Source organism: Chitinophaga oryziterrae (genome assembly GCF_009758125.1).
Taxonomy (GTDB): Bacteria; Bacteroidota; Bacteroidia; order Chitinophagales; family Chitinophagaceae; genus Chitinophaga; species Chitinophaga oryziterrae.
Map to the genome: position 1 here is coordinate 1 of NZ_WRXO01000010.1, position 115343 is coordinate 115343.

The 115343-nt window shown below is 42.3% G+C and carries 96 protein-coding genes and 2 tRNA genes; 27 read left to right on the forward strand and 71 right to left on the reverse strand.

Features of this window, described 5'->3' with window-relative positions; all coding sequences use genetic code 11:
- The 3 genes from GO495_RS25785 to GO495_RS25795 all read left to right on the forward strand — a co-directional run.
- The coding region (locus GO495_RS25785) for a glycosyl hydrolase (protein WP_157302846.1) at positions 1 to 2554 on the forward strand (2554 nt) is incomplete at its 5' end.
- A 266-nt stretch (positions 2555 to 2820) separates the two neighbouring features.
- Positions 2821 to 3537 (forward strand): hypothetical protein, encoded by a 717-nt coding sequence (locus GO495_RS25790; protein WP_157302847.1) that lies wholly within the window; start codon positions 2821 to 2823, stop codon positions 3535 to 3537.
- Between the two features lie 506 nt (positions 3538 to 4043).
- Positions 4044 to 5063, forward strand: a complete 1020-nt coding sequence (locus tag GO495_RS25795; protein WP_157302848.1) for an acyltransferase family protein — start codon at positions 4044 to 4046, stop codon at positions 5061 to 5063.
- A gap of 146 nt (positions 5064 to 5209) precedes the next feature.
- On the opposite strand, the gene GO495_RS25800 is transcribed toward GO495_RS25795, so the two are convergent.
- From GO495_RS25800 to GO495_RS25820, 5 genes are all read right to left on the reverse strand, one after another.
- A tRNA-Arg gene (locus tag GO495_RS25800) sits at positions 5210 to 5281 on the reverse strand.
- A gap of 67 nt (positions 5282 to 5348) precedes the next feature.
- Positions 5349 to 7130, reverse strand: a complete 1782-nt coding sequence (locus GO495_RS25805) for an AMP-dependent synthetase/ligase (RefSeq protein WP_157302849.1) — start codon at positions 7128 to 7130, stop codon at positions 5349 to 5351.
- A gap of 29 nt (positions 7131 to 7159) precedes the next feature.
- Entirely contained in the window at positions 7160 to 7450 is a 291-nt protein-coding gene (locus tag GO495_RS25810) for a 2TM domain-containing protein (protein ID WP_157302850.1), read from the reverse strand.
- 365 nt (positions 7451 to 7815) lie between these two features.
- Positions 7816 to 9039: an MFS transporter gene (locus GO495_RS25815; RefSeq protein WP_157302851.1), complete on the reverse strand. Its 1224-nt coding sequence runs from the start codon at positions 9037 to 9039 to the stop codon at positions 7816 to 7818.
- Between the two features lie 5 nt (positions 9040 to 9044).
- Positions 9045 to 9716, reverse strand: coding sequence for a FadR/GntR family transcriptional regulator (locus tag GO495_RS25820; RefSeq protein WP_240915336.1), 672 nt, complete (start codon positions 9714 to 9716; stop codon positions 9045 to 9047).
- Positions 9717 to 9814: 98 nt separating this feature from the next.
- Between GO495_RS25820 and GO495_RS25825 the strand changes: the two genes are divergently transcribed.
- The 6 genes from GO495_RS25825 to GO495_RS25850 all read left to right on the forward strand — a co-directional run bounded on the left by GO495_RS25825 (position 9815) and on the right by GO495_RS25850 (position 14897).
- Positions 9815 to 10465, forward strand: a complete 651-nt coding sequence (locus tag GO495_RS25825; RefSeq protein ID WP_157302852.1) for a tetratricopeptide repeat protein — start codon at positions 9815 to 9817, stop codon at positions 10463 to 10465.
- 71 nt (positions 10466 to 10536) lie between these two features.
- On the forward strand, positions 10537 to 11103 hold the full coding sequence (locus GO495_RS25830; protein ID WP_157302853.1) for a MarC family protein: 567 nt from the start codon (positions 10537 to 10539) through the stop codon (positions 11101 to 11103).
- 69 nt (positions 11104 to 11172) lie between these two features.
- A tRNA-Arg gene (locus GO495_RS25835) sits at positions 11173 to 11244 on the forward strand.
- A gap of 140 nt (positions 11245 to 11384) precedes the next feature.
- A complete protein-coding gene (locus GO495_RS25840) occupies positions 11385 to 12197 on the forward strand; it encodes a 2OG-Fe(II) oxygenase (protein ID WP_157302854.1) in 813 nt (270 codons plus the stop codon).
- Between the two features lie 449 nt (positions 12198 to 12646).
- Positions 12647 to 12940 carry an NIPSNAP family protein gene (locus tag GO495_RS25845; RefSeq protein ID WP_157302855.1) on the forward strand — a complete coding sequence of 98 codons (294 nt, stop codon included), beginning with the start codon at positions 12647 to 12649 and terminating at the stop codon, positions 12938 to 12940.
- 205 nt (positions 12941 to 13145) lie between these two features.
- A complete protein-coding gene (locus tag GO495_RS25850; RefSeq protein WP_157302856.1) occupies positions 13146 to 14897 on the forward strand; it encodes a 7TM diverse intracellular signaling domain-containing protein in 1752 nt (583 codons plus the stop codon).
- 97 nt (positions 14898 to 14994) lie between these two features.
- Here GO495_RS25850 and GO495_RS25855 read toward each other — a convergent pair whose 3' ends face one another.
- From GO495_RS25855 to GO495_RS25870, 4 genes are all read right to left on the reverse strand, one after another.
- A complete protein-coding gene (locus GO495_RS25855) occupies positions 14995 to 16011 on the reverse strand; it encodes a ketoacyl-ACP synthase III (RefSeq protein WP_157302857.1) in 1017 nt (338 codons plus the stop codon).
- A complete protein-coding gene (locus GO495_RS25860) occupies positions 16004 to 16246 on the reverse strand; it encodes an acyl carrier protein (RefSeq protein ID WP_157302858.1) in 243 nt (80 codons plus the stop codon). Before GO495_RS25860 ends, GO495_RS25855 begins: the two co-directional genes overlap by 8 nt.
- Before the next feature lie 106 nt (positions 16247 to 16352).
- Positions 16353 to 17390, reverse strand: a complete 1038-nt coding sequence (locus tag GO495_RS25865; RefSeq protein WP_157302859.1) for an aldo/keto reductase — start codon at positions 17388 to 17390, stop codon at positions 16353 to 16355.
- 68 nt (positions 17391 to 17458) lie between these two features.
- Positions 17459 to 17746, reverse strand: a complete 288-nt coding sequence (locus GO495_RS25870; RefSeq protein WP_089782035.1) for a hypothetical protein — start codon at positions 17744 to 17746, stop codon at positions 17459 to 17461.
- Positions 17747 to 17921: 175 nt separating this feature from the next.
- On the opposite strand from GO495_RS25870, the gene GO495_RS25875 reads away from it, so the two are divergent.
- Entirely contained in the window at positions 17922 to 18389 is a 468-nt protein-coding gene (locus tag GO495_RS25875; protein ID WP_157302860.1) for a hypothetical protein, read from the forward strand.
- A 38-nt stretch (positions 18390 to 18427) separates the two neighbouring features.
- On the opposite strand, the gene GO495_RS25880 is transcribed toward GO495_RS25875, so the two are convergent.
- The 6 genes from GO495_RS25880 to GO495_RS25905 all read right to left on the reverse strand — a co-directional run bounded on the left by GO495_RS25880 (position 18428) and on the right by GO495_RS25905 (position 27252).
- Positions 18428 to 19831, reverse strand: a complete 1404-nt coding sequence (locus tag GO495_RS25880; RefSeq protein WP_157302861.1) for a PKD-like family lipoprotein — start codon at positions 19829 to 19831, stop codon at positions 18428 to 18430.
- 16 nt (positions 19832 to 19847) lie between these two features.
- The gene (locus GO495_RS25885) at positions 19848 to 20675 is read right to left on the reverse strand and encodes a DUF4843 domain-containing protein (RefSeq protein WP_157302862.1); all 828 of its coding nucleotides are present in this window, start codon (positions 20673 to 20675) and stop codon (positions 19848 to 19850) included.
- 9 nt (positions 20676 to 20684) lie between these two features.
- On the reverse strand, positions 20685 to 22148 hold the full coding sequence (locus tag GO495_RS25890) for a RagB/SusD family nutrient uptake outer membrane protein (RefSeq protein WP_157302863.1): 1464 nt from the start codon (positions 22146 to 22148) through the stop codon (positions 20685 to 20687).
- Between the two features lie 2 nt (positions 22149 to 22150).
- On the reverse strand, positions 22151 to 25579 hold the full coding sequence (locus GO495_RS25895; RefSeq protein WP_157302864.1) for a SusC/RagA family TonB-linked outer membrane protein: 3429 nt from the start codon (positions 25577 to 25579) through the stop codon (positions 22151 to 22153).
- Between the two features lie 40 nt (positions 25580 to 25619).
- Positions 25620 to 26594, reverse strand: a complete 975-nt coding sequence (locus GO495_RS25900) for a FecR family protein (protein ID WP_240915346.1) — start codon at positions 26592 to 26594, stop codon at positions 25620 to 25622.
- A 67-nt stretch (positions 26595 to 26661) separates the two neighbouring features.
- Positions 26662 to 27252, reverse strand: coding sequence for an RNA polymerase sigma factor (locus GO495_RS25905; protein ID WP_157302866.1), 591 nt, complete (start codon positions 27250 to 27252; stop codon positions 26662 to 26664).
- A gap of 134 nt (positions 27253 to 27386) precedes the next feature.
- Here GO495_RS25905 and GO495_RS25910 point away from each other — a divergent pair, with 134 nt between their 5' ends.
- Entirely contained in the window at positions 27387 to 27686 is a 300-nt protein-coding gene (locus tag GO495_RS25910) for a hypothetical protein (protein WP_157302867.1), read from the forward strand.
- Between the two features lie 61 nt (positions 27687 to 27747).
- Here the strand turns inward: GO495_RS25910 and GO495_RS25915 are convergent, their stop codons facing one another.
- Together GO495_RS25915 and GO495_RS25920 are read right to left on the reverse strand one after the other, a co-directional pair.
- Positions 27748 to 29649, reverse strand: coding sequence for an ABC-F family ATP-binding cassette domain-containing protein (locus GO495_RS25915; RefSeq protein ID WP_157302868.1), 1902 nt, complete (start codon positions 29647 to 29649; stop codon positions 27748 to 27750).
- A gap of 483 nt (positions 29650 to 30132) precedes the next feature.
- Positions 30133 to 31707 carry a hypothetical protein gene (locus GO495_RS25920; protein ID WP_157302869.1) on the reverse strand — a complete coding sequence of 525 codons (1575 nt, stop codon included), beginning with the start codon at positions 31705 to 31707 and terminating at the stop codon, positions 30133 to 30135.
- A 268-nt stretch (positions 31708 to 31975) separates the two neighbouring features.
- On the opposite strand from GO495_RS25920, the gene GO495_RS25925 reads away from it, so the two are divergent.
- Together GO495_RS25925 and GO495_RS25930 are read left to right on the forward strand one after the other, a co-directional pair.
- Positions 31976 to 32767 carry a hypothetical protein gene (locus GO495_RS25925; protein WP_240915337.1) on the forward strand — a complete coding sequence of 264 codons (792 nt, stop codon included), beginning with the start codon at positions 31976 to 31978 and terminating at the stop codon, positions 32765 to 32767.
- A 17-nt stretch (positions 32768 to 32784) separates the two neighbouring features.
- The gene (locus GO495_RS25930; RefSeq protein ID WP_157302871.1) at positions 32785 to 34026 is read left to right on the forward strand and encodes a glycosyltransferase; all 1242 of its coding nucleotides are present in this window, start codon (positions 32785 to 32787) and stop codon (positions 34024 to 34026) included.
- Positions 34027 to 34030: 4 nt separating this feature from the next.
- On the opposite strand, the gene fcl is transcribed toward GO495_RS25930, so the two are convergent.
- Together fcl and gmd are read right to left on the reverse strand one after the other, a co-directional pair.
- The gene (gene fcl / locus GO495_RS25935) at positions 34031 to 34957 is read right to left on the reverse strand and encodes a GDP-L-fucose synthase (RefSeq protein ID WP_157302872.1); all 927 of its coding nucleotides are present in this window, start codon (positions 34955 to 34957) and stop codon (positions 34031 to 34033) included.
- A gap of 4 nt (positions 34958 to 34961) precedes the next feature.
- On the reverse strand, positions 34962 to 36074 hold the full coding sequence (gmd, locus tag GO495_RS25940) for a GDP-mannose 4,6-dehydratase (RefSeq protein ID WP_157302873.1): 1113 nt from the start codon (positions 36072 to 36074) through the stop codon (positions 34962 to 34964).
- Positions 36075 to 36236: 162 nt separating this feature from the next.
- Here gmd and GO495_RS25945 point away from each other — a divergent pair, with 162 nt between their 5' ends.
- The 3 genes from GO495_RS25945 to GO495_RS25955 are packed head-to-tail and all read left to right on the forward strand — an operon-like array spanning position 36237 to position 40655.
- Entirely contained in the window at positions 36237 to 38045 is a 1809-nt protein-coding gene (locus GO495_RS25945) for a DUF4838 domain-containing protein (RefSeq protein ID WP_157302874.1), read from the forward strand.
- A 28-nt stretch (positions 38046 to 38073) separates the two neighbouring features.
- On the forward strand, positions 38074 to 39801 hold the full coding sequence (locus tag GO495_RS25950; RefSeq protein ID WP_157302875.1) for an FkbM family methyltransferase: 1728 nt from the start codon (positions 38074 to 38076) through the stop codon (positions 39799 to 39801).
- A gap of 35 nt (positions 39802 to 39836) precedes the next feature.
- A complete protein-coding gene (locus tag GO495_RS25955) occupies positions 39837 to 40655 on the forward strand; it encodes a glycosyltransferase family 2 protein (protein ID WP_157302876.1) in 819 nt (272 codons plus the stop codon).
- On the opposite strand, the gene GO495_RS25960 is transcribed toward GO495_RS25955, so the two are convergent.
- The 17 genes from GO495_RS25960 to GO495_RS26040 form a co-directional block, all read right to left on the reverse strand.
- Positions 40652 to 41902, reverse strand: a complete 1251-nt coding sequence (locus tag GO495_RS25960; protein WP_157302877.1) for a glycosyltransferase — start codon at positions 41900 to 41902, stop codon at positions 40652 to 40654. The two genes, GO495_RS25955 and GO495_RS25960, sit on opposite strands and share 4 nt — an antisense overlap.
- 13 nt (positions 41903 to 41915) lie before the next feature.
- A complete protein-coding gene (locus tag GO495_RS25965; RefSeq protein WP_157302878.1) occupies positions 41916 to 42986 on the reverse strand; it encodes a polysaccharide deacetylase family protein in 1071 nt (356 codons plus the stop codon).
- Positions 42987 to 43858: 872 nt separating this feature from the next.
- The gene (locus tag GO495_RS25970; RefSeq protein WP_157302879.1) at positions 43859 to 44512 is read right to left on the reverse strand and encodes an HAD family hydrolase; all 654 of its coding nucleotides are present in this window, start codon (positions 44510 to 44512) and stop codon (positions 43859 to 43861) included.
- Between the two features lies 1 nt (position 44513).
- The gene (locus GO495_RS25975) at positions 44514 to 45332 is read right to left on the reverse strand and encodes a glycosyltransferase family 2 protein (RefSeq protein ID WP_157302880.1); all 819 of its coding nucleotides are present in this window, start codon (positions 45330 to 45332) and stop codon (positions 44514 to 44516) included.
- A 9-nt stretch (positions 45333 to 45341) separates the two neighbouring features.
- Positions 45342 to 46592 carry an EpsG family protein gene (locus GO495_RS25980; RefSeq protein ID WP_157302881.1) on the reverse strand — a complete coding sequence of 417 codons (1251 nt, stop codon included), beginning with the start codon at positions 46590 to 46592 and terminating at the stop codon, positions 45342 to 45344.
- Positions 46593 to 46611: 19 nt separating this feature from the next.
- The gene (locus GO495_RS25985; protein ID WP_157302882.1) at positions 46612 to 47502 is read right to left on the reverse strand and encodes a glycosyltransferase family 2 protein; all 891 of its coding nucleotides are present in this window, start codon (positions 47500 to 47502) and stop codon (positions 46612 to 46614) included.
- Entirely contained in the window at positions 47499 to 48467 is a 969-nt protein-coding gene (locus GO495_RS25990) for a hypothetical protein (RefSeq protein WP_157302883.1), read from the reverse strand. Before GO495_RS25990 ends, GO495_RS25985 begins: the two co-directional genes overlap by 4 nt.
- A 35-nt stretch (positions 48468 to 48502) precedes the next feature.
- A complete protein-coding gene (gene glf / locus GO495_RS25995) occupies positions 48503 to 49612 on the reverse strand; it encodes a UDP-galactopyranose mutase (protein ID WP_157302884.1) in 1110 nt (369 codons plus the stop codon).
- Entirely contained in the window at positions 49599 to 51038 is a 1440-nt protein-coding gene (locus GO495_RS26000) for an oligosaccharide flippase family protein (RefSeq protein WP_157302885.1), read from the reverse strand. The genes glf and GO495_RS26000 overlap by 14 nt, the downstream gene beginning before the upstream one ends.
- A gap of 30 nt (positions 51039 to 51068) precedes the next feature.
- A complete protein-coding gene (locus GO495_RS26005; RefSeq protein ID WP_157302886.1) occupies positions 51069 to 52157 on the reverse strand; it encodes a lipopolysaccharide biosynthesis protein in 1089 nt (362 codons plus the stop codon).
- 18 nt (positions 52158 to 52175) lie between these two features.
- On the reverse strand, positions 52176 to 54689 hold the full coding sequence (locus tag GO495_RS26010; RefSeq protein ID WP_157302887.1) for an SLBB domain-containing protein: 2514 nt from the start codon (positions 54687 to 54689) through the stop codon (positions 52176 to 52178).
- Between the two features lie 241 nt (positions 54690 to 54930).
- Positions 54931 to 56148 (reverse strand): sterol desaturase family protein, encoded by a 1218-nt coding sequence (locus GO495_RS26015; protein ID WP_338075466.1) that lies wholly within the window; start codon positions 56146 to 56148, stop codon positions 54931 to 54933.
- A 150-nt stretch (positions 56149 to 56298) separates the two neighbouring features.
- Positions 56299 to 57366 carry an AAA family ATPase gene (locus GO495_RS26020; RefSeq protein ID WP_157302888.1) on the reverse strand — a complete coding sequence of 356 codons (1068 nt, stop codon included), beginning with the start codon at positions 57364 to 57366 and terminating at the stop codon, positions 56299 to 56301.
- Positions 57367 to 58034: 668 nt separating this feature from the next.
- Complete coding sequence (locus GO495_RS26025; protein WP_157302889.1) at positions 58035 to 58634, reverse strand: DinB family protein; 600 nt, start codon at positions 58632 to 58634, stop codon at positions 58035 to 58037.
- Between the two features lie 520 nt (positions 58635 to 59154).
- A complete protein-coding gene (locus GO495_RS26030) occupies positions 59155 to 60237 on the reverse strand; it encodes a PA0069 family radical SAM protein (RefSeq protein WP_157302890.1) in 1083 nt (360 codons plus the stop codon).
- A gap of 48 nt (positions 60238 to 60285) precedes the next feature.
- Positions 60286 to 62067: a MutS-related protein gene (locus GO495_RS26035; protein WP_157302891.1), complete on the reverse strand. Its 1782-nt coding sequence runs from the start codon at positions 62065 to 62067 to the stop codon at positions 60286 to 60288.
- A 55-nt stretch (positions 62068 to 62122) separates the two neighbouring features.
- Entirely contained in the window at positions 62123 to 63553 is a 1431-nt protein-coding gene (locus GO495_RS26040) for a glycoside hydrolase family 125 protein (RefSeq protein WP_157302892.1), read from the reverse strand.
- A 140-nt stretch (positions 63554 to 63693) separates the two neighbouring features.
- Here GO495_RS26040 and GO495_RS26045 point away from each other — a divergent pair, with 140 nt between their 5' ends.
- The 3 genes from GO495_RS26045 (at position 63694) to GO495_RS26055 (ending at position 70134) form a co-directional block, all read left to right on the forward strand.
- Entirely contained in the window at positions 63694 to 66996 is a 3303-nt protein-coding gene (locus GO495_RS26045; RefSeq protein ID WP_157302893.1) for a methylmalonyl-CoA mutase family protein, read from the forward strand.
- A 586-nt stretch (positions 66997 to 67582) separates the two neighbouring features.
- Complete coding sequence (ligA, locus tag GO495_RS26050; RefSeq protein WP_157302894.1) at positions 67583 to 69688, forward strand: NAD-dependent DNA ligase LigA; 2106 nt, start codon at positions 67583 to 67585, stop codon at positions 69686 to 69688.
- 5 nt (positions 69689 to 69693) lie between these two features.
- Positions 69694 to 70134: a nucleoside deaminase gene (locus tag GO495_RS26055; protein ID WP_157302895.1), complete on the forward strand. Its 441-nt coding sequence runs from the start codon at positions 69694 to 69696 to the stop codon at positions 70132 to 70134.
- Positions 70135 to 70401: 267 nt separating this feature from the next.
- On the opposite strand, the gene GO495_RS26060 is transcribed toward GO495_RS26055, so the two are convergent.
- From GO495_RS26060 to GO495_RS26070, 3 genes are all read right to left on the reverse strand, one after another.
- Entirely contained in the window at positions 70402 to 71331 is a 930-nt protein-coding gene (locus GO495_RS26060; protein ID WP_157302896.1) for an SPFH domain-containing protein, read from the reverse strand.
- Positions 71332 to 71472: 141 nt separating this feature from the next.
- Positions 71473 to 71682, reverse strand: coding sequence for a hypothetical protein (locus GO495_RS26065; RefSeq protein WP_157302897.1), 210 nt, complete (start codon positions 71680 to 71682; stop codon positions 71473 to 71475).
- A 158-nt stretch (positions 71683 to 71840) separates the two neighbouring features.
- Positions 71841 to 72545, reverse strand: a complete 705-nt coding sequence (locus GO495_RS26070) for a LuxR C-terminal-related transcriptional regulator (protein ID WP_157302898.1) — start codon at positions 72543 to 72545, stop codon at positions 71841 to 71843.
- A 264-nt stretch (positions 72546 to 72809) separates the two neighbouring features.
- On the opposite strand from GO495_RS26070, the gene GO495_RS26075 reads away from it, so the two are divergent.
- The gene (locus GO495_RS26075; RefSeq protein ID WP_157302899.1) at positions 72810 to 73415 is read left to right on the forward strand and encodes a superoxide dismutase; all 606 of its coding nucleotides are present in this window, start codon (positions 72810 to 72812) and stop codon (positions 73413 to 73415) included.
- A gap of 70 nt (positions 73416 to 73485) precedes the next feature.
- Here the strand turns inward: GO495_RS26075 and GO495_RS26080 are convergent, their stop codons facing one another.
- The 23 genes from GO495_RS26080 to GO495_RS26190 all read right to left on the reverse strand — a co-directional run bounded on the left by GO495_RS26080 (position 73486) and on the right by GO495_RS26190 (position 94979).
- Entirely contained in the window at positions 73486 to 74283 is a 798-nt protein-coding gene (locus tag GO495_RS26080; protein ID WP_240915338.1) for a 3-keto-disaccharide hydrolase, read from the reverse strand.
- 11 nt (positions 74284 to 74294) lie between these two features.
- A complete protein-coding gene (locus tag GO495_RS26085; RefSeq protein WP_157302900.1) occupies positions 74295 to 75677 on the reverse strand; it encodes a Gfo/Idh/MocA family protein in 1383 nt (460 codons plus the stop codon).
- A gap of 255 nt (positions 75678 to 75932) precedes the next feature.
- Complete coding sequence (locus tag GO495_RS26090; protein ID WP_157302901.1) at positions 75933 to 77600, reverse strand: S41 family peptidase; 1668 nt, start codon at positions 77598 to 77600, stop codon at positions 75933 to 75935.
- A gap of 64 nt (positions 77601 to 77664) precedes the next feature.
- Complete coding sequence (gene yidD, locus GO495_RS26095) at positions 77665 to 77883, reverse strand: membrane protein insertion efficiency factor YidD (protein WP_157302902.1); 219 nt, start codon at positions 77881 to 77883, stop codon at positions 77665 to 77667.
- Positions 77880 to 78308: a ribonuclease P protein component gene (locus GO495_RS26100; RefSeq protein WP_338075476.1), complete on the reverse strand. Its 429-nt coding sequence runs from the start codon at positions 78306 to 78308 to the stop codon at positions 77880 to 77882. Before GO495_RS26100 ends, yidD begins: the two co-directional genes overlap by 4 nt.
- A 91-nt stretch (positions 78309 to 78399) precedes the next feature.
- Complete coding sequence (rpmH, locus tag GO495_RS26105) at positions 78400 to 78555, reverse strand: 50S ribosomal protein L34 (RefSeq protein ID WP_012788729.1); 156 nt, start codon at positions 78553 to 78555, stop codon at positions 78400 to 78402.
- 178 nt (positions 78556 to 78733) lie between these two features.
- Positions 78734 to 79243, reverse strand: coding sequence for an OmpH/Skp family outer membrane protein (locus tag GO495_RS26110; protein WP_157302903.1), 510 nt, complete (start codon positions 79241 to 79243; stop codon positions 78734 to 78736).
- A gap of 61 nt (positions 79244 to 79304) precedes the next feature.
- On the reverse strand, positions 79305 to 79820 hold the full coding sequence (locus GO495_RS26115) for an OmpH/Skp family outer membrane protein (RefSeq protein WP_089781991.1): 516 nt from the start codon (positions 79818 to 79820) through the stop codon (positions 79305 to 79307).
- A gap of 65 nt (positions 79821 to 79885) precedes the next feature.
- Entirely contained in the window at positions 79886 to 82612 is a 2727-nt protein-coding gene (locus tag GO495_RS26120) for a BamA/OMP85 family outer membrane protein (RefSeq protein WP_157302904.1), read from the reverse strand.
- Positions 82593 to 83354: an isoprenyl transferase gene (locus tag GO495_RS26125; RefSeq protein ID WP_205691330.1), complete on the reverse strand. Its 762-nt coding sequence runs from the start codon at positions 83352 to 83354 to the stop codon at positions 82593 to 82595. Before GO495_RS26125 ends, GO495_RS26120 begins: the two co-directional genes overlap by 20 nt.
- A gap of 231 nt (positions 83355 to 83585) precedes the next feature.
- Positions 83586 to 84437: a type IX secretion system protein PorG gene (porG, locus tag GO495_RS26130; RefSeq protein ID WP_157302905.1), complete on the reverse strand. Its 852-nt coding sequence runs from the start codon at positions 84435 to 84437 to the stop codon at positions 83586 to 83588.
- 165 nt (positions 84438 to 84602) lie between these two features.
- A complete protein-coding gene (locus tag GO495_RS26135) occupies positions 84603 to 85490 on the reverse strand; it encodes an NAD kinase (RefSeq protein ID WP_157302906.1) in 888 nt (295 codons plus the stop codon).
- Between the two features lie 18 nt (positions 85491 to 85508).
- Positions 85509 to 86921 carry a BamA/TamA family outer membrane protein gene (locus GO495_RS26140; RefSeq protein WP_157302907.1) on the reverse strand — a complete coding sequence of 471 codons (1413 nt, stop codon included), beginning with the start codon at positions 86919 to 86921 and terminating at the stop codon, positions 85509 to 85511.
- 85 nt (positions 86922 to 87006) lie between these two features.
- Positions 87007 to 87669: a CBS domain-containing protein gene (locus GO495_RS26145; RefSeq protein WP_157302908.1), complete on the reverse strand. Its 663-nt coding sequence runs from the start codon at positions 87667 to 87669 to the stop codon at positions 87007 to 87009.
- Between the two features lie 191 nt (positions 87670 to 87860).
- Positions 87861 to 88625: an alpha/beta fold hydrolase gene (locus GO495_RS26150; RefSeq protein WP_157302909.1), complete on the reverse strand. Its 765-nt coding sequence runs from the start codon at positions 88623 to 88625 to the stop codon at positions 87861 to 87863.
- A gap of 71 nt (positions 88626 to 88696) precedes the next feature.
- Positions 88697 to 89239, reverse strand: coding sequence for a CvpA family protein (locus GO495_RS26155; RefSeq protein ID WP_157302910.1), 543 nt, complete (start codon positions 89237 to 89239; stop codon positions 88697 to 88699).
- A gap of 43 nt (positions 89240 to 89282) precedes the next feature.
- Entirely contained in the window at positions 89283 to 89735 is a 453-nt protein-coding gene (locus GO495_RS26160; RefSeq protein WP_157302911.1) for a GatB/YqeY domain-containing protein, read from the reverse strand.
- Positions 89736 to 89768: 33 nt separating this feature from the next.
- Positions 89769 to 90119, reverse strand: coding sequence for a gliding motility protein GldC (gene gldC, locus GO495_RS26165; RefSeq protein WP_089781982.1), 351 nt, complete (start codon positions 90117 to 90119; stop codon positions 89769 to 89771).
- Between the two features lie 86 nt (positions 90120 to 90205).
- The gene (locus tag GO495_RS26170; protein ID WP_157302912.1) at positions 90206 to 91300 is read right to left on the reverse strand and encodes a glycosyltransferase; all 1095 of its coding nucleotides are present in this window, start codon (positions 91298 to 91300) and stop codon (positions 90206 to 90208) included.
- A gap of 174 nt (positions 91301 to 91474) precedes the next feature.
- Positions 91475 to 91903, reverse strand: a complete 429-nt coding sequence (locus GO495_RS26175) for a hypothetical protein (RefSeq protein WP_157302913.1) — start codon at positions 91901 to 91903, stop codon at positions 91475 to 91477.
- 55 nt (positions 91904 to 91958) lie between these two features.
- Complete coding sequence (locus GO495_RS26180) at positions 91959 to 93023, reverse strand: ABC transporter permease (RefSeq protein ID WP_157302914.1); 1065 nt, start codon at positions 93021 to 93023, stop codon at positions 91959 to 91961.
- Between the two features lie 3 nt (positions 93024 to 93026).
- On the reverse strand, positions 93027 to 94169 hold the full coding sequence (locus GO495_RS26185; RefSeq protein ID WP_157302915.1) for a glycosyltransferase: 1143 nt from the start codon (positions 94167 to 94169) through the stop codon (positions 93027 to 93029).
- Positions 94170 to 94175: 6 nt separating this feature from the next.
- A complete protein-coding gene (locus GO495_RS26190; RefSeq protein ID WP_157302916.1) occupies positions 94176 to 94979 on the reverse strand; it encodes an alpha/beta fold hydrolase in 804 nt (267 codons plus the stop codon).
- Between the two features lie 71 nt (positions 94980 to 95050).
- Here GO495_RS26190 and GO495_RS26195 point away from each other — a divergent pair, with 71 nt between their 5' ends.
- The 5 genes from GO495_RS26195 (at position 95051) to GO495_RS26215 (ending at position 102891) form a co-directional block, all read left to right on the forward strand.
- Positions 95051 to 96844 (forward strand): acyl-CoA dehydrogenase family protein, encoded by a 1794-nt coding sequence (locus GO495_RS26195; RefSeq protein ID WP_157302917.1) that lies wholly within the window; start codon positions 95051 to 95053, stop codon positions 96842 to 96844.
- A gap of 82 nt (positions 96845 to 96926) precedes the next feature.
- Entirely contained in the window at positions 96927 to 98660 is a 1734-nt protein-coding gene (locus tag GO495_RS26200; RefSeq protein WP_157302918.1) for an N-acetylmuramoyl-L-alanine amidase, read from the forward strand.
- Positions 98661 to 98745: 85 nt separating this feature from the next.
- Positions 98746 to 101178: a TonB-dependent receptor gene (locus GO495_RS26205; protein WP_157302919.1), complete on the forward strand. Its 2433-nt coding sequence runs from the start codon at positions 98746 to 98748 to the stop codon at positions 101176 to 101178.
- A gap of 245 nt (positions 101179 to 101423) precedes the next feature.
- Positions 101424 to 101771, forward strand: a complete 348-nt coding sequence (locus tag GO495_RS26210) for a carboxymuconolactone decarboxylase family protein (RefSeq protein WP_157302920.1) — start codon at positions 101424 to 101426, stop codon at positions 101769 to 101771.
- An 85-nt stretch (positions 101772 to 101856) separates the two neighbouring features.
- Positions 101857 to 102891, forward strand: a complete 1035-nt coding sequence (locus GO495_RS26215) for a 2-oxoacid:ferredoxin oxidoreductase subunit beta (RefSeq protein ID WP_157302921.1) — start codon at positions 101857 to 101859, stop codon at positions 102889 to 102891.
- Positions 102892 to 103183: 292 nt separating this feature from the next.
- Here the strand turns inward: GO495_RS26215 and GO495_RS26220 are convergent, their stop codons facing one another.
- Both GO495_RS26220 and GO495_RS26225 read right to left on the reverse strand, forming a co-directional pair.
- Positions 103184 to 103822 carry a LysE family translocator gene (locus tag GO495_RS26220; protein ID WP_157302922.1) on the reverse strand — a complete coding sequence of 213 codons (639 nt, stop codon included), beginning with the start codon at positions 103820 to 103822 and terminating at the stop codon, positions 103184 to 103186.
- Positions 103823 to 103921: 99 nt separating this feature from the next.
- Complete coding sequence (locus GO495_RS26225) at positions 103922 to 105454, reverse strand: GH3 family acyl-acid amido synthetase (RefSeq protein ID WP_157302923.1); 1533 nt, start codon at positions 105452 to 105454, stop codon at positions 103922 to 103924.
- Positions 105455 to 105617: 163 nt separating this feature from the next.
- Here GO495_RS26225 and GO495_RS26230 point away from each other — a divergent pair, with 163 nt between their 5' ends.
- Positions 105618 to 106391, forward strand: a complete 774-nt coding sequence (locus GO495_RS26230) for an inositol monophosphatase family protein (protein WP_157302924.1) — start codon at positions 105618 to 105620, stop codon at positions 106389 to 106391.
- A gap of 5 nt (positions 106392 to 106396) precedes the next feature.
- Positions 106397 to 107431 carry a thiamine-phosphate kinase gene (gene thiL / locus GO495_RS26235; RefSeq protein WP_157302925.1) on the forward strand — a complete coding sequence of 345 codons (1035 nt, stop codon included), beginning with the start codon at positions 106397 to 106399 and terminating at the stop codon, positions 107429 to 107431.
- Between the two features lie 58 nt (positions 107432 to 107489).
- Here the strand turns inward: thiL and GO495_RS26240 are convergent, their stop codons facing one another.
- The 7 genes from GO495_RS26240 to GO495_RS26270 all read right to left on the reverse strand — a co-directional run bounded on the left by GO495_RS26240 (position 107490) and on the right by GO495_RS26270 (position 115042).
- Positions 107490 to 109163 (reverse strand): ArnT family glycosyltransferase, encoded by a 1674-nt coding sequence (locus GO495_RS26240; protein WP_157302926.1) that lies wholly within the window; start codon positions 109161 to 109163, stop codon positions 107490 to 107492.
- Positions 109164 to 109226: 63 nt separating this feature from the next.
- Positions 109227 to 110327, reverse strand: coding sequence for an N-acetylglucosamine-6-phosphate deacetylase (nagA, locus tag GO495_RS26245; RefSeq protein WP_157302927.1), 1101 nt, complete (start codon positions 110325 to 110327; stop codon positions 109227 to 109229).
- A 24-nt stretch (positions 110328 to 110351) separates the two neighbouring features.
- Entirely contained in the window at positions 110352 to 110735 is a 384-nt protein-coding gene (gene gloA2 / locus GO495_RS26250) for an SMU1112c/YaeR family gloxylase I-like metalloprotein (RefSeq protein ID WP_157302928.1), read from the reverse strand.
- Positions 110735 to 111529, reverse strand: a complete 795-nt coding sequence (locus GO495_RS26255) for an amidohydrolase (RefSeq protein ID WP_157302929.1) — start codon at positions 111527 to 111529, stop codon at positions 110735 to 110737. Before GO495_RS26255 ends, gloA2 begins: the two co-directional genes overlap by 1 nt.
- Positions 111530 to 111598: 69 nt before the next feature.
- Positions 111599 to 112060 (reverse strand): regulatory protein RecX, encoded by a 462-nt coding sequence (locus tag GO495_RS26260; protein WP_157302930.1) that lies wholly within the window; start codon positions 112058 to 112060, stop codon positions 111599 to 111601.
- 56 nt (positions 112061 to 112116) lie between these two features.
- A complete protein-coding gene (locus GO495_RS26265; protein ID WP_157302931.1) occupies positions 112117 to 114456 on the reverse strand; it encodes an ATP-dependent helicase in 2340 nt (779 codons plus the stop codon).
- A gap of 85 nt (positions 114457 to 114541) precedes the next feature.
- Positions 114542 to 115042, reverse strand: coding sequence for an RNA polymerase sigma factor (locus GO495_RS26270; protein ID WP_089781962.1), 501 nt, complete (start codon positions 115040 to 115042; stop codon positions 114542 to 114544).
- Positions 115043 to 115343 lie beyond the last annotated feature (301 nt).

The following is a 115343-nucleotide window of genomic DNA, read 5'->3' on the forward strand; positions in this document are numbered from 1 at the left end:
TGTTGAATATAAAGCACAGAGCTTAACTATATATCCGGCGCTTCATAGTATGGTATCCAATGTTACTTTACAGATCAAGGAAGATACGGGGTATAAAACGATCAGGCAATTTGACATTAACCGTGGCAACGATGCATTAAATGTAGGCTTCTCCCCTTACGCACCGGTAGCAGTCTCATTTCGTGAAGTAAAGGCAGCCTCCTTCCGCCTCTTGTTTGATCATTATTCTACTGGTAGCGGTGTGACGGAGCTGGTCCTCTCTCCCTTGCCAAAGGTTGAAAAGTACGCGGAGAAAACTCTGTCCAAAATGTTCCAGAGTCCATTGCCTTACTGGCAGGAGTACCAATGGCCTGTTCAGGAAAAAGTTACGGATGCCGGCACGCTGATTAATCCAAAAGAGGTGCTGGATATTTCCGCTTTCATGCAGGCAGATGGTACTTTAAAATGGAACGCACCGGAAGGCAACTGGGTTATCATGCGTACCGGTATGACACCAACCAGAGTAACCAACTCACCTGCCTCTCCGGAAGGAATAGGCTTAGAGATTGATAAGATGAGTAAGGAACATATCGCTTATCATTTTGATTCATTTATGGGTGAAATTATCCGGCGTGTTCCGAAAGAAGATCGTAAGTCCTGGAAGGTGGTGGTACAGGACAGTTATGAAACAGGTGGTCAGAACTGGACAGATGCGCTTATAGATAGCTTTAAATCCACCTATCATTATGATCCTTTACCTTATCTGCCTGTTTTTAAAGGCAATGTAGTGGGAAGTCAGGATCAATCAGATCGTTTTTTATGGGACATGAGGCGTTTTATAGCAGATAAAGTAGCCTATAATTATGTAGGAGGATTAAGGGAAGTCTGCCATCAGCATGGTTTAACAACATGGCTGGAAAATTATGGCCATTGGGGATTTCCGGGAGAGTTTCTGCAATATGGTGGTCAGTCGGATGAAGTAGGCGGAGAGTTCTGGAGTGAAGGGGATTTAGGGAATATAGAGAACAGGGCAGCTTCTTCTTCGGCGCATATTTATGGGAAGGTGAAAGTTTCTGCTGAATCAGAAACTGCCGGAGGACAAGCGTTTGGCAGGTATCCCGCAGATATGAAACAGCGTACGGACCGTTTCTTTACAGAAGGCATCAATAATACTTTATTGCATGTTTACATTCAGCAACCTGATGACAGGAAACCAGGTGTAAGCGCCTGGTTCGGCAATGAGTTTAACCGTAATAATACCTGGTTTTATGATATGGACTTGTTTACACTATATCTTAAACGATGCAACTTTATGCTGCAACAAGGCAAATATGTAGCTGATGTAGCTTATTTCATAGGAGAAGATGCACCGAAAATGACAGGAGTACAAGATCCCGCATTGCCAAAAGGGTTTTCATTTGATTATATAAATGCAGAGGTAATAGAGAATCGTTTGTCTGTAAAAAACGGAAGGTTCGTGTTGCCGGATGGTATGAATTACAAAGTACTTGTTTTGCCAAAACTGGAAACGATGCGGCCGGAACTGCTTGAAAAAATTACCGCACTTGTAAAAGAAGGAGGGATTGCACTTGGTCCTAAACCCATACGTACACCTGGTTTACGGGATTATCCGGAGGCCGACAATAAATTGAATACCCTTGCCGCAACGCTTTGGGGTAATATAGACACGGGTACAATTAAGACGCATGCCTATGGGAAAGGTATGGTCATGGATAGAATGAGTTTAGAAGAAGTTTTCTCAACATTAAAGATCCTTCCTGACTTTAACCTGCCCAAAGGCGAAGAGGCACTATTCATACACCGCAAAATTAATGATGGAGATATCTATTTTCTGTCCAATCAAAAAGCAGAGAAAATCAGTATCCATCCAACATTCAGGATACAGGATGAGCTACCTGAATTATGGGACGCCACTACTGGTGTTATGAGGCCTTTACCTCAGTTTACAAAAGATGGAGAAACAATACAGGTACCCATTGAGTTGGAAGCTTATGAAAGTGCTTTCATCCTTTTCAGAAAACCAAAAACGCCGTCAAAGAACAAAGCCTTATTAAATTACCCACTGCTCGTTTCTTCGGAAGAGATCACTACACCCTGGACAGTTAATTTTGATACATTAACAGGAGGGCCTGCGGCTCCGGTAACATTCAATAAACTCACAGACTGGTCTCAGAGCAATGATCCCCGGATAAAATACTATTCCGGCACTGCTGTTTATCATAACACTTTCTCTTTAGCTAAACTTACTAAAGGAGAACATATTCAGCTAAACACAGGAAAGGTAATAGCTATTGCGAAGGTGAAAATAAACGGCAAATACGTAGGAGGTCTCTGGACTCCTCCTTACAGTCTGGATATTACAGATGTTATAAAGGAAGGTAATAACGAGATAGAAATCAGTGTAGTGAATACCTGGGTGAACCGGTTAATAGGAGATAGTTTTCTTCCTGAAAGTCAGCGCAGGACATGGTCTATAATGAAAGATTATGATCAAAAAAGTAAGGTGGTCGCGGCAGGATTATCAGGCCCCGTTATGATTCAAAGAAACAGATAATTATTAAAAGAAGATGCCGTTTTCTTTACTTATGGGATTTAGGTACAGAGCGTATAAATATATAATGTTCCTTTTATGGTAATATAATACAATTTCTAAACCAGTTGATCCATCTCCCAAAGAGGGAAAGATTCTTTATTGCGTTAAATAAAAATACTTTAAGTAAACCTTAAAGCATTCTCAGTTGTAGTATCAACAGGTAAGTTATCGACCCCGAAAGCGATAAATGCATAATGCTGGTTTCTTAAACTTTTAAAAATTCCACAATGAAAAAGTTGTTCCTCTTTGTGATGTTTATTCCTTTGATGGGAATGGCACAAAAAAATGTTCTCAATGCAACAAGGGTTTTCCCAAAAATTGACAAGGCTTTAGAGTTCGAAAAAGCATTAATGGCGCATGCGAAGAAATACCACAAAGGCGATTGGACATGGCGGGTATATGAAATTCAGTCGGGCCCCGATTTCGGAGGCTACCATATTACAGAGGGGCCTACCAGTTGGGAAGCTCTTGACTCACGAGGGAACCTTGGCGTTGAGCATAATAATGATTGGAATAAAGAGGTAGCCATTTACCTTACTGACAGGGGTTCATCTTTTTATTTTGACTACAATGACTCGCTCAGTACTGTAAAACTTTCTGACTGGGCTGATAAAATTCTGATTAATCACATGTATGCCAAACCAGGTATGATTGGGAATGTAACGGAGCTTGCAAGCAAATTAAAGAAAGTGTGGGTAGAAGGAAGTGAAAGTGTTGCCGTTTACCAGGCAAACAGTTCTGGTGCACCGCAGATCATAACTGCAACCCGGCTTAAGAACGGTTTAAAAGAATTAGCTCCCGGGTATAAAAAACCTCTTCCTGAAAGGTATAATGCGATATATGGGGCCGGCTCCTGGGATCGTTTTCTAGAGGATTATGCAAAATGTGTTGAAAGCAGGTGGAGCGAAATCATTACTTATCGCGCGGATCTGAGTTCAAAATGACAGGTTTTACCTACCTATAAGGTAGTATAAGCCCCATATAAGCCCCCTCATAGCCCTATATAAGCCCACCTTATTTAAGGGGGGCTTATATAGGGCTTATATTCGATTTGATAAGAGATTTTAAGTTATTGGGGAAACAGACAAAATACCCTCAACATTTCTCGCTCCTTATGATTATACTATTTCAATTTGTTAATAAAAAAACAATAATTATACCTATATCAATAAATTACTTGTCGATCAATTAATTAAATACTTTATAATATATATTTAACCAATTTTTTATCCCAAAGAAATCATGTGTAAGAAATCTCCCAAAATAAAGTTGATTATTATTAACCTATAGTACATAATGTAGACCTTGTTATTCTCTTAAACGAATCCTATATTGGGAAATATCCCATTTTATCGTCGGTAAAGTGATCAGATCTTTTTGTTATTTTGCACACCCTATATTTAATCGGGACCCTTTGATAAGTATTATGCTCTTAAATCATTAATCGGAAATGCACAAAAACAATTTTGATTTTATCAGATTCATTTTATCTTTTACTGTTATCCTTGCACATATTATTGATTTATCGCAGCATTCTTCACTAACTTTCCTCAGGCCATTCTTTGATTCCAATATTGCTGTAACCGGCTTCTTTGTCATCAGTGGTTTCCTAATTACCAGAAGTTATATCAGTACCAACCATATAAAACAGTATTTCATTAAACGGGCTAACAGGCTGCTACCCGGTTATCTTTTCACTGTTTTCTGCGGTGCAATCTTTTTATCATTCGTAAGTACTTTATCTTTTCATGAATACTTTCTGAGTAGTGATTTTTATAAATATCTTTTTTATAATATTACCTTTTTGAATTTCCTCCATCCCTGTTTACCAGGTGTTTTCCTTAATAATCACGAATGCGCAGTCAATGGCGCTTTATGGACGATCAAAGTAGAAGTGGGATTCTATGTTATCATTCCTCCGCTCATCTATGTGATTAGTAAATTTTCCAAGAAACTCTTTCTTTTTGTATTTATATATCTAGCTGCGCTTGCTTATAAATATGTTGTTGGCCAGTATTATCAACAAACGGGCAACACCCTATTTGTTGTCCTTGCGCATCAATTACCTGCATTCATGTCCTACTTTGTGTCTGGCATGGCTATGCATTATTACCTGCCTAAATTTATCAATCATAAAAATTATCTTATCCTTATAGCACTCCCTGTTTTTATACTGGAATATTATTTTTCTCTGGAGATACTGAAACCGCTAGCATTAACGATCATCGTTTTCTATATAGCTTATGGATTCAGTTTTCTGAATGACTTCGGCAGGTATGGAGATTTCTCTTATGGAATTTATATCTATCATTTTCCCCTTATACAATTATGTATTACGCTGGGATTCTTTGCAAGATATAATCCTTTTGTGGTAGCAGTCTGCATTATAATAATTGTACTAATAATGGCAGTTCTATCATGGTACATCATTGAGAAGAGATTTATTCTACGCAAGTTGAAAAAAGTATGATCATTCTTTGCAGGATTATACAAAATATGTTGAAGGCCGGTGGAGCGAAATCCTTGTTTATCGCGCTGATCCAAATTCAAAATGAAAAATATATAAACTTAAAAACCGCAAACGCTTACAAGAACGCGTTTGCGGTTTTGGGGTTGTAGCCCGGACAAGAATCGAACTTGTATCTAAAGTTTAGGAAACTTCTATTCTATCCATTGAACTACCGGGCCCTTCCGGATCTGTTAAATCCTAAAGTGGAGTGCAAAAGTAAACGTTTTTCTCAAATTAGGAAATTAATTAACTATAGATCTTCTCTACCTGATCCATATACTTCTGCATGATCACCTTGCGTTTCACCTTTAGTGTAGGAGAAAGCTCTCCTCCGCTTACCGTCCATTCATGGGCCAGCAGCTCAAATTTCTTGATCTGTTCAATATGACTGAAATACTGGTTATATTTATCTAATATCTGTTGGAAAAACCCCTGCACGTCAGCATTCTTCAGTAATTCTTCATGTGTATCCGCCTTTATGCCATTCTTGACGGCCCAGCGTTCCAGTTGAGGGAAAGAAGGTACTATCAGCGCACCGGTAAACTTCCGGCCCTCACCCACTACCATGATCTGCTCTATAAACGGAGACTCCTTGAATTTGTTTTCAATAGGCTGCGGCGCCACAAACTTGCCTCCTGAGGTCTTGAACAGCTCTTTTTTACGGTCTGTGATCTTCAGGAACTTGTTATTCACCAGTACCCCGATGTCTCCTGTATGGAACCAGCCGTCTATAATAGATTCGGCTGTCAGGTCAGGACGTTTGTAATATCCCATGGAAACGTTAGGCCCTTTACACAATATCTCCCCATCCTCTGCCAGTTTAACTTCCACATTGCTGATAAGGGGCCCTACTGTACCAAACATACGATCCTTCACATCTGTGCGGTTCACACTGATCACCGGCGAGGTCTCCGTTAGACCATACCCTTCCAGAACCGGAATACCGGCAGCCGTGAAGATCTTGAGCAAACGTACCTGGCAGGCAGCAGAACCAAGAACAACAGCATCTATCTTTCCACCAAGCGCCTCCCTCCATTTATTAAAGATCAGCTTATTGGCTATGAATAACTGGAAGTTGTACCATCCGCCCATAGGCTTGTTAATCTCATATCTCTTACCCAATTCCACTGCCCAGAAGAATAAAGCACGTTTAATGCCTTTTAATTCCAGTCCCTTAGCCATTATCCTCTCATATACTTTCTCCAGCAAACGGGGAACGGTCGTAAATATAGTCGGCTTCACCTCCCGCAGGTTATCTCCAATGCTATCCATATTTTCCGCATAATATATCGGTACACCTGCAGCGAGGTATACATAAGAAACCATGCGTTCAAAAATATGATTCAGTGGCAGGAAACTCAATGCGCGTGCATCCTGACTCACCGGCAGATAAGGCGTACAGGCCGTTACATTGCTCATGATGTTACGATGACTCAGCATCACCCCCTTAGGCGTCCCCGTAGTGCCTGATGTGTATATAATAGTAACCAGCTGTTCGGGATCAATGTTCTTTTTAATCTCCTCTATCTTTGCAAAGTCTTCCTCTTTCCCCATAGCAGGGATCTCTGACCAATGCCTTACACCCTCTACCTTGTCGAAAGTAAAAATCTCCTTCAACAGTGGCATTTTATGACGGAAAAGATTGATCTTATCATACATATCCTTATCATTCACAAACAGGATACTTGCCCCACCATCATTCAATACAAATTCCAGTTCGTTTTCACTCAATGTAGGATAAATAGGCGTAAGCACAGCCCCCGCCTGCTGACAGGCAAGATCTGTAATGAGCCATTCCGGACGATTGGGAGAAACAATTGCTATTTTATCAGTGCCTTCAGCAGTAGCATCTCCTTTGCCGAATCCAAATTGCAGTAACCCTGCACTGAACCGCATGGTGAGATCTGCTACATCCTGTGTTGAATATTTTTTCCAAACGTTATTTTCCTTTCCTACCAGCATATCTGCTTTAGGATAATGCTTAAGCTGGTATGCGATTACGTCAAATAATCTTAATGGTTGCTCCATGATTGCTCTTTAATAAAGTAATGCCGGGATTAAATCCCCCTCCGGTATTTTTCTTCCTGTAATTTGTCATATTCCTTGAGTGTATCGCCAAACGGATCGCGATGCCAGGCATAAAAATACTGGATAGCAAGGAGAAGGCCCCAGCTCAATGCAGGCCATACAGGCCATGGCGTAACACCCGAGAAGTTGTGGGATGTAACTAACCAGATTGCCCAGAGAAACGCATTTATGACGAGGTATATCATTAAATGAGATTTGAACCTGGACCTGGACTTAGCGATATGCCAGAGGCGGTCATCACGTTGAGAGGTTGTTTCCATATGCGTCAGTTTTTACGTAGATATAACTAAATATAGAGATTTTTTCCTGAATATAAGAGCTTCATGTTTGAACGGAGATAATTGTGTACAGATCTGCAACTGCTGCGCCATTTCAGCAAAACCAGCTAATTTTGAATCAGACCCGAACAGACAATAGCATAATACGAAACACAGCATTCCAGGCATTCCACGGATTACACTGCAAACTTATTGAGAAAGATATTAACAGCACACAGATTGTGCTAAAGATTGTGTCTTAATGGTTATTTAATTGATGAAACCCAGGGCATTTTATTTAATAATGCACTCACCTGTCCCTGGTGATAATAAATTCTTTATCAGCAGGGACTGGTGAGCTGGTTCTTTTATTTACCTGATTTCCCTACATCAGGTAATAATCCCGTCAATAAACCTATTAATGGCAGGTAAGCACATACCTGGAATACATACTCTATACTTGTATTATCCGCCAGCTTACCCAGTACAGCAGATCCAACGCCACCCATACCAAAGGCCAGCCCGAAGAATAATCCGGCAATCATCCCCACTTTGCCCGGCACCAGTTCCTGTGCATATACCAGGATAGCAGAAAAAGCAGAAGAAAGGATTACCCCGATAAAAACACTTAGTACGGATGTCCATAAAAGGTTTGCATGTGGCAACAATAATGAGAACGGAGCCACCCCAAGAATAGAAATCCAGATTACATATTTACGCCCGATACGATCTCCTACAGGGCCGCCTATAAATGTTCCCGCAGCAATGGCAAACATGAATATGAACAGGTATATCTGCGCGCTTTGCACCGGAACATGGAATTTGGAAATGAGATAAAACGTATAATAGCTGGTCATACTGGCCATATAGAAGTACTTGGAGAATACCAGCATCAGCAGGATCCCCAGCGCAAAAATGACTTTACTTCCGGGCAGCTGTACATGCGCTACCGTTCCTTTTGATTTACTCCTGATACGATGTGTATTCTTTTTATACCATCCGCCAATATTCAGCATCACGACAATAGCCAGTATAGCGGCCAGTGAAAACCAGCTGATGCTGGATTGTCCTTTGGGAACGATAATCATCGCCGCAAATAAAGGCCCCAGGGAACTGCCCGCATTGCCTCCCAGCTGAAAAAGCGACTGCGCCATCCCATGTTTACCACCTGATGCCATATAAGCCAGGCGGGACGCTTCCGGATGAAATACGGAAGACCCCACCCCTACCAACCCAACTGAAAGCAGCACAAGGTGAAAATGATGCGCCTGCGACAGGCTTATCAGCCCGGCTAATGTAAAGCCCATGCCGATAGCCAGTGAATATGGCTTAGGATTTTTATCTGTATATAAACCAACCAGAGGTTGTAGTAACGAAGCCGTAAGCTGGTAAGTTAATGTAATGAGTCCTACCTGGGTGAATGTAAGGTGCAATGAATCTTTCACCAGAGGATAAATAGCTGGTATCAGGGACTGAATAGTATCGTTGATCAGGTGGGAAAAGCTAAGGGCCAGCAAAACGGAGAATACCGTTTTCTCTGCTACTTTCTGTGCTTCGCTTTTCTGGGTTTCGTTCAGGATCATCTTTTCCATAATTATTACTTTTTATACTCTTCGTGGCTATGTTGTGTAATACGTTGTGCCCACTGCCAGGCCTTTTGCCCATCCTGGGCGATAATGCTGTTCAGCAGGTTTTTGTGCAATTGCTGGGTAGATCTGAATGACTCTACTGAATTAAATATCTCCGCAAAATGCTTTTTAAGATGGCTGGCTACTGTTTTATACAGGTCCGATAAAATGCTGTTTCCGGACGCTTCTGCAATACTCACGTGAAAGTCGATATCCGCCTGTATACATGCTGCTACCAGCTCTGCGTTGATGGCTTCTTTCCGTTTTTTCAGGTGCAGCTCCATCTTTTCAATATCCGTATCACTTCGGTTCAGGGCTGCTTTCTGGGCAATCTTCATTTCCAGCAGCTGCCGCACTTCGTCCAGGTCTGCGAACTGTGCTCTTTTGAGACGTTGAGGTAGTGGCTCTTCTATACTCCCCCCTTCTTCCACGAAGGTGCCAAGTCCCTGCTGTACACGGACCACTCCCCCGTTTGCCAGGATGCGAACGGCTTCCCGGATGGTAGAACGGCCTACTCCAAATTCCTGCATCAGGGCCGGTTCGGTAGGTAATTTTTCGGCTGGTTTGTAGGTGCCGCGTGATATTTGCTCCTGCAGACGTTGTGCTACCTCGTCTGCCAGACTGTTTCTTTTAATTTGCATATTCATCATATCATCAGATGATTACAAAGGTAATTAATCAATCCACATCCTCACACCTTTTTTTATTTATCTTTGCGCCTCTTATATATATCATACAGATGAAAGCATTTAATTTATTTATTCTATATCGCTTACCACTTGGTATTGTTTTGTTATTGGGCGGTGTTACACTGGGTTTTACTGTGGGCTGGTGGGAAGCTACTATTCCCCTGTTTCTGGCAGTAGTTTGCCTGGTTACACATTTCATGTTCGGACCTATGCGTCTGGTACAGGAAGCTGTTGAGGCTGGAAATATCGATGTGGCAATGGGCTTAATGAACAAAGTTGCTTTCCCTAAATTGCTGTATAAGCCAATCCGTTCTGTATACTATTTTATGCAGAGCAACCTGGCCATGTATAATAAAGACCTGGACAAAGCAGAAGCTACCATCCGCCAGAGTATTGCTTCCGGTAGTCCGATGAAAGAATATGAAGGTATGCAGTACTTCCAGCTGGGAACGATCTCTTACCAGAAAAACGACCTCAAAACTGCTGATCAGAACCTGAGAAAAGCGTTGAAAATGGGACTTCCTGATAAGGAAAACACTGCGGCAGCTTTATTAACCCTGGCCTCTATCGCTATGAGCCGCCGGGATTTCAAAACAGCTAAGGATTACTTCCGCAGAGCAAAGGCACAGAAACCTACTACTGCCCAGATAGTAAGTCAGATCAAAGAAATGGATAAATACATCTCCAGAATGCCTGGCTGATGATGTTGTGGACAAGGAAGTGATGTATAATAAATAATTAACCTTTATTTTTGTAAAAATGCATCACGCCCATGTTTAATTTCAACGAGATACTGGCAGTTACCTTTACACTCTTCGCAGTGATAGATGTTGTAGGCTCAATACCTGTGCTGATATCCCTGAAAGAGAAACTGGGACATATTGATTCCGGCAAGGCTACAATCGCCTCCGGATTCCTGATGGTGCTATTCCTGCTGGTAGGAGAACCTTTCCTGAAACTGTTGAGCGTAGATGTACATTCCTTTGCAGTAGCCGGTTCTATTGTAATATTCGTGATAGGCCTGGAAATGATCTTAGGTGTGGAGTTTTTTAAAAGTGAAAAGGACTCAAAAACAGGGAGTCTTATCCCGATTGCCTTCCCGCTGATTGCGGGCTCCGGTACGCTCACCACCATCATGTCGCTTAAAGCCAACTTCAGCGCTACCAATATCTTCGCCGGTATCCTCATTAACCTGGTCATCATCTACGTGGTATTACGCTCCCTGAGCTGGATAGAACGTATCCTGGGTAAAGCCGGACTGATGGTAGTACGTAAGTTCTTTGGAGTGATCCTGCTGGCGATTGCAGTGAAGATATTCAAGAGCAATGTCAACTTATAACCTGCTTTTGCTATTAATCTGTAAAAACGTTAGTTTTGCCTTCCTCCACCGGATTAAACCGGCAAAGATGGCCTCGTAGTACAATGGATAGTATAAGAGTTTCCGAAGCTCCTGATACAAGTTCGATTCTTGTCGAGGCTACATAACAATTTCGCAGCCGATTTCGATTTAGTCGAGATCGGCTGTTATCTTTTACATTAACACTATCGTAAATACTATTTGCAGCCGCGAACTGTAAATAGTATTTGTATTATATTTATCATTCCAATATAATTTATAATATGTATAATAGAAAATATTTAGCAGATTTAATTCTTGAAAAATTAAGCTCCGGCAAAATCGATTATAAATCACAGTTTGAAGAGCCTAATCGCGTTAATTCATGTATTATTGAAGATCTCCTCCCTGAGAATATCGCGTTGGATATATATAATGCATTCCCTTCTCCCGAGGAAATGGCACAACACAAATCTATGAGGGAGAATAAGAAGATAGCTGCTCAGATGAATTTGTATAATCCATTACTGGAAGAGATCGTTTATGCCGTTCAAGATCCAAGAATTGTAAGTATTGTTGAAGAAATAACAGGAATTCGTGATATGGTTCCCGATGAGCATCTGTATGCAGGTGGTATCAGCCTTATGTCAAAAGGTAATTTCCTTAATCCCCATCTGGATAATTCACATGATCACGACAGAGAAAATTATCGTGTACTAAATCTATTATATTATGTTACTCCCGAATGGAAACTTGAAAATGGGGGAAACCTTGAATTATGGGATAAAGGCATGAAAAATCCACAACGCACAATACTTTCCAAATTTAACCGGCTGGTATTAATGATAACAAATAAATCGTCCATTCACTCTGTAAGTAAAGTGGTTGTTGATGGAAAACGTTGCTGTATTTCCAACTACTATTTTTCCCCGGTTCCTGCTGAAAAAGATGCTTACTTCCATCCAACATCATTTTATGGCAGGCCGGAAGAACCAATAAAAAAAGTATTACTAAAAGTGGATTCTATGCTCAGGCAAGGAATCAGAAAAATCTTAAGGAGTGGTATTGGAAAAACAAAGCACATATATAAAAAATAACTCTTCATCCCGAGAGATCCTATTTCAGATAGAAGAATAAAATCACTGAAGGGGGAGTATCGTATCAGATACTCCCTTTCTTTTTCCCATCCAATAACCATTTTAAATGGTTTCCCCCCAGGTAATCGATCAATGTAGCCCTTATCATACACCAAAATCACACAACCGCACCTTATTTCCTTTACTGAGCACTTTATTTTCTAATACATGACTTAATACTATTGCGATTCTAGATCATTCCGTTGAAGAAGATATCTATTTATCAGTATGTTTTGCAGGTCATTGAACAAAAATTGTAACCATCTGTTATATCATATGCTACCTTGTCTTATCCGAACTGGGTTTCCTGAATGCCTCTTTTACTCTCAACCTTCACTTCGAATATTTATAATCTGCCGCTTGGGAGGCTTGTCATAAAAATTATTTCCTCATGAGTAAAAAAAGTAATTATGATTATTGTTCATGATATTTTTATTTGTAAACCAGGTAATGCCTCGAAACTGGCAAAATTATTTAAAGAAGTAATGACCGGCAACAGTGAGCTGGTTAACATCATGACTGATATGACCGGCCAATTCAACAAAGTAGTAATGGTAAGCCAATATGAAAACCTTACCGCATATGAACAAAGCTGGGAAAAATACAAAGAAGACTCTGAAGCTATGAAGAAAATGAAGGAGGCTATGGCCGGATACCATGATATGTACCTCACCGGTTCAAGGGAAATTTACCAGGTTTGGTAACACAGATAAGAGAAATAATTCAACAAAGCACTTGTCGGGTCTACAAAAAGTCAGCAATACCGCTGGCTTTTGTTTTTATAGACATCTCAATAGATTTATTTTCCTCAAAATATAATAAGTTAAACGCCTAACTTTACTTAACTCTTACCATTAAATATTAATGCCACCTCTAAAGATAAAATATCTACTCTCTTTACTTTTTTGTGTGTCTATTTCATTAAAAGCACAAACAGTACATTGCTTAACAAACAATTCTTCCTTACAGATCAATTCTTATGATGTATTACCTGATAAGCATTATAGTTTTGATCAAATCCGTACAAGTACAACACTCCGCTTTACAGCAAATGATTCATTAAGTACATTGGCCGCTGATTACTACTGGATAAAAGTGATCATTGAAAACCCTTATCCCAATAATGAAAATTATAGGATCTCGCTATCTCTCAAACTGAACTATATCCTGTACTCTTTTGATAACAGCACAAAAACATGGAGAAGCCATAATGCAGGTCTGGCAGTACCGGATAACCAACAGGAAAGAGGTATAGCCCCATGCGTTTTACAGGGTGGAACAAAAGATACTTTGTATTTAAAAATAAATGTCCGCGATATTCAGGCTTATGGTTATACCATAAAACCAACCATTACAATGGAAAAAGAAATTTCATTTAATGGCCGTAAAGATATTTTATGGATTTTATGGTTGATCTGTATGGCTGTTCTTCTAAGTTTCTCATGTTACAACCTCTTTATCTATTTTCAGTTAAAGGATGATATATATATCTGTTACCTGGTTGTTCAGATAGGCGCTATTATTTTCATTACCTCCTTCAAACATTTTTTTAACGTCTTTTTGCCCTTCGGGTTTTATAACATAAGATTGAATGCAGATGGCTCTACTTATTACTATGACCTGAATGCCTTCCTTTTGCATATAAGTTCGACGATCATCTTTGCCGGCATGATCCAGTTAACCAGGTCATATTTGCGCACCAAAGTGCTGTTACCAGCCTGGGATAACCTGCTTAAATACCTGCTCTATGCTTATATAGTGGTTGAACTGATACCGGCCATAATAACCATTACAGGAATATATTATTTAGATAACTATACGCTGCTTTACGATAATATTTTCATTCTGATTATTGCTTTAGTAATCTTTTCAACCTGTATCGTTGCGTATAAACGCAAAATAAGGGCCGCCAGATATTTTTTACTGGCCAACACACTCCCTATAATTTTTGGTACCTGTACTGCCGTATACTTTATTATTAATTCAGCTCCTACCTATAGCCGAAATGGTTCCTTTTTACCTGAAATCGCTATTATCTCCCAGATATTTACTTTCGCAGTAGTATTGGTTGCACGTATAAGAGTAGTGAACGAAGAACTAAAAGCAAAAGAACTGGAAGTCGGAAAATTAGCAGCAGATATAGCCCTCACAGAATATAAGCATACACTGATTGAACAGGAAAATGAGTTCATCATTTCAGCTATACAGCAGGAGAAGGACAAAAACGAATTATTACAGCAAAAACTAGAACTCAATCAACGCGAACTGGTTGGTAACAGTTTGTATATTCATCAGAAAAACAAATTACTGGCCGATCTGAAAGACCAGATACAGGATATAGACAATCTTTATCCGAATGTAAAACACCCGGGCCTAAAAAGCATCAGGTCTTCTCTTAAAGATAGTCAGTACCTGGACCTTGAATGGGATAAATTCAAATTACATTTTGAACAGGTACACCCCGACTTTTTCAAAACACTACGTTCCAAACATCCTTCCCTTACCCAAAATGAATTAAGGCTCTACGCCTATTTTCATATTCATTTATCTACCAAAGAAATTGCCGCTTTACTGAATATTGCACCCGCCAGTGTAAGACAGGCCAAAGCAAGATTAAACAAGAAAATGGCAGGCGCCTTTCAATCCCCAGAACAGAACTGATGTTATTCTAATAATAATCCTTCATACAATCAATTTCATCCTAAAAAGGACTGCCATCCCAGCTGTCCTTTTCTCCTTAATCAGGTCCCTGTAACTTTTAATATGCTATTAGCGTAGCACCCATTGAAAGGCCTACACCAAAACCGCATAACAGCACTTTATTCCCTTTGCGGATAACATTATTCTCCATTGCATGATGCAATGCAATAGGTATGGTAGAAGAAACCGTATTGCCGCTGTCTTTGATATAAATGTAGAATTTCTCCACAGGGATCTTACTCATCCGCCTTGCCCTCTCCAGCATAAACTGGTTGGCCTGATGAAAGATATACAGATCCACATCTTCCGGAGAAATATCATTTTTACTGATACAATCATTCACCAATCCGGGAACATTGAAGACAGTGAAATCAAAGATTTCCTTCCCATCCATGAACAGGTAATCATCATTAGAATAGAATTCATCTCCCACATATACGTCTTCGCCACTGCCTTTCTCTATATGCCGCAGGCCACCGTTTTTCACCATTAGATGTTTTGCGCCGGAACCATCAGTACCATAAGAGAAATTCAGGATTTTGCCGGCACCGGTAACAGATTGCGATGATATTAATGTCACTGATGCAGCATCCCCGAAAATAGTCTTATTCTTTTTATCATCTGGATGGATAAACCTGGAATATGTTTCTGCTGTAATGAGTAATACATTTTTAGCCTGACCGCTGCTGATTAACCCTTTAGCTATTCCTAATCCATACACAAAGCCAGAGCATCCAAGATTAAAATCAAATGCCCCTATCCTTTTACTTAACCCCAGCCTGTCCTGCAAAATACAGGCGGTAGTCGGTAAGAAATAGTCGGGACTTTGTGTACATAAAATAAGAAAATCAATTTCCTTTTTCTCAATAATCCCTTTCTCAAAAAATTGTTCTGCAGCGATATATGCCAGGTCTCCGCTCGTTTGGTTTTCCGCAGCGTAATATCTCTTTTCAATGCCTGTTTTGGCGCTTATTTTATCCACAGACCACTCCGGGTGTTCTGCGTTTATTTTCTCATTATCGACTAATATCCCGGGAAGGAAGTAGGTAGTATCAATGATATACGCACTATGCATGTGCAATTTTTTTCTCAATAAGGTGGTATACATCAGCAACCCGGGAACACCCGTTCAGTTCATCTTCCTCAATATCTACATTATACCTGTATTTAATCTCTGCAAGTAATGATATGGCTGTAAGGGAATCCCATGAAGGGAATTTTTTAAATTCAGAATCCATTGTCATTCCAGTGGCTTCGCCATCAACATATTGCTCTTTAAATTCCTGTAGAAACTTTTGTGTATCAATCATATAATAGCCAGTTATTTTATATAAATTTTACCGAAAAAACTATGCCATTAACAGTTGTGGAATCGTATACAGGGGCAGTCATGGTAAGCTGACTGCCCCTGTATTATTAATACAGTTCCGGAGCAGCATTCAGCATCGGAAACTCGCGCTGATGCCAGTAAGGATATACCGGAAGTACTTCACTTACTGCATCCAGTTTCTTCACCTGTTCTACCGTCAGGTTCCAGCCCACACTTGCCAGATTTGCTTTCAGTTGTTCTTCGTTCCTTGCTCCAATAATAATATTAGATACAGTTGGGCGTTGCAACAACCAATTCAGGGATACCTGTGCTATTGTTTTACCAGTCTCTTCCGCCACCTCATCCAATACGTCAATAATATTGTAGAACACATCATCAGAGATAGACGATGCAGGCACGGGACTACCGCCCTGCGCGACCCTTGCGTCCTGGGGAATTGGCTGATTACGTCTGTATTTACCGGTTAAGCGACCTGCTGCCAGCGGGCTCCACACAATGGTGCCTACATGCTGGTCTATACCCAGTGGCATCAGCTCCCATTCAAAATCACGGTTAAGTAGGGAATAATACGCCTGATGCGCAATATATTTTGCCCAGCCATATCTCTCAGAAACAGACAAGGACTTCATCAGATGCCATCCGGAAAAATTGGAACAGGCAATATAACGCACCTTTCCACTTTGTACCAGGTTGTTCAACGCATTTAAAGTCTCCTCCACAGGTGTATTCGCATCAAAACCATGCAGGTGATACACATCAATATGTTCCGTATTTAACCTCTTCAGACTCTCCTCACATGACTTCACCAGGTTAAACCGGGAAGAACCATAATCATTAACTCCATCTCCCAATGGGAACGTAGCTTTCGTAGAAATCAGCGCTTTATCCCTTATTCCGGCCAGTGCTTTGCCCAGTATCTCTTCTGATGCGCCTGCTGAGTAAACATTCGCGGTGTCAAAAAAGTTTACACCGGCATCCATACAAAGGTTGATCAGCTTCTTTGCTTCATCTACCTGTGTAGCACCCCATGCCTTGAAAAATTCATTGCCACCTCCAAAAGTAGCAGTGCCAAAACTTAAAACAGGCACCCTTAACCCCGATCCTCCTAATTGTCTGTACTCCATTCTTATTGATTTACATAATTATTAATGTATTAAAAAAAGCCGGCCTTTACGGCCGGCTTTCCTAATATCTATTCTTCATCATCTTCTTCGTCTTCGAATTCATCTTCCTCCAGCCACTCCATGTAAGAGTAGTACCAGTCTTCCAGTTTTTCCAGCAGTTCAGCCTTCTTTTCAGGTGCATCCTTAAAGAAAGCATCCACGTTATCCACCTCATGAACAATGTCTATATACGCTTTCTCCTCGTCTTCTTCCACACGTTTAGCAAAGAAACGGGGTTCTTCCGTGTGAAAGATATATTCGTTATCAGGATCCGTAACAGGATCATCTGCGATCATAAACTTGGGTAACTTTGCCATAGTGATTAATTTGAATAAGTGATAGTACCGCTTGTTAACGGTAAAACAAAAATATTGATAAATCAACAATAGCACAAATACTGTTTTAATATCAATTACTATATCGGACAAAAATACAAGCCAGTCCCGTACACTGACAAGCAAAATCCGTTAACTTAGGAGAAATTTATTATAGATGAGACTATTTTCCCTCTTTGCAGGATTGTTAACAATGATTGTCAGCAGCTGTCAGCAACCTGATAAAAAAACTGCAACAGCCCCTACGGACAGCACCCAAACAGTAAATATCATACATCCCGGCCCTCAATGTTTTACACAGATCATGGGTAAAGACACGGCATATCTCGAGTTTGAGACAGATAACGAAGTAGTAACCGGACAACTGGAATATAAACCATTTGAGAAAGATAAAAATAAGGGGACCATTTCAGGAACCATTATGGATAATATAATAGAGGTAGATTATCATTATATGAGCGAAGGAATCATGAGCGTACGCAAAGCTATCTTTAAACTGAACGACGATAATATATTCGAAGCGAAAGCTACAAAGCAGGATAAAGATGGTCAGCCTCTCTTTGATCAGGATTATAGCAAATTACAATTCGATAGTATTCCATTCGTAAAAGGCAATTGCAGATAAAAAGAAAGTCCCGGGAATAAACCCGGGACATTTTCATCTCATCTTACTACTATGTCAATTATTTTTCCGGGAATGCCATCCGTCTTTTGAAGGATGTCCCCGTATTTACCGGTACTTATATCCAGCGTATAAATGCTGCCCTCCGTACCCGCAATCAGTTTGTTCCCATCTTCAATCACCTTTATCATCGTTACTGTTTTACCGCCAAAATCACTGGTCAGCGCTTTCACTTCCCTGTTCAATGGATTATACCGGTAGATCTTATCTCCGGATGTAAAGAAGAATACACCAATAGGGGATGTTTGCCAGCGTGTATCAGCAGTCAGCAGATTAGCCGCCGGAAATTCCTTTTTATAAATGGTCTGGAACCTGGTGTTCCCATTCGTAAAATCCAGTGCAAATTTCAACTCCAATACTTTTCCTGCGCTATCACAAAATGCATATACGTCATTCTCACTGAACTTTGCCATCTTTATAAGGTCCATTTTTAAATCCTTCGGATTAAAAACAGAATCCACCTGCACATAATCTGTTCCAAAATATGTACCACCTGTGAAACGTATAAAATTTCTTTTCACAGCATCAAATCCCAGGTAATAATTATCACTTTGCGAAACAGTAAATACAAAACTGGGGTGCAGATTATAGCTGCCTGCAACAGCTACACCATAAAACCCATAATAAGTAGCGAAAGGAGCCGTCTCAGCAGAACCTATATACATCTGATTATTAATAATAGCGGTGGTCGTACCATTCACAAGATTCTGAAAATAGTTGGGCTTGATAACCGTTGGTGCATCATAGAAGTTCTCATTAATATACTTCAGCCGCTGCATGTTATTTGCATTCACTTCTATAGCAGGATGTGTTCCACCGGCACATACTACCCAATAAGCAGTGATCACATTCATGTAATAAAGATTCTGCACCGGTACCACCTGTAATGCGCCGGTACCCAGTGACTCATGATTGATCCCTTCGTATATATCAGGTTGTACAGTACCGTCCGGTTTTATAAATGATAATTTACCAACCCCGCCATCTTCACTTAATACAACTGTACCGCTTGTAAATGCGGTCTTCCCTATAATCGAGAAATTATAGAAGTACTTCATTCCGGTTGCATTGTCCATAACGGTAAACAGTGCAGAATACCTGCTGGCTCCCAGTCCGTATACAATCCTCAGGGAAGGGCCTTCATAATCCGCAGATCTGGCCTCTTCAGGTATAAGGATCTTCCAGGTGCAGGTCATATCCGTTCTGCCATCAGGCAAGGTAACTACAGGAGATATAATAAGACTATCGCCGGCATAAGCAATATAACTGCTGTCAAAGTTGGATATTACCGGTGGCTTAACTTCCACATAATCATAGTTGCCTTTGTCTTTATAACAGGCTGTTAATACCAATAACAGACCTATACTGAGCAATACATGTTTCATTGGTGCAATGTTTTACTTAGACGATACGGTTGCCGTATTCGTCCTTAAAATAATATTTACCGTCACTGGCATTCTTCTCCAGCAGATACTTGTTATCCGGGTTACCACTGCTGTAGAAATAATAATTGCCATCAGCCTCCAGTGTAATCACAAATCCGGCTTCCGGATAATCGCCTACCCATTTAAAAGGGTCTTGCAGGAATGATTTGAAACGCCTGATATAATACAGGGTCTTCGGTGTTTCCATATAATCTGCCTGAGAAGCAGACAGCGTTGTAGTACCGGCCGCACGTATAAATAACTCATGTTTCACTCTTGAGTAAGCACCCAGCTCTCCTATCCATACATCCCACCAGGTGGGTTTTTCCAGCTTGTTGGATAACTTTACAAAACCCGTCCTCAGCTCCTTAAAGGAAATACCCAAATCCGCACTGGCCTGTAAGGATAGATAGATGATGACGCTCTTTGTTTTTAAAGCAGTGTCTTTATTCAACAGGATTATTGGCAAAAGGCAAATACCGGAATCAGCAGGAATAGTATATTCCTTTTCCAACGGCTGATAATGCAGAGAAGCAACAGCCGTGGTAGAGGTATCTATAATTCCCACACTGAATTTTCTGTCTTTTTTTTGCCTTATACCGGAAATACGCACAGGGATGAATACAGTATCCAGCTCTTTACCTATACTATAAGCAAAGGAATAAACAAGACTATCTGCCTTATCATCTTTTATATCCGGTGTAAAGTCGAAATATATATTATCTGAGCTGTTATATACCAATGATTCGTTCTTACTACAGGCAGAACATAATACGATTGATAAAAAAACGATTATCTTTTTCATCTGACTGGTTTATCTGGTACCAAATTGGATTTCATCATCAGGCAATGGCAGTACAAAAATGTTATCCGCAGGAGAATATAATATTCCCGACTGACCAACAATGGCCCTGTTCAGGCGCTTGTACATATAGAAGATTTGTCCTTCTCCGTAGAATTCCTTACGGCATTCTTTTACCAGCTCATTAAGGAATACATCCCTGGATGGCTCATTGGTGATAGTAGCACCAATCCCCCTGTTCAGTCTTACCGTGTTAAAATATCCCCAGGCCTTTTCAGGATCGCTATCGAAAGTGCATTCCGCAGCGATATAATATATTTCACTCAGTCTGATAGCAGGAGCCATCTGGTAATGCAAATTAGCATCTCCATCACGGGTATACTTTTCCAGCTGCAGATAAGTACCGGATGATTCTGATTGCTCGCTCAGCCATTGTTTATAACGGAAATCATCTCCGCCAACACTGGCCACTTCGTAAATAATCTGCCCTTCGCTGGTAGCAACATGCAGGCTTTGTGACCCACTGCGGAAAAGGTCTTTCAGGTTATCCGTTCTGTTGGGAATGTACCAGCCGAATATGAGCTCTTTGTATAAGATCCTGTCTTTTTTCTCAGGATCAGGATTCAGGAAATTATTCTGTTTGGTCCAGGGAAATTTGTTAGCATTGATTATTTCCAAAGCATTGTTCAATGCATTGGCTTTATCGCCTTTGTATAAATAAACTCTTGCCAGTGTTCCACATACCGCATAATAATTCATACGATGCCTGCGCTGTTGCAGAAATAATTCTCCGGCAGTTTCTGTACTTGAGTCTTTTAAAGGATACCCAACTATATATCCTCCGGATAAAATAGGGTCTGATGTACGCAGTAATTCTTTTGCATTGTTTAAGTCGGCAATAACAGAATCCAGCACGGCTGCTACACTACTAATGGGTGTTACTGCCTTACTGAATACCGTCACATAGGGAACTCCTTTTGCATTGGCATTACTGACATAAGATGGTGCAAACATCCTTAGTGCATCAAAGTGAAAATATCCACGTAATGCCAGTGCTTCCCCTTTGATCAGCGAATACCTGGTACCGGAAAACATTTTTTGTTTTCCTTCAATATGCTGCAGGATCAGATTACTGTTGGCAACACCATTATACAGCGCTTTCCATGCACGGTCCTTACGGGCAATTAAACTGTCATCCTTATAATTGAATAAAGCTGTTTGCCTGTAATGTTTCCCGTCTAAGCTGGGAATGGTATAATTCTGTGCCATTACATCCAGGATACCACAGGTGATCTCTTTACCATAACTATCTTCCTGGGCGCAACGGCTATACACACCATTCAGCGCCTCCTGGAATCCTTCTTCTGTACTGAACAGTACATCCTGTGAAACTTCTGACTGTGGCTTCACATCCAGCCACTTCGAACAGGATGTTAAACAACAGCCGATGATGATGAGTAGTGTAAATGTTCTCATAGTTAAAACCGTGTTGAAAGTGAAAAGGTGAAGCTCCTCGCAAATGGATAATCGATCCCTCTTTCTGCTTCAATAGTAGAAGTACGCCAGATGTCATTCATGTTTACAGAGAAACGCAGACTCTGCATCTTCAGACGCTTGTAAAAAGATGCAGGAGAATCATAGGCTAAATAGATGGATTTCAATTCCAGTACATTCTCCCTTTGTACAAAACGGGAAGACGTTTTCGTAGAACCCTGATCTGCGATATTCTTAAAGAATACATGATCACCTGGTTGTTTCCATCTGGAAGATAATACCCTTGAATCCACATTGTAACGGGGATCAGCATTTTCAACACGGTCTACCAATGTCTGATTATACATGTCTCCACCGCATTTACCATAGAACTTTATCTCTGTCATCCAGTTCTTATAATTAAGACTACCTCCAAAGAAACCTTCCAGTTTGGTATTCTGATCTCCTACAGGTACCATATCTTTCACATCATATTCATAAGTCTTCGTACCATCTTTCTTCACAAATATTTCCTTTCCGTTTTCAGGATCTATGCCTAATGATTTCACCGCATAAATAGTGTACAGTGATTGCCCTTCTTTATAACGTAATAATGGTACAGAACTGAAATCCTTATCGGTTGCCTGTTTAGTATCCACTTTATCGTTGTAGCTCTTCAGTGCATTCGAGATCTTCGTGATCTTATTATCATTCCTTACCGCGTTGGCCGTCAGGTTAACAGACACATTCCTGCTACGGTATACATTCGCACGGAAAGTAACTTCATATCCTTTATTCACCATCTCCCCAAGGTTTTCCTTATACTCTGTAAAACCTGTTGATGGCGGCACTATCACATCTGCCAGCAGGTCCTTTGTGAGTTTATAATAGTAACGCGGAGAAATGTAGATCCTGTCGCGGAACAGACCAAGCTCCAGACCTAAGTCAAAGTTCCTGGTCCGTTGCCACTTCAGTCCCTGGTTACCATAGCTTTTGAACACAGTTCCTACACCTGTAGAATACCAGTCGCTGCTATAATATTGATAGGTGGTATTGGATAAATAAGCCGGAAAGGAAACATCTCCTGTTAAGCCGGTCGTTGCTCTTAATTTTAACTGACTAATTACTTTATGCGACATGAAATGCTCGTTGTGGACATTCCATCCAAGTCCCAAAGCCCAGAATGGGGCCATACGGGAATCAGTACCAAACTTGGACGATGCATCTACACGTATTGTACCGTCCACCAGAAAACGGTTCTGGTAAGAATAATTCGTAGAGAGGAACCCACCTATTAGTCTTTCCTGTGAAACTGATCCATCCGGAGAACCATCAATCTCATATCTGCGGGCAAACTCTAATTCAGAAAATCTGTCATTGGTAAAACCCTGTGCTACCAGAGATCTGTTATCCCCTTTGCGGTCCTGTATATTTGTACCCAGGCTCAGATTTATATAATGAGAAGAACCGATCTGCTTGAAATAATTCATCGTCAGACTTCCATCTACCTGCCAGTTGTCCTGAGTACCATAAGTATATTTACCACGGTCTTTCAGATCATCACCGGTAACCGTGAAGTAATCATTACTAAAGGGAGATACAAACTTATCAGCAGTACCTTTTAATTTAGTCAGACTTGCCTGCCCTCTTACTTTAAGCCCATCAGTAATATTATATTCTATTGAGAATGCATCTACGAACTCCAGGTATTCAGTCTTATCAAAACTACCTGTTGTAGCTTCATACATAGGGTTTAACACGGTAAGAGAAGACGCGCCTTTGACTGCATCATAATAGCCCCATTTATCTACTTCCCGAAGCAACCTTCCCATTGAATCCGTTTTAGGATAGTATGGATTCATCTTCACGTAATTAGAGAATTCCCTGTAAGGAGATTCTTTTGAACTAACCTGAGAGATAGTAAACTGATTCATGAACCTGAACTTGTTATTCAGGTTATAAGACAGATTTGTAGATAAACTGTAACGCTTACGGAACGAGCCTTTCATCACACCATCATTTGTCTGATACCTTGCATCCACTCCGTATCTCATAGCTTTGGAACCACCTTCCAGGTAAATGGAATGTTTATGTCCAAGCTCTGTGGCTACCGGCTGAGACAACCAGTAAGTATTAATTCCGCTCAGTACGTTTTTCTTCTTACGGTAATATTCCTGTTCAAGTTCATCCGGGCTGTCAACCATATTGGCCGTATACACACCCGCCAGTCTTTCATATTCCAGCTTATCTTTTGCATTCAATACGCGGTAATCTGTAAGATCAGGAGCGGTGACAGTCAGTTCATAATTATAGGAAAGCGCCAGCATTCCTTCTTTAGGCGCTTTGGTAACAATTACCAGCACACCGTTGGCCGCACGGGAGCCATATACAGCTGTAGCCGCAGCATCTTTCAATAAGGTCATGGATGCTACCCTGTTAGGGTCAAGGTCAAAGATAGTTTGCAGACTTACCTCGTACCCATCCATAATAAATGTAGGCAGGTTAGTAACGCTGGCAAGGTTATTCCTGTTCAGCGTGGCAATATCTCCTGTTGGTAATGCTGTAGTACCTCTTACATTGATGTTAGGTAATTTATTAGGATTTGAGCCATTAATATTATTCTCAACGATCTTAAAGGAAGGATCAAATGATTGAAGACTGGCCAGGATATTCTGAGGATTAAATCTTTTGAGTTCCTCTCCGGAGATAGTAATCGCTGTTCCTGTAAAGTTATCTTTCTTTATTTCCTGGTAACCGGTGATCACTACATCCTTTACAGATTGTATATCCGTTAATAATTTAACGTTAATGTCTGTGCGGTTATTAATGTTTATCTCCTGCGCCTTAAAACCGATAAAGCTAAATACCAGAACGGCCTTTTCCGGTACATTCTTTAATGTGTACTTACCATCATTACTCGTATGCACACCATTATTCGTTCCTTTTACAAGTACGGTAACACCCGGTAATGGTATCCCGTTTTCGTCAGTCACGGTACCACTCACAATTCTTACCTGTTGTACAGGTATAACCTGTGCTGCAACTATCGGTGTAATTTTAGGACCAGCCGGATTAAGCCTGTAAATGATATACTGGTTCATGGCTGCCTGTTCTGCTTCCAGGCCTAAAGGCTTCAGCAAATTGTTCAGGTAATCTACAAACTGCACGCCATCTGCTTTGGCAGAAGGAGGCAGTACCTGGATATTGTTAACAATCTCTCCGATGTAATTGATACGTACTTTGTACCGGCCTTCAAGAGTCGTTAATAAATCTTTTAATGCCACACGTGCGGTACTGGATGGATGGGCATTTTGAACATAACTACTGGCGGAAAATGACATTTGTTCCGGCATAGGATTACTAAATACAGCATGTTGTATTAATAATAAAAGCGCCGTCTTTCCACCAATACACCTAAAGTAATTTCCAGGCATAAGCAATAGATTAAGGTTGGTTGATTTACAAATAGCAGTACTACTTTCTGCTGATAATATAGTTGTGCTGTTGGTCTTCTTTGATTACTACGTTAAACGACCTCGACAATGTTTTAAAAAAGATGGCAATATTGTCCATCGGTATAGTCCCTGTAAATGTTTGCTGAGCCAGTCTTTCGTCTTCTATTTTTATATTGATCCCAAGATTGTCCTGTAATGCGGCAATGATATCTATGATAGGTGTATTATTAAAAACAAGTGTGTTATTCAACCAGGAACAATAATCCTGCGGGTTAACTGTGCTGCGGCTGAATTGCTTTGTAGCAGCAGAATAAGTGACCATATCACCCGGCTTCATAGTAATATCGGGCAGTTGTGCCTGGTTAAGGCCCAGCCTCACGGTTCCGTTGTTCAGTACGACCTGCGTTTTTATCCTGCGGGTATTTACATTAAATGCAGTACCTAATACCTGTACATTTACATCTGTAGTATGTACCAGGAAAGGCTGGTTATTATTTTTGTGAACAACAGAGAAATAACCTTCTCCATCAAACCATATCTCACGGGTTTTATTATGCCTGTAACGAAGTGTTGAATGAGCATTTAACCTTACGACCGACCTGTCAGGCAATATGACGGTTGTCAATTCCCCATATTGCGTAGTGTATTTTATTTCCCTTCTGTTATAATTATAATATGCAACACTAGCCACCAGCAGTCCCAAGAACACGGCCGCATAACGCCACCATTGCGGCATAACAAATCGTTTACCGCCATGAATGGTCGTCAGGATCTTTACCCATATCTCCTGCTGATCTTCCAGTGCAGGCTCATATTCTTCCTCACCAATGAGCAATAGAATATCCTTTGCCTGTTCGATCATTGCCCTTTTATCAGGATGCTCTGCCAGCCAATTGTCCCAGAAAATATTAGTATCATGATCGGGATTGATTACCCATTTACGAAACAACTCATGATGCAGAAAATCTTTTATTGAATAATCATTAAACAACATCACCAGCAATGCTTTTATAGATAAAGCAGTGTAACAGGAAAATCTTAGCGTTTATCTGTAACTTTTTTTAAAACTTATTCGATCCGTATATATAGGCCATAATCGCCACCAGTTCATCGCTATGTTTTCTCAGATAATTTAATGCCTTTGACAGTAATACGTAGGTGGAGTCGATACTGAGAGACATAATATCAGCAGTTTCCTGGGTGGTGAGTCCTTCGTAATAGCGGAGATAAAGGATCTCTTTTTGCCGCTTTGGTAATTTTTTGATCACTTTCTCCAACTTCTTACTTCTTTCCTGGCTGGACTGTTCCTCAATGATAGTTTGCTCAACAGAAGGGGCCGATACAGCAGTCTCAAGGAGCCTGTGCAGTAATCCCGGGCGGGAATGACGAACAATACGCCTCTTCAGGCTGGCAAAAAGATAATATTTAATAGAATCCGTGCCCGACAATCTTTCCCGGCTAAACCATAGAGCAGCGAACAGATCATGGATACAATCTTTTACAACCCCACTCTCCGTAAAAATCTTCATCCCGTATTTATACAGTGAAGGGAAGTGGGTATTGTAAATGAAAGCCAATGCATCTTCATCGCCATTTATCAGCTTGCTCCATAGCTCTTTGTCGTTTAAACAGCTATATGAGTTCTCCTCCAAGTTGACTGTGTTTATTTATCTCCCCCAAAATATACATCCTGTTAATGGCATCCAAATATGAGCTGGCATTAAAATTGGATATAAGTACAATACCAGGTCATATTGACCTCCACAACTTTAAAATATAATTGTTTATGAACTCACAAAAACTCCGTACAGGTTTATTTGCCGTGGCCATCACAGTATCCGCTGTACTTGCCGGACAGGCAGGAACGGCTCAGGGTATTGATAGCACAGCTAAAAAAGTTGGTCATAAAACAGCGTCTTTAGCTGTAAAAGGTGCGTCAAAAATTACTGACAAAACTTACAAGGGCAAGGAAGGTCCAGGCGGCCAGACTGTTTATATAGACAAACACGACAAAAAATATTACGTTGATGAAAAGGGTAAAAAAATCTACCTGAAAGCATCACAAATACACGATAAACCGGAATAATTAAGCAACAATGCCCTTATGTTTGGTAGCATAAGGGCATTGTTCTTTTATATCTTAAAACTTAACCTTCACTTAACTCCAGCCAGCGCATCCCCTTTTCATCCAGCAACTTTATCACTTCTCCCACCCGGCGGGATAATGGCTCCAGTTGATCATAAGGGATAGTCCCTCCAGCAAGCTGACTATCAATGCTTTTCTTCTCATTTTCCAGATCGGCAATCTCTTTTTCCAGCAATTCAAGCTCCCTTTTCTCTTTAAAAGACATCTTACGGACAGGTGCTGCGGGTGTTTCCACCTTTTTCTCCTGTACGACTGGTTTAACTTCAACCGGCGGATTCTTACTTTCTTCTTTCTCCCTCTCACTTCTATCCTTCTCCCATTCCCTGTACTGGGAATAGTTACCCGGAAAATCTCTCACCTCACCCGCACCTTCAAATACGAACAGGTGATCCACTATTTTATCCATAAAGTAGCGGTCATGGCTCACAATGATCACACAACCAGGATAACTCTGCAGGAAATCTTCCAGGATGCTCAGGGTTGGCAGGTCGAGGTCATTGGTCGGTTCATCCAGTACCAGGAAGTTGGGATTACGGAAAAGGATGCTCAGCAGATGCAGCCTTCTTTTCTCCCCACCGCTCAGTTTGGAGATATAAGTATATTGTTTCTCAGGAGAAAACAGGAATAACTCCAGGAACTGAGCAGCACTTACCTTACTGCCATCTGCCAGCGGGAAGTTCTCTGCAATGTTCTTTACAAACTCTATTACCCGCATGTCCTCTTTCACAATCAGCCCACGCTGGTCATAGTTACCAAATACAATGGTCTCTCCCACATTGATCTTACCTGAATCTGGCTGTTCCAGCCCCAGTAACATATTTACAAAAGTAGATTTACCCACTCCGTTCTTACCAACAATACCAACACGTTCGCCTTTCTTAAAGGTATAATCAAAGCCTTTCAGGATAGTCAGGTCTCCGAAAGCTTTATATACCTTCTTCAGTTCCAGTATTTTACCTCCCAGGCGCGTCATTTTCATGTTCAGTTCCAGCTGCTGGGTCTCCAGCCTGGCGGAAGCTCTTTCCTTTACATCATAGAAAGCGTCCTGACGGGATTTTGACTTGGTAGTACGTGCTTTAGGCTGCTTACGCATCCATTCCAGCTCCTTACGATAGGTGTTTCTGGCCTTTTCTACGCTGGCCTTGTCCATCTCATCACGGGTAGCCTTCTTTTCCAGGAAGTTTTCGTAGTTGCCTTTATAGATGAACAGCTTCTGCTGATCTATTTCCATGATTTCGTTACAAACACTGTCCAGGAAGTAACGATCGTGCGTTACCAACAGCAATGTCACATTCTCCTGATCCAGGTAATTCTCCAGCCACTCGATCATTGATACGTCCAGGTGGTTGGTAGGTTCATCCATGATCAACAGGGTATGCCGGTGTTCGAATCCTATGTCTATCAATACTTTAGCCAATGCCACACGTTTCTGCTGACCACCCGAAAGGGTACTCACTTGCTGATCCAGGTGGTGAATATTCAGCTTACCAAGTATCTGCTTTACTTTGGTATCAAAATGCCAGGCATTCAGCTCATCCATTTTCTCAATGGCCTCCGTAAACTTATGAACATCAGGCTCTTCTTCTTCAGACAACAGCTCATATTCCCTGATGGCTTTTAATATAGGATGGTCCTGGGCAAAGATATTCTCCAGGATGGATTCTCCAGGTTTAAAGAAAGATTGTTGCTCCAGCATCACCACTGTAACGCCTTTATGAATCCATACGGTTCCTGAATCGGGAGACTCCTGACCGCAAAGAATACGTAACAGGGTGGATTTACCATGGCCATTCAGTGCCACCAGCGCTATTTTATCACCTTCCTCAATGTGAAAAGAAATATCCTTGAACAGCGGCCCTGCGCCGTAACTTTTTGTTAGTCCTTCTACCGTAACATAATGCATGGCGCGAAGTTAGTAAAATGTGTGCATGGGACAGCAAGGGTTATAAAAAACCCCGAAACAGGTGTTCCGGGGTAAAATAATTTTAAGGCAGACAGATCAGATAAATTCTGATAGTTCATTCTGCGTCGGGAAACGGGCAACTATGTTCTTGGTACCGGGATTATTGGTTATTTTCCCTTTTACATTGTTCACTCCAGTTTCGTTAGCAGGAAGCTTTTTTAGCAGTTGGAACATGGTAATGATAATAAATATTACCATGCAGTGCTGAGTGATAACCGGCATGAGGGTAAGTAGGATTCTAGTGCTACTCTAACAAAAATAATGTTTTCATCTTTTTTTAGCTACACCGGTTAGTGTTACTGTTAATATAACGGTCTCACACTAACGATTTTCACACTTCTATTAAATCATGCCTTTAAATAATCCCATTCGTTTAAATGTTAAACTTATCTACAACGAAAGAGGGAGGTGCTTATATCATCATTAAAAATCATAATACAGTTGCCTGAAGCTACTCCGCAGCCCTATCTGGAAGATGGCCTCATTATTTTTAGCCAGACTATTTTTCTCCTGACGGTTAGTTACAGAGCATTCAATACGCAGATTATATTTAGGGTTTAATAAGAATGCAATTGTACCCTGCAGATACAAAAAGTTTGTTTTGAGTCCCTGTCCTATATGGTTACCAAAATTTTCCGCTCTTGTATTGTACGATTCAAAGATGTTTTTACCATAATTGATACCGGCAGAATCCAGACCATATTTGGCTACTGTAATCTGTCCGCGCAGGAACCAGCGCTTATAACGGTAATCTGCAATATTCACCCATTCAACAAAATTAGCTCCCATAGGGTGAGCCAGTGACTGGCTATAGTGTCCATAATTGTTGAGTGTGGTCCGTTGTGAATAAGTATAAGGCCGGGCCGCATTTACTTCTGTCAGGAAATTCAGGTTCTTCACCTTAAAGAGGTTATTGGAACGGAAACCAGCCTGTCCGCCAAACTTGTTTGCCCACCAGCCATTACCAGAAAAAATCTCTTTAAATACAAACTCATCCAGGATAAACTGCCCATAGAATGTACTGTTCTTTGATGGAGCATATTTAAGATTGATACCCATCAGGGCATTATCCGGAGATCCTACAGAAAACTCAACCGGACGGAGGAACACTATAGGATTGATATAGCTGGCATCAAAACCACGTTTTCCACTGGAATCTGAGTCTTGCCAGATAACAGCTTCAAATAAGCCTAAAGACACTTTTTTACTGATATTCCAATCTAAGTAATTAAATACACCCCATTTTTTCCTGTAACCCGTGCCGTAGGATGCTTCGGGATACTCCCTGTCTATAAACTGCGCCCACATGGTGGTATACTGGATATGTCCAATATTAGCAATAATCTTCAGGAAAGGGTAATTGAAAGCAGCATCAGACAAAAGCATGGAACGGTAACCATCACCAATAAAATTCTTATCATACCCTAACTGGAAGTCAAAATATTTACCTGCTTTGTAATCAATCAGCGCAGAAGAAGAAGCAAAGTCAAATGCCTTACCATTAGAATAGGACTTCCATTCTCCCTGTCCGGGTACAATACCAGTCTGACGTCCGTAGGCATCAACATAACCGGGGAATTTCCCCTGATTTTCATAAAATTCTGCCCTGAAACTCAAGTTCTTCCCGATAGTACCACCGGCTATTACACCACGTGTATTCAGCCAGGTAGAGCCATTTTTATTATCATGTCCGATCAGCAGATCTGGCAGGATACTGGCGTAAAAAGTATAATCCTGTTCGTTTACCTGTAACAGGTGTTCACGAAACAACTTACGGTATAGCCAACTTTGTTTGCGGGTAGTATCTCCCTGAGGAAGATCAAATGTAGGTTGCACTGTATAATCACGCTGGGAGGAATGGTAATTGTTTGTATCTGCAACCGATTGGTAAAAGCCCAGTGAATATTGACGACCGGCACTTTGTGCATTCACAGACAAATTAACAACCAGGCAACAAAAAAGGAGTAGTGCCCCAGGGGTATTACATTTTTTAAACATAAAGAGAGATTAGCTTGCCAGGTGCAAATATAAGGCTTTAGGGAACAGATTTGTATATCCCCTCAATTTTGTAACCGGATCATATTAAATATAATACATAAAAAATTAAACCAAAAATTGTTTCTTTGTTAAACCTTTATCCATATCGAGAGTCAAAAGTTCAATATTTTAAACAAGAGCACGTCAGCCTATTTATTAAATGCGAATGCGAACTTTAGCACCAATAATTTTATTTGTGTATGATAACCCGTGTCATACAGAGCAAACCTTGGAAGCACTATCAAAAAATGATCTCGCAGATCAATCTACTCTGTACGTAGTTTGCGACGGTTATAAGAAGAATGAGAGCGAGGAAGTGATAAAGAACATACGTAGTGTGCGGGAAATATGTAAAAAGAAGCAATGGGCCAAAGAAGTGATCATTTCAGAAAAGGAAACAAACGAGGGGAAAGCGAGCTCTATAATAAACGGTGTTACCAGAATTTTAGAAAAATACGGTAACATAATTGTACTGGAAGATGATCTTATCACTTCTCCCGGATTCCTTACATATATGAATGATGCACTTGATTTGTATGCATCAGATGAAAAGGTAATGCATATAAGCAGCTACTGGTTCCCTATTAAAAAAAGTATCCAACTCTTACCTGAAATATTCTTCTGCAGATTTGCGACTTCACATGGCTGGGCAACATGGAAACGCGCCTGGGCCAAACTGGAAACAGATGCCTATCACCTGAAAAAGGAAATAGGGTACCTCAGCGATGGGATCAAAAAATTTAACATAGAAAATTCATACCCTTACCTGAACCAGCTCGAATACAATGTAATTGGCAAAATAAATACCTGGGCTATAAAGTGGTATGCTTCAATTTTCCTCAACAATGGGCTTTGTCTTCACCCTAATATTTCACTTGTAAATAAAGGTATGAATACAGCGGACTCACCGGCACTATCAGGCATTCGGGTAGATAAAATTTCTTTAGAAGAAAATATAACTGCAGTACGGCTCCTAAAGCAATTGCATAAAAGCATTCATAGAAATTTTATTGATGAGTAAAGTATCGCTATTATGAAATGAGAACACTATCAACTAATCATCCCGTAAAAGATATGAATATTCTCCACATCAATACTTATTTGCATGGAGGGGCAGCCATAGCAGCATTAAGAACACATCATGTACTGTTACAAAACGGCATTAAATCAAAGTTCCTGTGTTTATCAGGTAATTTAAAAGATCGTCAACAGACATTCCAGGTAGATAAGAAACACAGGAAGACGAGCCTTAAATTGATCGCTTCGAAAACAATATACAAATTAGCTCTTTTAACAGGGAAAACATCCAGGCATGAGATGTTTTCCCTTCCTTATTCATCATACGATCTCTCAATTGAAAAATTAATAAGCCAGGCTGATATTATTCATTTGCATTGGGTTTCAGGATTTGTTGATTTCCCTACTTTTTTTAAGAAAATAAAGAAGCCCATCATCTGGACATTACACGATATGAATGCTTTTTCAGGAGCATTTCATTATGAGGACGATCGTCTTTTTAATGAATCACCACTGCTCAGGAAAATGGACATGATGATCAAAAGGTTGAAAGAAAGTATCTTTAAACAGGTAAAAAACCTTTACATTACCACTCCTTCTCAATGGTTAATGTACAAATCAAAAAAAAGCATTGCTTTTTCCCATCTCCCTCACGCACATATACCTCCTTTGATAGATACGACTGTATTCAGAATGTCTGATAAACAGCAGGCACGGGAAAAATCAGGCTTGCCCGCAGAAGGAATCATTTTCACTTTTATGAGTGAAAAGCTCGATAATAAAAGAAAAGGTCTGGAGATCCTTTTAAAAAGTATAAAGCTGCTACTGGAAGACCTTAATGAAAAAGTTACCATTGTCAATATAGGAGAAGGTCGTTGCGATATCAACCACAGTATCAATATGGGAAGGATCAATGATCCGGGAAAGATAGCTGAGATACTCTCCGCATCTGATGCCTTGTTACTGCCATCCAGGGAAGATAATTTCCCTAATGTAATGGTGGAAGCAAATGCTTGTGGTTGCCCTGTAATAGCATTTCCCGTTGGAGGTATAAAAGAATTTATAACGGATTATTTTAACGGACTGTTATCACAAGAGGTAAGTGCTCAATCTTTAAAAGAAACACTGGAACTTTTTATAGCAAACAGACAGCGGTTTGATCCGGCAACAATCAGGGAGCATATTGTAAAAACATACTCCCCGCACAATCATGTTGCAAAATATATTGCTATATATAAGCACCTGCTTGCAGATGCTCAATAGGCAGTTACAAAGTAGTTTTCACCTGCTCGTACACTTGTCTTATACCTTCTTCCAGCTCAATGCGGGCCTTCCAGCCGAAGCTGTGTAATTTGGTCACATCCATCAATTTCCTGGGGGTTCCGTCCGGTTTGCTGGTATCAAAGATCAAATTCCCCTCATACCCGACAATCCCCTTAATAAGACGTGCGAGGTCCCCTATGCTGATGTCATGTCCCACTCCTATATTCACCAGTCCCTCTTCATTGTATTGCTGCATCAGGTAAAAGCAGGCATCTGCCATATCATCTGCATGTAGAAATTCTCTTAGTGGCGTTCCTGTTCCCCATATCACCACTTCCGGCGACTGTTTTACTTTTGCTTCATGAAATTTACGCAGCAATGCCGGCAACACATGAGAGTTATTCAGATCGTAGTTATCATTAGGTCCATACAGGTTTGTAGGCATTACCGAGATGAAGTTACAACCGTATTGCGCCCGGTAAGCATCACACATTTTGATGCCTGCTATCTTCGCAATGGCGTAAGGTTCATTAGTAGGTTCCAGTAATCCTGTCAGCAGATATTCTTCCTTTAATGGTTGAGGAGCCATTTTAGGGTATATACAGGATGAACCCAGGAACATCAGTTTCTTTACATCATTTTTATATGCATAATGTATAACGTTGTTCTGAATTGTAAGATTTTCATAGATGAACTCCGCTCTATATGTATTATTAGCCACGATCCCCCCCACTTTGGCGGCGGCCAGGAATACATAATCAGGTTGCTCCTCAGCAAAAAATGCACTGGTTGCTTCCTGACTACGCAGGTCCAGTTCACCTGAACTTCTGGTTACTATATTATTATATCCGTCCCTTTGTAACCGCCTTACTATCGCTGAGCCTACCATTCCACGATGGCCTGCTACATATATTTTATCCTGTTGTTGCATTCAGCTATTCAAATTGATTTAATACTTTATATCCGGCTTCCTTCAGTAATTTCTCACGCTGGAACAACTCAATATCAGCAGCTACCATCTCCTTTATCAGCGCAGGTAGATCATACTTAGGCTTCCAGCCTAATTTCGTATTTGCTTTAGTCGGATCTCCTATCAGCAGATCCACTTCTGTTGGACGGAAATAACGGCTATCTATTGCAAGCACTTCCTGTCCTGGCAGAACAGCTGTTATGTGTCCAGCCACACTTTTAACGAATCCCTTTTCTTCTACCCCACTTCCCTTAAATTCCACTTCGATGCCAGCCTCAGCAAAGGATGATCTTACAAATTCCCTTACAGGAGTGGTTATACCTGTGGCAATAACATAATCCTCTGCTTTTTCCTGTTGCAAAATCAGGTACATAGCCTCTACGTAGTCTTTGGCATGTCCCCAGTCACGTCTTGCGTCAAGGTTTCCCAGGTACAGCTTATCCTGCATTCCAAGCGCTATTTTAGCAACTCCCCTGGTGATCTTACGGGTTACAAATGTTTCCCCTCTGAGCGGACTTTCATGGTTAAACAGGATTCCATTACAGGCATACATATTATATGCTTCACGGTAGTTAATGGTTATCCAGTAAGCATACATCTTAGCTACTGCATATGGAGAACGTGGATAAAACGGTGTTCTTTCTGATTGTGGCACTTCCTGCACCAGACCATATAATTCTGAAGTAGATGCCTGGTAAATCTTTGTTTTTTCTGTTAATCCCAGCAGACGCACAGCTTCCAGAATACGCAATGTACCTATCCCATCCGCATTGGCAGTATACTCGGGGGTTTCAAAACTCACCTGCACATGGCTCATTGCCCCCAGATTATAAATTTCATCCGGCTGTACCTGCTGAATGATACGGATCAGGTTAGTAGAGTCCGTCAGGTCTCCATAATGAAGCGTGAAATTGATGCCCTTCTCATGAGGGTCCTGATAGAGATGATCTATGCGGTCAGTATTGAATAAGGAACTACGACGTTTAATGCCATGGACATAATATCCTTTTGACAGTAAAAATTCTAACAAATAAGCTCCGTCTTGTCCGGTAATTCCTGTGATGAGAGCCGTTTTCATTTACTTTTTAATAAATTTTAGACAACAATGAATGCTATAAAGATATTCATTTATATCCCATATCAACAAAACAATGATTATGTAAACCCATACCTGACGAGATGATACCAATCAGCCCTAATTCGCAAAAAAACTCTATTTTTATAATAAATAATCAATGCTGTGCTAAGACCCAAACTCAATATATCGCGCCTGCTTTTGCTCCGGATGGCCATGATTATAGTATGTTATGCCATTACAATTTCGTGCAACGGGCAACATAAGAAACTGGTTCTTGTTGATAACGGGAAAAGTGATTATAAAATAATCATTCCTGCCAATGCAAGCGAAATAGAAAAGAAGGCCGGAAATGAGTTACAAAAGTACCTTCAACAGATAGGTGGGGTTAAACTACCAGTTTCAGGAGACCAGGCCCCTCCCGGTGGGAATGAGATCCTCATAGGGAAAACCAATCGCACTAACGGGGTTAACTATAATCAACTGGCAGACGACGGGCTTTTAATCCAAACAGATAAGCATAATCTCATATTAACAGGAGGAAATAGAAAAGGAGTACTGTATAGTGTATACACATTTCTTGAAGATTACCTCGGATGTAGAAAATACACAAGCACTGTTTCCTATATTCCTAACCTGACCAAAATAGAGATCCCATCAAATATCCACGAGCAGGAAATTCCTTCCTTTCAATACAGATCGGTTCTTTCTACAGATGCACTGGATAACGATTATGCAGACTGGCACAAAATAAACTACTTCTTTGAGGGATGGGGATTCTCTGCACACAGTTTTAAAACATTACTACCTCCCGATAAATACTTTAAAGATCATCCGGAATACTTTGCCCTTTACAAGGGCAAACGTGTACCCGATGCCCCCTGCTTATCAAATCCCGATATATTACAGATTATGGTTGATAATCTCCGTCATGAGATGTCAACAAGAACTCCAAGAAAATACTGGTCTGTTAGTCAGAATGATAATGGCATTTATTGTGGCTGTGATCTGTGTACAAAAGTTTATAATGAAGAAAAGACACAACAGGGTACCATCATACGGTTTGTAAATAAAGTAGCTGACCAGTTTCCGGATAAAATCATAAGCACATTAGCTTATCAATACTCCGTTCGTCCACCTCACATTACACGCCCTAACAAGAATGTTTTGATCATACTGGCAACGATTGATGCTCCCCGGAATAAACCAATCGGGACAGATGCCCCGGTTGCAACCTACAGACAATATATTACTGACTGGGGCAACATCTGCAATAAAGACCAGCTATTCATCTGGGATTATATGGTTCAGTTCACCGGCGCCTGGGCCCCCTACCCAAATCTTTACTCTATGCAACCTAATATCCAGTTCTTCCAGGATAATAACGCTGGTTCAGTATTAGAGCAGGGCATTTGGGATATGGAAAGTGAATTTTCAGGTTTAAGGTCTTATATTGCCTGCAAGCTGTTATGGGATTCAAAATTGAATTTTGATGACCTGCTGGACGATTTTCTTACCGGCTATTATGGTAAAAATGCAGCCGGTCCCATCAGATCATACATTGATGCAATACAGGCCGAACTGGTCGCACATAACCGGCTCGAAATGAGAGCGCATACACAGCCGTCTACTGCCGCAGCGTCCTATCTCTCCTTGGATAATATAAGGAAGTACCTGGACATCATGGAGCCTGCCGTAAAAAAGAGCAAAGGAACTGCCTATTATGACAGAGTATTGAAAGTAATTTTACCTTTGCATTTTGCGCAACTGGATATTACGAAAAATACACTACTGGGGAATAATATAAAGACGGCAGCAAATGCAGCCAGTGTCAATACCAGTGATGCAGCGACGAAAGAGGACCTTGATAATTTTGTTGACGAGTGCAACAAACTGGGGATAAAATATTTAAGTGAAGATAAAAAAAGTGTAGCAGACTACTATACTAACTATAAAATACAACTGGGCAATTGATCTTCACCAATGCCATTTAAAAAATACTATGAAGGATCTGGCTCCTATTCTATTATTTGTATATAATAGACCGTGGCATACGAAACAAACTTTAGAAGCTTTATCACAAAATGAACTAGCTGATCAATCTACATTATATATCTTTTGCGATGGTCCCAAACCAGATGTTTCTCAGGTAAATTCAGAAAACATCGCTACCACAAGACAGGTAATCAGGGAAAAGCAATGGACAAAGAATGTAATAATATACGAAAACGAAACTAACCGGGGTCTTGCCGATTCGATAGTAAAAGGAGTAACGGAAGTCATTAATAAACACGGTAAAGTAATCGTGCTGGAAGATGATATTGTGACATCTAAAGGCTTCCTCAAATACATGAATGATGCCCTGGATTTCTATAACGGAGAAGAACAGGTCATGCATATAAGCGGATACTGGTTTCCTGTAAAAGACAATAATCCTCCCCTCCCTGATACATTTTTCTACAGGTCCACCTCCTGCTGGGGATGGGGTACCTGGAAGAGAGCCTGGGATAAAATGGAAACAGACGCTCCACTTCTGAGGAAAAAGCTGGCTGATATACCGGGAGGTATGAAGCAATTCAGCATGAATAACTCCTCCGACCACCTTCAGCAACTGGAAAGAAATATAAGCGGGGAAATTCATACCTGGGCCGTAAAATGGTATGCCAGTGTTTTTATTAACAAAGGCCTTTGCCTCCATCCCAATATTTCACTGGCCAATAATATTGGTTTTGATAATTCGGGAGTTAACTGTAACACAGAAGATTCTGGTCAGTATTACTGGAATGAATTAGCCAGTTATATACCTGTAAACAAAATAGAATTATCAGAATCAAAACTGGCAATAAAGTATATTACAAAATTCTACAGAAGAAATTATCCTTTCATATTGCATCAAATGAAAAAATTAGTACCAAGCGGGTTAAAGGAGGTTATAAAAAAAAACTTTTTAGGTAAACCATCCTTATATGGTAAGAATTCTCTTTCCTATCTAAAATACTATCCCCGCTATAAAGAAACCACTATCACTTTAATGGGTAAAGAAACAAAGATCGCAGACAGTGCCTCTTTCCTCTTTATGCATAAGGAGATCTTCAAGAAGGATATTTTTAAATTCAATACAACAGATAAAACACCTTACATCATCGACGCCGGTGCAAATATAGGTTTGGCAACCCTTTATTTTAAGAAGCTGTATCCGGAATCAAAAGTGGTCGCATTTGAACCTGACCCGAAAATTTACAGAATCCTTGAACATAATATAAAGTCCTGGGAATTAAGTAACGTTGTACTCGTCAATAAAGCGCTATCTGATAAAGAGTCCTTTGTGAGTTTCTTTTCCGAAGGTGCGGATGGCGGAAGAATCAATGGTGACGAAAATGGGACTTCGACTATTCAGGTACCCACAGTTAGTCTGAGAAATTATTTAGACAATCAACCCGTTGTAAACTTCCTGAAAATTGATATAGAAGGTGCGGAAATAGAAGTCTTAAATGATATCAGGAATAGTCTTCAACATACCAAAATGATTTTTGTGGAATATCATTCCTTTGCGAATAAACCACAAAGGCTGGAAGATGTGATTAATACTCTTACCGCTAATAACTTCAGGATCTATATTAATGCACCCGGACTATCCCCAGAAAATCCATTTCAATCAGTTCCCGTTATTTCAGGTATGGATATGCAACTGAATATCTATGGAATAAAAAATGATTATCAGAATAGTTAACATAAATTGGAATTATAACCAAATAAAACGGGGGAATGTTGCTTGATCTGACATGTTCAATAGTTGTATATAAAACAGATGTTTCGGATTTAAAAAATGCGATGGATAGTTTATTGGATACTACTCTCTCTGTAAAATTATACCTCATAGATAACTCACCGGAAAATACCTTAAGCAGTATAGCTAAAGACGACAGGGTAGAGTATATCTTTAATGGGGAGAATCTGGGCTTTGGGTCTGCGCACAATATAGCAATAGAGAAAAGCCTTCGTCTGGCTAAATACCATCTTATCCTTAATCCTGATATCGAATTTGAAAAGGGTGTGCTGGAGAAAGTTTTCGATTTTATGGAAAACAATTCTCAGATCGGACAGGTACTACCTAAAGTATTATATAAAGATGGTAGTATTCAGAAGCTCTGTAAATTGTTACCAACTCCTTACGACCTGATAGGACGCAGGTTCTTCAAGAAAAAGAAATGGGCATTAGAAAGAAACAGCCAATATGAACTGGATACATTCTCCTATAATTATCCCTTAAATGTCCCCAACCTATCCGGTTGTTTTATGTTCATCAGAAATAGTGTACTGAATAAAACCGGCGGGTTTGATAAACGCTATTTTATGTATTTGGAAGATACAGATCTCACCAGACGGATCCATGCAATATCAGAGACGGTATTCTTCCCGGATGTACATATATACCATGGTTATGCAAAAGGATCTTACTCCAATCCGCAATTGCTAAAATATCATATTTCCTCTGCGATAAAATATTTCACCAAATGGGGATGGTTTATAGATAAAGAGCGGGATCAGTTTAACAGGGATTTACTGAAAAGACTTAAAGATTAACACTCTCCTGTTTTGATGAGTTTTTTGTAAAGCTCAATATATTGGTCCACACTTTTATTTAGCGTGAACATTTCCTTTATCTTCAAAGTAGCCTGCTTTTCAAATTCCCTGGTATTTTCAGATTCGATAAAGAAACGGATTCCGTTAATTAAGTCATCTATACGATAGGGCGTTGCCAGGTATCCATTTATTTTATGGTCTATAATCTCCTTAATTCCCCCCACATTAAAAGCCACACCGGGCGTGCCACATGCCATTGCTTCCAGCAATACCGTAGGTAGATTTTCAATTAAAGAAGGAAGTACAAAAACGTCTGCTGCAGAATACAATTCTGCCAGTTGCTTCTCATCCGTAATGTTGTTCCAGTTATAAATTTTACATTGGATATCTATTTTCTTACTAACATCCTCCGATCCGAAAATCATAACTTCCACATCTGCTCCCTCTTCCAACAGTTTATTTATGGCTTCCCTCAACAAATGAAATCCTTTGTTCCTGTCTGTTGTAGCGGAAACAGCACCAAATAACAGCAACTTCTTATTTTCAGGCAAATTGTGCTTCTTTCTAACCGCAGCTTTCCCATTTGATCTGAATATATTTATATCAGTACCATTATAGATCTGCACGATGTTCTTGTTACGCAGCAGAAAACTTTGTGTTGCACACTGCTCCAGCCATTTGCTGGGAGTAACAATATTAAAAGACGCCTGCTTCCAGTATTTCTTCTTCTGCTGCCATACATATCTGTCAACATCAATGCCTCTATCACATTCAGAACGGTTAGCCTTCGTGTATCCCTCCACATGTCTTTTACTGGTAACATATGGATGATGTTCTGCACCACAAAATACCCAGGAATCATGCAATGTCCACACACAGGGCTTTTTTATCATGGCCACTTCCCGCAGGCTGACCATTTCATTACCAATCCAGTTCAGGTGTACAATGTCCGCATCTGACTGGTTGATAAATTTATCCAGACCTGAGGAGAAAATATTGAGCGAGTGAAGAATCTTATTCTCTGATTTCTGTAGTTTCAAAATAAGTCGGGCCAACTTATTCTTGAAATAATTAAAGAGTTTTTTTCTTCCGGTTAAATAAGGTATTACATTCCTATCGCTACTTTTCTTATCGATAACGATCATCTTCGAATCTATACCATTGTTCAGTAATCCCTGGTGTAAACGGTAAGCGGCCTTTGCTGCACCTCCGTGACCGTCACTAAAATTGACATGAAGGATTTTCATCTAAAAAAAACGTTTACAGTTTAATGATGCGTTTACCCCTGTTGGTTACAAAATTATTTTGAAACATCGCATCTTCGATTTTCTGAGGCACATCCATTTCATACATAAAAATTCTCGGCAAAGAAAGGAGTGAATTGCGATGTGTCATAAAAACATTGCCACTCAATGTTGTAACCCCTGTTTTATATCCTATTGCTGCAGCATGTTCAATTACTTCTTTGTTAATCTCAACATGCCCTCCAAATGGATACGCAATATGTTCTACAGGCTTTTGAAGATGCTGTTGTAATATTACATTTGCGTCATTCATCTCTGCTGTTACAGCCGGTCCCTCTAACCTTTTTAATACAGGGTGAGAGATTGTATGAGCGCCAATAGTTACCAGAGGATCATTATTCATTGTTTCAATGTTCTGCCAGTTCAAAAATAATTTAGCATACTTCTGAAGGTCTATACTATCCTTATAATTTACAAATAGCTGTTCAAATTTCTTCTGAGGATTACCTTCCGTTAACAATACCTCTCTGAATTTAAAAAAAGCATGTTCCTTTTCTGCTAAAGTAGATATACTTATTCTATTCCCGTCTTCCAATTCCAATAAATCGGAATTATTGAGTATATCCTCTAGAGCAAACCACCAGGGGATGGTATTGCCTTCTATAAAAGAGGTGGTAACATAAATTGTAAACGGAACATTGTAAGCTTTAAAAATAGGATACGCCTCTACGTAATTGTCCAGATAACCATCATCCAGCGTAAATGATATTAACTTTTTAAATTTTTTCTTCCTCGTTAATGTTTCATACAACTCATCTATTGAGATAAATGAAAACCCTTTACTTTTTAAGTAACTAATCGTTTCTTCCAGAAATTCCGGAGAAACAAACATATTTCTATTCCCCGATAATACCCTTGAAGCCGGCGAACCAACCCTATGGAGCATGAAAACAGACCCTATCCCTGCATTATATCCCTCTATACACCTCTTTATCAAAGAATTATTTAACAGTCTCTTAATGTAAACCTTCATAACATTAGATTTCTGAACACTCCGTCCTTTTATCAAGCCTTTATTTTCTTCCAAAATTATTCTTAAACTCAGACAGGAAATTTTTATTCTTTATCAATAAAAACCCTATTCCCCTATAAAGGAAAAAGTAGATAGAAATAATCAGATAAGGGTATATATAAATACGCGGATAGAGGTATTTTATTATCAGGCAAAGCAATACCAGGCCAATATAATATTTCACCCGGAATGCATCTATATTTCCAACTAACCTGGACAAAATCTTCAACCTAAATCGATCCTTCCTCGTAAACTCCAGTAATTTAGGCAAAGGGTAAAGCAGTGATGCCATGACCACGAAAGAAAAGAGATAACGTTCAGATACAAACGGAATGATGAATCCAAAAAACCTTATAAAACTTAATGGCAGTATTAACAATAGGTTCAGAATATTCCTGATCCGGTTATATATGAGGTACAATACCTGTAAAACAACCAGTAATATCAACAAATCAAGCGGCCTTTGAAAGGTTAACGACCCGGGAGCCAAAAAGAAATATACTGCCAGCAAAACTAAAATCACCAAAAACCGGATAATGAAAATACCTGTCAGCCTCTTCTCCAATACTTCAACATCACCGGCAGGCAACCTCAGCGTAGGATCCTCTTCTTTTTTTATAGTTATAATATCATTTTCAATATACCCATTCTCATAAACATAATTAATCAGCAGAAAACCAACTATAAGCATGAAATAATCAGAGACACTACTAACATCTGCAAACTGAAAAAAAAGATACCCCAATGGAATAAAATAAACAAACAACCAGGATATTTTTTGAAACAATCCAGGTAGCCGGGTTTTAAGGAAGTATCCATATGGTACGATCACATACAGAGGAGTAGTCATTCGTCAAATATTTTACAGTCTATATAGATTTCCCGGCTTACTCGTAAATAAACATTTTGAAGTTTTCCTTTAATCGCTGTTCCCAATAATGTACATCCTTGCGTAGTGAAATGATGTAGCTATGAGAAGACTGATTAATTAAAGAAAGATCACTCTTATTATCTGTTATAGTAAGTACCTCCTTATATTGCTTCATGATTGAAGTAAGTATTATTTCCTTTCTTCCCAGCAGGTCTTCTTTAATTTTGCCCGAACAAATACCATCTTTATAATAGAGCGTTGTAGAAAAGAATTGACGAATATTTAACTTTTCCGCAATCTCTTCTGCTATAAAATCCAGCGTTGCTGAAACAAGAATCAAATCATACCCCTGCTCTCTTAATGTTTCTACTATCGAAAGAATCTCACTTCGTTTCCTGCTTAATAAAAACTCCTGATAAAATGCTTTGGCTTCCTCTTTTAAAAAAACCTTATCCAGTCCATTTAATAATCTGATCAGAATAATACGGACCACATCCAATTTTAAAAATTGAATAGAACACTTGTTCAAGGCTTTTACGGGGAGCATACGCATTAATGAGAACAAACGATCCCTGTTTTTATTCTGGCGATGAAGATACCATTTGATAAAATCAAATGTAGTATTGGAATCAAATAATGTTCCACAAATATCTATGACCGCAAGTTTCATTTTATTTATTTTTTCTATAAAGCCTGATCAAAAAATCGCCACCAACAAAACCCACCACCCTTCTCATCTGTAATCGCAATAATTTAATCTGAAACTTTGTAATAGACTTGAATACCGGAAGACGGTTCCTCAGATGAATATGTAAAGTTTCTGCCGCCGATATATATCCAAGGTTCCCGGAAGTTCCGTCGACCCGCATGTTGCTTATAACGATATGACCGTAGAGGAAGTTACATTTCTTCAAAAGCATATTCAAATAAAAATCATAATCTGCATTCACCTTATAGGTGGTGTTATATAACATATAGTCATGCAGCGACCTTTTGTAGATAAATCCCTGGTGCATAACATAGGCATATAAATCCCCCTCCCGGGGGCCTTGCCTGTATAATTTAACACCTGCCTGATCTACAAAGTTAATATACCCGCAGTAACCATCAGCATCTCCGGTCATTTGCCTCATCACATCTTCCAGCACAGTATCCTCCGTCAGGTAATCATCTGCATTCAAAAAGAAAACGTATTGACCTTTAGCAAGAGCAATACCTTTATTCATAGCATCATAAATACCATTATCCCTTTCGCTGATCCAATAACTGATCCTGTCTTCATTTTCTCTAATGATATCTAATGTTCTGTCAGTACTTCCACCATCAACGAGGATATACTCATAGTGCTGATATGTTTGCGCAAATACGCTCTTCAGCGTTTGCTCAAGATAGTTCATGCCATTATACACAACAGTAATAATACTCAGTACCGGTGCTGACGATGCTATTCCTTTATTTCTAACCCTTATGCCACCTTCCTGATTAATCATACTATAGACCTAATTAGATAAAAAATCGAATACATTATAAGACATCAGTTTTACTGTATTATCAATATATATGAATGCAGATGCTTCCAGCCCTTTGAAATAACGGACCGGGGCTGTAAAAACAAGCAGCAGGACAAATGAAAATAAAACATAGGACCTCACTCTGCTAAATGTAAAGATGGCAAATGCAGAAAGATGATACAGATAAAAGAAGTAACGCAGAGATAACAATAAGTTATTCCTTATAAGCGCCACAAAAATAGAAAAACACATATAAATCGCTAAAAACCGTCTCGCACCAATAGCTGTTTCCTTTTTTTCAAAAAGTTTCCCCGCTCTTATCAGCACATAAATCGCGATAAGGAGATAGAGTAACATTTCAATCATCAACCGGACTGTTACCCCTCCATCATCTTTCTCCTGATACATCTGTGCCCTGTCAGTAATTGAGGCAAACAAAGGATTACTGGGATTAAGATGTAATCCATTAACGACCTCCAGTATATTCAGGGTACTTACAATATACCCTAATACCATACAAACCACAACAGCAATCGCTAAAAAATGCTTTCTCAAACGGGTAAGGAAAATAATAGGAATAAAAATAACTGTTGAAAAATGGGTAAGGAATGCCAGCACAAAAAACAATCTGTAAATACGCTTACCTCTGCAATACATGGCAATACCAAGCATTGCTAATGATAAGGCAGCACTCTGCCGCATCAGGTGAGCACTCAGTTGAAAATCCAACCCTATAAAAAATGAAAAAAACACAATGAAGATCAGTCTCAATCTATTGCTGGACTGGAATACCTTATCATATTCATACAATGCATAAAAAAAAGTATAATATGTAAAGATCGTCCAGAAAAGTGCAACAACAGGGAGGTTCCCGAATGAGAGCTTAGTTACAAAATATGATGTGTAATAGAAAAACGGGTCCAGCAGTATGGTTCTCCCTGCCTGAAGGATATTCTGATCGAGATATAATTTGAAGGTATCATTATACATTTCCAGGTCACTAGCCGGCACCTTCGTATAATTAACAAGCCCATGCGCAACAGCTATCAGGAAAAAATAAAACAGGTAAGTATTCTTCGAAGGATTAAAATAAGCAAGGAATAAACATATTGCAAATACAGATATAATAGGGGATAATATCCATATCGAACATACCAGGATATTGACATAGTAATAGGTTAAAACTATTTGTTTCCTGGATGCAAAATTCTGTTCAATATGCAATTCTTTGTTTAACATATTATGATACCAATACCTGCTAATATTTTTTTCTTGCTTTCTTAATTTTATTAAAGTAACCTGCCAGGTAAATAAACTCTGCCAGGTCATATTTCATTTTCTTAAACTCCAACTTATAAGTTGACGTTATGATAGCGCTTATCCTCATTTTAATAAAAGACAATATGCATTTAGGGAAACTATCCAATACATTCAATAACACCATCAGTGTTTTCATCCGTTCCCCGATCTTAATAGCGGCATCCGTAGTTTTCTCCTTCCGGTCTTCCCTGTTATGACAAATTGTGCAATCAGGTACTACACCAATTTTTAATTGATGAAACCGCACTCTCTGCAAATAATTAAAATCTTCGCCATAAAAGAAGAATAACGTTTCCAGCACCCCTACCTTTTTTATACACTCCTTTGTGATCAGCCAGGCAGCAGCATTCACGAATTTAACCTCATATAATTCCTTTAACTGATGCAAATAAGTATCCGAATAAAAACCCGGACACGCTTCAGGAGTCACGTAAATTGAGAATCCGTAATCCAATGCTTTATAGGTACCATCCAGGTGAACTGGACTCAGCACTCCATATTCAGGATGCCTCTGTGCCACCTCAACCAATCTTTGAATCGTATTTGTCTCTACCCAGGCATCCTGATTTAACAGGAACACATAATCAGCACCTTCTTCATCCGCCATGGATATTCCCAGGTTATTAGCTTTACTAAAGCCCAGATTGGTTGCAGATTGTACAAAATGCACCTCCGGATAATCATTTATGATCCTCGCCTGTGTACCATCTGTAGAGCCATTGTCAATAACAATGGTCCTTACGTTTGCACCGGCATTGCGCAAGCTGCCAAAACACCGGTCCACCCATACTAAACCATTATAAGTTACAACAATTACGAATATTTTCATTCAGATGGTGTTTGCTCAAAAATCCTGTTGAAACTTTCCATATACATCTTCTCGGCAGACAAAATCATTTGACGATAGGATTCAAACGCCTGAATATGCGTATGAAAATCTGACATGCATGCCCTAATCGTGTTAATTATATGAGGAATATTAGATACCTTATCTTCAATTTTATACTGATCAGTAATCGGCACATCTTCATAATAATTGGCAGACCCCCTCTTCCCCGTAATCACACAACATTGCAGGATAGCAGCTTCACGCGGAAATCTGTCCCTACCCGGATGGGTACCAAAATCAATATAGACCATTGATTCTTTTAGTAAAGCTACCACTTCCGCCGGTTTCATCCCTTCAAGGGGAATCCAGTTTATATCCTTTCCCTGCTCAATCAGCTTCGCCGTAAATTCAAATCCCTTTTTAGGATTATATAATACCTGTGGCTTCTTTGCACTCAGATCAATGCCCGTTGAGTTTTGCAGGAATGCTGCGCTTAGGTAATCATACAACGGCTCACTCTCTATCTTATGCTGTTTTAAAAACATCTTTGCATAATAAGATTGCACGATATGATATTGAAATTTATCACTCACCTTTAACTTAAAGATGAGTTCTTTGCACATGCCTTCTAATCCTATCTGCTTTAGCATCTTGAACATCCAGAAAGCAGGATATGTAAAGTAAGGTTTGAAAAAATTGTCAATACTTAGCCACCATACGCACTTTCTGATCTGCGTTAAGTGTCCCACTTTCGTAATGTAGATCTCTGGTACGATTAATATGTTCTCCGGATTATCTTCTATCTCTGTAGTATATTTATTATTGTATATAACAAAATTAGGATGAACAGGATTCTCTGCATCCCCGCTATACACCATATAAGCTTCGTATCCTGCCAGCGTCATTTTATTAACTAACTGATGCAACAGTTCTGGACCTCCTGTAAAAGTTGCAGCTGGACACATTGCATAAATTTTCGTATTCTTATGTACAACTATCATTATTTGTTCCCTTTATATTTGTTTACTGCCGTCAAAGCTGCACCTATCACCTGATGCATATCATAATACCTGTATTCAGCAAGCCGTCCGCCAAAAAGAATATTCGTTTCCTTTTCAGCAAGGTCGCTATACTTCTTAAATGCAACAGAATTACGCTCATCATTGATCGGATAATAAGGTTCTACACCCGGCTCCCATTCACTCGGAAATTCTTTTGTAATAACGGTTGTCGGTTGCGTACCAAATTCAAAATGTTTATGCTCTATGATCCGTGTGTAAGGAATCTCCTTTTCTGTATAGTTCACCAATGCACTTCCCTGATAATTGCTGATGGGCAAATGCTGATGTTCAAAAGTCAGGCTTCTGTATTCCAGTTTACCAAAACGATAATCATAAAATCTATCCAGCTGACCGGTAAACACAATTGTTTCAGCCAGCGCAGTCAGTTCCTCTCTGCTCTCAAAGAAATCTGTATCGAGTCTTACTTCTATTCCTTCCAGTAATCCGTCTATCAGTTTGTTGTATCCACCAATAGGAATACCCTGGTATTTATCATTAAAGTAATTGTTATCATAAGTAAATCTTACCGGTAATCTTTTGATGATAAATGCAGGTAACTCGGTCGCCTTCCGACCCCACTGTTTCTCTGTATATCCTTTTATCAGCTTCTCATAAATATCTGTTCCTACCAGTGATAATGCCTGTTCCTCCAGGTTCTTAGGTTCTTCAATATTCAAAGCAGCTATCTGTTCCTGAATTTTATCTTTTGCCTCCTGCGGAGTTCTTACTTTCCACAGCTGGCTAAAAGTATTCATGTTAAAAGGCAGATTATATAATTCATCTTTATACATAGCTACCGGACTAAGTGTAAACCTGTTGAATTCAACAAATGAGTTTACATATTCCCAGATCTTCTTATCATTAGTATGAAATATATGCGGACCATATTTATGTACATTAATACCTTCTACATTTTCACAATAAACATTCCCTCCTTTATGTGAACGTTTATCAATTACTAAGATCTTCTTTCCTGCTTTACAGGCCTCATGCGCAAAGACAGATCCAAATAATCCTGCACCAATAATAAGCAGATCATATTCTTTCATGTACCAAAGCTTTAATTCGTAAGTAATTCTCCACCCATAATTCGTTCTTCAATACAAATACTTGTATCAGCATATAATACAGCGCGGATATAACTACAGACATAGATATCGTTAATAACATATTATTCGATGCAACCAGTTTATGGATCAGCCAGAAAGGTAAACAACATATGATCACAATGAATGTCTGCTTCCAATCGAACTTTACACCTATCTCCCTGCAGCCATAGTATCCCGTCAGCACAGTTACCATTCCCTCTGTTATCAGGATCGCAATAGCAGCACCCTCATGTTTAAGGGAAGGAATCAGTAACAGATTTAATCCTACATTAAAAACAGTACCAATAATTACACAACGTAATAAAATACTTTCTTTACCACTGGCCGTCAGGATCTGAATACCAAAAATATTATTGAACCCCACCATAAAGACAATGGGAGCAATAATCTGCAGAGCCAAGGCTGCAGGTGCAAACTCTTTTCCTGATAATAAGAGAATAATTTCGTTTGATAAACACATCAACCCTACCGTAATAGGGATGCCTATAGTAATAACAAAATTGCTTGATTTATTAAACAGATTCCGTACACGCTCGTTATTCTTCTCTTCAAATGCTTTTGACATCTGCGGCATCATTACTATTGACAGTGCACTAATTACCGTAAGCAATATTTTAGCGATCTTGAGTGCCGCTGCATAATATCCCACGTACTTATCTTCTGCCATATACCCCAGGATCACTTTATCCAATACTACATATACACTGATCGCTATTTGTGTGGAAAATAACAGAAAAAGCGGCTTCAGGTGCTTCCTGTACTCAAGGTTTTTTAATCTGAGAGGTGCCAGCTTCCTCATTCTCCACATATTGAACATAACGTTGACCAACAGCACAATTACAGTAATACCATAATACCAGTTAATATCATCAGCGGTTCTTACCAATGTGAACAATAAAATAATAGAGACTATGTTCATTAAGAAACTCCTACTGGACACATACCTGAATTGCTCCATTCCCTGAAAAAACCATTCTGCAAAAAATGAGTTTAACAGCAGGACCATAGAACCTAAAATATATAGGGTATTGTAAAGGTCAAACTTATGAGTCAGGAATGCTACTGCATAAAATATAACGCAGAGGAATAAAGAAGATATAAAATTGAGTGTAAGTAATTCAGATGTTAATTTCCCAAGTTCGGCCGGTTTATTTTTCAGTTTAGCTACTTCTCTTACACCATAAAGCGGTACTCCTAAAGCAGCTACCAAACAAAAATACTGTGTGTAACTATCAATGAAATTAACTTTGCCAGTACCATCCGGCCCAAGTATCCTTGACGAGTAAGGAAAGCTTATTAATGGAAATAATATCCTGCTAACTGAAAGTAAAGAGTTATAAATAAAATTCTTTTTAATCGATGACACACTGTCCTTTTTATTAATTTTATCAATAATTTATGCTTTCTCCATCAATAAGTCCAGATACAATCTTCTTACTATCAGTACTATTACCGCAGTCAGTCCTCCCAAAAAACCACCCACTATCAATCCAACCAGCTTACTCAATTTCTTCTTCTTTAATGGCAGGATAGGTGTATCAATGATTTGCACAACTGGCGTTTCCTGTGCCATCGCCATTTTGCTTAGTTCCAGGTTTTTAATCACTTCACCGTACATTGTTTGCAAAACAAGTTTGTCCCGGGACTGCACCTCTGTTCCTGCACTGGCTATCTGTCTCGCAGGGTTCTGGTTTATATCTTGTGCCGCAGCCAAAGAGTACGTTTTACGATTCAGCAGCAGTTCAATTGAATCCGCAACAGCCTGCAATTTATCAACATTTACTTTCGAACGTTTGGTCTTGGTATTGATATAAAAATCAGTCGCTTCATTTACTAACAACTCAATAAAGGCCTTTGAAAATACTTCATCCGGCGTAGTACACTGAACAGAAATAAAGCTTAATTTCTTGTCAGGCTTTCCCACCTCCAGATCTCTTTTCACCAGAGCTGATTGAATTTCATTCAATACACTATCCTGTTGCAGACTAAAATCTGATCGCTTCTGTCCTACAGGATAATGCAACCCTTTCAGTGAAGGTTTTTCGCTCCAACTCTCATCCATTTTAGTTGCCTTTATATACCAGTCAACCAATGTGATCTTTTTTCCATCCCTGGTTATAGGAGACAACAACGTTTTCTCTACCATTAACCTGGATTTCAAAAACTCAATGATATTATCTCCGGTAAAAACGCCTATTCCATTTCCGCCACCTCCAAGATCAATACCGAACTGACTGGCCAAACCAGCATAAGTACCCAGCGGACTTGATTTACTTTCTTCAAGTACAAATGTTAGTGAGCCAATATATTGGGGTTTACTGTTAAAACCAAGCCAGAGTCCGATCCCTCCACACAATAATCCGGCAGGTACAATTATCAGCCACTTCCCAAGTAAGTAACGCCACCACTCACGTAGCTTTAATACCAGATCCCTAAGCGATAATTCTTCCTTAGGCTTGTTTGCTGTTGGAGCGTTTTGTTCCATCTATTTTTAATCTATATTTTATTTTACCGTATTCAGTATTGTTACGATCACCAGTGCAATAGAAGCCAAACCACTACCTAAAGCCACAGCCGTACCAGCAGACATTCCTTTACGTTCAGGTCTGGATGGCACATAGATTTCTGCGCCCGGTTTTACCTTTGGATAACTGTTAAAGAAGAGGGCTTTACGTGTACTTTTTACCTCTCCGTTGGCATAAACAATATAACTTCTTCTTCGTAGTGCCTGTGCTGTAAAACCACCAGCCCCACGTACATAATTCCGGAACGAGAAATTCTTATCGAATCGTACTTTTTTCGGAAAGTAAACTTCTCCGAACAACTGAACTGTCTGCAGCTTTTTAGGCACTTTTATAACATCCCCTTCTTCCAGCAGAAGATCGTATTTGGAACCCGGGTGTGCAAGGATTTCTTCCAGTTCTATCCCCAGCAACTGAACTTTTTGTTCTACCGCACTACGTACCTTGTCCACACTGGTACTATCTTTCAGTTTATTATAAAATACCTGCAGTTTACTCAGCAGCAGGGAACTGTCAGATTCATTTACAAAAGTTTTACGAAGTAATACAGCCCCTTCTGCAGAAGCTTCCGGCCTTAATCCCCCTGCCCTTTTGATCACATCAGAAATACGTTCTCTTTTGGTATTGATAGCGTACACACCTGGATATACCACTTCTCCATCCATCTCTATATTTGCCTGTTCTCTGTACGCAGGCGCTCTACGTATCATGATCTCATCAAACGGCTGTAAAACAAAGCTGGCAGCAGCAGGAAAGTCTGACAGGTCTGCATTAATATCAAATTGCTGGGTTATTGCCAATCGTGTATCACTAGAGTCATACATACCAGCAGTCCGGATACGGCGGGCTATTTCCACATGCTTCAGACTAGCTGCATCTTTCAGTCCTCCGGCAAGTAATACCAGATCCTCCAGATGCATGCTGTCCCCGTAATTAAAATAACCCGGCTGGATCACCTCACCATCAATCTTTACCAGATATTGCTCACGGATTTGCAACTTGGAAAATATGATCACACTGTCTTCCCTTTTTAAGTTAAGTTTCTGCTTGCCGTTAATAACATCCTGTACATTGAAACTGATAATGGAAGGAGTGAAATCCTCCTGTAAGCGACGGATAATTCCGCGCGACATAGCAGCAACTTCCTGTACACCATCCGCTCTTTTAATGAGATCTCCCACTGTCATGTCATCTTCCAATGCATAATCTCCCGGATGAAAGACTGCTCCGGATATAGTAACACGATTTGTATAACGGTTGAGGATGGAATCTACATAGAACTTATCACCGGACTTCAATTTGAAAGTAGCCACCTCGTCTGCCTGCACATTTACCACTTCACGTGCTTTATTCGTTACCCTGAAAACTTTGATGATGTCTCTAAAGGAATTGTCCGTATAGCCCCCTGCAAAATCAAGTATATTCTGCAGTGTTTCAGTTTCTATTGCTTCATAAATAGCAGGTCGTTTGATTTCACCTAATAGCTCTACCCTCATTTTGTAAGCCTCCACCTTCACAATATCCTGGTCCTGCAATACTATATTATTCGTGAGATCACCGTGGATCAGAAAATCGTATAAGTCAAAAGTAGCTATCGACTGCCCATTACGCACCACCTTGATAGTACGGAATGAACCATTCTCATTAGGACCGCCCGAAACATATAAAGCATTTGCGACGGTCGCTAAAGAAGGAAGGGTATATGTGCCCGGACGCACAATCTCTCCGATAAGTAATACCCGGATACTTCTGATGTTCCCCAATGATACCTGTACAGAAGTATTCCCCGTTTTGATCCCTCCATAAATAACGGAAAGCTGTTTGGTAATACGGGTACGTGCCTCTTCCATCGTAAGGCCGTTTACGTATACCGGACCTAAATTGGGTATCCGCACATATCCTTCAGGTGTCACTTTTAAAGTATGCTGTACTTCAGAATAACCATATACGTCTATTACCAGTTCATCCTGTGCAGCAATACGGTAATTTGGAGGAGTAGCCATCCGCAGGTTCGGCTCGAATGTAAGATTCTGATTACTAAACAGTTCAGTACCAAAAATCTTACGGCGCTTCATCTCTTTTTCAAAAGTCTCTTTATTCTGGATTCGCCTGTACCTTTCCTGATAATAGGCCGTGGTATCTCCATTACTATCATCATTATATTGCCTGCCGGTAGAATCTGAGTTTTGAGAAGAATATTTGCTATTTGATGTACCAGTTAATTCCTTATCCAGGTTCAACTGTTTCATGCGGTCTTTCAGCTTGGCTACTTCTGTTTCAGAAATTCCTTTCTCAGCAGCGTACTGATCAATCTGAGAGTAAGAAACATTATTCTTCTTCATTTGCGCTACCAACTGGCGAATCTGATCATCAGACAAGTCATCCACTTTCATCTGACTGATCTGTGCTTTAGACATAGAAGAGGAAATCTGTGCCTTAACACTATATCCAGCGACTAACAATAACAACTGCAGCAGTAATATTTTCTTCACCATGAATTATTGGATAATAGACTATTCGGATTAAAAAAACATCATTTACCGCCTCATTTTACCATTGGTTAACCCAATCCGGAGTAAATCAGGTGCAAATCTATTAAAAATAACATATAAATATTAACTTGATGGAAATCAGTACTATAATTCCCCATACCCACTGAACGTTGAATGGGAAAAGGTACTGCTCTTTTACCAATGTAAAAAAACAGTACCCTGCACTATATATAAAATTCCTTTCTTAATAATTTACCCTGCCATATAATAAACGTAGGTATTGCTTTTCAATAGCAGATCTGTAGAGAAAAAATGGTAACTGGACAACAGCGAAAGCCGACAACAGGAATGGATATGGCCACGAATAGTAAAGCGCAATAAACGCCACGAGCAACCGGCCATATTCCAGGTAAAACACCCAGCGCCTTTGCTCTAATATAGCCCCGATGTTAACTAAAGTAAGTAATATCACGAAGGCAATACATACCTGCACAAAAACAGGAACATAACTTTCAAGCAGCAGGAAAAAGAAGAGTACCATGGTAATCACCGCCACCTGCCAGATTACATAATGTTGAAGCCTGCCAGTATCCCTGCCTTTACGGTTCTTTGATAAAAACCTTTCTTCCAGCTTCGGACGGATAGTAAGATCTATATAATCCGGCTTACCAAATATCACCTTCAGCTTAGCCACAAAACCTTTGGTTTGCCTTACAGTGTATAGTATTTCAAGGATAAAATGAAAGTGCTGCCATAAAAAACTATGACTGTCCAGCGGTTTTGTCAGCCCATACTCCGGTTCCTCCTCTTCCACCGTAAAAGTGCCAAACAGCTTATCCCAAATGATAAGTACGTCGCCATAGTTCTGGTCCAGGTACTTCTCGTTCGATGCATGATGTACCCTGTGATGGGAAGGTGTTACAAAGATATATTCCAGGAAGCCCAGCTTCCCTATGGTACGGGTATGTATGAAGAACGGGTACAACCCGTGTACCAGCTGTACACTTACAATCATAGCCGCCGGAAAACCAATCACCGGCAATACCGACCAGAAAGCCATCCGGAAAAATGCCTGGAAAACCGTAATCCTCGCAGATACCGTATAGTTGAAGTCCTCACTCTGATGATGCACCACATGCGCTGCCCACAAAAGGTTCACCTCATGCGCCAGCCGGTGGTACCAGTACCAGATAAAATCTGTTAAGATCAGGAGAGCAAACCATAACAGTACACTTGACCTGATATCAAAAATGGCAAAATGCTGGTGGATATAGTCGTATATGAAGTAGAACAGACCTACAGTAAACGTATCCAGCAAACGCTCCGCAATACCAATGTTGATATTGCTGACAGAACTACTGAAACCGAAATAATTCTTTCCGGTCTTACGCGCAACCAGGTATTCAATGCCCATCAACCCCAGAAACAGTGGAATGGCCCATGCCATGTGATTTAAATGCACAATTATAAGTTTCGAATTACGGTTAATAGCTTATAGCCCTGCATAGGCACAAAGCAATAATCGAAACAATATTACACAATTAAATTAAATAGTCTACAATTTAAGTAGACTATTTAATTCCCCTGTAAAAAGGCTATTGATAATGAGATACTACGACCGCAGGCCTGCCCTGAAACCAATAGGAATTTCCACCTTTTCGAAGGAAGGTTCATGCTGGTTCATAATCTCTGCAATGGTCATCGGCTGATGGATCTGGGTAGTGAAACCCTGTTTTCCGGACAGTGACTGCGCCTTGGATACAGATAACTTGCCAAATTCATACTTGGCAATCAGCCTTCCCTTACGCATTAGTGCACTGTCTACCTGAGACAAATCACTGTTAAAGGTACATACCACCTGTACATTCATACAGTCTGCCAGCAACCCGTCCGATAAATTCAGCAGGTTGGACACAGAGGAGTTACCCGTAGTTTTCCTGTCCATAATGATATTCTCCGCATCTTCTATTACCAGTATGGTATTGGGATTATCTATTAACAGGTCTATGAAGTCCGGCTGCATGATATTACCCGCTACTGCAGGCGAAAGGAACAGCACACGCTTCTTCAGTCTTCCTATCAGGTAACGCAGATAAGTCGTTTTGCCCGAGCCGGGAATCCCGTGCAACAATACGATCCCTTTATCATCATTCGTATTCAGCCGCTTAAAGATCAACTGATCAATCGCCATGAAATCATCCTCATAATAAAGGCTCAGGTCCAGCTTCGTCTTTTTGAACTCCATGCTTTTCAGTACCAGCCCCTTATCTCCCATTGTTATGAGATTGATCTCGTACTGTTTACGCTTCTCCCTTTGCCGATACTTACGCACCAGTGTAGTCACATCTTTAATAAAGGCATCTGCTTTCCCATTGTGCAGGATCTCGCAGTAATCTTCTCCAAACTCGGCCATGCAGCCATTGTTCAAGACTATCAGCGCGATGTCGTGTTTGTATTCCTTGTCCTTACTACCGATTTCCTCACGCTGGTAAACACCTGTTATACTGTCTGCATAAGCTGTTTTAAAGGCAACGAGCGACTTCTCGCCATTAATAGTATATATGAAGCTGATACTAGGTACCGCATTAAAGTAATACAGGTAAAAAGCTTTGCTGTCCAGCAATCCGTTTCCAAAAATATGTTCCCCTGATATCACCTTTTGCTGTAAAATATTATCCATTTCAGTTTTAAATAAATGATCAATGTTGTTTGATGGGTAATCATATACCGGTACGCCACAGGCGCCCGGTAATGATTACGGGGTCAATTGCAAACTAAGACAAAAACAATATCATCTTAAAATAAATTCGGCAGGGTAAGATTACCCCGCCGGGTAAATACAAATTCTACTTACTACTCAATATTTTTATAAAAAAACCCGGTCTGCTGTTAAACGGACCGGGTTATATAACGCTAACGAATATATTATGTTAGTGCATATCCTGTCCTTTTAGCATTGAAAATTTCAATACTATCGCAGCCATTACGGTATATGTTTCCTGGTATTCCTGTCATTCAGTACTAAATGAAAAAAGCCCCGGAAACTGGTTCCGGGGCTCGTTATATATAAAGTTAATTATCTCATATAAAACTATAACATGCCCAGAACCTACGACCACAACCTTTTGCAAAGGATGCCGGCGCTGTGTTCATATGTTTTTTTGACATTAGCATGTTTTAAATTGATTTGTTAAGGCCACAAAGATAAAATGATTATTACAATTTTAACAAATATTTCGCATATTTATTTTAAAAAACAATATGCCGGTAACATACTGTTACCGGCATCACAATTACATTATACCACAGGGGCATTAACAACAAAGGATATTAAAATGGTCGACCCGCTTATATAAGTAACATGCTTTCTGCATCTGATTCGGCTTTCTCTGCCTCTGCTCCTGCGTACTCATTTGCCAATCTTTGCATCTGGCGGATATGCCTTTCAATATGCTTTGTAAGAAAATAGATATACTGATAGATATCCAGTTTACCCAAATGGTTTACAGACATATTGGTTTGCACCAGAAAGCCTTCCCCGTTTTTAAGTAAACTAAGATTATACATAGATTGAGCAAACTGTTGTTTCAGTAAAACCCTGATATCACGCATATCCTGTAACCCGCTGGGTTCAAGATGTTCAGGCCTGATCCATCCAAAGGAACGGCTTCCTATCACATCAATCTTACTGAATGTTTCCTGGTAATTACCGGGAATAATGATCGAGTTACTGGTATTCTTACGCTCCAGCGCACGACGTGTACTTTTGTTTACTATCAGCAACAGGAAATAGTTTGTCAGGCTGATATGTTCCAGCACTTCACGGATATTCCATTGTCCGGCATCCGGTTTAAAATGCAACAGATCAGGTTCTTTTTCAAACCAGGTGTCCAACTCCCTGAAGTTGGTTAGCAAAGCCTCTCTTACAACTTGAATTACGTTTCTCATGATCTCTCTGTTTGGGGTTATGTCCCTACCTGATCCACTTTCTGTACGGGCAGCGCATAACGTATTATAGAATTATTATTGCCATTCTTATCATCCGGGCCTTTCAAAATAAAAAACCCGGCTCCTTCTAACGGACCGGGTTTGTATCACATAAGTCAATTATGTTTTTACATACCATGCCCGTGCAATCGCATCATCACCGCCGATAGTTTACGGCAGTGTATACACTTTACAGTTATCAAATTCTTTTCTTGCTCAATCATCATTTCGGCTCTTACAAAGCAAAAGGTCCCGCAATTCCTGCGGGACCTTTGTTTTATCATTTGGTAACTTTTATCGTTAGCATTTGGTGCAACATACCCGCAATTCATCTCTGACCTGCTTTTGTTTACAGGACATCGCTGAAATTGTATATTTTGGATTGCGTTTCATTTTTTTATTGCTACACAAAGATATTTTTTATTTTTTTTATTTACACATATTTCCTAATAAATTTTTTCTATTTGCGTATAGTCCGCAATCAGAATAACCGCAATTGAATCTGTGGACGCTGAAATAACTCAGTATTGTATTCAAACCGCTCCAGATTAAGACCATGCTTCTTCGTATGGATCTTGAACTGCTGCTTTATCAGGTCCGCAATATTACCTTCCCCTCTCATTCTTCTCCCGGCAACACTGTCATTTACCTGCCCTCCATGCATACTCTCAATCAGATGCCACACCTTATCAGCCCTGTCCGGGAAATTCTTATACAGCCAGTCATTAAAAATGATCTTCACCGCATCATTCAACCGTACCACAGTATATCCTGCGAACTTAGCGCCGTTTGCAGCCGCCGTTTCCAGTAACCCCGGCATCTCATGATCATTCAGCCCCGGTATCATAGGCGCCGTCATAACCCCCACAGGTACACCCAGTTCACTCAGTTCCTTCACTATCTTAAATCGTTGCTGCGCAGTAGTCGTACGCGGCTCCATTTTCAAACGCAGGTCCTCCTGCTGTGTAGTGACAGACACGTACACACATACCAGGTTTTGCGCCGCCAGTTGCTGCAGGATATACTTATCCCGCAATACCAGCGAATTCTTTGTAATGATACCTATAGGCTGTTTGTATTCCAGCGCTATTTCCAGCAGTTGCCGGGTAATGAACATTTTCCGCTCCAGCGGCTGATAACAATCCGTATTACCGGACAATGATATAGGCTTGGGTACCCAGTTCTTATTATCAAGGAATTTACGCAACAACTCAGGAGCATTCTTCTTTACAACGATCTTACGCTCGAAATCCAGCCCTGCACTCATTCCCCAGAACTGGTGGGCATTCCTGGCATAACAATAAATACAGCCATGTTCGCAGCCCTGGTAAGGATTCATGGAATACCACATCCCTACATCCGGACTATCCACTTTATTGACCAGGGTCTTCGCATGCTCCTCTATCACCTGCGTAGGTACGTCCGCCTGCCACCACTCATCTATCCCTTCTACATGTTCCTGTGCATACTCCTCTTTCAGGTATCTGTTCTTAGGATTCAACTGGGCTCCACGTCCCTTGTAATAAGGGTTCTCCGGAACCCCTTCCTGAAAAGGCAAGGTCATAGCTAATATTTTTAGTAAAAATACTAAATATATTAGCTAATTACCAAATTAGATAATCTGCATCTTCTGCATCAGGAAAGTTGCATTCTTATTCCTGGCCACTCCTTCCCTGATCCGGTAATCGAAAAACAGCTGATCTTCCCGTATCGTGCTTTCAAAACAATAGTTACTGATCTTCTGCGGATACGTCTCTTCCAGATGCCCCAGCTCCAGGTCATGCGTTGCGATCATCCCCAGGCAATGATATTGTAAAAAATGTTCTATCAGCTTGCGGGAACCCGATAACTTATCCTCGGAATTAGTTCCTTTCAGTATCTCATCCAGCAGGATAAATACCCTCTCCCCCGTTTTCAGCACTTCCACTATCTGCTGCAACCGTAATAACTCTGCCTGGAAATAAGACGTATGCTTCGCGATTGAATCCTTAATACGCATTGATGTCATAATCCTCATAGGACTACAGGCAAACGATTCCGCACACACCGGCATACCACTCAGCGCCAACAGCAAATTACTGCCTACACTGCGCAGGAAAGTACTCTTACCACTCATATTGGACCCCGTAATGATCAGGAAATGCTGCGGATCACCAATACGGATGTCATTACGCACACAATCCTCTGCAGGGATCAATGGGTGCCCTACTCCCTTTGCTACCAGTTGCGCCGTATGCTCATTTACCTGCGGATAAATATATTCAGGATGATTAAACGCAAAAGTAGCCATGCTGTTCAGCGCTTCCATTCTGGCTATTACATCCATCCAGCCGGGCACTTCTTCCTGGTAACGGGCCTTCCAGCGCTCTATGGCAAAAACACAATGCAGATCATACAATACAAAAGAGTTCAGGAACACCCCCACTATCAGGTTCATACGCTGGTCCAGTGCATTACAGATACGGGCCAGCCGGTGTAACGCTACATTGGCAGACGCGGCCTTTTCCTTATGTTCATTGAGCAAAGACGCTCCGTCAATTTCTTCTTCATTAATGAGCTTCAGCAATAAAGCAAACTTGCTTAAAATCTTCTCCTTATTAGAGATCAGCTGATGCTGCGCATTCACCTTTTTCACATTACTGCCCAGTATCAGCCAGTTAATACAAAGGAAAATACTGATAGGATAATACTCATCCGAAATGAAATAATACACGACAGAACCTATCAGCAAAGCCGGACTTACCCAGCGTACAATATTCAGCCATTTCTTTCTCAGGAACTCCAGCGGTAACTGCAACCATTTATACAGCGATGCCACATCCCCCGGCTTCTCCTTTGCCAGCGCAGATTGTGCAGTCAGCAACTGCCGGAACTTAAACCTCGGTACCAGCTTGTGAATGGCTTCCTGTGTATGCACAATATCCTGCACTTCCTTTAACGGCTCCTGCAGACAGTCGGCCAGTTTACGACTCCCCATCAGCGTACCCGTACGGTTCATATGAGAATAAAGAGAGGAATGCCCGAATACGTCCAGGTCCCCGGTAAAGGGATGCTGCTCATTCGAATATACTTCTCCGTCCTGAAAACCAGACTGACCGGTAGTTGCCAGCCTCCACTCTTTTTCATTCAGGTCCAGTAATGTCTTTGATAAAGTAAGATGGTCCTGCATGCCCTGATACTTACTCAGGATATACATAAATGCTACCGCCAGTAATACAACCGGTAATAACCAGATCGTTTCAAAATTATCCCGGAAATAAAAATATCCGCAAACTAATGCGGCAAGAAAACAGCAGAGCCTTACCCATCCAAGGCCACTCAGACGTTGTTGTAACTGCGAAATTTCAGCTTTGTAATCGTTAACCTGCTGTTCGTAAATAGTGATAGGGGTCATGGGTTATTTTATTGAAAAAGGGAGATCAGTTACGTCACTGATCTCCCAGCTATATTTAAGCATATTGTCTCTTCAGCAGTTCAGGGTACTCCAGACTCACCTTCATAATCAACTCTCCGAATAAAGTATTTACCCACGCAAACCATGGACGGGTAAATTTAGCAGGATCATTCTTGTGGAACGATTCATGCACAAATCCGGTATCACCATCCGTATTACGTATCGTACGCAAACACTCTGCTATTTCTTCTTTATCACTGCTCGTCAGCGCTTTCATAATAATACTCATTGGCCAGATGTAATCCGGACCGGTATGCGGACTACCTACTCCATCTCCGTATTTACCTTTGTAAAACCAGCAATGGAAGCTGCTCCATACAAAATGACGGGAGGCCTGATACAAAGGATCATCTGCGGTCGTATATCCGAGGTATGGAATAGACAACAAACTGGGTACATTGGTATCATCCAGGAATAAACGGTTACCATAACCGTCCACTTCAAAACCAAACATATTACCCAACTGCGGATGCGGAACGATCGCATACGCTTTGATAGCCCTGTCTACTTCATCTGCCAGCTCCATACACTCCTTTGTAAATGCAGCATCCTTAAATACCACCTCACTCATCTCCGCCAGCTGACGCAGTGACACTACGGCAAACATATTGGAAGGGATCAGGAACGGGAAAACGGTGGCATCATCCGAAGGACGGAAAATGGATACGATCAGTCCTACCGGCTGCATAGGTGCTCCCCAGCCTTTATTAGGTGCAGTATCCGACTGGATAGGCGTATTACGCTGGAACTTGTAAGGCCCGCGGTTTTCTTTACGCTGCTGCTCCTTAAATGTTTTAACGATCAGCTTTGCGGCCTTCTTATAAGTATCATTCAGTACACTGGTATCACCACTCTCTTTCCAGTAATGATAAGCCAGGCGCACTGTATAACAAAGAGAATCTATCTCCCATTTACGCTCATGCAGTTCAGGCTTCATTTCTGTAAGGTCAGTATCCCACTCACTGCCTGTTGGCCCTTCATTAAAGGCATTGGCATAAGGGTCTATCAGTATACATTTTGTCTGCCTGTTTACCACACCGGCAATCAGCTGTTTCAGCTTTTCATCTTCTTTTATCAATGGTAGATAAGGCCATACCTGCGCACTCGAATCTCTCAGCCACATCGCATTGATATCACCTGTAATTACAAATGTATCCGGACGGCCATTCTCCATCTTGAAACTTACCGTAGTATCCAGCGTATTCGGAAAGCAGTTTTCAAACATCCAGCCCAGTTTTGGATCGGAGATCTCTTTCTTAATATTGCTGATCGCCTTCTCTACACCCGCGCTGGTAAACTTACGCTGTGCAGGCAACGGACGCTTTGATACATATACTCCCTGACTGAATACAGCCTTGGGAAAACCCAATGCAACAGCGCCTGCCAGCAGACCGCCATTCCTGATAAAATCTCTTCTAGCCACCATTTCTGTAAAATGTTTTCTATAAACGTGAACAATAAGGGTGTAAAATAAAAAAATGTACGAATATTCCACTGTCACTTTTAGTAAATTACAACTTCTGCAGCTCCACGTTGCCGCACAACACGTCAAACACCAAAAACAATATGACTGATACACCAGTTCACAAGATCCGTATAGTAACAGCAGCTGCTCTTTTCGATGGCCACGACGCCGCCATTAACATTATGCGTCGCATCATGCAGTCCAAAGGTGCCGAAGTAATCCACCTGGGCCATAACCGCTCCGCAGCAGAAATCGTAGAATGTGCCATCCAGGAAGATGCCCAGGGCATCGCCGTTACTTCCTACCAGGGAGGACATGTGGAGTTCTTTAAATACATGTACGACCTTTTACAGGAAAATAACTGCGGACATATCAGGATCTTCGGCGGTGGGGGCGGCACCATCCTACCCTCAGAAATCCAGGAATTACACCAGTACGGTATCACCCGCCTCTATTCTCCGGATGATGGCAGGACCATGGGATTGGACGGCATGATAGAAGATGTCATCAACCGCTGCGACTTCGCCACTGTCAAAACACTCAACAAACAACCCGAAGCGCTCACCCAGCACGATTATAAACATATTGCGCAAACTATTACCATCGCTGAAAACGATCAGCTCCCCGATATACAATCCGACAAAGGCATTGTACTAGGCATCACCGGTACCGGCGGGGCAGGTAAAAGCAGCGTTACGGACGAAATAGTAAGACGCTTCTTACACCACTTCAGCGATAAAACAATTGCTGTGATCTCTGTAGACCCCTCCAAGAAAAAAACCGGCGGGGCACTACTTGGCGACCGCATCCGCATGAATGCCATCCATCATCCCCGTGCTTATATGCGCTCCTTAGCTACCCGCGAAAGCGATAAAGCCATCAGCGCACATATCCGGGAAATCACAGATATCTGCCGCATCGCCGGTTTCGACCTCATCATCCTGGAAACTTCGGGTATCGGGCAAAGCGACACCGCCATCACCGACTACTGCGATATATCCCTCTATGTAATGACACCGGAATACGGGGCTGCTTCCCAGCTGGAAAAGATTAACATGCTGGACTATGCAGACATAATTGCCATCAATAAATTTGATAAAGCAGGCGCCCTCGATGCCCTCCACGATGTACGCAAACAATACAAACGTAACCACGGACTATGGAGCGCTAAAGATGAAGAACTGCCGGTATTAGGCACCATCGCTTCCCAATTCAATGATCATGGCATCAACCAGCTGTTTGAAAAACTGCTGGCCATCATAAAAGAAAAGAAGGGCATCTCTTTCGGTCATGTTAAACATGAAAACAGTCGGGATACTGTCACCAAATCGATGATCATCCCGCCTTCCCGTACCCGCTACCTGGCAGAAATCACAGCTGCCATTAATGAGTATGCACAATGGGTGGATGAACAGGCCGCTATCGCCACTAAACTCTACCAGCTAAACGGCGCAAAAGGCCTCGTACCAGATCATGAAAGCCTGGACAATGCCATCAACGCATTAAGCAAACAACTCGATCCTGAATGTGATAAACTGGTCAAAAACTGGCCGGCTATAAAAGAAAAATATACAGCGGCATACTACGAATTCCAGGTAAGGAATAAGATCATCAAACTTCCTCTTTACACAGAAAGCCTGTCCCAGTCACGCATACCTAAAATAAGCCTGCCTCAGTATAAAGACTGGGGTGACCTGCTCCGCTGGCAGCTTACGGAAAACCTCCCGGGAGAATTCCCTTACGCAGCGGGTGTATTCCCCCTTAAAAGAGAAGGCGAAGACCCTACCCGTATGTTTGCCGGAGAAGGCGGTCCTGAAAGGACCAACAAACGCTTTCACTATGTATCCATAGATCAGCCGGCCATCCGGCTCAGTACGGCTTTCGACAGCGTAACGCTCTACGGCGAAGACCCTGCTCCCCGCCCGGATATCTATGGCAAAGTGGGTAACTCCGGCGTAAGCATCGCCACAGTAGACGACGCCAAGAAACTGTACAGCGGCTTCGACCTCTGCGATCCGAAAACATCGGTATCCATGACCATCAACGGTCCTGCTCCTATTCTCCTCGCATTTTTCATGAACGCGGCCATAGACCAGCAATGTGAAAAATACATCGCTCAGCATGGATTGACAGATCAGGTAAATGCTATTATCAAAGAGAAGTTCAAAGAACTGCCAAAATATAATGGAGAACTGCCTAAAGGCAACAACGGACTGGGATTACAGTTGTTAGGGATTTCAGGAGATGAAGTACTGGACAAAGAGATTTATGAAAAGATAAAAGCGCAGGCCCTCAGCTCCGCCAGGGGTACCGTGCAGGCAGATATATTAAAAGAGGACCAGGCACAAAACACCTGCATCTTCTCTACTGAATTTGCCCTCAAACTTATGGGCGATGTACAGGAATACTTCATCACCCAGAAAGTCCGCAACTTCTACTCTGTAAGTATCTCCGGTTACCACATTGCGGAAGCAGGTGCCAATCCCATTACACAACTGGCCTTCACACTCGCCAACGGGTTTACCTACGTAGAGTACTACCTGAGCAGGGGAATGAATATCGACGACTTTGCACCCAACCTTTCTTTCTTCTTCAGCAACGGTATGGACCCGGAATATGCAGTGATTGGCCGCGTGGCCAGGCGCATCTGGGCCAAGGCGATCAAGTATAAATACAAGGGGAACGATCGCTCCCAGAAGCTGAAATATCATATTCAAACATCCGGCAGAAGCCTGCACGCGCAGGAAATCGACTTCAACGATATCCGCACTACTTTACAGGCGCTCTATGCCATTTATGATAACTGCAACTCCCTTCATACGAACGCATACGATGAAGCCATCACCACACCCACAGAAGAAAGTGTGCGCAGGGCCATGGCCATACAGCTCATCATCAACCGCGAACTGGGTACCGCAAAAAATGAAAACCCCATCCAGGGGGCTTTCTTTATCGAGGACCTTACAGACCTGGTAGAAGAGGCCGTACTGGCAGAATTCAACCGGCTTACAGAACGAGGAGGGGTACTGGGAGCGATGGAAAGAATGTACCAGCGTAATAAGATCCAGGAAGAAAGCCTCCATTACGAATCCCTGAAACATAACGGTGAATATCCTATTGTAGGAGTAAACACCTTCCTGAATAAAAACGGCTCTCCTACCATCATTCCTTCAGAAGTGATCCGTTCTACCACAGCCGAAAAAGAATTTCAGATCAATACCCTGGCGGCCTTCCACCAGCGCCATCACCATAAAAGCGCTGCCGCATTAAAGAAATTGCAGGGAGTTGCTGTTAAAAATGGCAACCTCTTTGATGCATTAATGGAAACAGTAAAGCATTGTTCCCTGGGCCAGATTACCCACGCATTATATGAAGTAGGTGGCCAGTACAGAAGAAACATGTAGATAAAAAATTCCCCTGCATAAATACTTTATGCAGGGGAAAAGGTACGAGACCAGCATTACACTTAGCCGGATTTCATTGACGTGGAATTATAAAATAACTTACGTGGAATTTAATTAACGTGGAATCGATAACGTGGAATCATATAAAAGCAAAGACTTAACATGGAATCTATAAAGACATATGGAATCTATAAAAGCAAATACGGAATTTATAACGGCAAAGTGGAATCTATAAAGACATATGGAACTTATAAAGGCAAATAGAATTTATAAAGACAAAAAAAATATTTTGGTTACTACACTATCTTGTTCTTCGTATTCTTAGTTTTCAAGGAATAACCGCTCTACAGTCTTTGGCATTTGCGTCCTTGTAACTCCGATTTAAATTTTGGCTTTCAGTTACTTTCGTTTCGTTACACAATCTTAATTAATATTTTGTTAATAAAAAACTTTTCAAACATCTTTTTTCTAAAATAAATACGATTAAAATTTGATATTGCCACTTTTATAATGATTATCAATACTTTAACATAAGCCACAATAAACCTCAAACAATTTGTATTTTACGCTCAGTTAGCACTTTTATATGTATACGAAAGAAATAGAAATTAATTTATCACAATTAGCAAAGGAACTGTTAGGGCAATTGCAGCAAAAAGAAAGCAAAATTGCCATAGAGAAAACAATGGACGACCTGAGTCGTGTAATTATTTATAACGACTGGCGCTATTACGTGCAGAGCGAGCCTGTGCTTAGTGATTACGAATATGACCAGCTATATGCCTGGCTTAAAAAACTGGAAGCTGAACATCCGGACCTGGTAAACCCCGATTCTCCCACCCAGCGCGTGGCGCATGGCCTTACCAAAGCATTCCCCACCGTACAGCACCTGGTGCCTATGCTCAGCCTGGAGAACTCTTATAATGCGGACGACCTGAACGACTGGGACCGTAAAGCCCGTGAAATCAGTGGTCTTGCAGATATTGAATACTGTATAGAACCCAAGTTCGACGGTGCCAGTATCTCTCTTATATATGAGAACGACCGCCTGGTAAGGGGCGCTACCCGTGGTGATGGCGTATCCGGAGACGATATCACCACCAATATCAAACAGATCCGCTCCATCCCCCTTACGGCCAAATTCTCTGCCCACGGTATTCATTCCATAGAAATCCGCGGCGAAGTATTAATTAATAAAAGCACTTTCAAGGCTTTCAATGAGCAACGCGCTACTGAAAACCTGCCACCCATGGCCAATCCGCGTAATGCGGCTTCCGGTTCCCTCCGCATGGTAGATCCCCGGGAAGTAGCCAAACGTGGTTTAGAAGCCTTCCTGTACCACATGAGCTATCATACTATGGAACAGGATGAAACCGAACCGAAAGAAATACAAACACATAGTAATACCCTCGATCTCCTCTCAAAGCTCGGGTTCCGTACCCCTTCCAAAGAAAAAAGAGTGGTAAAGGGTATCCAGGCTGTAATAGACTATGTACTGGAATTTGAACAGAAAAGAGATGCCCTCCCTTACGAAATAGACGGGATGGTGATAAAAGTGAATGATTATGCCCTGCAGGACCAGCTGGGCATGACGACCCACCATCCGCGCTGGGCCATGGCCTACAAATTCAAAGCAAGGCAGGCTACCAGTAAACTGCGTAATGTGGAGTTCCAGGTAGGCCGCACCGGTTCTGTTACGCCCGTAGCAAAAATTGATCCTGTGCCTATCGGCGGGGTTACGGTTGCTTCCATTTCACTTTTTAATGAAGATGTAATAAAGGAAAAGGATTTGAAAATAGGTGATACTGTACTGGTTGAACGCGCCGGTGATGTAATTCCTTACATTGTAAAATCCGTGGCAGACCTGCGGGATGGCACAGAAGAGGACATTAAATTCCCTACGGAATGCCCTGTTTGTCACCATCCTCTCTTTAAACCGGAAGGTGAAAGCGTATGGCGCTGTATTAATATTAACTGCGAAGCGCAGGTAGTGGAACGCATGATCCACTTCGTAAGTAAAGATGCAATGGACATCCGCAGCCTGGGTGAAAGTAACATCCGTAAGTTCTACGATCTTAAACTGATCAGACACATCCCGGATATCTACACCATGGACTTTTCAAAAATAGAGCAGCTGGGAGGTTTCGGGCAAAAATCCCTGACCAACCTGCAAACCGCCATTGAACAGTCTAAAACCCAGCCCCTGCACCGCCTCATCTTTGGCTTGGGCATACGCTACGTAGGGGAAACAACTGCCAAAACACTGGCCAATGCGGCTCACCACCTGCTCGATTTCCGGGAATGGACAGAAGAGCAGCTCCTGGAACTGGAAGATATTGGTCCCAAGGTAGCTGGCAGTATCCGTCAGTTCTTCAGCAATGAGGACAACATTAAAATGCTGCAACAACTGGAAGAATTAGGCGTGAACTTAAAAAGTACCAAATCAGATCATCATACCGGCGGCAACCTGGAAGGCCAGACTTTCCTCTTTACCGGTACCCTCAACAAACTGAAACGCAGTGATGCGGAAGAAATGGTAGAAAAGCAGGGCGGAAAAATATTGAGTGGGGTAAGCAGCAAACTCAATTACCTGGTGGTAGGAGATGATGCCGGCAGTAAACTGGAAAAAGCAAAGAAGATCAATACGGTCAGGATTTTAAGTGAAGACGACTTCATTAACCTGATCCAATAAATACTATGGACGATAAATACTATATGCAGCAGGCCCTTCGTGAGGCCCGGAATGCTTTCGACGATGGCGAGGTACCTGTTGGTGCGATAGTGGTGCTAAATGATAAAATAATAGGCCGTGGCAGCAATCAGGTAGAGAAGCTGAATGATTGTACAGCCCATGCAGAAATGCTGGCTTTAACGGCCGCTTTTAACTACCTGGGAAGTAAATACCTGATGGAAGCCACCCTCTATGTAACACTGGAACCCTGCCTTATGTGTGCAGGCGCTCTCTACTGGAGTAAAATCGGCCGTATTGTCTACGCTGCACGCGACGATAAACATAGCTACAGGAAGTCTACCGGGGAAACAAACCCCTTCCATCCCAAAACCAAACTGGAACAGGGCCCCGGCGAAGCGGAAAGCCTTCAGCTGGTAAAAACCTTCTTCGAACAAAGAAGACCATAACAGACCACCACCTGTAAGGAAATGACCCAAAGACCTGTAAAACACAATAGGCTCCTCCGGAGCCCCGTGTTTGTAGTAAACAGAATTAAACAAAAAAGACTCCGTAGGAGAAGCTTTTGATTTGATGCAAAAAGGGTTTGAGGATAGTCTCCTCAAACCCTTTTTAATAATCTTCCAGGCCTTTTAACCGGGGCTCCTTCATGTCTCCTTCATACCTGAAGCATGGATGAAGCATGGAGCCTCCATATTAACCGCGCACTTTTATAATTATTTCTTGTTGTCCATCAGTTTATTCATACCCATCATCTGGTGCATGGTATGATCCATTCCCTCTGAAGAACCATCCAGGAATATCACGTTCCCTTTGGAATTCTCTGCAAAGTGCTTGATTGCCTCTGTCCACATAGAGAACAGGATCACTGAGGTATCCAGGTTGGCCTGCTGCATTTCTTTAGCTGCCATAGACATACCCTTGGCCACCTCCTCACGGAACAGTGCCACACCCATACCACGCAGCTGCGCAGCCTGACGCTCTGCTTCTGCCGCAATCTTGATAGCATTACCGTCAGCTTCCGCTGCTTTCGTCTTGGTGATCAGCAATGCCTGACCCTCATTCTCGGCGGCAGCCTTCAGGTTGTTAGACGCCACTACCTGTGCCATCGACTTCATGATCACCTCATCAAATGTGATATCATTCATCTGAAGGTCCAGTAAGTGGAAACCCCAGTCTTCCAGGGTTTTGTCAATCTGCTCTTTTACGTGTTCAGTAATGTCTTTACGCAAACCCAGCACTTCTGCCTGACGTTTGGTAGCCACAAAACCACGGATAGAGCCCTCAATGGTACGTACCAGTGCCTGCATGAAACTGCGTTCGTCCATGAACTTAAAAGCCACGTTCTTAATGGTTTCTTCATCCTGGTTCCACACAGCATACAATAACATGGCCTTGAAATACACATTGGCCTGATCCACCGTAATAGCCTGGAACTCAAGCTCTACAGAACGGTTTTGGATAGAAATACGTTTGAAGATCTTTTCGATCAGCGGAATCTTGAAATTAAGACCGGGGAACAATACTCGGTTATATTTCCCGAAAACGGTAGTAACTCCAATGGTACCCTGCTGTATCGTCACAAAGCTGGATAATACCACCAGCGCTGCGAAAACAATTAGCACATAAAGTAATGCCGTACCCATAAGGAAGGATTTTATGAGTAAATATATAGTAAAGTGTGGTAATATGGAAATTACGTAAGGTGAGCGGGTTAATGGGATAGGAAGACAAACAATGGAAGAAAGCTGAGCTAAAAACACAACGAATGAAAAAAAATAGCTTAGTTATATCCTTTGTTTTCTTCTGAAATAAATATAAACATCGTCCAGCTCTATCTGTTTAAGCTGGTATTCCAAATGGGTCTTTAAATCTACTGTCTCATCTTTGATCCTTTTGTACTGGTCCTTTAATATCTCATACTGCGCAACAATCTCTTCTGCTGTAGCAGCATCACTCAGTTGCAGGATGCTATAGGCGCTTTCCTCATTTATCATAGCAAGTAGGGTTATTTCATCGAATCTTTTTCCTGAAAATGTCTTTCTAACGTTCGGTTAATGTTTCACTAAATTAGGGGAGATTAATTTTTGCTCAAATACCCAAGCTTGGGTATTTTTCTGAAAACCGGGGGAAAAAGTCTTTAAACAATGTTAAATTATTGATACCCGACCTTCCTCGCCAGCGCGATCAGCTCAGTAGTGTTTCTTACCTTTAACTTCAGACGTATATTTTTCCGGTGGGTTTCTACGGTATAGCGGCTCAGGTTAAGTACCCCTGCTATTTCCTTATTATTCAACCCCTGTACGGTCAGCTTCAGTATTTCCATTTCCCGCGGCGTCAGTTTGTTCTGCAGGTCATCATTATGCCGGCGCAGTACATCCCGCATGGCTTCCGCCAGCTGGTCATTGGTATCCATGGCCAGGGTAAGGTCCAGGAAAGCACAGATCACTTCTTTCACCTTCCCCTCTTCATCCCGGGTAAAAGGAATAGCCATCCCTACCAGCCAGCACCAGTCATCGGTATCCCGTTTGCGGATACGTAATACCCCGCCAAAAAGGTTCTTATTTTCTTTAAAGGATTGCTGGGCTATCACCGCAAGATCAAAATCATCCGGATGCATCACCCGCTGAAAAAAACCAAGGCCGAGTGCAGTTATCTCTGCCAGCTTATAACCTGTGGTATCTTCCATCCGCTTATTACACCAGTTCACGGTCTTAACGCTGTTCTCGTGGGTGTAAAGCATGGCCGGCACGTTATCCAGTATATTTTCAAGCCACTGGATGCGCGTCTTCAATAGTTCGTTTTCCTTCTGCAAGGAATTGAGGGAATAGTTCTGGCCCATGTCAGAGTCTGTCAACATACATTAAGTTTTATACAAACAATAGTTGAAATTGAATGGCAGGAGGTTTAAAACAAAGTAACCTTTACGTGTATACGAACCACAATGCGAGACTAAAGTTGTTATAACACTTAACGTAAATATAAAATAAAAAAGCATATATCCAACGCTTTTGGTACGTGAATTGGGCAGAAGTACCTATATGTGTTTTGATATTTACCTTATTAGGCAGTAAATTTGAACACTCTTTAAACACAATATTTTAAAACAATAAAACATTAGGTTATGGCATTTACACTTCCGAGCTTACCGTATGCACATGATGCACTGGAGCCTCATATCGATAAACTGACAATGGAGATTCATCACGGTAAGCACCACCAGGCTTATGTAGACAACCTGAACAAGGCTGTTGCCGGTACAGAGAACGAGAACAAATCTCTGGAAGAACTGGTAGCTGCGGCTGGTAAAATAAGCCCTGCTGTAAGGAATAACGGTGGCGGTCACTGGAATCACAGTTTCTTCTGGGCTATCCTCGCTCCTAACGCAGGTGGCGAACCTAAAGGCAAACTGGCAGACGCAATCAAGAGCATCTTCGGTTCTTTCGATGAATTCAAAGAAAAACTGAACACAGCAGGTACTACCCGCTTCGGTTCAGGCTGGGCATGGCTGATCGTAAAAGATGGCAAACTGGAAATTACTTCCACTCCTAACCAGGACAATCCACTGATGGATGTTGCTGAAGTAAAAGGTACTCCTATCTTAGGCGTAGACGTATGGGAACATGCTTACTACCTGAAATATCAGAACCGCCGTCCGGAATACCTGAAAGCATTCTGGAACGTTGTTAACTGGGATGCAGTTAGCAAGCATTACGAAGCAGCAGTATAATTACTGATGATAAAAAAAGAAAGGGTGTATCATGAATCATGATACACCCTTTCTTTTTTTATCTATACTATTAAAGCTGCTTGATCTTCACATTCCTGAACCAGGCCTCACTGCCATGGTCCTGTAAATCTATATGCCCTTTCTTCGTAGCTCCATAACCTTTAGCATCCTTCCATTTTCCTGCTTCTTTTGCTTTCTTCCACTCCGGAGAGCCTATCTCATACTCGGCAGTTTTCTGCCCGTTCAGCCAGTGTTCCACATGCCCTTTGTTCACAATGATCTTTGCATGATTCCACTCACCTATTGGCTTGGCGGCGGCTACCAGTGGTGCGCTCATCGCATAGTTAGCGCCTGTCTTCTGCCAGCCTTCCAGTTTCTCAGGGAAGTTCTCATCATCTATCAGCTGGTACTCAGGACCACTCAGATAAGCGGCATCAAACTCTTCGGATGCCAGGTATATAATACCACTGTTCCCTTTCGGGGACATCTTCCAGTCGAGTTCTAACTCGAAATTATCAAATGTATCATTGCTTGTAAGGTCTGCACGCTTATCACTCTTATCCTTCTCACTTCCCAGGCAATGTAAAATGCCCTCTTCTGCTACCCATCCACTGGAAGTTTTGCCTTTATAGATATGCCATCCATCCAGGTTCTTTCCATTGAATAACAATTTCCATCCTTCGGATTTCTCTGCATCCGTCAACGTATTGGCAGTGCTGTCAGCAACAATTTCTGTAGCCTGTACAGCATCTTCTTTTTTAACAGTAGCCGTTGTATCTTCTTTAGAAGCCGTACTATTACCACCATTACAGGATATAACAGCTATAGCCATTACCGATAGAGCAGGAAAAAATAATTTCTTCATCATGATTATCGTTTTTATTTATTGATCGTTTTCAGATTCTTTGGGTCCCATTGCATGATCCTGTTCTGGAAATAACTATCGTTACACAACAACGCCGGCGCTGCTGCACGATACCCGAACAAAGCATCTTCATGTACTTTACCACCTGTTCTCATAGCTGTAAAAAGATTATAGAAGTGATCAAAGTGTGCGCCCTTGTATCCCTCTTCTGCGGCATATTCCATCTTCTCCGGAGGCAGCATATCTTTTCTCTCATACACATACTGTTTACCACTGTCCACATCTTTTTTACTTTGCAGCAAAGGATCATCAGTGGCCGCATACGCCTTGTTACGGTACAGCGTTACCTTATCCCATTCTACCGTCATAGATCCCTCACTTCCCACCATACGCAGGTAGTTGGTACCACCGGTGCCATCTACAAAATTCACACGCAAAGAAAGATTGAAAGCGGGGTGTATTTCGGTCTCAGGATAATCAAACATACCCAGCATAATATCCGGTACTTCCCGCCCGTCTTTCCAGTAACGAAGTCCACCGGTTGCCATGATCTTCTCCGGACCAATAGACCCTGTTACAAAATGCAGACTTGAAAACAGGTGTACGAACAAATCGCCGGATACACCAGTACCATAGTCTTTATAATTACGCCAGCGGAAAAAACGCAACGGATCAAATTCACGCTTGGGCGCATGCGCCAGGTAAGCGTCCCAGTCAACCGTTTTGGTAGAAGCATCCGCGGGAATGGGATACTGCCATGCTCCAAACGGAGACATACGCGCCCAGAAACCTTCTGCATAATTCAGTTTACCAATAGCGCCGTCCTTCAGTAATTGCTTCGCCTTCTCATTGCCCAGGGAACTCATGCCCTGGCTTCCCACCTGGAATACGACCTTCCCGTTCCGCTGCTGGGCATCCACCACAGCAGGGCCTTCCGTAATATCATGCACCATAGGCTTCTCGCAATACACGGATTTGCCTTTGTTCATAGCGGCCACAGAAATGTCTTTATGCCAGAAATCAGGTGTGGCAATGATCACCGCATCCACATCTTTCCGTTCAAGGATTTCCCGGTAATCACGGGTGGTATAAATATCACTGCCCCATTTCTTCTTCGCATCTGCCAGTCGTCCATCATACAGATCGCAGGCTGCTATCAGCTTTACGCCCGGTACGGTGATGGCCGTATTGGTATCAGATGTTCCCATCCCTCCTGCCCCGATCAGTGCTATCTGGATCTGATCATTTGCACTATACTTTTCCTTTACACGGGTCAGTAAGCTTCGCTGTTTATCTGCAGCGGTCAGAATGTTGGGTAATAAAGAGGCTCCTACTACTCCCTTGGCCAGTTTGGTGATAAATCCCCTGCGGGAATTGCGGTTAGAATTTTCAGGCATGCTACTTAGTTTAGTTTACAATAACGTGATGGTAGGTCGAGAACTTTAATTTATAATTAAAATGCGGGAAATCATAATTATAGCCGTAAACATAATTGGCTAACGGAAATTTTTTAATGTATTCCAATACCTGAAATAGGTCCTGATCTTGTTCCTGTTCTATTCCTCTTTGCATAAATCAGGTTCCCAAATCCATAAAAAAAGGGTGTATCAAGATAAATGATACACCCCTGATATTTTTACACAGATAATAATCTACTGTAGTAATTTCTGATAACGATCAGGCTGATGTAATACAGCCACTGCTTCATTCACTTCATTATCTGTAGTTAAAGACTTTTCTATACGTCCTCTCTGCAGATAATAACGGTTCACAATCTCTTCTTCCAGCAGGTGTTTGATCTCTACTTTATTTTTCAACAGGTCCTGTTTCTTATCATGTTTCATTTTCTGTTGCAATGCATCAAATTCCTTTGCCACTGCATCATAATATTTCTCTTTACGGGCCGTATTCTGGAAACTTTCCAGGGCTTCTTCACTACGGGTTTTATAACTGTAGTTACGTCCGTCCAGGTAATGCATAAAATCAGAGAAATCATCTTCGCTCAGAGAGAACTTCCCGGCAGCAGCAATACTGGGATGCTGGTAATAATACTGTGTAGCATAATCGAATATGTACAACTTGCGGATAAGTGTCACAGCTACCTGGCTCAGCAAAGTAGGGTCCACCACATCATCCGGTTCTATACCGCCACCATCTTTTACTTTACGGCCTGCGGCAGTAGTAAAGGCACGGCGCATGGAATCAGGTACTATTTCAGCTTCTCCCTCTTCACTTCTGTGAGAGTAGTCAATCGCCTGTATGCAACGGCCACTTGGCGTATAATATTTGGCAGTAGTCACTTTCAGCTTCGCATTATAAGGAAGTGGGCGGGTAGTTTGTACCAGTCCCTTACCAAAAGAACGCTGCCCTACAATCACCCCACGGTCCAGGTCCTGTACGGCCCCTGCCACGATTTCTGATGCAGAGGCAGAGGAACGGTTGGTCAGTACTACCAGCGGAATCCTGGCGTCTACTGCAGCATCTTCTGTTCTATAGTCCCGGTCCCAGTTCTTTACTTTTCCTTTGGTACTTACAATCAGTTTATTCTTGTCTACAAAGATATTGGCCACCAGCACCGCTTCATCCAGCAATCCCCCCGGGTTTCCCCTAAGGTCCAGGATCATGCCTTTCATACCGGGGTGGTCTTTTTTCAGGTCTTCGAAAGACTTCTGAACAGCTTCCCCGCTGTTTTCAGTGAATTGGGTCATACGGATATAGCCGATGTCGTTCCCGGTCATACCGGCATAACTCACCGGCCGCACATTAATTTCTTCACGTAATATCTTCTTCGCTGTTTCTTCTCCTGTTACCGGGTTCTTTAACACCATCTCCAGGGGAGTACCCGGCACGCCTTTCAGCAGGTGACTGATCTCGTCCTGGTCCATTCCCTGTGCTTTTTTCCCGTCCAGGGATACAATGATATCTCCTGGTCGGGCCCCTGCCTTATGCATAGGACTTCCTTCATAAATATCCGTGATCACGGTACGGCCGCTGTCTGTATTTACAGAAACACCTACGCCTCCATATTTGCCGGTAGCCATGAACTTCAGTTCGTCCAGGTTTTCTTCCGGGATAAAGTCGGTATACGGGTCCGTTTCTTCCAGCATGGCATCTATTCCTTTATGCATGAGTTTCTCCGGCGGCAGATCGTCCACATAATAGGTATTCAGCTCCCTGTAAAAGGCGGCAAAAATGTCGAGGTTCTTGGCGATCTCAAAGTATTTGTCCTTGTCACTGTAAGCCTTGATACTGGTCCCGGCTACTACGATCAGCAGCACGACCAACACTACCCTTCCCTTTCTTTGAAAAAATGAACGCATAGGTAAAAGTTAAATTAATAAGCTACTGTAAGCTACAAGTTAATTGAGAATCAGAAAAGTTAAATTAAGGCACAGGATCATGCCCATGTCCACCCCAGGGATGGCAGGAAAGGAAGCGTTTGAGGGTCAGATAGCCTCCTTTGAATATTCCGTGCTTTTTAAGGGCTTCTATGCCATATTGAGAGCAGGTAGGGGTATACCGGCATTTGTTACCCAGCAAAGGTGAAATAAACCATTGGTAGATCCTGATAAGGAAGATGAACGGGTAACTGAAGATCTTCATAATGCCGGTTTATCTGGCAAGGCCAGTTTAAGCACTTCTTTCTCGAGCTTCTTTAAAATTACGGAAACTTTCTCCTGTAAGAGGGGGTAAGGAGCTATTTTCTTATCTGTATAGATAAAGAAAATGGCCAGCTGGCAGGAGTGTTCAGCCAGGTAGTCATAAAAAGGCTGTTTTTGCAGACGCCAGCACTCACGTGTAAGCCGCTTTACGCGGTTACGGTCTACTGCATGAGGGAACCGCTTCGTAGAAACAGTAAAGCCTGCCTGGGCGGGATATTTACTGCCAGGGTGATCTACCCGCATAAAAAGTACACGGTAGGGAAAAACAGAAAACGCTTTTCCTTCCCGAAAAAGCGTTTCAATGAGTTTTCTGCTTTTTAACCTTTCTTCTGTGTTAAAAGAATAAGTTTTTATGGCAAGTCTGATTTATCAACCCAATAGCGATACAATTCCTTCTATCAAGATCCAGCCTCAAAGCCTGCCAGCAACTATGTGCTATGCAGTGACGGGGCTGATCTTATTTCAGCTTCCGCTCGTCAGAAACAGTTAATTTCTTACGTCCTTTAGCTCTGCGGGAAGCTAATACTTTACGGCCGTTAGCAGTTTCCATTCTCTTTCTAAAACCATGAACGCTCTTTCTGCGTCTGTTGTGCGGTTGAAAAGTACGTTTCATTTTAATATTTTGTTTTTACCTGTACTATACTAAACACTTTCCCGTTTTGCGGAAGCCTGTTTTTAAAACGGAAGGCAAAGGTAGGGAAAAATCTGAAAAAGCAAAGGGGAATTTAAAAAAATTGCCCCGGCTTTAATACCGGGGCATATTTAATACAATTATTTACGGGATTACCGGATTACTTGATACCCAGCTTAATTTTCACAGCAGGAGCCAGATCATCGCTTGCCGGAGATACCAGCAATACACCTGCTGAGCTGTCCAGTACATAAGCATAACCTTTTTCCTTAGCTACATCTTCGATCGCTTTACGGGCTTTATCGTAGATCGGTTTCAGGATTTCCTGACGTTTAGCTTCGATCTTCTGCTGAGCAGACTCCTGGTAGTCCTGGATGTTCTTCTGTGCAGTCTGAATCTCTTTACCCTTAATTTCTTTCATATTGTCGGTCATGCTGGCCGCACTTGCGTCAAATTCTTTCAGTTTTTTCTGGTACTCATCAATCAACCCTTTACCATCTTTATCCAGTTCTTCTGCATACGCCTGCAGAGATTTCTGCGCTGTCTGCGCTTCAGGCATTGTTTCAATCAGTGCCTGTGCATTAATGTGTCCTACTTTGGACTGTGCCATTGCATTTACGCTGAACAATCCTGAAACTGTCACAAAAGCGATAATTACATACTTCTTCATGATGTTGTCTGTGTTTAAAAAATTTTGATACTAAAACTAAGGTTTAAAATGGTATAAAGGTCTATTTCTTAACGCCTAACGAACGTAATATATCATCGCTCTTATCCAGCTTAGGATCTGCAAAGATAACTGTTACTCCCCCCGACTTATCAAGTACAAAATCGTACATACGGGCTGCTGCCAGTTTCTGTACGGCATTGTATACTTTATCCTGTATTGGCTTGATCAGCTCCTCACGCTTCTTGAAAAGATCCCCTTCATACCCGAAACGCTTCTTCTGCAGATCCTTGGCTTCTTTCTCCTTAGCCACGATCTCGTCTTCACGCTTGTGTTTCAATTCATCTGTCAGCATTACCTGCTCTGCCTGGTAAGATTTATACATCTTATCTATTTCCAGGAACTTGGCATCTATTTCTTTCTGCCATTGTTCTGCTATTGCATCCAGCTTTCCCTGCGCTTCCTTATAATCCGGAACATTATCCAGGATATACTTGGTATCTATTACACAATAACGCTGCGCACTGGCTCCAAAGGCCGAACAAAGAACAACAGCTAATATGAGACATATCTTTTTCATAATTCCGGGTTTAAATTATACTGCAAATCGGATTTGCAATATATAATTTAAAATTAATTCTACCCTTATTCTGGTTCAAAGCCCAGCATAAAGGTGAATTTAGCCGCATCCTTCAGACCACTGCCTGTTTTCAAACGGTCAAATCCAATACCATAGTCAAATCCAAGCAAACCAAACATCGGCAGGTAAAAACGCATACCTAAACCCGCTGAACGGCGCAACCTGAACGGATTGTAATCCTGTACGTCCCTGTAACCATTCGCTGCTTCCAGGAAAGCCAGACCAAAGATCGTAGAACTTGGATTCAGACTGAACGGATAACGCAACTCCATGATATATTTGTTGAAGATCGTGAAACCTTCATATCCTCTTGGCTGACTGTTTTCCACGTTGCTCTTTGGATCAGATGTATAATATACAGGATAACCTCTCTGGGAGATGATATCACGGTCGTAGATCGCAAAGTTGCTCAAACCATCACCACCCAGCTCAAAGCGGCCGAACGGAGATAAGGTGGTACGATTGTCATAACGGCCAATGTAACCAAACTTAGCAGCTACCTTCAGTACAAACGTTTTGTTGTCTGTTCCGTGAGGACGGCTCAATGGTACATACCATTCTGCATTAAAGCGGTATTTCTGGTACTCGATGAAATTAAACTGGTTGGATACTGATTCCAGTTTGTAATCCTTGCTGGGATTAAATACGGAATAAGGAGGAGTGAACTGTCCGGATAACAGGAAGTTAGAACCATTCCTCGGGAAGATCTGCTGATCCACTGAAGAACGTGACAATGTCAGTTTTAAGTTCACGTTATTGGAAGTACCGTTAGAGAACCCGATGTTAAAGTAATCGTAGTTCTTCAGTTTGTACTGCTGATAGTTCACAGAGTAAATGAGGGTGAAATAGTCATCAGGCCATTTCAACTGCTTACCCAGTGATACGGAAGCACCCAATACTTTAAAGTAAGCATTGGAAGAACTGGCCGTACCATACAAAGCCGCATAAGCGTATGGGTTCTGGTAACTGTTATAGAAACTTACAGAAAACTGGTTTCTCTTTTTACCACCCAGCCAGGGCTCTGTGAAAGAGAAGTTATAAGAACGGTATGCCTTACCATTGGAAGATACACGTACCGATAATTTCTGTCCGTCTCCACTTGGTAACGGGTCCCATGTCTGTTTGTTAAATATATTACGGAGAGAGAAGTTGTTGAACGTTACACCCAGCGTACCGGTTAAACCGATATAACCACCCCAGCCCGCAGACAGTTCCAACTGGTCATTTGCTTTTTCTTCAACAGTATAATCAATGTCCACGGTACCGTCCTGGATATTAGGCACCGGCACCATACCGATCTTTTCAGGGTTAAAGAAACCCAGGTTAGCGATCTCACGGTTGGAACGGATCAGATCCGTACGACTGAATTTCTCACCTGGTAATGTACGCAGCTCACGACGGATTACGTGTTCGTTGGTTTTTTCATTACCTGCAATACGTACTTCTTTAATAGTAGCCTGAGGACCTTCAGAAATCCTCACCTCATAATCTATGGTATCTCCACGGATCCCGATTTCAACAGGGTCTGCACGGAAAAACAGGTAACCATAGTCCATGTATAAACCACCTACGTCACCACCTTCAGATGACAGCAAACGTTTCTGTAAAATTTCCTGATTGTAAACATCTCCTGGTTTGATACCCAGTACACGACCCAGTAAAGAATCCGTGTAACGGCTGTTACCTTTCCAGGTAATGTTACCGAAGTAGTATTTCTTACCCTCGCTCACCTGCAGGCTCACATTCACACCACCATTACGGGATTTGTAGGTAGTATCTCTTACCAGTACCGCATCACGGAAACCCTGGGTATTATAATAAGCGATTACCTTTTCTTTATCTTCTGTATACTTACCCTCATTGAACTTGGCAGAGGAGAACAGTTTAAAACGGAAGTAAGGGTCCAGCGCTTCCATTGTACGGGAAGGATACAGGAACCCGAAAGTAGACCAGTAATTTTCCGGCTGCTCCAGGGAATCCACCCATACAGGCTCAGAATCAGGGTGAATGGTAAACCGGGAATGCTCCTTGGTACCCTTCATCTTCTTCTTGATCTTAGAATCGGAAATGTTCTCGTTACCTACAATGTAGATATCGTTTACTTTCACTTTACCCCCCTTTATAACGGTAAACACCACATCCGTTGCGTTTACCTGCGCAGTATCGGTCCGTTCCGTCACAGTCACAGTGGCGTTGCGATATCCTTTATCTGCATAAAACTTAGAGATGATCCCGATCGCATTCTGTTTCATGGCTTCAGTTACTACTGAGCCCTTACGCAGACTGGCCTTTTTGGTCAGCTCTTCCGCGTCAGATTTTTTAACGCCTCTGAAAATGAAGTTATTAAGACGGGGACGTTCCACCAGCTCAATTTCGAGCCAGATCTTACCGTCTTCCACCTTCAATACGTAAATGGCGACGTTCGCAAACAGATGCTGCCCCCAGAGAGCCTGTATCGCTTTTGCAAACTGATCACCGCCGGGGTAAACTACCTTATCGCCTACATTCAGGCCAGATAAAGAGATAAGCAATGATTTATCGAGGTACTGTGTACCTGACACCGTAATGTCAGCTATTTCATACTGCTGCGGCTGTGCATTTCCCAATGGTAAATTCAGTCCCACTGGTTGGTCTGCTGCAGGGATAGTATCCCGTACCTGGGCGGATACACGAATGCCGGCACTGCAACATAATACTATAGCCAGGAGGCTCTTAGGAAATAATTTCTTCATTCTGCTGTATTTGATCGCTTGTTTTACCAAAGCGCCGTTCTCTGGTCTGGTAGTTTAATATTGCTTCGTAAAGGTGTTCTTTGCGGAAATCCGGCCAGCGGGTATCTGTGAAATACAGCTCCGCGTAAGCCAGTTGGTATAGTAAAAAGTTACTGATTCTGCATTCTCCGCTGGTTCTGATCATTAATTCAGGATCAGGTATCGTAGCAGTACACAGGTATTGCTCCCACATCTCAGGCGTTACCGCCTCCGGTGTCAGCTTCCCGTCCTTCACATCCTGTGCAATGTTTCTCGCAGCATTCACAATCTCCCACCTGGCGCTATAGCTCAGAGCCATTACCAGGTTTAAGCCGGTGTTCTGACTGGTTAAGGCCATTGCCTCTTCCATTTCAGTTTTACACTGGCCGGGTAACATGTTCATGTCTCCGATTACATGCAATCTGATGTTATTTTTTGATAACGTAGCTACTTCATTGCGGATAGTGTTCACCAGCAACTCCATAATCCCGTTAACCTCGTAAACAGGACGATCCCAGTTTTCTGTTGAAAAGGCATAAAGGGTGAGATACCCAATGCCCAGTTCTGCACAAGCTTCCGTAATATTCCGGACACTTTCCACCCCCTCATGATGACCGAAAAGCCGGTCCTGGCCTCGTTCTTTAGCCCAACGGCCATTACCATCCATTATGATGGCGATATGTCGTGGTAACCGTTGTAAGTCTAATTTATCCTTCAAACTCATGTGTATCTGCGGCGGATTATATATATCGAACCGATTTAAGTAAAAGTGTGCAAAGATACAAAAATAGATATATGGCTCTCCCTGCAAAGGGTGAAGGGGGGTTTTAACGTAGTTTTAACAGCGAAATCCTTTACCGTAGGCAGTTTCCTCTTCGAAGAAGTTTGAATTTGAGGTTAATAATAGGCCAATTGCCAATAATAAACTGCAAACAGGCATCTATTACCTGCGAAACTAGAATTTACATCTGTAAGTAGTAAATAAAACGCTGATTGTGAACTCTACGGTCACATATTGGTCCTTGTCCCGGCTGTTTCCCCGCTGACGTCCGGCAACTCCGATACGGTCCCCGGTAGCATATGAACGGTCCTGCAGTAAATAAGCGGTACTGTTAGCCGGGAATACGGCAGATCCGGCATAAGTAGTACTTACATCATCCAGGTAATCTGTGTTGGTGAACCGGTATAATACTTCCAGCCCGGCATTCACCTTCCTGGAGAGATTATATTTAAAACCGCCTCCCACCATGAAAGCAGAAGATACCAGACTGTAAGGCTTACGGTCGGGATACATGGCTGTACCCTGTCCTTCTGTGCCCAATGGCTGCAAATGATACTTTTTGCCACCCAGGTATGCGTAGGGATTGAAATAGAAGAGAGAGGCTCCTCCTGTAAAATATGGGGTAAACCGGTATCCCAGGCTGCCTGGTTCAAACCGGAAGAAATTAAAATCACCCTGTAGCCCCAGTTCCCATAAATTGGTATTGAAGCTCAGGTTACGCCGCTGCTGGAAATCATTCTTGTTATATACATCCGAATAACCCAGTTGCATAAAACGGCCATGCACCCTTACACCCACATAATCATTCATGTATTTGCGGTAAAAGATGCCAATTGATGGCTTGGGAGCATTGATAGCCCCCCGGGTATTTAAATCCCCGAAGTAATGTGCGGCGCCTACCGAAATACCTAATTCACCGGTATAGGATAGTTCGTTCTGAGCAAAAGCAGGCATCATGAACAGGGAACCCACTGCGATGAGGCTGATTTTGATTAAACGTTTGGAGTAAAAGAAAGGTATGCCCATAAATCCGTTCTGCTTAAACGCAATGATTCCTTTAAACGCAATAATACCCGCTTTTGGTATTACGAAAAGTAATCAAATGTAATAATTTTTTCTAATATGCTAATTCTCAAATGTGCAGAAGGTGTCCCCGGCAACGTAATTCTTTTGGCTAATTCGGCGTATACGCTATTTAAGCGTATTTCTCGCATCTATCCCCCACAATAACTTGTTCCGCAAGGTATGCAGAAAATTGCTATCGTCAAGGCGCACAAGGCTCAGACTAAAGCTTTCTTTTTTTATCGCCAGCTGTACGGTATTATCTATTGTCTCCATCCTGGAGTCCAGCGTGCATAAAAACTGGTCGCTACGACCCTCTACTTCAAACGAGATCACATGATTATCAGGGACTATGATGGGGCGTACATTCAGATTATGAGGGGCTACCGGCGTAATCACAAAACTACCGGCTTCAGGGAATACTACCGGTCCCCCGCAACTAAGGGAATAACCCGTAGATCCGGTAGGCGTGGCTACGATCAATCCATCGGCCCAGTAAGTATTCAGGAATTCTCCGTTCAGGTAAGTATGGATCTTCACCATCGCAGAGGTATCTTTCTTATGAATGGTAAAGTCGTTCAGCGCATAGGGCACATCCCCAAAGAGTCCTACATTGGAGTCCAGGTGCAGCAATGCACGTTTGTCCACAATGTAGGTACGCTGTTTTAATGCCTGTACGGCCGCATATATCGCGCCCTTGCCGATACTGGCAAGGAAGCCTAAACGACCAAAGTTGATGCCCAGCACCGGGATGTTCTTATCCCTTACATAACACACCGTATCCAGCAGGGTACCATCCCCTCCCAGGCTCACCAGGATATCCGCCTTACCGTAAAGGTCCTCCGACTGCGCAAAAGTAACCGGATCTTTCCCGAACTTGATGTGCGGTTCCAGTGCCCGGAAAAACGGGTCATATATAATAGTGTCAATCTCCTCCCGTTGCAGTTCATCCAGCAACAATTGGATAATTGGCAAATCCTCTTTAACAAAACCCCGGCTATATATGGCAATTTGCATAATCTGTCATTAACTCAGCTACATGTCTAATTTAGTGTGTAAAAATAGCCCTTTTTGCCCTAACTGGTTTATACTATACTCTATTCTCAGGCAGGAATCATAAAAGGAAACTATGTCTAACCCTACACCACCTGTATATAAAAAACGGTTGTTCAGCATACCGTAACCATACCGCTTACTGTACGCATACCCTGCGTCTCCGTAAATCTTCAGCATCAGCCGGAAAGGCACCGCACTAAACTTCTTCGGCACCACCGGCAGGTTCACTTTAAAATTCATCAGCTCCTGCCGTAAAGTAGATTTCGCAATGAAAAAACTGGTGCCATCTACCACAAAATATTCCAGCCCCCGCAAATAATCCTCCTGATAACCAATCGCTTTCTGGTCCGCATAAGGCGCATTACCGGTAAACTTTACCTGCGATCTTAATCCCAGCGCTCCATACGTTTTATTCGCCAGCTGCCAGTACCCGGCTATTCTTAACCGTAACCTTACATGGTCTATATCATCCAGGGCACCTATCCCCATCTTCTCGGCCTCCGCCTGCAACAGCACTCCCTTTAAGGGATAGGTCCAGCTGTCAGCCTTCCTGTAACTGATACGGTACATCAGGTTCAGGTACCTCGCAACGGTATGCCCCTCCCCTAAATAATCAGGATTATAGATAGCCACTGAATCACTGACCTTCTCATAGTTATACGTCAGAAATACCTGGTGACGCGTATTGATGGCCTTCCGGTAACTATAACTCAGTCCTACTGAATATAACTGGCGGATAAACTCATTCTGCTTAAAGAAGTGCTGCCTATTCTCAAAAGTACTATCGTTTATTTCCCGGTTACGGCTATAGGAGAAGATGAAACCCACCCCATGCCGGAATGATTTATCTACGTAAGGTAAATCGTAAGAGAGGGCTACCCGCTGAGTATACCCCATTTGCAACTCTGCTCTTACTTCATCATTACGCCCGGTAAGATTATCCTGGAAAAGGCGCACGCCAAGGTTCACCCGGTTCAGGCTGTGTCCCTGCTCTACCCACCACTGGTTAAAGTTACGGTCGGCCAGTTTGAAAATAGGTATCGGGAATGTGTACCATCGCTCCCACACATCAAACACAACATCTACATTGTTATCACGCCAGTTCTTTACGTTTACGGTAACATTCAGAAAGAGGGAGAGATTTAATAACTGTTTACGCTTTTGGTCCAGCGTACTGCCCAGATCCCGCAGCCACAAGGTATCTCCGGGAAAAAGGCCCAGTTCCCGCAGTATCACATTGGTCCTTGTTTTCTTATTGCCAAGGACGACCACATTCCTTACTACAACGTAATTGGTATCTCTGCCGGCCGGAGTTACCTGGCGGGAAACCCCCTTGCAAAAGAACAGGGCAGAAAATATAAAAGAAAGGAGAAGTGCCTTTTTGAAAGCCATAAGAGGCAGTAAAATAATGAAAAAAGCTTAATGCAAAACGCGTGCTGCGTACTACATTAAGCTCCTTTCCTGAATATTTTTATCATTACATGCTGATGTAATTCATCAGCAGATCATAATTCTTTTTAACAAGATCCTCTTCCTGTTCCTCAGTAACGGTGTATTTAACAGCGTAGTTGAAGCGTTCGAAAGTAGCCAGTAATCCCTGTAACTCCTGACGATTTGTTTTCAGTAATACTTCCAGTCTGCCGGAAACAGGATTGGTAATAGTATTTACACTCAGCAGTGTTATGTCATTTGATTCCGCAATACGGGCAATTTCACTCAGACTATAATCGCGCGGGTCCATATCCAGCGCCAGTATCCCCCCATGTTCCTTTACTCCGTTGTATTGGCCCAGTACACTCAGCAGGTTGTCCTTTGTAAGCACACCCAGGTATTCATTCTCACGGCTGATTACAGGAAGTGTGGATAATTTGAGATCATTGAAAAGTTTCAGTGCCTCATAAAAATGCGCATTCTCCATAATGGCCGGCTTAGAACCATTATATTCCATATTCTCAAGGTGAGTCTCAGCGTCTTCCAGGTCCATAATATCATCTTCCTCTACCAGCGCCAGGTACTTGTTCTCCAGCACCATGGGCAGTTGTGTAAGATGATATTCATTCATCAGGCGCAAAGCTCTTGCCCCCGAATCCAGTGGATGCAGAACAGGAACTACTGTTGATATGAGATCACGTGCAAGCATTATTTTTTGCGCTATTGTTATACAATAATATGAAAAGAATCGCGAACGGTCAATTGAGAATTATGAATGGACATGCCGCTGTACTTATATACGTAACGATGGGAATTAATGGTTTGTTACATATAAATACAGATAAATGTATATAAAAATACCAGGCTGATCATTGAAAGTCCCCCACCCCGGGTGATATGCTACTTCTTAAGTTTCTCCATGAAAGGATGCAGGATCTTGTTAAATTCTTCAGGTTGCTCCATCATAGGAGCATGTCCGCACTTATCAATAAAATGCAGTTCAGAATTAGGGATCAGTTTATGGAATTCTTCGCCCACCATAGGAGGCGTAACAGTATCATTCAGTCCCCATATCAATAGGGTAGGTATCTTCAGTTCTCTCAGCTCTTCACCAAGGTTATGCCTGATAGCAGATTTTGCCAGGGTGATGATCTTTATAACTTTTAAACGGTTCGTAGTAATCTCAAACACCTCATCCACCAGTTCTTTGGTAGCCATGGCCGGATCGTAAAAAGTAAGTTCTGTCTTTTTACGGATGTAATCATAGTCTCCCCTTTTAGGATACGTTTCACCCATACCATTCTCAAACAAACCGGAGCTACCTGTCAAAGTCAATGATTTTACCGGTGCTTCCGGATGCTTTAACAGATATACCAGCCCAACATGACCACCCAGTGAGTTACCCAGTATATGTATGTTCGTATATCCCTGAGACTCAATGAACTTATGTACATATTTTGCGAGGCCGGACACGGAAGTATCCAGGATGTTCAGGTCAAACAATGGCAACATAGGTACCACTACCTTGTTAAATTGACGGAAGTACTCTATTAATCCTCCAAAATTACTCAGTGCACCAAATAGTCCATGCAGTAATATTAACGGCTCCCCCTCTCCTTCCTCTACGTACTTAAACTTTCCCTGTGTTTTAATTTCGTAAACCATTGCCAAAGCTTGAAAGTCAATTTTGCGCTAAAATAATTCTTTTTATTAATTCAAATAATCTTTGAAGCGAGCTAGGTAGCCTGCATTTCCTTTGCTGCATTATCAAAAAAGGATTGCAAACCGGCAAACATATCCTTGAAAAGCGGAATGACCTTACCTAAGCCATTCATCACCGCAGGGCCCAGGTGCTCAATGTAGGGATAAACTACGGATTGCATTTTGGTTTCAGGACTTAACCAATATAGTTGATTGGCAATCCATAATAGGACACTATATGCAATGATAAATATAGCACTATATAATATAATTCCGCCTAATTTGTTTAACCAGCCCATCATTGCCAGCTCTACCAGCGTTTGCATAAGTGTGGCTCCCAGCCTTACCAGCAGCACAACCCCTACAAAAAGACTAATGAAACATAAAACAGGCAGCCAACGGGTGTGGACCTGCCAGTGCTGCTGCGCATACAGTACAGCTACAGTTGTAAGTTTAAGCGCAGCAGCCATGCCTATCGTCACCGCTACAAAAGAAAATACGGCTACTATCAGGCCACGGCTGTACCCCTTATAGATGGCAAAGACCAGGATAATGGCAAAAACAATGTCGATTCCCATAGATTGATTAAAAATAGTCCTGCTTTACCTGCTCTCTCTTTGCTTATTTAGCCAATAACTCCTTCACCAGTGCTGAAATAGCTTTCCCATCCGCTTTACCAGCCAGTTGTTTGGAAGCTACGCCCATCACCTTACCCATATCAGCCGGAGAACTTGCGCCCGTAGAAGCAATAATCGCTGTAATCTCTGCTCTCAGCTCATCTTCACTCATCTGCTTAGGCAGATATCTTTCTATTACTTCCAGCTCTTCTTCTTCCTTTTTAGCCAGGTCTTCCCTGTTCTGCTGACGGAAAATTTCCAGAGAATCTTTACGCTGTTTAGCCAGCTTTTGCAGCAACTTGCTTTCATCTGCTTCGGTCAGATCTGCTCCGGCACCTTCAGATGTTTTCACGATCAGTATCGCTGCTTTGATAGCACGCAATGCACGCAAATCAGCTTCTGCTTTTGCAAGCATAGCTGTTTTGATAGCCGCATTAATATTTAATTCTAATGACATAAATGGTTGTTTTTGACTGAATGTACAAACAGATTATTTCTGTTCTTCCTTCTGTTTCTCCTCAAACTTCTTATAGAAATCCTTCGCAAACACACGCAGGTCATCTGCCATGTCTTTGTACGGAGTAGCACGCTGGTAAGTATCTGCCATCGTCATCATCGTCTGGAAAAAGAAATCCGCCATTTCATCCACCATCATCTGTTTAGTCCACAGATCAATACGTAATGCGGTTTTATCTGCGCCATCCCAGAAAGAGATCAGCATTGCCTTTGCCTGCTGGTAACGATCCGCTTCCGAACTGTCCGTTGCACGCCATTCTATCTTCTCCGGTACCCGGTCGTTGTCCAGTCCTACCTGGATCTGTATGGTAGATAATTTTGCCATAAATCTTGTTCCGATATTTTTGAAAACGCAAAGTTAGTATTAATTGATCAATCTTAGTCTACTATAACTATAGGATATTCTATATATTATCCCGTAAATCCTGCTACACTCAGCACTGGTAAAGGCCTGGCAGCGATCCTGCCCAACTGCCGGGTACGCAGTTCTTCATCTTTATATAACAGACACATCTTATCGGCCAGGTCTTCCAGGCTCTCCGGATCAGTATACAATACAGCATCGCCTCCGGCCTCCCTGGCCGCCTGTCCTTCCAGTGCAATTACCGGCACCTGGCATTGCAATGCCGCATACACAGGCATGGCCATCCCTTCAAAACGGGACGTATATATCAAGGCATAAGCGCCCGCTACCGCTCTGGATAATGTGGCCTGGTCAGCATCCTTCAGTAATACCACGTCATCGCGGTACTTATAACTGGATAAAGACCCTGTTATCTCCGCACCGGCAGGAGTACCGGCACCTGCCAGTACCAGTTTCATATTGGAATGTAATCTTCTTTTTAATGCAGAAAAAGCTTTTAACAAAGGCAGTATATTATTCCGGGGATGTAAACTCCCTACGGCTATAAAATACTCCACCCCCCAGGCAAATTCCCTTTTCACATCCTCCCGGTCCTGCCATTCCAATGGCTGATAGCTTTCCGGAATTCCCGGAGATACCAGTTGTACCTTATCGGCAGCATCCGGTGCATATTGCAGTACATCGTCTTTAGTTGCCTGCGACAATACCAGCACCCTTTGTGCCTTTTGAATATACTTAGCCGTATTCTTCTGAAGGGAACGCTGTACAGAGGGGCGCATACCCGCTACTCCATGCATAAAGCCCATATCCGTGATAAATAATTCAGCAGGGATCTTACTGCGCAAAGGCAAAGCCCCATCCATTCCCAGGTAAAGTTCTATTCTCTGTGCTTTTAATGCACGGGGTAATGTCCATTCCTGCCATAGGGAAAGTCTCCAGGCACTGTCACCTTTTAAAGGCAGCACCACCATAGCGGCATTAGACGGTAATTTTAAAGAGGAAGAAGGCGTTTTATCAAAGAAGAAGACAAAAGTATGTTCCGGATGTAACCGGCATAGACCTGTTAAAAGGGTTGTAACGATATTGCCTGTATCCGCTGCTGTATCCAGGGACATAGGACTGGCATTTACTCCTATACGCATAATTAACCTGCTTATTCTGCTGCCGCAAAGCTAATGAGAATTCGGTATAGATTCGTTTATCCTCCGTTCATCCTCCGTTCGTGAACGGAGGATGAACGGAGGATAAACGAATCTATACCGAATATCGACAGGTAACTATTAATTACCAATACAATAAATATAATAAGTCATTGCTTATTCAGCGGCCTTATTGGTGATCCAGAATGTTTTGGTCACTGTATTATTAGACTTTCCTACAGAAGTGATCACTACCGTCACCTTAACCGTACGGATAGGCTCCAGACCGGTAAGATTCACGTCTATAGTACCATTTGTAGAAGGTGCTATAAGATTCTGGGGGATAAGGATACCACCCGGATCAGTGATAGCGGTTACGACAACACTCACGCCCTGTGTAGGCATGGCAGAATTGACTTTAACCTGGAAGGTGTAAGTAGAACCGGGAGCTGCAGTGTATTGACCCTCAGTGACATTCACTAAAGTTACTGAAAGCCCTTCTTCCTGCGGAGCAGGGTCACCGGAATTGGAATTCTTTTTTTTACAGGCCGTAAAGGTTATAACTAGCAGGGCCAGAACAGGTAAAAGATATGATTTCAGAGGCATAGTAATAAATTCAGGATAAAGTAAAATTAAGAGTTTTTTTAATAAGAAGCAACCTTTACTGCCTTACATCCATGGCATCCCTCAACCCGTTACCTAAAAGATTAAAAGCCAGTACCATGAGCATAATAGCAACCCCTGGGGCTAATGCCAGCAATGGATTATGGGTTATAATAAAGTTATAGTTCTCTTTGATCATCAGCCCCCAGGAAGGCTGCGGAGGCTGTACCCCCACTCCCAGAAAGCTCAGGCCGGCTTCTACTACAATGGCGGTGGCAAAATTACCTGCCGCTACTACCATCACAGGCCCCATAATATTGGGTAAGATATGTTTCACAATCGTTCTCATATGGCCAAACCCCAGTGCCCTGGTGGCTTCTATAAAGGGTAACTCCCGCAAGGCCATCACCTGTCCCCTGATGATACGGGCCACATTCACCCACATCGTAAGGCCAACCGCTATAAATACCTGCCAGAAACCCTTGCCCAGCGCAAGCGTAATAGCAAATACCAGCAATAAGGTAGGTACCGACCATATCACATTTACCAGCCACATCACCACATCATCCGTACGCCCCCGGAAATAACCGGCTATCGCGCCCAGAAAAACCCCTATACTTAACGAAATGATAACAGCGATACAGCCTACACTCAGGCTTACCCGGGTACCTACCAGCAACCGGCTGAGGATATCCCGGCCAAATTTATCAGTACCCAGCCAGCAGGTATGGTGAATGATCTTATACTTACTGCTATAACGTTCTTCTATGGCAGTCTCCTCATCTATATATCTTTCTATCACCATCGTGTCCCCCGCAATACGCCAGCTACGCAAAGGGATGTAAGTCACATTATCTTCCTGCCCGTTCAGCAGGCGCTGAAACAAACCCACTCCGGCAACAGGCCGCTCTTTAGGCACTGCCAGTAAATCAATACTAAATCCGGGACGTTGTCCCCCTATCTCAAGCATCATCCTGTTAGCATAAGGAGTACCATCCGGAGATATCAGGTAAGCTACTATACTCAACACAATGGCGATCCCGATCAGCAGCATCCCCCCCACAGCGCCCTTATTACGCCGCAGCCTTGTCCATGCCTGACGGCCAAATGAAGATCTGATCATGTGTTACTTTACTTTTCTGCCTTTCCACTGGTAAGAACCAAACTTACCCAGCCAGCCAGCTACTACAATGTAAGGAATATGAAATAGTTGTCCGGGAATAAACCAGAATAAAAGGTCCGTTTTACGGAAAAACCGGGCTACGGGGATCAGGAAATAATATTCTACCGTAATCTTATACAAGAGGAAAATACCCAGCCAGGGACGCCATTCAGGTAATATTACCGCTACTATCGTCATAAACAACAACGCCACATTCCAGAAGTATACCAGCGCCAGCACCCACGTCAGCCGCCTGTCTTCATACTTGTCCGCTTTAGACGACCAGCGTATACGCTGATGCATAAATCCGTTAAAAGTATCTACCGGCAGGGTACGCACAATCGCATCATCATTCTTCAGATACAATACTCCCTGCGGATACTGCTTGTAAATCTTAAACATCAGCAGCATATCATCTCCCGAAGCAATATCATCTATCCCCTTAAACCCTCCTACTTCATAAAATACCTTCCGCTCATAAGCCAGGTTGGCGCCGTTACACATTGTGCCGGATTTCAGCGCTGCCAATGCGCCGGTAATTCCCTGCATCGTCATAAAATCCAGCGACTGCAACTTCTTAAAGAAATTATTCTCTTTGTAAAAACTTACCGGGGCTGCAATAAATTTCGGTCTGTACATTTCATAATACTGCACCATCGTACTGATCCACAAAGGTCCCATCACACAATCGGCGTCGGTAGTCATGATCAGGTCTCCCCTGGCCTGTTCCACCGCCATTTCAATCGCCTTTTTCTTGTAGGAATTCAGACGTTGTTCTGCACTCAGGTAACGGCTTAATTGTAATAAGCGAACATTGGAAGCAGGGAAATCTGTGACTACAGCGGCTGTATTATCAGCAGAGAAATCATCAATCACGATCACTTCAAACAAGTGCATGGGATAATGCTGGTCTTTCAATGCCTGCAGCAAAACAGGCAGGTTATCTTCTTCATCCCTTGCAGGGATAATGACCGTTACTTTTGTAGTACCACTTGTGGGTATCAACGGCGTAAACGGAGCCAGCCCTGTCCATCCGGAACCATAACGCAGCATCAGTAATCCGTAAATAACACCGGGAACAAAAAGTATAGCTAAAATAAAGTACATAGTTTATCATTCGTAATTATCCAGGATCGCTTCCCCCAGTTCTTCAGACAACAGCTGATGCCCTTTTTCCAGCACCAGCATTTTGCAGGGGAAAGTATTGTCCATAAAACGTACACCCAGTACAGGTGGTATCACACGATCATATTTACCAAATATCAGCAGTGTTTGTATCTTATATCGCGACAATAATTTTTTGCATAGCTTTTTATCAGGCATCATCTTCCGCATACAGGTCCACACAGTATACACCTTTTCTCTTTTTTCCAGCTTATTCATACTGTTTAACGCGAACTTATACACGCTTTCATTCAGCAGTTTTAACCGGTGCCATAATTCTAATAATCCGAAAAATAACTGTGGATGATAAGTAACATGCTTAAATAACCGGTTCCCTATAGCTGTCTGCGTTACAAACATATGCCAGGGATTATTTTTCAGTCCGTCCGGGGCCAGCAGATACAAACGCCGGATCTGTGGCGCCATATCCTGCAACACACATAATGCGACCCTTCCCCCCATACTATACCCCATCAGCGAAAAAGACGATTGCTGCTGCCTTTCCAGCACCAGCCGTATCACTGCCTGTATATCCTCCCTGGTAAACGCCCTTCCTTCATTCCAGGTGGTTTGCCCATGCAGTGGCAGGTCCAGCGATACCAGCGTAAATACCGTACCCATTATGCGGGCAAGCCGGTTAAATCCTGCGGAGTGCTCCCCGAAACCATGCAGACAAATCAACAGTTCTTCTCCCTCACCTTCGCAGGTGCCGTGAAAAAGGCTGTTTCCATATGTCAGAAAAAACGAAGACATCCCTGCAAAAGTATCAACTTTTGCCGTTTGACCTAAACTAAGTAAATTACGTTAAGACTAAAAATTTCACGATGGACGCAACCATAGAGAATAAACCCACTTTGAAAGGCGCAGAATTTCTTGTCAAAGAAAGCGTTGTAAATGAAGTATTTACACCCGAAGATTTTAATGAAGAGCAGAGAATGATCCGGGAGATGGCGGAGCAGTTCATTGCAAAGGAAGTGACCCCTATACTTGAGCGTATAGATAAGCTGGAAGAAGGTCTGATGCCTTCCCTGCTGGAAAAAGCAGGCGAACAGGGACTACTGGGAGCTCCATTTCCGGAAGAATACGGCGGGCTCGGTAAAGATTTCATCACCGCAACGCTGATCAATGAAGCCCTGGGCGCAGGCCATTCCTTCTCCGTAGCCATGGCAGCACATACGGGCATCGGTTCGCTCCCCATATTGTATTTCGGTACAGAATCGCAAAAGCAAAAATATATTCCTGCCCTCGGCAGTGGTGAAATGAAAGGCGCCTACGCCCTCACGGAACCGAACTCCGGTTCAGATGCCCTGAGTGCTAAAACGACCGCTAAACTTTCTGCTGATGGTAAGACCTACTTACTGAACGGACAAAAATGCTGGATTACCAACTCCGGTTTTGCTGATGTGTTCACCGTGTTTGCTAAAATAGACGGCGATAAATTCACCGCCTTTATAGTAGAAAAAGGTACCCCGGGCTTTACCCTTGGTGCTGAAGAACACAAGATGGGTATCAAAGGCTCCTCTACCCGTCAGATTTATTTCCAGGATACACCGGTTCCCGTAGAAAATGTACTGGGAGAAATCGGTAAGGGCCACCTCATCGCATTTAACATCCTCAATATCGGTCGTCTGAAATTATGCGCAGCCGCATTAGGTGCTTCCAAAAATGTAAACACCATTACTATTCAGTACGCTACCACCCGTGAACAATTCAAACAACCGATAGCCAACTTCGGCGCTATCAAACATAAACTGGCAGAAATGGCTATCCGTACCTGGACTTGCGAATCTGCCCTCTATCGTACAGCCCAGCTGATCGATGAAAAAGAAAAAGAACTGGTAGCCGCCGGTAAACCATTCAATGAAGCCGTATTAGGTGCTGCAGAAGAATACGCCGTAGAGTGCGCCATCCTTAAAGTATATGGTTCCGAAGTACTGGATTATGTAGTGGATGAAGGTGTTCAGGTACATGGTGGTAACGGTTTCAGCGATGAATATGTTATCTCCAAAGCATACCGCGACAGCCGTATCAACCGCATCTTTGAAGGTACCAATGAAATCAACCGCCTGCTTACACTGGACATGACACTGAAACGTGCGATGAAAGGTAAACTGGACCTCATGACCCCTGCCATGAACGTGATGAAAGAACTCATGAGCATTCCGGACTTCGGCAGCGATGATGAAACTCCTTTCAGTGCTGAAAGAAAACTGGTAAGTAACTTCAAAAAAGCCATCCTGCTGGTTGCTGGTGCTGCTGTACAGAAACTCATGACCAAACTGGATACTGAACAGGAATTACTAATGCACATTGCAGACATGGCCATCGAAACATTCGTTGCTGAAAGCGCCCTGCTGCGCCTGCTGAAGAGAATAGAAATTGAAGGCGAAAGCGCGAATGCATTACAGGCAGATATCGTTCGTACTTACATCACAGATGCAGCAGACCGTATAAACAAATACGCAAAAGATGCCATCAATTCATTTGCAGAAGGTGATGAACAACGGATGATGTTACTCGGTATTAAACGCTTTACCAAAGCCGCTTCTTACAATACCAAAGAAGCACGCAGACGTATCGCTGATAAACTGATCGCTGAGAATAAATACATCTGGTAAAATATTATTTTCTATCATGCTAAAAATGCCATCCTGTACCAACAGATGGCATTTTTTCGTTTATTTGCTGTAGACAAGGATTATGAGGCGATTACTACTACTGTTACTAAGCATATCTGCCGGGACACAAGTGCATGCACAGGCATTCTTAAAAATGCATCAACCGGTAAGAACAGAAATCAATACCAGCAGCGCCAGGCAATACCTGGTAGGGCATACCTGTAAAGACTGTAAAGTGAAGTTGAACAATGAGAGCGTATACGTATACCCGACAGGCGTATTCGCCCTGCGTCGCGATCTGCAACCAGGCCAAACGACCATGACGCTTCACGTTACTGATCCCTCGGGGAAAGTAACTGTCAGAACCCTCAATTATTATTTTAATCCTCCTCCTCCCGTACAGGTAACCAGTGTCTTCCGCATTGATTATGCTACCATCACCCCAAAAGGCGATGTACAGCTATCTGACGGAGATACACTGCGTGTAAAAATAAAAGGCTTTCCGGGCTGCCAGGCTACCTGGATCAACAATACCCCGCTAAAAGAATTACCACCTTCCCGAAGCGGTGGCATAGCTGGTTTCTACGAAGGTTTTTATGTGATTAAACCTACGGACTCCCTGCGCTACGCCAGACTGACTATCTTCCTGAAAGATAAAAACGGCAATACTACTGCCTTACAAACGACCACTCATTATACCTGTCTGCTTAACCCGTTACTCTCAGGCCGTACCACCGATAATCTCACCTACCTCAATACCTCTCCTGAAGGAGATCGGCTGGGACCGGAGAAAATGGGTTACCTCGATGAAAACGTACTGCTGCATATCACCGGTAAACAGGACGATTACTACAAAGTAAAATTGAGCAGAGGAAATTATGCTTTCATACCGGAAGCATTCGTAGATACCGCTACACTGCCGGAGCCCATTCCGCTTAGCATTGTAAATGAAGCAAAAGTGTGGAGCGATGCAAAGTACGACTACGTTTCCGTGGGCCTCTCCGAAAAGCTGCCTTACCTAACTACGCAAACAGTAAACCCCGGTAAAATAATTGTAGATGTACATGGCGCTTACTCAGATCAGTCGGCCTTTATACCTGAAATGGGCAGTACAGCGGAAATCAGTCAGGTAGACTGGCAACAGGTACAACCAGACGTATTCCGTATGGTCATCTCTCTCAAACATGGCCAGCCCTGGGGTTATCAGCTTTATTACGACAGCAGCCGCCTGACCATCCGTATCAAACGCCCACCTGCTAAACTGGAACTGAAAGGGCTTACCATAGGCCTCGATGCAGGTCATGGTGGTACTAATGTGGGGGCGCTTGGTGCAGTAGGCATTTATGAAAAGCAGATGACCCTGGCTATCGTACTACTGGTGAAAGATGCCCTTGAAAAAGAAGGCGTACGTGTACTCACTACCCGCACTACTGATAAATTTGTAGCAAATGAAGACCGTCTGGACTACTACCGGCAAGCAAATCCGGATTTACTACTCAGTATTCATCTGAATTCGTCCGGAAATCCGATAGACGTAAAAGGTACTGCCACTTATTACAAATGGCCGTTCTGCCAGCCTCTCAACTATTGCCTTCATCAACGCATGATGGAAGCTGGTCTTGGAGATTTCGGCAATAACGCCGACTTCAACTTTATCCTCAACCAGCCCACAGAATTCCCTGATGCACTTATAGAAACGCTGTTCATCAGCAATCCGGAAGATGAAATGCACGTGTTGGACGAGGGTTTCCGCCATCAGATAGCCGATAAGATCGTGTTGGGATTAAAGGACTTCCTGAAGCAGGCCGGTAAATAATTCCTTATCGCGTAAATCAATTTCCCGATACGATATAATACCAGGATAAGATTGTGTCAATTTTGCAGACGCAAAAACACAACTTATGAGACCGAGGAGCCTAAGGCAAACACTTATCCTGATATTCAGCTTATTTATTTCTTCCTTCGCTACTGCCGTAGCTAATGACCTTGAAGATAACAACGGTGCTATCAAAGGTAAAGTAATCACTTCTGATGGACATGCAGCTGCAGATGTAGCCGTAATCCTGCAGGGTACCAAATATGCTACAACTACAGATGGTTCCGGTACATTCTCTTTCCATAACGTTCCTGCCGGCAATTATCAGGTAGTGGTATCACTTACTGGTTACAGTAATGTAACAAAAGATATTGTCGTTGAAAGTGGCAAAACAACGAATGAAAGTTTTCAACTGGCAGTTTCAAGCAAACAGTTAGGTGAAATCGTTATCACCGGCAACCAGAATAAACTGGTGAAAAAATCCAGTGACTACGTTTCCAAACTGCCTTTACGTAATCTCGAAAACCCACAGGTATACAGCACCATTACTAAAGATCTCATCACACAGCAAATGGTCTTTACCGTTGACGATGCCATGAGAAATGCACCAGGTATCACCAAAATGTGGGAAGCGACCGGCCGTAGCGGCGATGGTGGCGCTTATTATACTTCGCGTGGTTTTGTGACACAGAGCCTGCTGCGCAATGGTGTAACCGGTAACGTATCTTCTAAAATAGATGCCACAAACCTGGAAAGCATCGAAGTAATCAAAGGCCCCTCTGCAACCCTCTTCGGAAGTACTTTAACTTCTTATGGTGGTTTGATCAACAGGATAACTAAAAAACCTTACGATCATTTTGGTGGTGAAATATCATATGCTGGTGGTACTTATGCATACAACCGTTTTTCTGCGGATATCAATACTCCTCTCGATTCTGCAAAAACACTGTTATTCCGTCTGAACACTGCCTATACCGATGAAGGCAGCTTCACCGACAATGGCTTTAACAAAGCCCTGGCTATTGCACCAGGCATCACGTATAAAGCAAGCGACAGATTAACATTCCAGTTTGATGCTGAGTACTTTTATAACAACGGTACCGGAAATCCTTTCTTCTTCTTCCCTTACTCAGGCGTCGTTAGCGAGGTGCTGGGTACAGACAGAGCAGACAAACTGCACCTTGATTATAACCGTTTATTCGCCAGTAAAGACCTCACACAGGTATCAAAGAACATGAACTTCTTTGCTACCATGAACTACAAAATTTCTGATCAGTGGACCTCTCAGACAGTATTCTCTAATACGAATAGCTTTTCTAATGGTGCCGGCCCTTACTTCTATTTAATGGCTCATGATTCAATATCACGCAATGATCAGTCTACCAATAACAGTCGTGTCAGTACGACCGAACTCCAGCAGAATTTCATTGGCGACTTTAAAACCGGTCGTTTTAGAAACCGCTTTGTTGGTGGCCTGGACGTCTTCTACCTGAATTCAGATCAGATATTTGCCGCTACAGGTTTTGATGCCATCCCTTCTCATGGTAACATTCCAACCTATAACGATTTCAACCGTGCGAATTTAGATAAGACATACCAGTCTCTTACTTATAACTACCAATATCCTTATATCTACAAAAGATATACTTACAGCGCTTACGCCTCAGATGTGCTGAATATCACAGACAACTTAATGGTACAGGCAGCACTTCGTGTTGATTATTATAACAACAAAGGGGATTACAGCAAAACTGCCGGCACCTACTCAGGTGGTTATGACCAGACAGCCCTCTCTCCTAAGTTTGGGTTTGTTTACCAGATCCTGAAAGATAAATTATCCCTGTTTGGTAACTACCAGAACGGATTCCAGAATAAAGATGGCAAAAACTATAAGAATGAAACCTTAAAACCAGAACAGGCTAACCAGCTGGAAGGTGGTGTTAAAATGGATCTGTTTGGTGGCAGACTGACAGGTACTTTAAGTTACTATAACATCAAAGTAAAAGACCTCGTTCGTACTTATACAGGACCCGATCAGAACCCGGTTACTGCCTATAACGTAATCCAGGATGGCACACAGGCAAGCAAAGGCTTCGAAGCTGAAGTAATTGCCAATCCTTTCCTGGGCTTTAGTGTTGTTGCAGGTTTCGCTTACAATGACTCCAAACTGGAGAAAGCAGATACAGACGAAGGTCGCCGCCCGGCTACAGCAAACGCGCCAATGTCTGCTAATCTGTGGTTAAACTATCGCATATCGCAAGGCGCCGTAAAAGGTCTTTCATTCGGATTTGGAGGTAACTACGCCAGCGACAACAAGATCGTGAACAGTGATGCACAAGGCGTATTCATACTGCCGGCATTTACAGTCCTGAATGCAAGTGTATCTTTCGATACCCCTAAATTCAGAATTGGTGCTAAGCTTGATAACCTCACTAACCAGAAATACTGGATAGGATGGTCATCCATGAATCCTCAGAAACCAAGAAGCCTTGTTGGTAGCATTGCATTCAAATTCTAACCAACCAATAGAACTGGGGAAAGCCTCTTACGCTCGTCGTAAGAGGTTTTTCTTTTTATAGCCCCGGCCATCACTTCTGGTTATGAACAATAACCTCAGGTTATCAGCACCTCCACAACCACCTATTAATCAACTATTTAATATTCTTCATTCTATCTAACACTAATGTATAGTCTACCTGATCAGTAGATTGATTTATATTTGCGAATGGTTTCATAGCTTTAAGGGGCGAAAACATTATAAAAATGGCAGATGAGATAAAAGCATTTAATGATTACCGGGCTAAAATGAATGAAGTAATCCTGGGTAAGCAGAATAAGGTAATCAATCGCCTGTTTAACCTGGATACCAATACTTATGCAGAAGGTGCATTAAGTACCAAAGTGAAGGAAATGCTGGGACTGGTGTCCTCTATGGTATTACGTTGCGATGATTGTATCAAATATCACCTGGGGAAATGTCATGAACAGGGGATCACTACGGAAGAAATGTACGAGATCTTTGCTGTAGCAAACATTGTAGGCGGGACTATCGTTATTCCTCACACAAGAAGGGCAGCTGAATATTGGGAAGCGTTACAAAAACAGGCATAAGTATTCCTGATTGCGTAACCTTCAAACAGCAGACAATTCGTAACTTTGCAATCCGATAACAACTTATTTATTATAAAATATACAAATGTCAACAGCAACTATAGCTCCGCAGGCGTTAACAGCGAAGGATTTTGCAACAGACCAGGAAGTACGCTGGTGTCCGGGGTGTGGAGATTATTCTATATTAAAGCAGGTACAGACTATTATGCCCGGACTGGGCATTCCTAAGGAGAATATCGTAATTGTATCCGGAATCGGTTGTTCTTCGCGTTTCCCTTATTATATGAATACATATGGCATGCACTCGATTCATGGTCGTGCCACCGCTATAGCCTCCGGCTTAAAAGCTACGCGCCCTGAACTGAGCGTATGGGTAGTGACCGGTGATGGCGACGGACTGTCTATCGGTGGTAACCATACCATCCATCTGCTGCGCCGTAACTTTGACCTTAATATCATGCTGTTCAATAACCAGATCTATGGTTTAACAAAAGGACAGTACTCTCCTACTTCGGAAGAAAATAAAGTGACCAAGTCCACTCCGTTCGGTAGTATAGACCATCCGTTTAATCCGCTGGCCCTGGCCCTCGGTGCAGATGCGACCTTCATTGCCCGTAGTATGGACCGCGATCCTAAACACCTGCAGGAACTGCTGAAGCGCAGTCATGCACATAAAGGCGCTTCCTTCCTGGAAATATACCAGAACTGTAACATCTTTAATGATGGTGCTTTCGAAATATTCACAGAAAAAGGCAGCAAACCGGAAGAAGCCATCTTTGTTGAACAGGGTCAGCCATTGATCTTTGGCGCTAACAAAAACAAAGGTATCCGCCTGGATGGTTTAAGGCCAGTTGTCGTAGAGTTGGGAGGAGAATACAGTGCAGACGATCTCTGGGTCCATGATGAGAAGGACTTCTACAAAGCACAACTGCTTACCCGTCTGTTCGATGATCCGCGTATTGAAGGTCACTTACCACGTCCTTTCGGTGTATTCTACCAGGCATTCCGTCCTACCTATGAAGATCAGCTGAACTTCCAGGTACAGGAAGCAACCGCTCAGAAAGGCCCGGGTAACCTGGACAAACTGCTGGCTGGCCGCGAAACCTGGACGATCAAATAAGCATACCAAACCACCAATGATAAAAAGGCGGAGCAGGGTTAACCTGCTCCGCCTTTATTTATATAGCTTCATGTTTATAGATGTTACTGATGGGCATTCCCATTTCAAGTTCCCGTACAGGATAATCGATACCACCTGTTAGTCAGGTTATATAGTGTGGATTGCATACTATAATTTACTTAAGATCCCCTATAACTCCCATATAAGCCCACCTTAAATAAGGTGGGCTTATATGGGAGTTATAGGGGGCTTATATGGGGCTTATATGGGGCTTATACTACCTTATAGGTAGTTAATGCCCTATATGTCCTACATCAAACAGCACCTTGTATAACAATACTACACCGAATATAATCATACTCACTCCTGCTATTTTATTCAGCCATACCACATTATTCAATGTCAGTTTATGACGGATCTTATCCGCAACAAACACCTTCAGTACATCTGTGGAAAGCACCCAGCCCAGGCAAACCGTATACATGATCAACCGATGACTAACCGGAGTTGCACTGTTCGCCACACACACGCCCAGCCAGAAAATAATAACCCCCGGATTTAATGTATTCATCAGGAATCCCGCCAGCCATATCCTGAGATAATCATGCGTGCGGAACATCTCCGGCTTCTCATCACCTGTACTGATCTTCACCTTCTTAAACAACAGACCGTAAAGGCCCATGCCTATCAGCAATCCTCCCCCTCCAATCCCTATATACTGTTTATACTCTTCCAGGCGCGATATAAATGAAGTGGCCAGATTACCCGTCAGCACAAACATAATATCACTGCAGGATACTCCGAATGCGAAACTGATACCAGCCTTAAAACCGTTATTGATACTATACTTAATAATGGCGAAGATTACAGGGCCTACCGATATGGAGAGGAATAATCCTAACACTAGTCCCGCTACAATTGCTGCTGTCATGCGTTACAAAATTCCAGGTATTGACAACCATCCAAAAATAAAGGGTAACTTAATTGCTGAAGTTACCCCTCTTTTTATATTAAAATCGTTAAAGAATGTTTAAACTGACTTAACGCCTAAAAACTTTTCCCAGTCCTTCAGCTTCTCACCCTTCATTACCCTCGGGAATTTATTCATCGCGCCCTCTTTACCTTTACCACGCAGGTATTCGATAAATGCATCGTGCGGCAGTATTTCAACAAACACTTCCTTCAGCGCAGCAGTCCTTTCAACAGCATAATCATCATTCACCTCACACAACGCCTGATCTATGATCTCACGCACACGCTTACTGTCTACATTCACATCGTTTGTACCAATGTACCAGCGATGTGCAAACAGGTTCTCATAAGAGAAGCCTGCCACTGTAAACTCAGTAACGGTAATGCCTAATTTTTTCTGCACCATATCTATCGCCGTGTTCATGTTATCTATACTCATATGCTCCCCGCACAAGCTCAGGAACTGTTTGGTACGACCCACTATCACGATCTCATGTTCTTTCACGGAAGTAAACTTCACTACGTCCCCGATCAGGTAACGCCATGCACCCGCACAGGTAGACAACATCACTGCATACTCAACATCTTCTACCACCTCATGGATCATGTACGACTTCGGATTAGGCTTTACTTCTCCTTCTGCATCAAAATTCTCCTCGTTAAAAGGAATGAATTCAAAGAAGATACCAGCGTTCAGTACCAGTTTAATACCTCTTACACCTGGTCTCGCCTGGAACCCGAAAGACCCTTCAGATGCCATGTAAGTTTCGATAAAGTTGATAGGCTTACCCAGCAGCTTCTTAAAACTATCACGGTAAGGCTCAAAAGAAACCCCGCCATGAATGTATACGGCCAGATTCGGCCATATCTCATGAATATCTTTTACACCATGGTATTTAATGATCTCCGCCAGTACGATCTGCACCCAGGCAGGTACCCCACAAACGGTCCCCACGTCCCATTGCGGCGCCTTACGAACTATCAGCTTAATACGCTGTTCCCAATCCGGTTTCCTGGAAATGTTGCCACCGGGCTTATAAAAGCGACGGAACCAACGGGGAATGTTCTTGGCCTGTATGCCACTCATGTCCCCCTCGTAGTAGTCCCCCTTCTCATACAAAGCGGTGGTACCCCCCAGCATGAGGATCCCTTTTGTAAAGGATTTAGGCGGCACATCAAAGTTCGCCATAGAATATAACTGCTTGATACCCACTTTCTTTACCGTCTTCAACATGTCCCGGGTAACCGGTATATGTTTACTGGCAGATTCTGATGTACCAGAGCTTAATGCAAAGTATTTGATCTTTTCCGGCCAGCTGACATTGGCCTGACCTTCCAGGGCCTTGTACCACCACTCTCCATGCATCTTATTATAATTATGCACAGGAACTGTAGCTTTATATCGAGCTATAACGCTGGGGCTGTCAAGTATTTCCTGAAAGTTGTAGTGTTGACCAAACTGCGTATCTTTTGCTTTTGCAAGCAGACGATGCAATACCTGAAGCTGGTATTGACGAGGCGTACCTAACTTGAATGTGAATTTCTTCCTGATGCGTAGCGACCTCGATATAAGATTACCTAAAATGGCCATTAATTTACCTTCTCATTTATGATATGAATTGCAAAAATACGCCGAATTTTGGATTGCGGCGGCCAGAATATAAAGGTTTCCTTTGTCCCTCCGGAAACCTCCCTGCAAACATATTACTAAAAACGATATGGGCAGAAAAAAAATTCCCCCGTACCTTTGCCAAATGTTAAAGGCAACCCTACTCAAGGCGACATATGCCGGTGGTAAAATATTACAGCAATACTTTAATAGTGCTTTTGAGATCAGCAGCAAAAGTACAATCAATGACCTGGTAACAGAAGCAGACAATGGGGCTGAAACTGCTATCTTCAGTGTGATAAGGGAAACTTACCCGGACCACTTTATTTTAAGTGAGGAGTCCGGTGAGATAGCCACCACTTCCAATGTGAAATGGATCATAGATCCGCTGGATGGTACCGTCAACTTTGCACATGGCATTCCCATCTGCTGTGTATCCATAGGTGTGGAACAGGATGGAGAAATCATCATGGGAGCGGTATACAACCCTTTTATGAACGAATTCTTCTTTGCAGAAAAAGGGAAAGGGGCCACCCTCAACGACAAGCCCATCCATGTATCTAAAAAACAGGCACTGGCCAATGCCTGTCTGGTGACAGGCTTTCCCTACCAATGGGAAGATTCTGCCAACAACCCCATACAGGTGTTTGAACATTTTATAAAGCAGGGACTGCCTGTACGCCGCTTAGGCTCGGCCGCTATAGACCTCTGCTGGGTAGCCTGCGGACGTTTCGACGGCTTTTATGAGCACAAACTCAACGCCTGGGATGCTGCTGCCGGATTTATCATCGTGGAAGAAGCCGGTGGAAAAGTGACCGACTTTACAGGCACACGTTATTCACCCTACCAGAAAAAACTGATTGCAACAAACGGCAACATCCATGCTTCACTGGTGGATGCTGTGAACGGAAAATACTAATTAATATGAGCGAGGAAAGAACCGAGATCGAAACCCTGGGGGAATTCGGTCTGATAGAACTACTAACTAAAAATATAGAAATCCAGCAGGCCAGCACCGTTCTTGGTGTAGGCGACGATGCTGCTGTAATAGATCATTTCGGCCGCCAGACAGTGGTTAGCACTGATATGCTGGTAGAAGGTATCCACTTCGACCTGATGTATACGCCCCTCAAACACCTGGGCTATAAATCAGTAGTCGTGAACCTCTCCGACATCTACGCGATGAACGCTACGCCGACACAGATCACCGTAAGCATTGCTTTCAGCAACCGCTTTTCCGTAGAAGCCCTCAGCGAATTCTACGACGGAGTATATGCTGCCTGTGAGAAATACGGGGTAGACCTGATAGGTGGCGATACCACCTCTTCCAAAAAAGGCTTCGTCATCAGCGTAACCGCACTGGGAGAAGTAGCCCCGGACAAATTCGTGAAGCGCTCCACCGCTCAGAAGGGCGACTTGCTCTGCGTTTCCGGAGACCTTGGCGCTGCTTTCCTGGGGCTTACCCTCCTGGAAAGGGAAAAACAGATATACCTGGAAGCACCTCAGTTACAACCCGACCTGGAAAACCAGACCTACGTAATAGGCCGCCAGTTAAAACCGGAAGCCCGCAAGGATATCATCGAATACCTCCAAAAACAGGAAATCCATCCTACCGCCATGATGGATATCAGTGATGGGCTCAGCTCTGAAATACTGCACATCTGTAAACAGAGCAACCTGGGATGTGTATTATATGAAGAAAAAATCCCTATCGCGGGAGAAACAAAAGAAGCTGCGTTGAAATTCAGTCTGGACCCTACTGCCTGTGCATTAAGCGGCGGCGAAGACTATGAACTGCTCTTCACCATGAAACAGGAAGACTATGATAAAATAGTACTCTCCGAACAAATCAGTGTAATTGGCTACATGGCTGATATCAGCGAAGGTGCTCATATCATTACCAAAGGTGGTAACAAATATAAACTGGTAGCACAGGGCTGGAATGCCTTTGAACAATAAAAAATGGAGGCTGTCTCATGGTATGCGACAGCCTCCATTTTTTATATCGTTTGTTATCCTATTCTACAACTACTTTCACCGTCGGACTATTATGCGTCGGCGTCAACATCCCCGCAAATACACAGAATTTCAACTGGTAAGTTCCTGGTTGATCCGGCATCACAACCTCTATCTTGTTAATACGCCTTTCAATAGCCTTCCCCAGCGATAAGTCAGATTTCACGGCTGGTATCTCTCCTCCATTATGCATAAATCCATAACCCAATACCCCGCTATCTGCCGGAACAGGAGTGCCATAACCATTCTTTAACTGAAGGACAAACGTCATATGTGCCCCCGCCGTCGTCTTTACCTCTTTCATTGCAGGTATTAACTGGATAAGGGAATAAGAGTAATAATGATCCTGTATAAAATAAATCCAAAGTCCTTTAGCTGTTTGAATAGTTCCTGTTACCGGTAAATTAAAATGATCATAAGGAGCCGTAACGATCATCGCAGGCTTACCCCACAACTGTTTTTCCGTATCCCAGTAGTTGTACTGATTACGTCTTGAATAACGGCTGTTAACACTGTAAGAAACCCCATTATCACTATAAAACATATACTTGGAAGGCAACTGGTAACTGTTCAGGAACACCACAGGCTTACCTGCCGCTTTTTCCTGCAGGGCTAATGCCCAGCTTCTGTTATGATGAAGTTCAGGACGGACATCCACTCCGGGTGCAAAATCCCACACCATATATACCCTCGCGACCATCACTACCAGTAACGTAAAAAATGCAAAATATTTCAGAGGGGTAATAGATCTCCGCCTACGAAAAATAGACTGATGTGCCAGTACAAACACCGGTGTAAAAAGCATTACCGTCCAGTTAGCCTCTACCCGACCTTTATAACTACTCAGCAGGAAGAATACCAGCACCCCAATAGCGGAGAATTTCAGACTACGCTCAAACGCACTTTGTATCGGACATACAAAGGCATAATATAGGATCAGCCATCCCGCTATCGGGCCAAACAACAATAACTGCCCTAATATATATTCAGCTGTAAAGCCAATCTCATAAGCAGCTGCATTACGCTCTACCAGGTGATATTGTAAAGAAGGGAATCCGTGCGCGTACTGCCAGTAAATGTGTGGCAGGAATAAAATAGCGGTGATTATTACAGCGATATAAAATTTGAATACTCTTAAGAGATTAAGGTTGGAAATAACAGTGAATGCTACCAGTAAAATACCATGATACTTGCTGTAGAACATCAACGCCATGCTCAAAGCCAGCAGGAATGTATTCTTCCAGCTCTGTTGTTCGAGAAAAGAACGGTATATTAAAAAGTATAACGCCGCAAAAAAGATGAGAGGAACATCCGGTACAGCCAGCATACCACCTAACTGTATGGCTCCCATTGAACACAACAGGAGATAAAAAATCCGGTTGTCCCGGCGAGCGATCAGTTTATCAGTAATGATCAGTGTGAAGAAATTCAGGATCACCATGCAGATACGTACCCCAAACTCATTATGAAACAACCCGTAACCTATTTTTATCAGCAGCGCAACCATTGGCGGGTGATCAAAATAGCCCCAGTCGAGATGACGGGAATACACCCAATAATACGACTCATCGTCCAGCAGCTGCGTATAATATGCCTGGAGAAGCCCCAGGATTAACCAGGCCAGCAGAAAAAGACGTTTATATTGATGTTTTGTGAAATAGCGAACTACATCCATGAAATTACTGGTTGAAACTGCTAAGATAACCCAATAAACAATTATGATAACCGATTCGTGTAACTATGCAGTTATCAGCTGTTTAAGCTCCCATTGTTTATCCAGCACCATCATGCTGGCGCGGTAACCGGTAGCAATAAATCCCAGTTCCTTGCCCAAACCGGCAACAGTAGCAGGATAAGCAGATGCCATCCTCAACGCTTCTTCCGCATCTATCCCTACTTTATTAATACAGTTCCTCACCGCCTGCAGCATGGTCAGCCGGGAGCCAGCCAATACTCCCTGAGCATTTACATAACGGTCCGGCTCTTTCACATAAACATAATCACCAGGACCTTCTTCCACCGCATCAGTAATCAGGAACAGGCGGGCACCCATTATCTTTTTACTGATCCGTACTGCATTAAAATCAACATGAATCCCATCAACCACTATACTGGAATTTACCCGTGGATGGTCATAAATGGCCCCAACAAAACCAGGCGCCCTGCTTTGCAGCGGGGACATGGCATTGAACAGGTGCGTACAGGTTGTAATTCCGTTTTCGAACGACTGGTATAACTGCTCGTACGTGCCATTGCTATGCCCTGCAGAGATCAGGATTCCCGCATCCTGCAATCGCTTCACTAATACAGGATCACAACACTCCGGCGCCAGTGTCATCATTTTTATGATTCCCTGTCCATGTTGCAACAACAGGTCTATATCTTCTTTTACAGGTGATTTTATGAATTGTGTTAAGTGCGCTCCTCTCTTCTCGTTATTGATAAACGGCCCTTCCAGGTGTAACCCCAGTACGCCTTCACCACCCTGCTCCCAGTAATCCTTTACCGCCTGTATGGCCTGCAGCATCACTTCAAAAGACATGGTAGGGATCGTAGGCATAAAGTAAGCGGCCCCTCCACTCTTACAATAGGCATACATAGCCTGTAAGGTGGCTACCCCCGGATGCAATGGAAACAATCCGCCATTACCCCCATAAATCTGCAGGTCAATCAAAGCAGGCGCTAGTATATCTCCCTGCAAATCGATAACGGAGGCATGAGACGGCACTTCCGCAACAGGGACGATACCGGTTATCCGGCCGTTCTCTGTCAGTACAGCATGTGCATAGTATAATGTCTCTCCTGTAAAAATGGTAGCATTCTGATACGCACTAAGCATTTGGCAATATTTTTATGGGCAGCGTTACAATTCGTACAATTCCAGTGGTAATCCATCAGGGTCTGTAAAAAAGGTGAACCGTTTACCTGTGTATGGGTCTACACGTATCGGTTCGGTTACTACAGCATGGGTGTTCAATGCAGCTACTGACTGATCAATATTATCAACAGCAAAAGCGAGGTGACGCAATCCGCGTGCTTCCGGACCGCTGGCACGTGGTGGCGGGTCAGGAAAAGAAAACAGCTCAATGATATATTGTCCTTCCAGCGCCAGGTCCAGCTTATAGGATTTCCGTTCCAGCCTGTACACTTCACGAATGATCTCCAGGCCCAGTACCTCTGTATAGAATAATTTGCTTCGTTCGTAATCCGAACAGATTACGGCAACATGATGAATATGCTTTAACATTAAAATACCTGGAATTTATCTGCATCTTTCAGGAAAGGAATGTTCTTCCTTATCTCATCCAGCTTGGTACGTTCGAGTGTAGTAGTAAAAATATCTTCATCATGTCCCTTGCGGTAAATGATCTCTCCCATTGGGTCTATCAGGCTGCTGTCTCCGCTATGATAAATCTCATTACCATCATTGCCCACCCTGTTTACACCAATCATATAGCACTGGTTTTCAATGGCACGTGCCTGTAGCAGCGTCTTCCAGGCAGTAGCGCGTCTTTCCGGCCAGTTAGCCACATTGATGAGTATATCGTAAGCAGGAGCCCCTGTCTCCGGAGTAATCACATTACGCGACCATACCGGGAAACGAAGGTCGTAACAGATAGTCAGACATATTTTCCAACCCTTTACCTGTGCTATCAGACGGCGATCGCCCGCATGATAATGCTCATGTTCACCGGCATAGCCGAACAGGTGGCGTTTGTCATAAGTGCCTGCTACACCATTAGGCTGCATCCAGATCAGTCGATTCAGGTATTCCCCGTTCTCCTCAATGATCAGGCTTCCTGTAAGGATGATATTCTTCTGGGCGGCCTTTTTCCTCATCCACTGTACAGCACTGCCTTCCATTGTTTCAGCCAGCTTCTCCGGCTTCATGCTGAAACCGGTACTGAACATTTCCGGTAATACAACTACTTCTGTACGTTCAGTAATAGCATCAATCTTTTCGTCGAACATACGCAGGTTGGCTGCGATGTCTTCCCAATGTAAGTTGGCCTGGATGAGTGTAACCTTCAGATCTGACATAAATATCTATCGATTAATAAAAAAGAAAGCCCCTAAATTTACGACGACTTGGCTTAGAAACTTTTAAAATTATGCAGCGTCTTTTGCGATTTGTTCAACTATTGGCTGCGCCAGCTCCTGTTCATACCCTTTTTGCATCAGGTACTGTACCACTTTGTACTTCCTTTTGAACGGTTCTTCCCCCCTGAGCGACTCATATTTCTTAGTCGCCAGCGTGGTCAATGCCTGTTCATAATCATCGGCATCAATCTCTTCCATCCCCTTTTTAATGCAGTAAGCAGATACCTGTCGCTGTTTTAATTCCGCCAGTATCTTCTTACGCCCCCATTGCTTAGACCGGAACTTTCCGCCTGCAAAGGCCCTGGCAAAGCGCTCCTCATTCAGGAAGTTCTCAGATACCAGCGCTGCTATCGCCTCATCCACTTCCTCTCCTCTCAGTCCCAGCTCCAGGCATTTGTATTTCACTTCGCTATGGCTACGCTCCTGGTAGGCACAATAGTGCTGCAATTTTGCTATGTACGAACTACTCATATATAAAACAAAAAGGAAGAGGCCATGGCCTCTTCCTTTTTCTATTTGTGCCTTAATTATTTTTTTACGATCATTAAACGGGCATAATTCAGCATGATCTTCTTTTCACCGCCGCCTTTGGGGAATACCACATTGGCAATGCGGTTATTGGGAGCCCCTTCCATTTGCAGGATGGTACCAAACCCAAACTTCTGATGCTCCACTTCCATCCCCGCTTCCATCAATGCCGGATCATCCGGTGTAAAGTTCGGCGAAGGCACATGTGTACTGGCAGCTCCTGCTGTTCCTGCCGGTTTCGGCATAGGACGCGGAGACGCTGCCTGTGCAGGCGCTTTCTTCTGCATCTTGTCGAACATATTTCCACCACCACCAGCGCTGCTGTTGCCCCATAACCCACTACCAGGGGAGTTCCTTACAGATCCTCCACCAGCATAACTACGGTCTATATATTTCTCAGGCATTTCTTCCAGGAAACGGCTGGACTCATTATTCACCAGCTGTCCAAAGCGATAACGGCTGTTGGCATATGTTAGCCACAAACGTGCTTTAGCACGGGTAATGGCCACATAAAACAACCGGCGTTCCTCTTCCAGTTCCTCCCTGGAATTGATAGACATGCCACTTGGGAATAAACTTTCTTCCAGCCCCACCGTAAATACTACCGGAAATTCCAGTCCTTTCGCAGCGTGGATGGTCATCAGGCATACTACATCGCTATTCTCTTCACTACCCTTATCAGCATCGGTAAGCAGGGTAATCTGTTGCAGGTAGGTACCTAATGTTTTCTCCAGCAGTTCCCCATCTTCAGTAGGTGTTTCGGTAAACTCCTTTATTGAGTTCAGCAGCTCCTGTATATTCTCATACCGGGCCAACCCTTCTGTAGTTTTGTCATTGAATAATTCCTTTACCAGGTTGGTAGATTTACCTACCTGCAGCGCAATATCATAAGCATTGTGTTTGCCCAGCATGGCATGGAAGCTGCTGATCATTACCACAAAATTTTCTATCGCTTCCAGTGTACCTGCTTTAAAACCGAACTCACGGGCTCTTTCCAGTACCTGCCACATGGTAATGTTATGATCATTTGCTAACACCACCACTTTTTCTATCGTTGTTTTACCAATACCGCGAACAGGATAATTGATAATACGTTTCAGACTTTCTTCATCCTGTGTATTCATGGTGATACGCAGATATGCTACAAAGTCCTTGATTTCCTTACGCTGATAAAAAGAGGTACCACCAAAGATGCGGTAAGGAATAGCTTTTTTACGAAGGCTTTCCTCAAAAGAACGGCTCTGTGCATTTGTACGGTAAAGGATAGCAAAATCCTTGTTAGCATAATGATTGCGCAGGCGTTGCTCTGCAATAGTTTCTGCTACGAATTTACCTTCCTCGTTGTCCGTCATGGTACGCACGAGTTTGATCTTTTCACCTTCACTGTTATCGGTCCACAGGTTCTTTTCTATCTGTCCTTTGTTGTTGCCGATTACTTCATTGGCCACGTTAAGGATAGACTTTGTACTTCTGTAGTTCTGTTCCAGCTTCACCACTTTTGCATCATCATAATCCTTTTCAAACTGCAGGATATTTTCGATGGTAGCACCACGGAAGGAGTAGATACTTTGTGCATCATCTCCCACCACGCAGATATTTTCATGCGCAGCACCTAATAACTTAATGATCTCGTACTGTGCAGGGTTCGTATCCTGGTACTCGTCGATCATTATGTATTTAAACTTGTGCTGGTATTTGTGTAATACTTCAGGAAAGCCTTTCAGCAAAATGTACATTTTGTACAGCAGGTCATCAAAGTCCATAGCGCCATTCTTGAAACAACGTTTGGCGTACATGTCGTACAGTTTACCTACCATAGGTCTGTTTGCACGCATGTCTTCCTGTTGTACACCGTAGTCTACCTGGTATTCTTCAGGCCCCATCAGGCTGTTTTTGGCAGCAGAAATACGGTTGTATACTAAGTTAGGTTTGTAATGTTTATCATCGAGATTCTGTTCATTGATGATTGTTCTCAATACACTTTTGGCATCATCAGAATCATAGATGGTGAAGTCGTTTGGGTAACCGAGACGATGTGCTTCTGCTCTCAGCAGGCGGGCAAATACGGAGTGAAAGGTACCTATGTATAAGTTGCGGGCTTCCGATCCTCCAAGGATCTTTTCCACACGTTCCTTCATTTCACGGGCAGCCTTATTAGTAAACGTTAGTGATAGTATATTAAACGCATCCACACCATTACGTAACAAGTGTGCAATTCTCATTGTCAGCACTTTCGTTTTACCGGAACCTGCACCAGCAACAATCATCAGCGGACCTTTAATATGCTCTACCGCTTCGCGTTGCCGCTCATTCAATTCATCTAAATAATTTGCCTTCATTATTATAATTAAAATTCCTGACCTCCACCAGGAACTGGTGGAATAAAAAACTAAATTGGGAAGGCGTAAAAATACAAAAGATCGGTCAATATCTTGCAATCCGTGATTTCAGCATCTTACGGGCAAAATGGATGCGGCTCTTCACCGTACCCAGCGGCTCATTGAGCATAGCGGCTATTTCGAAGTATTTATAACCTTCAAAATAAAGCATGAAAGGCTGTTTAAATATTACAGGCAGGTTATATACTGCCATGTGAACATCTTTAATGCGCAGATTCGTTTCTGCCCCATTTCCAATAACAGGTTGTTGCTGATGCAACAGGAATTCTCCCGCGGAATTATCCAGCAAACGGAACTGCCGGTTACCACGCCTGTAGTTATTGATAAAGATATTACGCATGATGGTATACAGCCATGCGCGGATGTTGGTACCGGCCAGGTATTTGTCGCGGTTGGCCAGTGCACGGAAAAGTGTTTCCTGGTAGAGGTCCTTGGCTGATTCAGTGTCCTTTGTAAGCGTAACAGCGTAAGGTCTCAGGAAATCAGCATTTCCCAGTAATAGTGTATTGAATTCTGTGGATGACATAACGAACAAAGTTTAAGCATCTGAAAAAAAATCATGCTTCAGCTGATAAACCAGACTTTTAAGGGAAACAATTATTGATTGCCGAAAATGATGATGTGACTGACATATGCTAGGGTATTAAAACATTCAAAAGGGTGCACGAAAAAGAACAGCACTTATGAAACAACCGCTATCAGTATGGGATACAACACATATACGAATTCAATGCATCAACATCACGTTATATAATCATTCTCATTATTCAAATCCTCGAATTTCAAACATACAATTGTAGAAGGTATTTCCATTGTTGTAGATTTTA

What these genes read in the sequence shown, in the direction of transcription:
- GO495_RS25790 (WP_157302847.1), top strand. Translation starts at nt 2,821, where the DNA reads ATGAAAAAGTTGTTCCTCTTTGTGATGTTTATTCCTTTGATGGGAATG.
- GO495_RS25795 (WP_157302848.1), top strand. Translation starts at nt 4,044, where the DNA reads ATGCACAAAAACAATTTTGATTTTATCAGATTCATTTTATCTTTTACT.
- GO495_RS25805 (WP_157302849.1), bottom strand. Translation starts at nt 7,130, where the DNA reads ATGGAGCAACCATTAAGATTATTTGACGTAATCGCATACCAGCTTAAG.
- GO495_RS25810 (WP_157302850.1), bottom strand. Translation starts at nt 7,450, where the DNA reads ATGGAAACAACCTCTCAACGTGATGACCGCCTCTGGCATATCGCTAAG.
- GO495_RS25815 (WP_157302851.1), bottom strand. Translation starts at nt 9,039, where the DNA reads ATGGAAAAGATGATCCTGAACGAAACCCAGAAAAGCGAAGCACAGAAA.
- GO495_RS25820 (WP_240915336.1), bottom strand. Translation starts at nt 9,716, where the DNA reads ATGCAAATTAAAAGAAACAGTCTGGCAGACGAGGTAGCACAACGTCTG.
- GO495_RS25825 (WP_157302852.1), top strand. Translation starts at nt 9,815, where the DNA reads ATGAAAGCATTTAATTTATTTATTCTATATCGCTTACCACTTGGTATT.
- GO495_RS25830 (WP_157302853.1), top strand. Translation starts at nt 10,537, where the DNA reads ATGTTTAATTTCAACGAGATACTGGCAGTTACCTTTACACTCTTCGCA.
- GO495_RS25840 (WP_157302854.1), top strand. Translation starts at nt 11,385, where the DNA reads ATGTATAATAGAAAATATTTAGCAGATTTAATTCTTGAAAAATTAAGC.
- GO495_RS25845 (WP_157302855.1), top strand. Translation starts at nt 12,647, where the DNA reads ATGATTATTGTTCATGATATTTTTATTTGTAAACCAGGTAATGCCTCG.
- GO495_RS25855 (WP_157302857.1), bottom strand. Translation starts at nt 16,011, where the DNA reads ATGCATAGTGCGTATATCATTGATACTACCTACTTCCTTCCCGGGATA.
- GO495_RS25860 (WP_157302858.1), bottom strand. Translation starts at nt 16,246, where the DNA reads ATGATTGATACACAAAAGTTTCTACAGGAATTTAAAGAGCAATATGTT.
- GO495_RS25865 (WP_157302859.1), bottom strand. Translation starts at nt 17,390, where the DNA reads ATGGAGTACAGACAATTAGGAGGATCGGGGTTAAGGGTGCCTGTTTTA.
- GO495_RS25870 (WP_089782035.1), bottom strand. Translation starts at nt 17,746, where the DNA reads ATGGCAAAGTTACCCAAGTTTATGATCGCAGATGATCCTGTTACGGAT.
- GO495_RS25875 (WP_157302860.1), top strand. Translation starts at nt 17,922, where the DNA reads ATGAGACTATTTTCCCTCTTTGCAGGATTGTTAACAATGATTGTCAGC.
- GO495_RS25880 (WP_157302861.1), bottom strand. Translation starts at nt 19,831, where the DNA reads ATGAAACATGTATTGCTCAGTATAGGTCTGTTATTGGTATTAACAGCC.
- GO495_RS25885 (WP_157302862.1), bottom strand. Translation starts at nt 20,675, where the DNA reads ATGAAAAAGATAATCGTTTTTTTATCAATCGTATTATGTTCTGCCTGT.
- GO495_RS25890 (WP_157302863.1), bottom strand. Translation starts at nt 22,148, where the DNA reads ATGAGAACATTTACACTACTCATCATCATCGGCTGTTGTTTAACATCC.
- GO495_RS25895 (WP_157302864.1), bottom strand. Translation starts at nt 25,579, where the DNA reads ATGCCTGGAAATTACTTTAGGTGTATTGGTGGAAAGACGGCGCTTTTA.
- GO495_RS25900 (WP_240915346.1), bottom strand. Translation starts at nt 26,594, where the DNA reads ATGTTGTTTAATGATTATTCAATAAAAGATTTTCTGCATCATGAGTTG.
- GO495_RS25910 (WP_157302867.1), top strand. Translation starts at nt 27,387, where the DNA reads ATGAACTCACAAAAACTCCGTACAGGTTTATTTGCCGTGGCCATCACA.
- GO495_RS25915 (WP_157302868.1), bottom strand. Translation starts at nt 29,649, where the DNA reads ATGCATTATGTTACGGTAGAAGGACTAACAAAAAGTTACGGCGCAGGG.
- GO495_RS25920 (WP_157302869.1), bottom strand. Translation starts at nt 31,707, where the DNA reads ATGTTTAAAAAATGTAATACCCCTGGGGCACTACTCCTTTTTTGTTGC.
- GO495_RS25930 (WP_157302871.1), top strand. Translation starts at nt 32,785, where the DNA reads ATGAGAACACTATCAACTAATCATCCCGTAAAAGATATGAATATTCTC.
- fcl (WP_157302872.1), bottom strand. Translation starts at nt 34,957, where the DNA reads ATGCAACAACAGGATAAAATATATGTAGCAGGCCATCGTGGAATGGTA.
- gmd (WP_157302873.1), bottom strand. Translation starts at nt 36,074, where the DNA reads ATGAAAACGGCTCTCATCACAGGAATTACCGGACAAGACGGAGCTTAT.
- GO495_RS25950 (WP_157302875.1), top strand. Translation starts at nt 38,074, where the DNA reads ATGAAGGATCTGGCTCCTATTCTATTATTTGTATATAATAGACCGTGG.
- GO495_RS25955 (WP_157302876.1), top strand. Translation starts at nt 39,837, where the DNA reads ATGTTGCTTGATCTGACATGTTCAATAGTTGTATATAAAACAGATGTT.
- GO495_RS25960 (WP_157302877.1), bottom strand. Translation starts at nt 41,902, where the DNA reads ATGAAAATCCTTCATGTCAATTTTAGTGACGGTCACGGAGGTGCAGCA.
- GO495_RS25970 (WP_157302879.1), bottom strand. Translation starts at nt 44,512, where the DNA reads ATGAAACTTGCGGTCATAGATATTTGTGGAACATTATTTGATTCCAAT.
- GO495_RS25975 (WP_157302880.1), bottom strand. Translation starts at nt 45,332, where the DNA reads ATGATTAATCAGGAAGGTGGCATAAGGGTTAGAAATAAAGGAATAGCA.
- GO495_RS25980 (WP_157302881.1), bottom strand. Translation starts at nt 46,592, where the DNA reads ATGTTAAACAAAGAATTGCATATTGAACAGAATTTTGCATCCAGGAAA.
- GO495_RS25985 (WP_157302882.1), bottom strand. Translation starts at nt 47,502, where the DNA reads ATGAAAATATTCGTAATTGTTGTAACTTATAATGGTTTAGTATGGGTG.
- GO495_RS25990 (WP_157302883.1), bottom strand. Translation starts at nt 48,467, where the DNA reads ATGTGTCCAGCTGCAACTTTTACAGGAGGTCCAGAACTGTTGCATCAG.
- glf (WP_157302884.1), bottom strand. Translation starts at nt 49,612, where the DNA reads ATGAAAGAATATGATCTGCTTATTATTGGTGCAGGATTATTTGGATCT.
- GO495_RS26005 (WP_157302886.1), bottom strand. Translation starts at nt 52,157, where the DNA reads ATGGAACAAAACGCTCCAACAGCAAACAAGCCTAAGGAAGAATTATCG.
- GO495_RS26010 (WP_157302887.1), bottom strand. Translation starts at nt 54,689, where the DNA reads ATGGTGAAGAAAATATTACTGCTGCAGTTGTTATTGTTAGTCGCTGGA.
- GO495_RS26020 (WP_157302888.1), bottom strand. Translation starts at nt 57,366, where the DNA reads ATGGATAATATTTTACAGCAAAAGGTGATATCAGGGGAACATATTTTT.
- GO495_RS26025 (WP_157302889.1), bottom strand. Translation starts at nt 58,634, where the DNA reads ATGAGAAACGTAATTCAAGTTGTAAGAGAGGCTTTGCTAACCAACTTC.
- GO495_RS26030 (WP_157302890.1), bottom strand. Translation starts at nt 60,237, where the DNA reads ATGACCTTGCCTTTTCAGGAAGGGGTTCCGGAGAACCCTTATTACAAG.
- GO495_RS26035 (WP_157302891.1), bottom strand. Translation starts at nt 62,067, where the DNA reads ATGACCCCTATCACTATTTACGAACAGCAGGTTAACGATTACAAAGCT.
- GO495_RS26040 (WP_157302892.1), bottom strand. Translation starts at nt 63,553, where the DNA reads ATGGTGGCTAGAAGAGATTTTATCAGGAATGGCGGTCTGCTGGCAGGC.
- GO495_RS26045 (WP_157302893.1), top strand. Translation starts at nt 63,694, where the DNA reads ATGACTGATACACCAGTTCACAAGATCCGTATAGTAACAGCAGCTGCT.
- ligA (WP_157302894.1), top strand. Translation starts at nt 67,583, where the DNA reads ATGTATACGAAAGAAATAGAAATTAATTTATCACAATTAGCAAAGGAA.
- GO495_RS26055 (WP_157302895.1), top strand. Translation starts at nt 69,694, where the DNA reads ATGGACGATAAATACTATATGCAGCAGGCCCTTCGTGAGGCCCGGAAT.
- GO495_RS26060 (WP_157302896.1), bottom strand. Translation starts at nt 71,331, where the DNA reads ATGGGTACGGCATTACTTTATGTGCTAATTGTTTTCGCAGCGCTGGTG.
- GO495_RS26065 (WP_157302897.1), bottom strand. Translation starts at nt 71,682, where the DNA reads ATGATAAATGAGGAAAGCGCCTATAGCATCCTGCAACTGAGTGATGCT.
- GO495_RS26070 (WP_157302898.1), bottom strand. Translation starts at nt 72,545, where the DNA reads ATGTTGACAGACTCTGACATGGGCCAGAACTATTCCCTCAATTCCTTG.
- GO495_RS26075 (WP_157302899.1), top strand. Translation starts at nt 72,810, where the DNA reads ATGGCATTTACACTTCCGAGCTTACCGTATGCACATGATGCACTGGAG.
- GO495_RS26080 (WP_240915338.1), bottom strand. Translation starts at nt 74,283, where the DNA reads ATGATGAAGAAATTATTTTTTCCTGCTCTATCGGTAATGGCTATAGCT.
- GO495_RS26085 (WP_157302900.1), bottom strand. Translation starts at nt 75,677, where the DNA reads ATGCCTGAAAATTCTAACCGCAATTCCCGCAGGGGATTTATCACCAAA.
- GO495_RS26090 (WP_157302901.1), bottom strand. Translation starts at nt 77,600, where the DNA reads ATGCGTTCATTTTTTCAAAGAAAGGGAAGGGTAGTGTTGGTCGTGCTG.
- yidD (WP_157302902.1), bottom strand. Translation starts at nt 77,883, where the DNA reads ATGAAGATCTTCAGTTACCCGTTCATCTTCCTTATCAGGATCTACCAA.
- rpmH (WP_012788729.1), bottom strand. Translation starts at nt 78,555, where the DNA reads ATGAAACGTACTTTTCAACCGCACAACAGACGCAGAAAGAGCGTTCAT.
- GO495_RS26110 (WP_157302903.1), bottom strand. Translation starts at nt 79,243, where the DNA reads ATGAAGAAGTATGTAATTATCGCTTTTGTGACAGTTTCAGGATTGTTC.
- GO495_RS26115 (WP_089781991.1), bottom strand. Translation starts at nt 79,820, where the DNA reads ATGAAAAAGATATGTCTCATATTAGCTGTTGTTCTTTGTTCGGCCTTT.
- GO495_RS26120 (WP_157302904.1), bottom strand. Translation starts at nt 82,612, where the DNA reads ATGAAGAAATTATTTCCTAAGAGCCTCCTGGCTATAGTATTATGTTGC.
- GO495_RS26125 (WP_205691330.1), bottom strand. Translation starts at nt 83,354, where the DNA reads ATGAGTTTGAAGGATAAATTAGACTTACAACGGTTACCACGACATATC.
- porG (WP_157302905.1), bottom strand. Translation starts at nt 84,437, where the DNA reads ATGGGCATACCTTTCTTTTACTCCAAACGTTTAATCAAAATCAGCCTC.
- GO495_RS26135 (WP_157302906.1), bottom strand. Translation starts at nt 85,490, where the DNA reads ATGCAAATTGCCATATATAGCCGGGGTTTTGTTAAAGAGGATTTGCCA.
- GO495_RS26140 (WP_157302907.1), bottom strand. Translation starts at nt 86,921, where the DNA reads ATGGCTTTCAAAAAGGCACTTCTCCTTTCTTTTATATTTTCTGCCCTG.
- GO495_RS26145 (WP_157302908.1), bottom strand. Translation starts at nt 87,669, where the DNA reads ATGCTTGCACGTGATCTCATATCAACAGTAGTTCCTGTTCTGCATCCA.
- GO495_RS26150 (WP_157302909.1), bottom strand. Translation starts at nt 88,625, where the DNA reads ATGGTTTACGAAATTAAAACACAGGGAAAGTTTAAGTACGTAGAGGAA.
- GO495_RS26155 (WP_157302910.1), bottom strand. Translation starts at nt 89,239, where the DNA reads ATGGGAATCGACATTGTTTTTGCCATTATCCTGGTCTTTGCCATCTAT.
- GO495_RS26160 (WP_157302911.1), bottom strand. Translation starts at nt 89,735, where the DNA reads ATGTCATTAGAATTAAATATTAATGCGGCTATCAAAACAGCTATGCTT.
- gldC (WP_089781982.1), bottom strand. Translation starts at nt 90,119, where the DNA reads ATGGCAAAATTATCTACCATACAGATCCAGGTAGGACTGGACAACGAC.
- GO495_RS26170 (WP_157302912.1), bottom strand. Translation starts at nt 91,300, where the DNA reads ATGCGTATAGGAGTAAATGCCAGTCCTATGTCCCTGGATACAGCAGCG.
- GO495_RS26175 (WP_157302913.1), bottom strand. Translation starts at nt 91,903, where the DNA reads ATGCCTCTGAAATCATATCTTTTACCTGTTCTGGCCCTGCTAGTTATA.
- GO495_RS26180 (WP_157302914.1), bottom strand. Translation starts at nt 93,023, where the DNA reads ATGATCAGATCTTCATTTGGCCGTCAGGCATGGACAAGGCTGCGGCGT.
- GO495_RS26185 (WP_157302915.1), bottom strand. Translation starts at nt 94,169, where the DNA reads ATGTACTTTATTTTAGCTATACTTTTTGTTCCCGGTGTTATTTACGGA.
- GO495_RS26190 (WP_157302916.1), bottom strand. Translation starts at nt 94,979, where the DNA reads ATGTCTTCGTTTTTTCTGACATATGGAAACAGCCTTTTTCACGGCACC.
- GO495_RS26195 (WP_157302917.1), top strand. Translation starts at nt 95,051, where the DNA reads ATGGACGCAACCATAGAGAATAAACCCACTTTGAAAGGCGCAGAATTT.
- GO495_RS26200 (WP_157302918.1), top strand. Translation starts at nt 96,927, where the DNA reads ATGAGGCGATTACTACTACTGTTACTAAGCATATCTGCCGGGACACAA.
- GO495_RS26205 (WP_157302919.1), top strand. Translation starts at nt 98,746, where the DNA reads ATGAGACCGAGGAGCCTAAGGCAAACACTTATCCTGATATTCAGCTTA.
- GO495_RS26210 (WP_157302920.1), top strand. Translation starts at nt 101,424, where the DNA reads ATGGCAGATGAGATAAAAGCATTTAATGATTACCGGGCTAAAATGAAT.
- GO495_RS26215 (WP_157302921.1), top strand. Translation starts at nt 101,857, where the DNA reads ATGTCAACAGCAACTATAGCTCCGCAGGCGTTAACAGCGAAGGATTTT.
- GO495_RS26220 (WP_157302922.1), bottom strand. Translation starts at nt 103,822, where the DNA reads ATGACAGCAGCAATTGTAGCGGGACTAGTGTTAGGATTATTCCTCTCC.
- GO495_RS26225 (WP_157302923.1), bottom strand. Translation starts at nt 105,454, where the DNA reads ATGGCCATTTTAGGTAATCTTATATCGAGGTCGCTACGCATCAGGAAG.
- GO495_RS26230 (WP_157302924.1), top strand. Translation starts at nt 105,618, where the DNA reads ATGTTAAAGGCAACCCTACTCAAGGCGACATATGCCGGTGGTAAAATA.
- thiL (WP_157302925.1), top strand. Translation starts at nt 106,397, where the DNA reads ATGAGCGAGGAAAGAACCGAGATCGAAACCCTGGGGGAATTCGGTCTG.
- GO495_RS26240 (WP_157302926.1), bottom strand. Translation starts at nt 109,163, where the DNA reads ATGGATGTAGTTCGCTATTTCACAAAACATCAATATAAACGTCTTTTT.
- nagA (WP_157302927.1), bottom strand. Translation starts at nt 110,327, where the DNA reads ATGCTTAGTGCGTATCAGAATGCTACCATTTTTACAGGAGAGACATTA.
- gloA2 (WP_157302928.1), bottom strand. Translation starts at nt 110,735, where the DNA reads ATGTTAAAGCATATTCATCATGTTGCCGTAATCTGTTCGGATTACGAA.
- GO495_RS26255 (WP_157302929.1), bottom strand. Translation starts at nt 111,529, where the DNA reads ATGTCAGATCTGAAGGTTACACTCATCCAGGCCAACTTACATTGGGAA.
- GO495_RS26260 (WP_157302930.1), bottom strand. Translation starts at nt 112,060, where the DNA reads ATGAGTAGTTCGTACATAGCAAAATTGCAGCACTATTGTGCCTACCAG.
- GO495_RS26265 (WP_157302931.1), bottom strand. Translation starts at nt 114,456, where the DNA reads ATGAAGGCAAATTATTTAGATGAATTGAATGAGCGGCAACGCGAAGCG.
- GO495_RS26270 (WP_089781962.1), bottom strand. Translation starts at nt 115,042, where the DNA reads ATGTCATCCACAGAATTCAATACACTATTACTGGGAAATGCTGATTTC.